The sequence below is a fragment of the Kluyvera sichuanensis genome (genome assembly GCF_040930405.1).
Lineage (GTDB): Bacteria > Pseudomonadota > Gammaproteobacteria > Enterobacterales > Enterobacteriaceae > Kluyvera > Kluyvera sichuanensis.
Window position 1 is genome coordinate 2,504,195 of the sequence record NZ_CP162271.1, and the last position, 115,343, is coordinate 2,619,537.

94 protein-coding genes, 1 tRNA gene, 3 rRNA genes, 1 other RNA gene and 1 other annotated feature (2 of these 100 running past the window's edge) are annotated in these 115,343 nt (G+C 55.3%); of the genes, 41 read left to right on the forward strand and 58 right to left on the reverse strand.

Going from position 1 to position 115,343, the window contains the following annotated elements; translation table 11 throughout:
* Positions 1 to 125: the 3' end of a lysine decarboxylase CadA gene (gene cadA, locus AB2B48_RS12225; RefSeq protein ID WP_185668936.1), read on the forward strand. The gene continues 2,020 nt to the left of window position 1, outside the view; 125 of the gene's 2,145 nt are visible here — the last part of the coding sequence; the start codon falls outside the window, past its left edge; the stop codon is at positions 123 to 125.
* A gap of 67 nt (positions 126 to 192) precedes the next feature.
* A complete protein-coding gene (gene dtpD, locus AB2B48_RS12230; protein WP_368301878.1) occupies positions 193 to 1,656 on the forward strand; it encodes a dipeptide permease DtpD in 1,464 nt (487 codons plus the stop codon).
* Positions 1,657 to 1,688: 32 nt separating this feature from the next.
* On the opposite strand, the gene glnB is transcribed toward dtpD, so the two are convergent.
* From glnB to purL, 5 genes are all read right to left on the reverse strand, one after another.
* Positions 1,689 to 2,027 carry a nitrogen regulatory protein P-II gene (gene glnB / locus AB2B48_RS12235; RefSeq protein ID WP_002914032.1) on the reverse strand — a complete coding sequence of 113 codons (339 nt, stop codon included), beginning with the start codon at positions 2,025 to 2,027 and terminating at the stop codon, positions 1,689 to 1,691.
* A 68-nt stretch (positions 2,028 to 2,095) separates the two neighbouring features.
* A complete protein-coding gene (glrR, locus tag AB2B48_RS12240) occupies positions 2,096 to 3,433 on the reverse strand; it encodes a two-component system response regulator GlrR (protein ID WP_220438314.1) in 1,338 nt (445 codons plus the stop codon).
* Positions 3,426 to 4,139 carry a two-component system QseEF-associated lipoprotein QseG gene (gene qseG / locus AB2B48_RS12245; protein WP_185668871.1) on the reverse strand — a complete coding sequence of 238 codons (714 nt, stop codon included), beginning with the start codon at positions 4,137 to 4,139 and terminating at the stop codon, positions 3,426 to 3,428. The genes glrR and qseG overlap by 8 nt, the downstream gene beginning before the upstream one ends.
* Positions 4,136 to 5,572 carry a sensor histidine kinase gene (locus AB2B48_RS12250; protein ID WP_368301879.1) on the reverse strand — a complete coding sequence of 479 codons (1,437 nt, stop codon included), beginning with the start codon at positions 5,570 to 5,572 and terminating at the stop codon, positions 4,136 to 4,138. Before AB2B48_RS12250 ends, qseG begins: the two co-directional genes overlap by 4 nt.
* A 592-nt stretch (positions 5,573 to 6,164) precedes the next feature.
* Positions 6,165 to 10,052, reverse strand: coding sequence for a phosphoribosylformylglycinamidine synthase (purL, locus tag AB2B48_RS12255; protein WP_368301880.1), 3,888 nt, complete (start codon positions 10,050 to 10,052; stop codon positions 6,165 to 6,167).
* 245 nt (positions 10,053 to 10,297) lie between these two features.
* Between purL and mltF the strand changes: the two genes are divergently transcribed.
* Entirely contained in the window at positions 10,298 to 11,836 is a 1,539-nt protein-coding gene (mltF, locus tag AB2B48_RS12260) for a membrane-bound lytic murein transglycosylase MltF (RefSeq protein ID WP_368301881.1), read from the forward strand.
* On the opposite strand, the gene tadA is transcribed toward mltF, so the two are convergent.
* Positions 11,833 to 12,333, reverse strand: a complete 501-nt coding sequence (gene tadA / locus AB2B48_RS12265; protein WP_368301882.1) for a tRNA adenosine(34) deaminase TadA — start codon at positions 12,331 to 12,333, stop codon at positions 11,833 to 11,835. The genes mltF and tadA overlap by 4 nt on opposite strands.
* A gap of 65 nt (positions 12,334 to 12,398) precedes the next feature.
* The gene (gene yfhb, locus AB2B48_RS12270) at positions 12,399 to 13,034 is read right to left on the reverse strand and encodes a phosphatidylglycerophosphatase C (protein ID WP_368301883.1); all 636 of its coding nucleotides are present in this window, start codon (positions 13,032 to 13,034) and stop codon (positions 12,399 to 12,401) included.
* 216 nt (positions 13,035 to 13,250) lie between these two features.
* Here yfhb and AB2B48_RS12275 point away from each other — a divergent pair, with 216 nt between their 5' ends.
* Together AB2B48_RS12275 and AB2B48_RS12280 are read left to right on the forward strand one after the other, a co-directional pair.
* Positions 13,251 to 14,099: a MurR/RpiR family transcriptional regulator gene (locus AB2B48_RS12275; RefSeq protein ID WP_368301884.1), complete on the forward strand. Its 849-nt coding sequence runs from the start codon at positions 13,251 to 13,253 to the stop codon at positions 14,097 to 14,099.
* A gap of 93 nt (positions 14,100 to 14,192) precedes the next feature.
* Positions 14,193 to 14,453 (forward strand): YfhL family 4Fe-4S dicluster ferredoxin, encoded by a 261-nt coding sequence (locus AB2B48_RS12280; RefSeq protein ID WP_220438321.1) that lies wholly within the window; start codon positions 14,193 to 14,195, stop codon positions 14,451 to 14,453.
* Here AB2B48_RS12280 and acpS read toward each other — a convergent pair.
* From acpS to rpoE, 11 genes are all read right to left on the reverse strand, one after another.
* The gene (gene acpS / locus AB2B48_RS12285) at positions 14,450 to 14,830 is read right to left on the reverse strand and encodes a holo-ACP synthase (protein ID WP_220438323.1); all 381 of its coding nucleotides are present in this window, start codon (positions 14,828 to 14,830) and stop codon (positions 14,450 to 14,452) included. The two genes, AB2B48_RS12280 and acpS, sit on opposite strands and share 4 nt — an antisense overlap.
* On the reverse strand, positions 14,830 to 15,561 hold the full coding sequence (pdxJ, locus tag AB2B48_RS12290; protein WP_368301885.1) for a pyridoxine 5'-phosphate synthase: 732 nt from the start codon (positions 15,559 to 15,561) through the stop codon (positions 14,830 to 14,832). The genes acpS and pdxJ overlap by 1 nt, the downstream gene beginning before the upstream one ends.
* Before the next feature lie 98 nt (positions 15,562 to 15,659).
* Positions 15,660 to 16,367, reverse strand: coding sequence for a DNA repair protein RecO (gene recO, locus AB2B48_RS12295; protein ID WP_185670086.1), 708 nt, complete (start codon positions 16,365 to 16,367; stop codon positions 15,660 to 15,662).
* A gap of 12 nt (positions 16,368 to 16,379) precedes the next feature.
* Positions 16,380 to 17,285, reverse strand: a complete 906-nt coding sequence (gene era, locus AB2B48_RS12300; RefSeq protein ID WP_220438331.1) for a GTPase Era — start codon at positions 17,283 to 17,285, stop codon at positions 16,380 to 16,382.
* Positions 17,282 to 17,962, reverse strand: coding sequence for a ribonuclease III (rnc, locus tag AB2B48_RS12305; RefSeq protein ID WP_015963393.1), 681 nt, complete (start codon positions 17,960 to 17,962; stop codon positions 17,282 to 17,284). The genes era and rnc overlap by 4 nt, the downstream gene beginning before the upstream one ends.
* A gap of 220 nt (positions 17,963 to 18,182) precedes the next feature.
* Entirely contained in the window at positions 18,183 to 19,157 is a 975-nt protein-coding gene (gene lepB, locus AB2B48_RS12310; RefSeq protein WP_185670084.1) for a signal peptidase I, read from the reverse strand.
* A gap of 16 nt (positions 19,158 to 19,173) precedes the next feature.
* Complete coding sequence (gene lepA, locus AB2B48_RS12315) at positions 19,174 to 20,973, reverse strand: translation elongation factor 4 (RefSeq protein WP_333012933.1); 1,800 nt, start codon at positions 20,971 to 20,973, stop codon at positions 19,174 to 19,176.
* Between the two features lie 173 nt (positions 20,974 to 21,146).
* Entirely contained in the window at positions 21,147 to 21,623 is a 477-nt protein-coding gene (gene rseC / locus AB2B48_RS12320; RefSeq protein WP_368301886.1) for a SoxR-reducing system protein RseC, read from the reverse strand.
* Positions 21,620 to 22,573, reverse strand: coding sequence for a sigma-E factor regulatory protein RseB (rseB, locus tag AB2B48_RS12325; protein ID WP_185670081.1), 954 nt, complete (start codon positions 22,571 to 22,573; stop codon positions 21,620 to 21,622). The genes rseC and rseB overlap by 4 nt, the downstream gene beginning before the upstream one ends.
* The gene (gene rseA / locus AB2B48_RS12330; protein WP_185670080.1) at positions 22,573 to 23,223 is read right to left on the reverse strand and encodes an anti-sigma-E factor RseA; all 651 of its coding nucleotides are present in this window, start codon (positions 23,221 to 23,223) and stop codon (positions 22,573 to 22,575) included. The genes rseB and rseA overlap by 1 nt, the downstream gene beginning before the upstream one ends.
* 31 nt (positions 23,224 to 23,254) lie before the next feature.
* On the reverse strand, positions 23,255 to 23,830 hold the full coding sequence (gene rpoE / locus AB2B48_RS12335) for an RNA polymerase sigma factor RpoE (RefSeq protein WP_035893821.1): 576 nt from the start codon (positions 23,828 to 23,830) through the stop codon (positions 23,255 to 23,257).
* A 416-nt stretch (positions 23,831 to 24,246) separates the two neighbouring features.
* On the opposite strand from rpoE, the gene nadB reads away from it, so the two are divergent.
* Positions 24,247 to 25,866, forward strand: a complete 1,620-nt coding sequence (gene nadB, locus AB2B48_RS12340; RefSeq protein ID WP_333499607.1) for an L-aspartate oxidase — start codon at positions 24,247 to 24,249, stop codon at positions 25,864 to 25,866.
* Here nadB and trmN read toward each other — a convergent pair.
* Entirely contained in the window at positions 25,851 to 26,588 is a 738-nt protein-coding gene (gene trmN, locus AB2B48_RS12345) for a tRNA(1)(Val) (adenine(37)-N(6))-methyltransferase TrmN (protein WP_220438347.1), read from the reverse strand. The two genes, nadB and trmN, sit on opposite strands and share 16 nt — an antisense overlap.
* Positions 26,589 to 26,720: 132 nt before the next feature.
* Between trmN and srmB the strand changes: the two genes are divergently transcribed.
* On the forward strand, positions 26,721 to 28,055 hold the full coding sequence (srmB, locus tag AB2B48_RS12350; RefSeq protein ID WP_185670079.1) for an ATP-dependent RNA helicase SrmB: 1,335 nt from the start codon (positions 26,721 to 26,723) through the stop codon (positions 28,053 to 28,055).
* On the opposite strand, the gene AB2B48_RS12355 is transcribed toward srmB, so the two are convergent.
* Positions 28,042 to 28,296 (reverse strand): hypothetical protein, encoded by a 255-nt coding sequence (locus tag AB2B48_RS12355; protein ID WP_368301887.1) that lies wholly within the window; start codon positions 28,294 to 28,296, stop codon positions 28,042 to 28,044. The genes srmB and AB2B48_RS12355 overlap by 14 nt on opposite strands.
* 147 nt (positions 28,297 to 28,443) lie before the next feature.
* Positions 28,444 to 28,827 (reverse strand): autonomous glycyl radical cofactor GrcA, encoded by a 384-nt coding sequence (grcA, locus tag AB2B48_RS12360; RefSeq protein ID WP_185670077.1) that lies wholly within the window; start codon positions 28,825 to 28,827, stop codon positions 28,444 to 28,446.
* A gap of 319 nt (positions 28,828 to 29,146) precedes the next feature.
* On the opposite strand from grcA, the gene ung reads away from it, so the two are divergent.
* The gene (ung, locus tag AB2B48_RS12365; RefSeq protein WP_368301888.1) at positions 29,147 to 29,827 is read left to right on the forward strand and encodes a uracil-DNA glycosylase; all 681 of its coding nucleotides are present in this window, start codon (positions 29,147 to 29,149) and stop codon (positions 29,825 to 29,827) included.
* Between the two features lie 146 nt (positions 29,828 to 29,973).
* Here the strand turns inward: ung and AB2B48_RS12370 are convergent, their stop codons facing one another.
* Entirely contained in the window at positions 29,974 to 31,074 is a 1,101-nt protein-coding gene (locus AB2B48_RS12370) for a tRNA/rRNA methyltransferase (RefSeq protein WP_333012938.1), read from the reverse strand.
* Positions 31,075 to 31,278: 204 nt separating this feature from the next.
* On the opposite strand from AB2B48_RS12370, the gene trxC reads away from it, so the two are divergent.
* The 5 genes from trxC to AB2B48_RS12395 all read left to right on the forward strand — a co-directional run bounded on the left by trxC (position 31,279) and on the right by AB2B48_RS12395 (position 36,993).
* Entirely contained in the window at positions 31,279 to 31,704 is a 426-nt protein-coding gene (gene trxC, locus AB2B48_RS12375) for a thioredoxin TrxC (RefSeq protein WP_312655945.1), read from the forward strand.
* A gap of 69 nt (positions 31,705 to 31,773) precedes the next feature.
* A complete protein-coding gene (locus tag AB2B48_RS12380; RefSeq protein WP_368301889.1) occupies positions 31,774 to 32,472 on the forward strand; it encodes a tRNA-uridine aminocarboxypropyltransferase in 699 nt (232 codons plus the stop codon).
* A gap of 35 nt (positions 32,473 to 32,507) precedes the next feature.
* Positions 32,508 to 35,159 carry a bifunctional acetate--CoA ligase family protein/GNAT family N-acetyltransferase gene (pat, locus tag AB2B48_RS12385; RefSeq protein ID WP_185670073.1) on the forward strand — a complete coding sequence of 884 codons (2,652 nt, stop codon included), beginning with the start codon at positions 32,508 to 32,510 and terminating at the stop codon, positions 35,157 to 35,159.
* Positions 35,160 to 35,267: 108 nt separating this feature from the next.
* Positions 35,268 to 36,623 carry a CDP-diacylglycerol--serine O-phosphatidyltransferase gene (gene pssA, locus AB2B48_RS12390; protein WP_185670095.1) on the forward strand — a complete coding sequence of 452 codons (1,356 nt, stop codon included), beginning with the start codon at positions 35,268 to 35,270 and terminating at the stop codon, positions 36,621 to 36,623.
* A 43-nt stretch (positions 36,624 to 36,666) separates the two neighbouring features.
* Positions 36,667 to 36,993 carry a YfiM family lipoprotein gene (locus tag AB2B48_RS12395; protein ID WP_185670072.1) on the forward strand — a complete coding sequence of 109 codons (327 nt, stop codon included), beginning with the start codon at positions 36,667 to 36,669 and terminating at the stop codon, positions 36,991 to 36,993.
* A 4-nt stretch (positions 36,994 to 36,997) separates the two neighbouring features.
* Here the strand turns inward: AB2B48_RS12395 and AB2B48_RS12400 are convergent, their stop codons facing one another.
* From AB2B48_RS12400 to rluD, 8 genes are all read right to left on the reverse strand, one after another.
* Positions 36,998 to 38,296 (reverse strand): MFS family transporter, encoded by a 1,299-nt coding sequence (locus tag AB2B48_RS12400; protein WP_185670071.1) that lies wholly within the window; start codon positions 38,294 to 38,296, stop codon positions 36,998 to 37,000.
* A gap of 398 nt (positions 38,297 to 38,694) precedes the next feature.
* Positions 38,695 to 38,810, reverse strand: a 5S ribosomal RNA gene (gene rrf / locus AB2B48_RS12405).
* A 94-nt stretch (positions 38,811 to 38,904) separates the two neighbouring features.
* Positions 38,905 to 41,812 (reverse strand): 23S ribosomal RNA (locus AB2B48_RS12410).
* A 221-nt stretch (positions 41,813 to 42,033) separates the two neighbouring features.
* Positions 42,034 to 42,109, reverse strand: a tRNA-Glu gene (locus AB2B48_RS12415).
* Positions 42,110 to 42,194: 85 nt separating this feature from the next.
* Positions 42,195 to 43,734 (reverse strand): 16S ribosomal RNA (locus AB2B48_RS12420).
* The 16S, 23S and 5S rRNA genes sit together here with 1 tRNA gene alongside, the layout of an rRNA operon.
* Before the next feature lie 435 nt (positions 43,735 to 44,169).
* Complete coding sequence (gene clpB / locus AB2B48_RS12425) at positions 44,170 to 46,743, reverse strand: ATP-dependent chaperone ClpB (RefSeq protein WP_368299298.1); 2,574 nt, start codon at positions 46,741 to 46,743, stop codon at positions 44,170 to 44,172.
* A 129-nt stretch (positions 46,744 to 46,872) separates the two neighbouring features.
* Positions 46,873 to 47,604 (reverse strand): purine nucleoside phosphorylase YfiH, encoded by a 732-nt coding sequence (gene yfiH / locus AB2B48_RS12430; RefSeq protein ID WP_368299299.1) that lies wholly within the window; start codon positions 47,602 to 47,604, stop codon positions 46,873 to 46,875.
* Positions 47,601 to 48,581 carry a 23S rRNA pseudouridine(1911/1915/1917) synthase RluD gene (gene rluD / locus AB2B48_RS12435; RefSeq protein WP_368299300.1) on the reverse strand — a complete coding sequence of 327 codons (981 nt, stop codon included), beginning with the start codon at positions 48,579 to 48,581 and terminating at the stop codon, positions 47,601 to 47,603. The genes yfiH and rluD overlap by 4 nt, the downstream gene beginning before the upstream one ends.
* 132 nt (positions 48,582 to 48,713) lie before the next feature.
* Between rluD and bamD the strand changes: the two genes are divergently transcribed.
* The 3 genes from bamD to pheA all read left to right on the forward strand — a co-directional run bounded on the left by bamD (position 48,714) and on the right by pheA (position 51,498).
* A complete protein-coding gene (gene bamD / locus AB2B48_RS12440) occupies positions 48,714 to 49,457 on the forward strand; it encodes an outer membrane protein assembly factor BamD (RefSeq protein WP_062779280.1) in 744 nt (247 codons plus the stop codon).
* Between the two features lie 274 nt (positions 49,458 to 49,731).
* A complete protein-coding gene (gene raiA / locus AB2B48_RS12445) occupies positions 49,732 to 50,073 on the forward strand; it encodes a ribosome-associated translation inhibitor RaiA (RefSeq protein WP_185668771.1) in 342 nt (113 codons plus the stop codon).
* A 116-nt stretch (positions 50,074 to 50,189) separates the two neighbouring features.
* Positions 50,190 to 50,314: a sequence feature (Phe leader region), on the forward strand.
* Between the two features lie 23 nt (positions 50,315 to 50,337).
* Positions 50,338 to 51,498 (forward strand): bifunctional chorismate mutase/prephenate dehydratase, encoded by a 1,161-nt coding sequence (gene pheA / locus AB2B48_RS12450; RefSeq protein WP_333013172.1) that lies wholly within the window; start codon positions 50,338 to 50,340, stop codon positions 51,496 to 51,498.
* On the opposite strand, the gene AB2B48_RS12455 is transcribed toward pheA, so the two are convergent.
* From AB2B48_RS12455 to ffh, 10 genes are all read right to left on the reverse strand, one after another.
* Positions 51,495 to 52,367 (reverse strand): SMP-30/gluconolactonase/LRE family protein, encoded by an 873-nt coding sequence (locus tag AB2B48_RS12455; protein WP_368299301.1) that lies wholly within the window; start codon positions 52,365 to 52,367, stop codon positions 51,495 to 51,497. The genes pheA and AB2B48_RS12455 overlap by 4 nt on opposite strands.
* Before the next feature lie 62 nt (positions 52,368 to 52,429).
* Entirely contained in the window at positions 52,430 to 53,551 is a 1,122-nt protein-coding gene (tyrA, locus tag AB2B48_RS12460; RefSeq protein WP_035894955.1) for a bifunctional chorismate mutase/prephenate dehydrogenase, read from the reverse strand.
* Between the two features lie 9 nt (positions 53,552 to 53,560).
* The gene (aroF, locus tag AB2B48_RS12465; protein ID WP_185668768.1) at positions 53,561 to 54,631 is read right to left on the reverse strand and encodes a 3-deoxy-7-phosphoheptulonate synthase AroF; all 1,071 of its coding nucleotides are present in this window, start codon (positions 54,629 to 54,631) and stop codon (positions 53,561 to 53,563) included.
* A 226-nt stretch (positions 54,632 to 54,857) separates the two neighbouring features.
* Positions 54,858 to 56,228 carry a PepSY-associated TM helix domain-containing protein gene (locus AB2B48_RS12470; protein WP_368299303.1) on the reverse strand — a complete coding sequence of 457 codons (1,371 nt, stop codon included), beginning with the start codon at positions 56,226 to 56,228 and terminating at the stop codon, positions 54,858 to 54,860.
* 55 nt (positions 56,229 to 56,283) lie between these two features.
* Positions 56,284 to 56,625, reverse strand: a complete 342-nt coding sequence (locus AB2B48_RS12475; protein ID WP_368301955.1) for a DUF2946 domain-containing protein — start codon at positions 56,623 to 56,625, stop codon at positions 56,284 to 56,286.
* A 250-nt stretch (positions 56,626 to 56,875) separates the two neighbouring features.
* Positions 56,876 to 57,223, reverse strand: a complete 348-nt coding sequence (gene rplS, locus AB2B48_RS12480) for a 50S ribosomal protein L19 (protein ID WP_006687325.1) — start codon at positions 57,221 to 57,223, stop codon at positions 56,876 to 56,878.
* Between the two features lie 41 nt (positions 57,224 to 57,264).
* On the reverse strand, positions 57,265 to 58,032 hold the full coding sequence (gene trmD, locus AB2B48_RS12485) for a tRNA (guanosine(37)-N1)-methyltransferase TrmD (protein WP_035894947.1): 768 nt from the start codon (positions 58,030 to 58,032) through the stop codon (positions 57,265 to 57,267).
* Between the two features lie 30 nt (positions 58,033 to 58,062).
* Positions 58,063 to 58,611, reverse strand: coding sequence for a ribosome maturation factor RimM (rimM, locus tag AB2B48_RS12490; RefSeq protein ID WP_035894946.1), 549 nt, complete (start codon positions 58,609 to 58,611; stop codon positions 58,063 to 58,065).
* A gap of 18 nt (positions 58,612 to 58,629) precedes the next feature.
* A complete protein-coding gene (gene rpsP / locus AB2B48_RS12495) occupies positions 58,630 to 58,878 on the reverse strand; it encodes a 30S ribosomal protein S16 (RefSeq protein WP_185064520.1) in 249 nt (82 codons plus the stop codon).
* 222 nt (positions 58,879 to 59,100) lie between these two features.
* Positions 59,101 to 60,465, reverse strand: a complete 1,365-nt coding sequence (gene ffh, locus AB2B48_RS12500; RefSeq protein WP_185668765.1) for a signal recognition particle protein — start codon at positions 60,463 to 60,465, stop codon at positions 59,101 to 59,103.
* A gap of 225 nt (positions 60,466 to 60,690) precedes the next feature.
* Between ffh and AB2B48_RS12505 the strand changes: the two genes are divergently transcribed.
* Together AB2B48_RS12505 and AB2B48_RS12510 are read left to right on the forward strand one after the other, a co-directional pair.
* Entirely contained in the window at positions 60,691 to 61,482 is a 792-nt protein-coding gene (locus AB2B48_RS12505; RefSeq protein WP_185668764.1) for a cytochrome C assembly family protein, read from the forward strand.
* Positions 61,483 to 61,498: 16 nt separating this feature from the next.
* The gene (locus tag AB2B48_RS12510; RefSeq protein WP_185668763.1) at positions 61,499 to 62,785 is read left to right on the forward strand and encodes an HlyC/CorC family transporter; all 1,287 of its coding nucleotides are present in this window, start codon (positions 61,499 to 61,501) and stop codon (positions 62,783 to 62,785) included.
* Between the two features lie 43 nt (positions 62,786 to 62,828).
* On the opposite strand, the gene grpE is transcribed toward AB2B48_RS12510, so the two are convergent.
* Positions 62,829 to 63,422, reverse strand: coding sequence for a nucleotide exchange factor GrpE (gene grpE / locus AB2B48_RS12515; protein ID WP_185668762.1), 594 nt, complete (start codon positions 63,420 to 63,422; stop codon positions 62,829 to 62,831).
* Positions 63,423 to 63,543: 121 nt separating this feature from the next.
* Here grpE and nadK point away from each other — a divergent pair, with 121 nt between their 5' ends.
* From nadK to bamE, 3 genes are all read left to right on the forward strand, one after another.
* A complete protein-coding gene (gene nadK, locus AB2B48_RS12520; protein WP_185668761.1) occupies positions 63,544 to 64,422 on the forward strand; it encodes an NAD(+) kinase in 879 nt (292 codons plus the stop codon).
* Positions 64,423 to 64,506: 84 nt separating this feature from the next.
* Positions 64,507 to 66,168, forward strand: coding sequence for a DNA repair protein RecN (recN, locus tag AB2B48_RS12525; RefSeq protein WP_368299304.1), 1,662 nt, complete (start codon positions 64,507 to 64,509; stop codon positions 66,166 to 66,168).
* A gap of 148 nt (positions 66,169 to 66,316) precedes the next feature.
* A complete protein-coding gene (gene bamE, locus AB2B48_RS12530) occupies positions 66,317 to 66,655 on the forward strand; it encodes an outer membrane protein assembly factor BamE (RefSeq protein ID WP_035894936.1) in 339 nt (112 codons plus the stop codon).
* A gap of 146 nt (positions 66,656 to 66,801) precedes the next feature.
* On the opposite strand, the gene AB2B48_RS12535 is transcribed toward bamE, so the two are convergent.
* Together AB2B48_RS12535 and AB2B48_RS12540 are read right to left on the reverse strand one after the other, a co-directional pair.
* Entirely contained in the window at positions 66,802 to 67,086 is a 285-nt protein-coding gene (locus AB2B48_RS12535) for an RnfH family protein (protein WP_368299305.1), read from the reverse strand.
* On the reverse strand, positions 67,076 to 67,513 hold the full coding sequence (locus AB2B48_RS12540; protein WP_220439695.1) for a type II toxin-antitoxin system RatA family toxin: 438 nt from the start codon (positions 67,511 to 67,513) through the stop codon (positions 67,076 to 67,078). Before AB2B48_RS12540 ends, AB2B48_RS12535 begins: the two co-directional genes overlap by 11 nt.
* A 151-nt stretch (positions 67,514 to 67,664) precedes the next feature.
* On the opposite strand from AB2B48_RS12540, the gene smpB reads away from it, so the two are divergent.
* Complete coding sequence (gene smpB / locus AB2B48_RS12545; protein ID WP_035894933.1) at positions 67,665 to 68,147, forward strand: SsrA-binding protein SmpB; 483 nt, start codon at positions 67,665 to 67,667, stop codon at positions 68,145 to 68,147.
* A 44-nt stretch (positions 68,148 to 68,191) separates the two neighbouring features.
* On the opposite strand, the gene AB2B48_RS12550 is transcribed toward smpB, so the two are convergent.
* From AB2B48_RS12550 to AB2B48_RS12565, 4 genes are all read right to left on the reverse strand, one after another.
* The gene (locus tag AB2B48_RS12550) at positions 68,192 to 69,361 is read right to left on the reverse strand and encodes an HlyD family efflux transporter periplasmic adaptor subunit (protein ID WP_368299306.1); all 1,170 of its coding nucleotides are present in this window, start codon (positions 69,359 to 69,361) and stop codon (positions 68,192 to 68,194) included.
* Positions 69,358 to 71,505: a type I secretion system permease/ATPase gene (locus tag AB2B48_RS12555; RefSeq protein ID WP_368299307.1), complete on the reverse strand. Its 2,148-nt coding sequence runs from the start codon at positions 71,503 to 71,505 to the stop codon at positions 69,358 to 69,360. Before AB2B48_RS12555 ends, AB2B48_RS12550 begins: the two co-directional genes overlap by 4 nt.
* 23 nt (positions 71,506 to 71,528) lie before the next feature.
* Entirely contained in the window at positions 71,529 to 72,842 is a 1,314-nt protein-coding gene (locus tag AB2B48_RS12560) for a TolC family outer membrane protein (RefSeq protein ID WP_368301956.1), read from the reverse strand.
* A 97-nt stretch (positions 72,843 to 72,939) separates the two neighbouring features.
* Positions 72,940 to 85,143, reverse strand: a complete 12,204-nt coding sequence (locus tag AB2B48_RS12565; protein ID WP_368299308.1) for an Ig-like domain-containing protein — start codon at positions 85,141 to 85,143, stop codon at positions 72,940 to 72,942.
* A gap of 555 nt (positions 85,144 to 85,698) precedes the next feature.
* On the opposite strand from AB2B48_RS12565, the gene ssrA reads away from it, so the two are divergent.
* Positions 85,699 to 86,061, forward strand: a transfer-messenger RNA (tmRNA) gene (gene ssrA / locus AB2B48_RS12570).
* A 260-nt stretch (positions 86,062 to 86,321) separates the two neighbouring features.
* Here ssrA and AB2B48_RS12575 read toward each other — a convergent pair.
* From AB2B48_RS12575 to AB2B48_RS12585, 3 genes are all read right to left on the reverse strand, one after another.
* Positions 86,322 to 86,858 carry a hypothetical protein gene (locus AB2B48_RS12575; RefSeq protein ID WP_220440962.1) on the reverse strand — a complete coding sequence of 179 codons (537 nt, stop codon included), beginning with the start codon at positions 86,856 to 86,858 and terminating at the stop codon, positions 86,322 to 86,324.
* Between the two features lie 211 nt (positions 86,859 to 87,069).
* Complete coding sequence (locus AB2B48_RS12580; RefSeq protein WP_220440961.1) at positions 87,070 to 87,408, reverse strand: DUF1869 domain-containing protein; 339 nt, start codon at positions 87,406 to 87,408, stop codon at positions 87,070 to 87,072.
* 10 nt (positions 87,409 to 87,418) lie between these two features.
* Entirely contained in the window at positions 87,419 to 87,751 is a 333-nt protein-coding gene (locus tag AB2B48_RS12585; RefSeq protein ID WP_185668736.1) for a DUF1971 domain-containing protein, read from the reverse strand.
* 524 nt (positions 87,752 to 88,275) lie between these two features.
* Between AB2B48_RS12585 and AB2B48_RS12590 the strand changes: the two genes are divergently transcribed.
* The 8 genes from AB2B48_RS12590 to AB2B48_RS12625 all read left to right on the forward strand — a co-directional run bounded on the left by AB2B48_RS12590 (position 88,276) and on the right by AB2B48_RS12625 (position 96,059).
* Positions 88,276 to 90,375 (forward strand): TonB-dependent receptor, encoded by a 2,100-nt coding sequence (locus AB2B48_RS12590; protein ID WP_368299309.1) that lies wholly within the window; start codon positions 88,276 to 88,278, stop codon positions 90,373 to 90,375.
* A gap of 2 nt (positions 90,376 to 90,377) precedes the next feature.
* Positions 90,378 to 91,202: a heme/hemin ABC transporter substrate-binding protein gene (locus AB2B48_RS12595; protein WP_368301957.1), complete on the forward strand. Its 825-nt coding sequence runs from the start codon at positions 90,378 to 90,380 to the stop codon at positions 91,200 to 91,202.
* Between the two features lie 23 nt (positions 91,203 to 91,225).
* Positions 91,226 to 92,563 carry a heme anaerobic degradation radical SAM methyltransferase ChuW/HutW gene (hutW, locus tag AB2B48_RS12600; protein ID WP_368301958.1) on the forward strand — a complete coding sequence of 446 codons (1,338 nt, stop codon included), beginning with the start codon at positions 91,226 to 91,228 and terminating at the stop codon, positions 92,561 to 92,563.
* A gap of 12 nt (positions 92,564 to 92,575) precedes the next feature.
* Positions 92,576 to 93,070: a heme utilization cystosolic carrier protein HutX gene (gene hutX, locus AB2B48_RS12605; protein WP_185668731.1), complete on the forward strand. Its 495-nt coding sequence runs from the start codon at positions 92,576 to 92,578 to the stop codon at positions 93,068 to 93,070.
* Positions 93,070 to 93,693: an anaerobilin reductase gene (gene chuY, locus AB2B48_RS12610; protein ID WP_368301959.1), complete on the forward strand. Its 624-nt coding sequence runs from the start codon at positions 93,070 to 93,072 to the stop codon at positions 93,691 to 93,693. The genes hutX and chuY overlap by 1 nt, the downstream gene beginning before the upstream one ends.
* A gap of 50 nt (positions 93,694 to 93,743) precedes the next feature.
* Positions 93,744 to 94,736, forward strand: a complete 993-nt coding sequence (locus tag AB2B48_RS12615; RefSeq protein WP_368299310.1) for a FecCD family ABC transporter permease — start codon at positions 93,744 to 93,746, stop codon at positions 94,734 to 94,736.
* A complete protein-coding gene (locus AB2B48_RS12620; protein WP_185668730.1) occupies positions 94,733 to 95,500 on the forward strand; it encodes a heme ABC transporter ATP-binding protein in 768 nt (255 codons plus the stop codon). The genes AB2B48_RS12615 and AB2B48_RS12620 overlap by 4 nt, the downstream gene beginning before the upstream one ends.
* Positions 95,501 to 95,636: 136 nt before the next feature.
* On the forward strand, positions 95,637 to 96,059 hold the full coding sequence (locus AB2B48_RS12625; RefSeq protein WP_368299311.1) for a hypothetical protein: 423 nt from the start codon (positions 95,637 to 95,639) through the stop codon (positions 96,057 to 96,059).
* Between the two features lie 52 nt (positions 96,060 to 96,111).
* On the opposite strand, the gene AB2B48_RS12630 is transcribed toward AB2B48_RS12625, so the two are convergent.
* Positions 96,112 to 97,650: an autotransporter outer membrane beta-barrel domain-containing protein gene (locus AB2B48_RS12630; RefSeq protein WP_368299312.1), complete on the reverse strand. Its 1,539-nt coding sequence runs from the start codon at positions 97,648 to 97,650 to the stop codon at positions 96,112 to 96,114.
* A 673-nt stretch (positions 97,651 to 98,323) separates the two neighbouring features.
* Positions 98,324 to 99,217, reverse strand: a complete 894-nt coding sequence (locus AB2B48_RS12635) for an alpha/beta hydrolase (RefSeq protein ID WP_368299313.1) — start codon at positions 99,215 to 99,217, stop codon at positions 98,324 to 98,326.
* A 396-nt stretch (positions 99,218 to 99,613) separates the two neighbouring features.
* Between AB2B48_RS12635 and AB2B48_RS12640 the strand changes: the two genes are divergently transcribed.
* Both AB2B48_RS12640 and AB2B48_RS12645 read left to right on the forward strand, forming a co-directional pair.
* Positions 99,614 to 101,746: a TonB-dependent receptor gene (locus tag AB2B48_RS12640; RefSeq protein WP_368299314.1), complete on the forward strand. Its 2,133-nt coding sequence runs from the start codon at positions 99,614 to 99,616 to the stop codon at positions 101,744 to 101,746.
* Between the two features lie 11 nt (positions 101,747 to 101,757).
* On the forward strand, positions 101,758 to 102,768 hold the full coding sequence (locus AB2B48_RS12645; RefSeq protein ID WP_368299315.1) for an ABC transporter substrate-binding protein: 1,011 nt from the start codon (positions 101,758 to 101,760) through the stop codon (positions 102,766 to 102,768).
* A gap of 130 nt (positions 102,769 to 102,898) precedes the next feature.
* On the opposite strand, the gene AB2B48_RS12650 is transcribed toward AB2B48_RS12645, so the two are convergent.
* The 4 genes from AB2B48_RS12650 to AB2B48_RS12665 all read right to left on the reverse strand — a co-directional run bounded on the left by AB2B48_RS12650 (position 102,899) and on the right by AB2B48_RS12665 (position 107,853).
* Positions 102,899 to 104,005, reverse strand: a complete 1,107-nt coding sequence (locus AB2B48_RS12650) for a fimbrial protein (RefSeq protein WP_368299316.1) — start codon at positions 104,003 to 104,005, stop codon at positions 102,899 to 102,901.
* 11 nt (positions 104,006 to 104,016) lie between these two features.
* Positions 104,017 to 106,509: a fimbria/pilus outer membrane usher protein gene (locus tag AB2B48_RS12655; protein WP_368301960.1), complete on the reverse strand. Its 2,493-nt coding sequence runs from the start codon at positions 106,507 to 106,509 to the stop codon at positions 104,017 to 104,019.
* A 41-nt stretch (positions 106,510 to 106,550) separates the two neighbouring features.
* On the reverse strand, positions 106,551 to 107,216 hold the full coding sequence (locus AB2B48_RS12660; RefSeq protein ID WP_368299317.1) for a molecular chaperone: 666 nt from the start codon (positions 107,214 to 107,216) through the stop codon (positions 106,551 to 106,553).
* Positions 107,217 to 107,280: 64 nt separating this feature from the next.
* Positions 107,281 to 107,853, reverse strand: a complete 573-nt coding sequence (locus tag AB2B48_RS12665) for a fimbrial protein (RefSeq protein ID WP_368299318.1) — start codon at positions 107,851 to 107,853, stop codon at positions 107,281 to 107,283.
* A 630-nt stretch (positions 107,854 to 108,483) separates the two neighbouring features.
* Between AB2B48_RS12665 and AB2B48_RS12670 the strand changes: the two genes are divergently transcribed.
* The 4 genes from AB2B48_RS12670 (at position 108,484) to alaE (ending at position 110,457) form a co-directional block, all read left to right on the forward strand.
* Positions 108,484 to 108,783, forward strand: a complete 300-nt coding sequence (locus AB2B48_RS12670) for an ArsR/SmtB family transcription factor (protein ID WP_185668723.1) — start codon at positions 108,484 to 108,486, stop codon at positions 108,781 to 108,783.
* A gap of 12 nt (positions 108,784 to 108,795) precedes the next feature.
* Positions 108,796 to 109,335, forward strand: a complete 540-nt coding sequence (locus AB2B48_RS12675; protein WP_368299319.1) for a rhodanese family protein — start codon at positions 108,796 to 108,798, stop codon at positions 109,333 to 109,335.
* 27 nt (positions 109,336 to 109,362) lie between these two features.
* Positions 109,363 to 109,542 carry a hypothetical protein gene (locus AB2B48_RS12680; RefSeq protein ID WP_185668721.1) on the forward strand — a complete coding sequence of 60 codons (180 nt, stop codon included), beginning with the start codon at positions 109,363 to 109,365 and terminating at the stop codon, positions 109,540 to 109,542.
* A 465-nt stretch (positions 109,543 to 110,007) separates the two neighbouring features.
* Positions 110,008 to 110,457 (forward strand): L-alanine exporter AlaE, encoded by a 450-nt coding sequence (gene alaE / locus AB2B48_RS12685; protein WP_123652669.1) that lies wholly within the window; start codon positions 110,008 to 110,010, stop codon positions 110,455 to 110,457.
* 43 nt (positions 110,458 to 110,500) lie between these two features.
* Here alaE and AB2B48_RS12690 read toward each other — a convergent pair whose 3' ends face one another.
* Positions 110,501 to 110,845, reverse strand: coding sequence for a DUF2002 family protein (locus AB2B48_RS12690; RefSeq protein WP_333496718.1), 345 nt, complete (start codon positions 110,843 to 110,845; stop codon positions 110,501 to 110,503).
* Positions 110,846 to 110,995: 150 nt separating this feature from the next.
* Here AB2B48_RS12690 and AB2B48_RS12695 point away from each other — a divergent pair, with 150 nt between their 5' ends.
* On the forward strand, positions 110,996 to 111,322 hold the full coding sequence (locus AB2B48_RS12695) for a DUF883 family protein (RefSeq protein ID WP_185668719.1): 327 nt from the start codon (positions 110,996 to 110,998) through the stop codon (positions 111,320 to 111,322).
* A 68-nt stretch (positions 111,323 to 111,390) separates the two neighbouring features.
* Here the strand turns inward: AB2B48_RS12695 and AB2B48_RS12700 are convergent, their stop codons facing one another.
* A complete protein-coding gene (locus AB2B48_RS12700) occupies positions 111,391 to 112,740 on the reverse strand; it encodes a PLP-dependent aminotransferase family protein (RefSeq protein WP_368299320.1) in 1,350 nt (449 codons plus the stop codon).
* 86 nt (positions 112,741 to 112,826) lie between these two features.
* Here AB2B48_RS12700 and AB2B48_RS12705 point away from each other — a divergent pair, with 86 nt between their 5' ends.
* The 3 genes from AB2B48_RS12705 to proW form a co-directional block, all read left to right on the forward strand.
* A complete protein-coding gene (locus AB2B48_RS12705) occupies positions 112,827 to 113,258 on the forward strand; it encodes a carboxymuconolactone decarboxylase family protein (protein WP_185668717.1) in 432 nt (143 codons plus the stop codon).
* A gap of 409 nt (positions 113,259 to 113,667) precedes the next feature.
* Positions 113,668 to 114,873: a glycine betaine/L-proline ABC transporter ATP-binding protein ProV gene (proV, locus tag AB2B48_RS12710; protein WP_220440948.1), complete on the forward strand. Its 1,206-nt coding sequence runs from the start codon at positions 113,668 to 113,670 to the stop codon at positions 114,871 to 114,873.
* Positions 114,866 to 115,343, forward strand: the 5' portion of a protein-coding gene (gene proW / locus AB2B48_RS12715) for a glycine betaine/L-proline ABC transporter permease ProW (protein ID WP_368299321.1). It continues 584 nt past the right edge of the window; the window shows 478 of its 1,062 coding nt (coding positions 1-478); the start codon lies at positions 114,866 to 114,868; the stop codon falls past the right edge of the window. The genes proV and proW overlap by 8 nt, the downstream gene beginning before the upstream one ends.

The window sequence follows — 115,343 nt, forward strand, 5'->3', positions numbered from 1 at the left end:
AGTTCCTGCAGATGCTGTGTGAAATCGGCGCGCATTACCCAGGCTTCGAAACCGACATCCACGGCGCCTACCGTCAGGCGGATGGTCGCTACACGGTTAAAGTGCTGAAAGACGCTAAAAAATAATTAAAACAACAGAGGGAAGCGGCTTGTCGCTTCCCTTTTTCGTGCATCCACACAGCAAGGAATCGACATGAAAACACCCTCACAACCGCGCGCGATCTACTACATCGTGGCGATTCAAATCTGGGAATATTTCAGCTTCTATGGCATGCGTGCCCTGCTCATCCTTTACCTTACCCACCAGCTTGGTTTCAACGACAGCCACGCTATCGACCTGTTCAGCGCCTACGCGTCGCTGGTCTATGTCACCCCTATTCTGGGCGGCTGGCTCGCCGACCGCTTGCTCGGTAACCGAACCGCCGTCATATCCGGCGCACTGCTGATGACGCTTGGGCATATCGTGCTCGGCGTGGAATCGGATTCCACGTGGAGCCTGTACCTCGCATTGGGGATTATCATCTGCGGCTACGGCCTGTTTAAATCCAATATCAGCTGTCTGTTGGGCGAGATGTACGCCCCTGATGACAATCGTCGCGACGGCGGTTTTTCGCTGCTGTACGCGGCGGGTAACATCGGCTCCATCGCAGCGCCTATCGCCTGCGGGCTGGCGGCGCAGTGGTACGGCTGGCACGTTGGCTTCGCGCTGGCGGGCATCGGCATGTTCATTGGCCTGATCGTCTTCTTAAGCGGCCATCGCCATTTCCGCCATACGCAAGGGGTGAACAAACCGGCGCTGCGGGCGGTGAAGTTTGTCCTGCCGACCTGGGGCTGGCTGGCGCTGACGCTGTGCGTCGCGCCACTGTTCTTCACCCTGCTGCTGCAAAACGACTGGTCAGGCTATCTGCTGGCGATCGTCTGCGCCGCCGCCGCCGTTATCGTGGCGCGCATTATGCTGCGCTTCCCGGCGCAGCGCCGCGCCCTATGGCAAATCATTTTGCTGATGCTGACCGGCACGCTGTTCTGGGTACTGGCTCAACAGGGCGGCAGCTCTATCAGCCTGTTTATTGATCACTTCGTGAACCGTCGCTGGCTGAACATTGAAGTGCCAACCGCCCTCTTCCAGTCAGTTAACGCGATTGCCGTGATGACGGCAGGCGTGGTGCTGGCCTGGCTGGCGCGTCCGGAAAGCAGCGTTAGCTCTGCTCTGCGGGTATGGCTGAAGTTCGCATTCGGGCTGGTGCTGATGGGTGCAGGCTTTATGCTACTGGCGCTGAACGCACGCGGCGCACAGCTGCACGGTCAGGCTTCGATGGGCATGATGATCGCCGGGCTGGCGCTGATGGGCTTCGCCGAGCTGTTTATTGACCCGGTGGCGATGGCGCAGATTACCCGTTTGAATCTGCCTGGAGTGACCGGCGTATTGACCGGTATCTACATGCTGGCAACGGGCTCGGTCGCTAACTGGCTGGCAGGCGTGGTAGCGCAGAAAACCACCGAATCACAAATTAGCGATACGGCTATCGATGCCTATAGGCACTTTTTCTCGCAAATGGGGGAATGGACGCTGGGCGTGGTGGCGCTGATTGTGGTGCTGGTCGCGTTGAAACGTCTGCTGGGCTCGTCCAGCGTAACGCTGGCACAGGCCGACGAGTAATGAAAAGGCGGCCGATGGCCGCCTTTTACTGATTAGATTGCTGCGTCGTCTTCTTCGCCGGTACGGATACGAATCACGCGCGCCACGTCGAAGACAAAGATTTTGCCGTCGCCGATTTTACCGGTCTGCGCGGTACGGATAATGGTATCCACACAGGTATCGACGATATCGTCGGTCACCACGATCTCAATTTTCACCTTCGGCAGAAAGTCCACCATGTACTCCGCACCGCGGTACAGTTCGGTGTGGCCTTTCTGACGGCCAAAGCCTTTCACTTCCGTTACCGTCATCCCGGTGATGCCAACTTCCGCCAGCGCCTCACGTACGTCATCCAGTTTGAAGGGTTTAATAATCGCATCAATCTTTTTCATGGTGTTCCTGTCGTTTTTATCGCGTAACCGGTTGCTCACCGTATCATAAATCAGACGTATTTCGGGTGCTACTCTTTAAAATCGTTCGCATCCAGTTCATGGCGGGAGAGCAATTTGTAGAACTCGGTGCGGTTGCGCCCGGCCATACGCGCAGCATGGGTGACGTTGCCTTTGGTGATTTGCAGCAGCTTGCGCAGGTAGTTGAGCTCAAACTGATTGCGTGCTTCCACGAAGGTCGGCAGCGCAGTGTTCTCACCTTCCAGCGCCTGCTCAACCAGCGCATCGCTGATGACCGGCGATGAGGTCAGCGCCACGCACTGCTCAATCACGTTAACCAACTGGCGCACGTTACCCGGCCAGTTAGCCGCCATCAAGCGCTTCATGGCGTCGGTGGAAAAGGCGCGCACGAACGGCTTATGCCGATCCGCCGACTGACGCAGCAGGTAGTTTGCCAGCAGCGGAATATCCTCGGTGCGTTCGGCAAGCGTTGGGATCTTGAGGTTCACCACGTTCAGGCGGTAGAAGAGATCTTCACGAAACTCGCCGCGGGCCATCGCTTTCGGTAGATCCCGGTGGGTCGCCGAGATGATACGCACATTGATGTCGAGATCGCGGTTGCTGCCAAGCGGGCGCACTTTGCGCTCCTGCAACACACGCAGCAGTTTCACCTGCAGCGGTGTGGGCATATCGCCTATTTCATCAAGAAACAGCGTACCGCCTTCCGCCGCCTGGAACAGCCCTTCCCGGTGGCTGACCGCGCCGGTAAACGCACCGCGCGCGTGGCCGAACAGTTCAGATTCCAGCAGTTGCTCCGGCAGCGCCCCGCAGTTAATGGCTACAAACGGCTTCGCGTGGCGCGGGCTGGCATTGTGAATGGCCTGCGCCAGGATCTCTTTCCCGGTGCCGCTCTGGCCGTTAATCAGCACGCTGACGTCCGACTGTGCCACCATCTGCGCCTGTTCCAGCAGACGCAGCATCAATGGGCTGCGGGTGACAATCGCTTCCCGCCACCGTTCATCGTTAGCCGGTGACGTGCGCTCCAGCGCTTCGTCGATGGCTTTATACAGCGCGTCTTTATCCACTGGTTTGGTTAAGAAGCTGAACACGCCCTGCTGAGTCGCCGAGACCGCTTCCGGGATAGAGCCGTGGGCGGTCAGAATAATCACCGGCATCCCCGGCTGCACTTTCTGAATTTCGCTGAACAGCTGCAGGCCGTCCATCTCATCCATGCGCAGGTCGCTAATCACCAGGTCGATACGCTCTTTCGCCAGCACGCGGAGGCCCTGCGGGCCGCTTTCTGCCGTAACGACCCGATAGCCTTCGCTGGTCAGACGCATCCCGAGAAGCTTCAACAGGCCGGGGTCGTCATCCACCAGCAGCAGATGCGCAGGTTTACGGTTAGTCATGCTTATCCTCATCAGATGCCGCGCCGTGAGACATATCGGCGCCCGGTTTGCGGGTAGAGAGTTGGCGTTCGATATCCGTCAGGTTTTGCAACTTGCGGGTGGTTAAGTCCAGCTCACCCTGTAGTTGTTGCTGCTGCAGGCGCAGCGCGTCCAGTTGGCCGTCGCTGGCCTCCTGCAGTTTGCTGTAACGTTGACGCTCTTCGGACAACGACAGCTGCAATACCTGCCCATCGCGCCAGAGTTGGTACAGCGGGCGAATGCGGACCGGAATTTGCGGGCTGAGGGTATCAATCGCTGTGACCACCTGCCGACGCTCGGTCGGGGTGATTTTGGCATTAGCCAGCAGGATGCCGCGCTTAAACGCGCCCTGCCAGGTATCCGCCGTCAGCGGGCTGGCTTCCGCGCGTGCGCGAGCTGCAGACAGACGATTGGCGCAGTCCACGCTGCGCAGCCAGTAAAGGGGATTGTTCTCTGCGGTATCGCCATCCAGTGACCAGATATCGTCGCAGTTAGTCGACAGATAATCCGCTACCTGCTGGCGCGGTTCGCTGCCTTCAGCGCTGCTGCCGAGACTGTGCGGCGTCAGTGCGCTATTACATCCGGAGAGCATCAGGCAGGTGAGCCCAAATAGCCCGCCGCACCACCGCCGTGGTATCCGACTCGTCCGTGCTAAGAATTGGGGCATAGTGACTCGATTTCGATTCATGTGGTTGTTTTTTCCAGCCCTGGTACCGGGAGTTCGATGCGAAAACAGACGTTGCCGTCCTGGGTGTCGAGAAGCTGTAGTTCGCCGTGCATTTTCCGAACGGAGTCGCGTGCAAGGCTCAATCCCAGGCCGCTTCCCTTCACCGCACCTTTGCGCTGATGGCTCCCCTGAAAGAAAGGCTCGAAAATCATTAATTTTTCGCTATCCGGGATCGGCGTTCCGGTATTGATAACGTCTATGGCTATCCGCGAACCGTCCCGATGGCTGCGGAGATAAATGTTACCGGATTCAGTGCCATAGTGCACCGCATTCGAGTAGAGATTATCCAGCGCATTCAGCAGAAGAGTCGGTTCCGCCAGGCAAGCCGGTGCCTGCAGGTCGACCAGCGTGTGCATCAGTTTAGCCCTTGCCGGCAAACTGTGCGCAGAAACCACCAGCTCTACTAGCGGTGCCAGCGCGACGTACTCCATGCGCACGGCGGTTTCACTGAGTTTACGGTTGTAGTCCAGCAGCTGTTCAATCAGGGTTTGTAGATTGCGGCTACTGCTGTCGAGAATATCCACCACCTCTTTTTGCTCCGCCGTCAGCGACCCCACCACCTGGTCGGCTAACAGTTCGGTACCCTCACGCATGCTGGCGAGCGGCGTTTTCAGTTCATGGGAAAGATGGCGCAGGAATTGGTGACGCTGCGACTCCAGCCAGGAAAGCCGGTCGCTAAGCCAGATAATTCGCTGCCCGACGGAGCGCAGCTCGCGGGGGCCACGGAACATCACCTCACCGTCCAGCGTCTGCCCTTCGCCCAGCCGGTTAATCATGCTCTCGATGCCCTTCACCGGGCCGATAATCATACGGGTAAACAGCAGCACCATCGCCAGGCTGACCAGGAATAGCACCAATGCCTGCCAGCCAAAGAACTGGCCGCGTTCGGCAATCGCCTGCTGGAGCTGCTGCCCACGGGAGAAGACCACGGTACGGGTAGCTTGTACCAGCTCACCGTTAGCGGTGGAGAAGGCTTCAAGCTTCGCCACTGCCTGCTTTTCCGGGCCGCTGTTGGTGCACTGTAGAGCCGTCAGGTCGTGGAGATTCTGCCGCAGCCGCTGGTAAAGCGTGTCGTCCGGCAGCACGCCCGCGTGCGCCTCCAGCATATCGCTGTAGCGCTTACGTTGGCTCTGGTAAACCTTCGCCAGCGTCGGGTCATCCAACACGCAGTACTGGCGGTAGCTGCGCTCCATATCCAGCGCAACGTTCGCCATCGCTTCGCTACGTCGGGCATCCATCAGCGTGGTGCGGTTGGTCTGTTCGGCCTGCGCGCTGAGCATGTTGAGGCTCTGCCATGCCTGCCAGGCAAGCACCAGCAGCGGCAGCAGAATCAGCAGGAAAGCCAGCGTCACCAGTTGGCGAAGCGATCGTGGAGAGAGCGAGGGGCGTTTCAAAAGAGGTATCTCAGTAAATCAACGTACTGGAATGCTAACTGAGGATATCGATGAGGGAAAGGCCAGAAACAACAAAGCCGGGCAGAAGCCCGGCTTTGTTATGGAATAAGGCGGTGCCTAACTCAACGTTTCGCCCGATGGTTGATAAAGCTACGCTATTATCAGTTGCTGGACGGCAGGCACCTTGTTGTGCGTCATTCGAAGTTTATGTAGCACGTCCCGAAGGGGCTGACATAAGAAGGTGAATGAGCCACTGGTTAATATTATGCATGATGCGTGCCATAATACAAAACGATAAATTAACACAATGATAAATATAGAAAATATATTAAACAGGTCAGAAGAGTGGTGAAGGCCGCTTTTGGGCATTGTGTCGCTAATTAGCAACACCTATTGGTGCATAATAAAAATATCTTATAAATCATTAAATTAAATGTCTCCATTTAGCGACAGCGCAATACCACCAATGTCGGGGTTTCCCGACACACCTTCGCCGTACCGAATGTAGCCCAGCCGAGCAACGCGGCATTGGGGATGTGCAGAAACAAAAAAGCCCCTCACAAAGAGGGGCTTGATGCATTAAGCGTCTAACTTAACCAAGCTGCTTACGCGCATTGCGGAAAATACGCATCCACGGGCTGTCCTCGCCCCAGTTTTCCGGGTGCCAGGAGTTGGAAACCGTACGGAACACACGCTCCGGGTGCGGCATCATAATGGTGACGCGACCGCTTTCGTTGGTTACCGCGGTGATCCCATTAGGAGAACCGTTCGGGTTCGCCGGATAGGCTTCGGTGACTTTACCGAAGTTATCCACGAAGCGCAGCGCCACCAGCCCTTTGCTTTCCAGCTGAGCCAGATGCGCACCGTCGCGAACTTCCACATGACCTTCACCGTGAGAGACGGCGATTGGCATACGTGAACCTTCCATACCGGCAAGCAACAGCGATGGGCTGCTGGCGACTTCGACCAGGCTGAAGCGCGCTTCAAAACGGTCGGAGTGGTTACGCACAAAGCGCGGCCACAGGTCGCTGCCTGGGATCAGTTCATGCAGGTTAGACATCATCTGGCAGCCGTTACAGACGCCCAGTGCCAGGGTCTGTGGACGGTGGAAGAAGGTCGCAAACTCATCGCGAACGCGGTTGTTGAACAGAATGGATTTCGCCCAGCCTTCACCCGCGCCCAGCACGTCACCGTAGGAGAACCCGCCGCAGGCCACCAGCGCCTGGAAGTCCGCCAGACCGGTGCGCCCTGCCAGCAGGTCGCTCATGTGCACGTCGATGGCATCAAAGCCCGCACGGTGGAAGGCCGCCGCCATCTCAACGTGGGAGTTCACGCCCTGCTCGCGCAGTACCGCTACTTTCGGGCGCGCACCGGTAGAGATGTAAGGTGCTGCGACGTCGGCGGCGATATCAAAGGTGAGCTTCACATTGAGGCCCGGGTCGTTATCGTTGGCTTTCGCGTCGTGTTCCTGATCGGCACACTCTGGGTTATCGCGCAGGCGCTGCATCTGCCAGGTGGTTTCTGCCCACCACATACGCAGCGTAGTGCGGCTTTCACTGAATACCGGCTGGCCGTTGGCGGTCAGGGTGAAACGGTCACCTTCAACGGCTTTACCGAGGGAGTGCACGCAATCAGCCAGGCCGTTGGCCGCCAGAATCGCCTCTACCGCTTCACGGTCTGCAGCACGAATCTGAATCACCGCGCCCAACTCTTCGTTGAATAGCGCCGCCAGACGATCGTCGCCGAGGGTTGCCACGTCAGCTTCCACGCCGCAGTGACCGGCAAAGGCCATTTCAGCCAGGGTAACCAGCAGGCCACCGTCGGAACGGTCGTGATAGGCCAGCAGCTTACGCTGTGCAACCAGTGCCTGAATCGCCTCGTAGAAGCCTTTCAGCTGTTCCACGTCACGGACGTCGGCTGGCTTATCGCCCAATTGACGGTAAACCTGCGCCAGTGCGGTGGCGCCCAGCGCGTTATGACCCTTACCGAGGTCAATCAGCAGCAGAGCGTTATCTTCGGTTACCAGCTGCGGCGTGATGGTGTGGCGCACGTCTTCAACGCGAGCAAAGGCGGAAATCACCAGCGACAGCGGCGAGGTCATCTCGCGCTGCTCGTTGCCTTCCTGCCAGCGGGTTTTCATCGACATGGAGTCTTTACCCACCGGAATAGTCAGGCCCAGCTGCGGGCACATCTCTTCGCCGATCGCTTTCACCGCTTCGTACAGACCAGCATCTTCGCCAGGGTGACCTGCAGCTGACATCCAGTTTGCCGAGAGCTTAATGTGTTTGATGTTACCAATCTGGGTTGCGGCAATGTTGGTCAGTGCTTCGCCTACTGCCAGACGGGCGGAGGCAGCAAAGTCCAGCAGCGCAACCGGCGCTCGTTCGCCGATAGACATCGCTTCGCCGTAGTAGCTGTCGAGGCTAGCGGTGGTCACCGCGCAGTTCGCTACCGGGATCTGCCATGGGCCAACCATCTGGTCGCGCGCGACCATACCGGTCACCGTACGGTCACCGATGGTCACGAGGAAGGTTTTCTCCGCCACGGTTGGCAGATGCAGTACACGGTTCACCGCGTCGGCCAGCGTGATGTGTTCACGGGCAAGCGCTTCACCTTTCGCTTTCAGCGTCTGCACGTCACGAGTCATCTTCGGCGTTTTGCCAAGCAGCACGTCCAGCGGCATGTCGATTGGCTGGTTGTCGAAGTGGCTGTCACTCAAGGTCAGATGCTTCTCTTCGGTGGCTTCGCCGATCACCGCGTACGGCGCACGTTCACGTTTGCACAGTTCGTCGAACAGCGGCAGCTGATCGGCGGCGACCGCCAGTACGTAGCGTTCCTGAGATTCGTTACACCAGATTTCCAGCGGGCTCATGCCCGGCTCATCGCTGAGGATGTCGCGCAGCTGGAATTTACCACCGCGCCCACCGTCGCTGACCAGTTCCGGCATGGCGTTAGACAGACCGCCCGCGCCCACGTCGTGGATAAACAGAATCGGGTTGGCATCGCCCAGCTGCCAGCAGCGGTCGATAACTTCCTGGCAGCGACGTTCCATTTCCGGGTTGTCGCGCTGTACGGAAGCGAAGTCGAGATCAGCATCGGACTGACCGGAAGCCATTGAAGAGGCAGCACCACCGCCCAGGCCAATGTTCATCGCCGGGCCGCCGAGGACGATCAGCTTCGCCCCTACCACGATCTCACCTTTCTGTACGTGATCGGCTCGGATGTTGCCGATCCCGCCTGCCAGCATGATCGGTTTGTGGTAACCGCGCAGCTCTTCGCCGTTGTGGCTGTTCACTTTTTCTTCGTAAGTACGGAAGTAGCCGGTCAGCGCCGGACGTCCAAATTCGTTGTTGAACGCCGCGCCGCCCAGCGGGCCATCGGTCATGATGTCCAGTGCGGTAACGATACGATCCGGCTTACCGAAATCTTCTTCCCACGGCTGTTCAAAGCCAGGAATACGCAGGTTAGACACGGAGAAGCCCACCAGCCCCGCTTTTGGTTTGGCACCGCGACCGGTTGCCCCTTCGTCGCGGATTTCACCGCCGGAGCCGGTTGCAGCGCCCGGCCATGGAGAAATTGCCGTCGGGTGGTTATGGGTTTCCACCTTCATCAGGATATGCGCAGGCTCCTGATGGAAATCGTAACGACCGGTTTTATGGTCGGCGAAGTAACGGCCCACTTCAGAGCCTTCCATCACCGCGGCGTTGTCTTTATAGGCAGACAGCACGTGATCCGGCGTGGTTTCGAAGGTGTTTTTGATCATCTTAAACAGCGACTTCGGCTGCTGTTTACCGTCGATAATCCAATCGGCGTTAAAAATCTTGTGACGGCAGTGCTCAGAGTTCGCTTGCGCGAACATGTAGAGCTCGATGTCGTTCGGGTTGCGGCCCAATTTAGTGAACGCATCCTGCAGGTAGTCAATTTCGTCGTCCGCCAGCGCCAGGCCAAGACGGATGTTGGCGTCGATCAGCGCCTGACGGCCCTGCCCCAGCAGATCCACGCTGGCAACCGGTGCCGGTTGATGATGGGCAAACAGTTTTTCGGCATCCTGCAGCGAGTCAAATACGCTCTCCATCATGCGGTCGTGCAGTTCGGCCGCCACGGCGCTTAGCTGTTCGGCGGTCAGGCTAGCGGCATCAACGTAGTACGCTACGCCGCGCTCAAGGCGCAGAACCTGCGAGAGGCCGCAGTTGTGGGCGATGTCGGTAGCTTTTGAAGACCAGGGGGAGATGGTGCCAGGGCGAGGGGTGACGAGCAGCAGTTTACCGGTAGGGTTATGGCTATTGAGGCTTGGACCATACTGCAACAGTCGCTCAAGTCGGGCTCGCTCTTCTTTATTAAGCGGCGCGTCCAGGTCGGCAAAATGGACATACTCGGCGTAAATGTTGCTTACCGGGAGGTTGGCTGCCTGAAACCGCGTCAGCAGTTTGTTAATACGAAATGCAGACAGTGCAGGCGAACCACGCAGAATTTCCATCATAAGTCTCTCGTCTTCTCAGCTTTCAGTGTGCGCAATGGGGGAGAACGGGCGCTATTATAGAGAATCCTGCGCCCCGACGAAACCGTTTGCGTCGAAATAAACACATCTCTTTTCTTTATCAATAGATGTGACACATATCTCGAATAAGTTGCCAACTGGCGCAATGTTAAGCAAAATGCCGCTCATTCTGTAACAAGGCTTTAGATTATCTGGAACAACTTCTAACAGCGCAGTGAATTAACCATTTGAAAAAACTAAAGATTAATTACCTGCTTATCGGCTTTGTGACGTTGCTGCTCGCAGCGGCGCTCTGGCCCTCTCTTCCCTGGTTTGGAAAACCAGAGAATCGCATCGCCGCTATCAAAGAGCGGGGGGAACTGCGCATCAGTACCGTGCAATCTCCGCTGACCTACACCGTCGTCAATAATAAGGACTACGGGCTCGATTATGAGCTCGCCCAGCAGTTCGCCGACTATCTGGGCGTAAAGCTGAAAGTGACGGTGCGACAGAACATCAGCCAGCTGTTTGACGATCTCGATAACGGCAGCGCCGACATGCTGGCCGCCGGTCTGGTCTATAACAGCGAGCGCGTAAAAAGCTACCAGGCGGGGCCGACTTACTATTCGGTATCACAACAGTTGGTGTATCGCGTTGGTAATACGCGTCCACGCAGCCTCAGCAGCGTCTCCGCAGACCAGCTCACCATTGCCCCAGGCCAGGTGGTCATCAGCGATCTGCAAAACCTGCAGGCAAACAAATACCCGGACCTCGGCTGGACCGTCGATGAGAAACGCAGCTCCGCCGACCTGATGCAGGCGGTGATCGACGGCAAGCTTGATTACACCATCGCCGATTCGGTGGCGATTGGTCTGTTTCAGCGCGTACACCCGGAGCTGGCGGTTGCCCTCGACGTGACCGACGAACAGCCGGTAACCTGGTTTAGCCTGCAGGACGACGACAATACGCTTTCCGCTGCAATGCTTGATTTCTTCGACAACATTAATGAAGACGGCACCCTTGCCCGCCTTGAAGAGAAGTATCTCGGCCACGGTGACGACTTCGACTATGTTGATACTCGCACCTTCCTGCGCGCGGTAGATAGCGTGCTGCCTGACCTGCAGCCGCTGTTTGAGAAGTACGCCAGCGAAATCGACTGGAAGCTGCTGGCGGCTATCTCTTATCAGGAGTCCCACTGGGATCCGCTTGCCACCTCGCCAACCGGGGTGCGTGGCCTGATGATGCTGACCAAAAACACCGCCCAGAGCCTGGGATTGAGCGACCGTACCGATGCCGAGCAGAGCATCAGCGGCGGGATGCGCTACCTGCAGGATATGATGAGTAAGGTACCGGACAGCGTGCCGCAAGAGGAGCGAATCTGGTTTGCGCTGGCGGCCTATAACATGGGCTACGCCCATATGCTGGATGCCCGCGCCCTCACCGCTAAACAGAAGGGTAACCCGGACAGCTGGGCCGACGTGAAGCAGCGACTGCCGTTACTCAGCCAGAAACAGTGGTACAGCAAACTCACCTACGGCTATGCCCGCGGGCATGAAGCCTATGCCTACGTCGAAAATATCCGTAAGTATCAGATAAGCCTGGTGGGGTATTTGCAGGAAAAAGAGAAAAAAGCAGAGGAAGAGATGGCGATAGCGCAAGCCTATCCTACCGTTTCGCCAAATGAGCTACAGCATAGTGAAAATGATACGGGGATATTTTCATTCCTGCGTCGAGGCGATCGCGATAACAGCGATACGCCGCTGCTGCGCTTCACCTCGAAAAACTAGCAGCCCTTTTCTGCCTGCCTTAACGCTTTTTTCTGCTGCCGCCGTTCGCGGAAGAAATCACTGAGCATCCCCGCGCACGTCTCAGCCAATACACCTTCGGTGATCTCAACGCGGTGGTTCATTCCTGGATGATGTAGCACGTCAATCAGCGACCCCGCCGCACCGGTTTTGGCATCACGAGCGCCGAAGACCAGATTGCCGATACGACTATGCACCATCGCCCCCGCGCACATCACGCAAGGCTCCAGGGTCACATACAGCGTGGTATCTATCAGCCGGTAGTTTTGCAGCACCAGGCCGCCCTGACGCAGCGCCATGATCTCCGCGTGCGCGGTGGGATCGTGACGGCCAATCGGACGATTCCAGCCCTCGCCTATCACCTGATTATTGTGAACCAGTACGGCGCCTACCGGCACTTCGCCTTCATCCCAGGCTCGGCGGGCAAGTACAAGCGCGTGGCGCATCCAGTATTCGTGGTTCAGTTCAGTGTCGGACAACGTGGGGACTCCAGATGATAAAACGCCGCGCATTATACACAATATCCATCAAAGCGCAGCGCCGACTATTCCAGTTGTTCCAGTTCGCCGCGCGCGGTGACCCGCCAGCGATGCTCACAAAAAAAGAGGAGCGGGTTATCCTGCTTGCTGTCGCTATAGCCGCTGTACAAGCGTAGCGGCGCGCCGAGGCGCTGTTCAAGCTGGGCCACTTTTTCATGGCCCAGGCAGCGAACTGACAGCACTCGCCCGCCAAACCCCCGCTGCATCTGGCTGCCAATCAAGTTGACGTGCTGCATCCAGGGTGCATCGGCATAGGCGCGTTCCACCAGCGTCTGCGGCGACCCGGTGATAAGCCAGACATCGGCATCCTGATGCTGGAGATAGCTATCCAACCGCTGCTGCACGGTGGGAAATGGCGTGACGGTTGCACGAAACCAGAGGATGAAGCTCGCTTCCAGCGCCTTTAGCGTTGCCTCGCGTCGGCCAAAGGTGCTTCCCCACAGCAGCACGCTTACCGGCCAGCGTGCCGCGCGCCCCTTCACCAGCATCGCCGCGCCAACGATCGGCAGCAGGGGCAAAACCAGTAAGGCGTTAAGCGGCAATCGGCGTAACAGATAGCGTAAAAAAGCACCAAAGAGATCCTGCTGATGCAGCGTACCGTCGAGGTCGAAAAACACCACGCGGCGACAGTGACTGACCAAATGCGGCTCCCGTTATCGTTAATCCATACAGTGACCAGACTACCAGATAGCCCCTCAGGTTTCGCCTGATAGCGATACCCCCCGAGAATTGCTGCTATTTTACAATCACATAGCACATTTAATTCGATATATTCCGTTATAATAGAATACAAAATTCTTGCAAACGAGCAGAATGGTGGCCTGGCACATCGTGGTCATTGTGCCCGTGAGGTTATTATGAATTGTTTACTGAGTATTCGTCAGCGTTATCCGCAGCTGGCGCAAAGCGACAGAAAGCTGGCTGATTTCATTCTGGCACAGCCGGATTTAGCCCGCCATTTAAGCTCCCAGCAGCTCGCCAGCCAGGCGGGTGTGAGCCAATCCAGCGTGGTGAAGTTCGCCCAGAAGCTTGGCTTTAAAGGCTTCCCGGCGCTTAAACTGGCGCTGAGTGATGCACTCGCCAGCAACGTCAACCCGCACTCCGTCCCGGTACATAACCAGATTTGCGGCGACGACCCGCTTCGCCTGGTCGGCGAAAAGCTGATTAAAGATAACGTCGCGGCGATGCATGCCTCGCTCGACGTGAACACCGAAGACAAGCTGCTGGAGACGGTCAACATGCTGCGCGGCGCGCGTCGTATCGTGCTGACAGGCATCGGCGCATCAGGTTTGGTTGCCCGTAACTTTAGCTGGAAGCTGATGAAAATCGGCCTGAACGCCGTTTCCGAGCAGGACATGCACGCCCTGTTGGCTACCGTGCAGGCGATGACCCAGGATGATGTGATGCTGGCGATTTCTTACTCCGGGGCGCGCCGGGAGATTAATCTCGCTGCCGATGAGATGTTGCGCGTAGGCGGTAAAGTGGTGGCGATCACCGGCTTTTCCCCCAATGCCCTTCAGCAGCGGGCGACGCACTGCCTGTACACCATTGCCGAAGAGCAGGCGACGCGCAGCGCGGCTATCTCTTCAACCAGCGCGCAGATGATGCTGACGGATCTGTTGTTTATGGGGCTGGTGCAGCAGGATCTGGAAAACGCACCGGAACGCATTCGTCATAGCGAAGCGCTGGTGAAAAAGCTGGTTTGATCGGCGGTGCTATTACCACAGAAAAGGTATGGCCTGGCGGTAAAATGAGCGTATAATGCGCGCCCTGTTTATTTCGTTTCTGAGAATGTCCTGATGGCGCTGTTAATCACCAAAAAATGTATCAACTGCGATATGTGCGAGCCGGAATGCCCGAACGAGGCGATTTCGATGGGTGATAGCATCTACGAGATCAACAGCGATCGCTGCACCGAGTGCATTGGCCATTACGACACGCCAACCTGTCAGAAAGTGTGCCCGATCCCGAATACCATTCTTAAGGATCCGGCACATTCAGAGAGCGAAGAGCAGCTGTGGGATAAATTCGTCCAGATGCATCACGCGGACAAAATCTAGCTTTCGATAATCACCGTTGCACAGGCGTAGTGGCGTTCATCGGCGAGCGTCACATGCATATGTGCCACGCCCATTCTCTCCGCTAACCGCTTCGCTTCACCCCAGAGTCTCAGCTTCGGTTTACCCAACTCATCGTTGTAGACTTCGAACTGGTTGAACGCCAGGCCGTTGCGAATGCCGGTGCCTAACGCTTTTGAAGCGGCCTCTTTCACCGCAAAGCGCTTGGCCAGAAAACGCACCGGCTGCTGGTGCGTCTCCCAGATAGCCCATTCGTTGTCGCTGAGCACGCGTCGCGCGAGACGATCGCCGCTACGGGCGATCACCCCTTCAATGCGGGCGATCTCGACGATGTCGGTCCCAAGCCCCAGAATCGCCATTACCCGCGCGCTTCCAGCATCAGACGTTTCATCTCGGCCACCGCCTCTTTCAGACCGGTCATTACCGCGCGGCCAATAATCGCGTGGCCAATATTCAGCTCATGCATTTCCGGCAGCGCCGCGATGGCTTTGACGTTGTGGTAGGTCAGACCGTGACCGGCATTCACCTTCAGCCCCAGGCTGGCGGCATAGGTTGCCGCTTTCGCGATGCGCTCAAGCTCTTTCGCCTGTTCAGCATCGGTAGTGGCATCAGCATAGCAGCCGGTGTGGATTTCGATATACGGCGCGCCAACGTCGGCTGCGGCCTTAATCTGCGCGTTATCAGCATCAATAAACAGCGACACCAGAATGCCCGCATCGGCCAGACGTTTGCAGGCATCACGCATTTTGTCGAGCTGGCCGGCGACGTCCAGACCGCCTTCGGTGGTCACTTCCTGGCGCTTTTCCGGTACCAGGCAGCAGAAATGCGGCTTGGTTTCGCAGGCGATGGTCAGCATCTCTTCGGTGACGGCCATCTCCAGGTTCATGCGAGTGTCCAGCGTCTGACGCAGAATGCGCACGTCGCGGTCGGTGATGTGGCGACGGTCTTCGCGTAAATGCACGGTGATGCCATCTGCACCGGCCTGTTCGGCGATAAATGCCGCCTGAACCGGATCGGGGTAAGCGGTGCCGCGCGCGTTACGCAGGGTGGCAATGTGGTCAATATTGACGCCTAACAGTAATTCAGCCATGACAATCCTCGTGTCTTTATTTTTAACTTTCGTTTCCCCTCACCCCGGCCCTCTCCCCTAAGTGGCGAGCAGGAAAAGCGGGATAAGTGCAATAGGAGTTACCGCTTTGGTACAAACTGGCGAAACAACTCGCGGCTCTTTAACGGCTTGCCACCAAGATACGGCTTCAGCGCCATGCGGGTAAAGCGTTTCGCGGCGCGCAGCGAATCCACATCAGGAAATTCCCGGTTTGCCAGCGCTTTCAGGTGGTGCCCAGTAAAGGTGTTGTTATCAATCACGACGCTTGCGATAAACCCTTTCTCTTCACGGTAGCGATAGGTCATGGTGTCATCCACCTCGTCGCCGCTACCCGCGCAGTGGAGAAAATCCACGCCGTAGCCAAGATGCCCCAGCAGCGCCAGCTCAAAGCGACGCAGCGCTGGCTCAGGGGAGCCCGTGGCACCGGCCAGCGCCTGAATGCAGTGCAGGTAATCGAAGAACAGTTCAGAGAAGCGGGTTTCGTGCTCGAGTACGCGAGAGAGCAACTCGTTAACGTACAGGCCGCTATAGAGCGTAATACCGCTTAAAGGGAGTGCCAGCGAGACAGCTTCCGCGCTGCGCAGCGTTTTGACTTCGCCACGCCCGCCAAAGCGAACTAATAAAGGGGTAAAGGGCTGAAGCGCACCTTTGAGGTTGGAGCGTTTGGAACGTGCGCCTTTAGCAACAAGGCGCACGCGACCCGACTCTTCCGTGAAGACGTCCAGTATTAAACTGGTTTCGCTCCAGGGACGACTATGCAGGACGAAAGCGCGCTGCCAGCCTTCCATCGGGGGTTATTCTCAGAGATCGTCGGTATAACCGAGACTACGCAGTGCGCGCTCGTCATCGGCCCAGCCAGATTTCACTTTCACCCACAGTTCCAGGTGAACAGGCGCCTCGAACATCTCCTGCATGTCTTTACGGGCTTCAATACCGATGGTTTTAATCTTGGAACCTTTGTTACCAATCACCATCTTCTTCTGCCCTTCACGCTCAACCAGAATCAGGCCGTTGACGTCATAACCGCCGCGTTCGTTAGAGACGAAGCGTTCGATTTCAACGGTGACCGAGTACGGCAGCTCCGCGCCCAGGAAACGCATCAGTTTTTCACGGATGATTTCAGAGGCCATAAAGCGCTGTGAACGGTCGGTGATGTAGTCTTCCGGGAAGTGGTGAATCGCCTCAGGCAGGTGCTTACGCACGATGCTCGCGATGGTATCCACGTTCAGACCGGTCTCTGCAGACATCGGTACGATATCGAGGAAGTCCATCTGGCTGCCGAGGAACTGCAGGTGTGGCAGCAGATCCGCCTTTTCCTGAACGTTATCCACTTTGTTCACGGCCAGAATCACCGGCGCTTTACCGCCGCGCAGTTTGTTCAGCACCATCTCGTCGTCAGGCGTCCAGCGGGTGCCTTCAACCACGAAAATGATCAGCTCAACGTCACCGATGGAACTGCTCGCCGCTTTGTTCATCAGGCGGTTGATCGCACGCTTCTCTTCCATGTGCAGACCCGGGGTATCAACGTAGATAGCCTGGTACGCGCCTTCGGTATGAATACCGACGATACGGTGACGCGTAGTCTGCGCTTTACGGGAAGTGATGGAGATCTTCTGCCCCAGCAGTTCGTTCAGCAGCGTGGATTTGCCGACGTTCGGACGACCGACGATGGCAACAAATCCGCAGTAAGTTTTTTCTTCGCTCATTCCAGCTCCAGCTTTTTCAACGCCTGTTCGGCGGCAGCCTGTTCCGCCTTGCGACGACTGGAACCTGTGCCGACCACCGGTTCACTCAGGCCGCTAACCTGGCAGTGGATAGTAAATTCTTGATCGTGTGCTTCACCGCGCACCTGAACCACCAGATAAGACGGCAGCGGCAGGTGACGACCCTGCAGATATTCCTGCAGACGCGTTTTCGGATCTTTTTGCTTATCGCCTGGGCTGATTTCATCCAGACGCGTCTGGTACCAGGAGAGGATCAGCTTCTCAACGTTCTGAATATCGCTGTCGAGGAACACCCCGCCAATCAGCGCTTCAACCGTATCAGCGAGAATAGATTCCCGACGGAAGCCGCCGCTCTTCAGTTCACCCGGCCCTAAGCGCAGGCATTCACCCAGCTCAAATTCACGGGCGATTTCCGCCAGCGTATTGCCGCGAACCAGCGTCGCACGCATACGGCTCATATCGCCTTCATCCACGCGTGGGAAGCGGTGATAGAGCGCATTCGCGATCACATAGCTTAAAATTGAATCGCCCAGAAATTCTAAGCGCTCGTTGTGCTTGCTGCTGGCACTGCGGTGCGTTAATGCCTGTTGCAACAGTTCCTGATGAACAAAAGTGTAGCCCAGCTTCCGTTGAAGCCGATTAATTACGATGGGGTTCATGCGATACCAAATAAATAAATGCGTCAAAAATGCAGCACACGAAACAGACCTGAAGGAAACCAATGCGGTTTCGTGTGCCGTGTCCCAGATAAGAGACATCCGAAACTTCGGGGGGATATTCTATACGCAACGACAAGGGATGTCGTTAGTTTGAATGGATTAAAACACGAAATAATTCACGTGGCGGCTATTCAGCCGCCACGTGAAGTCAGACTAAGAATTAATGGATCCCACCGATGCGGCTTAAGCGCACGCCGGTTGGCCATTGACCCTCTTGTTTTTCGAAGCTCATCCAGATAGCGGTAGCTTTACCGACCAGGTTCGCTTCCGGCACAAAGCCCCAGTAACGGCTGTCCGCGCTGTTGTCGCGGTTGTCACCCATCATGAAGTAGTGGCCCGGTGGGACGATCCAGGTTGCCAGCGGCAAACCTGACTGGTGGTAATACATGCCGACCTGATCCTGCGCGATGGGTACGGTCAGGATACGGTGATTAACATCACCCAGCGTCTCCTGGCGCTGCGTCAGGCGTACGCCGTCGGCTTTGCTTTCACCCTGCGGCATCTCAAAGAAACCACTGGTCGCTTCACCGCCGTTGCTGCGGGAGAAGGTCTGGACGAAATCGCTCGGTTCAACGTTGGAGTAAGTGACCGGCAGCGCGCTACCGCACGCCTGACCAGAGCTGCATCCTGGCTGAATGGTCACCTGTTTGGCAATCGGATCGTAAGTAACTTTATCCCCTGGCAGACCCACAGCACGCTTAATGTAATCAAGACGCGGGTCTTCCGGGTATTTAAACACCACGATGTCGCCACGTTTCGGATGGCCGGTTTCAATTAACGTTTTCTGGTAAATCGGATCTTTAATCCCGTAGGCGAATTTTTCCACCAGGATAAAGTCGCCGATCAGCAGCGTTGGCATCATCGAACCAGACGGGATCTGGAACGGTTCATAGATAAATGAACGTACGATCAGCACGATGGCGAGCACCGGGAAGACCGACGCGCCGGTTTCCAGCCAGCCCGGTTTCGGGCCCACTTTCTTCAGCGTCTTTTTATCCAGCGCTTCGCCGGTGGCAACCTGCGCTGCCGCCTGGCGTTCCCGCCGCTTGGGCGCGAAGATAAACTTATCAACGCACCACAACAGGCCCGTGACCAGTGTGGCAATCACCAGAATCAGGGCAAACATGTTCGCCATGCCAACTCCTTAGAGATTATTTATTGTCTTTACCGACATGCAGAATGGCGAGGAAGGCTTCCTGCGGCAGCTCGACGTTACCGATCTGCTTCATTCGCTTTTTACCCTCTTTCTGTTTTTGCAGCAGCTTTTTCTTACGGCTGATATCGCCGCCGTAGCATTTTGCCAGAACGTTTTTACGCAGCTGCTTGACGGTTGAACGCGCGATAATGTGCGTGCCGATAGCCGCCTGAATCGCAATATCAAACTGCTGACGAGGGATCAGATCTTTCATCTTCTCAACCAGGTCACGGCCGCGGCTCTGCGAGTTATCGCGGTGGGTGATCAGCGCCAGAGCGTCAACGCGTTCGTTGTTGATAAGGACATCAACGCGAACCATGTCAGAGGCCTGGAAGCGTTTGAAGTTGTAGTCCAGCGACGCATAGCCGCGGGAGGTGGACTTCAGACGGTCGAAGAAGTCGAGCACCACTTCCGCCATTGGGATTTCATAGGTCAATGCCACCTGGTTACCGTGGTAAACCATGTTGGTCTGTACGCCACGCTTCTCGATACACAGGGTGATCACGTTGCCGAGATAAGCCTGCGGCAGCAGCATGTGACATTCCGCGATTGGCTCACGCAGTTCGTAGATGTTGTTCAGCGGCGGCAGCTTGGACGGGCTATCAACGTAGATAGTCTCTTTTGCCGTGGTTTCCACTTCATACACTACGGTTGGCGCGGTGGTGATCAGATCCAGATCGTATTCACGTTCCAGACGCTCCTGAATGATCTCCATGTGCAGCAGGCCGAGGAAGCCGCAGCGGAAGCCGAAGCCCAGCGCCGTAGAGCTTTCTGGCTCATAGAACAGGGAAGCATCGTTCAGGCTCAGCTTGCCGAGCGCATCACGGAAGTTTTCGTAGTCATCAGAGCTTACCGGGAACAGACCCGCATAAACCTGAGGTTTTACCTTTTTAAAGCCTGGCAGCGGTTTGTCAGCCGGGTTACGGGACTGGGTCAGGGTATCGCCCACCGGTGCGCCGAGGATGTCTTTAATGGCGCAAACCAGCCAGCCTACCTCGCCGCATTTCAGCTCGGTACGGTCAACCTGTTTCGGCGTGAAGATGCCCAGACGGTCGGCGTTGTAGACCTGACCGGTACTCATCACCTTAATTTTGTCGCCCTTACGCATGGTGCCGTTTTTAATACGCACCAGCGAGACCACGCCCAGGTAGTTATCGAACCAGGAGTCGATAATCAGCGCCTGCAGCGGGCCTTCCGGATCGCCTTCCGGCGGCGGAATGTCGCGCACCAGACGTTCCAGCACGTCGGTCACGCCCACGCCGGTTTTCGCCGAGCAGCGTACCGCGTCGGTGGCATCGATGCCGACGATATCTTCAATCTCTTCCGCTACGCGCTCTGGATCGGCAGCTGGCAGGTCGATTTTATTCAGAACCGGCACCACTTCCAGATCCATTTCCATGGCGGTATAGCAGTTCGCCAGCGTCTGCGCTTCTACGCCCTGTCCGGCGTCAACCACCAGCAGTGCGCCTTCACAGGCGGCGAGTGAACGGGAAACTTCATAAGAAAAGTCGACGTGGCCTGGGGTGTCGATAAAGTTCAGCTGATAGGTTTCCCCGTTGGCTGATTTAAAGTCCAGCGTCACGCTCTGCGCTTTGATGGTAATACCACGTTCGCGTTCCAGATCCATTGAATCCAGAACCTGGGCTTCCATTTCGCGGTCGGAAAGGCCACCACAAATCTGAATAATGCGGTCAGACAGCGTCGATTTACCGTGGTCGATATGTGCAATGATGGAGAAGTTACGTATATTCTTCATATATTAAAATATTTATGCCTTACGGATACTTTGAGGCCGCGGTACGGAGCCTGACATTATTGTCGTTCGAAAACGCCGCATTCTACACTACAACCGCGTAACCAGGAAATGCTCTTCCCGCAAGCATAGCGCTTCCTGCGAGAAGCGTTCCAAAAATAATAAAGCCAGCGTAATCACTGGCTCATTTCGGTTGAGGATGCGGTGCGAATCAGGTCGGGTGGAAGCCCCACGCTGATGATGATGGGCTGCCAGGTTTCTTTCGCGGCGAGCCGAGGCGAGAGGCCTTTGGCAATCAAGAACCCGCCCACGCCGCCGAGCACTGCGCCGCACAGCGCCGCAATGTCGGTGCCGAACAGCACCTGAAACAGCGCCGCGACCACAAACAACCCCAGCAGCGGTGACATGTAGACCAGCATCGCAGAACCGAGCAGACTGCCTTCGGTGATCCCCAGTTCGACCTTTTGCCCGGCCACCAGCGGCTCAGCACTAGGCACGGAAATCGTGTGGGTCGTCTGCGGCCCTAGCTTGTTCAGTACGCGGCTACCACAGCCCGCACGTGATGCGCAGCTATTGCAGGAGGCTTTTACGTCGCAGCTAACCTGCGCAATACCGTTATGCCAGCCGACAACGGTGGCCCACTCTTTAATCATTGCGCACCCTTGAATTGAATACCGTCAGCAACCCGCTTCGCCGTCGGAGGCGGAAGCTCGCCAACAATCGTGATGTCGGCCTGGTTACGGATGGTCGTGGTGACCGTACGGCGACCGGTACGCAGCATCTGCTCGCTGCTGTTGGCCGTCGCGCGGCTGATGTTCACGGAGAAGCTAAACAGGCCGTCGGAATAGAGACGGGATTCAACCGGACTATCGACGCTTGGCAGCGTACGGCGGCTGCTGGAGACCTCTTTAAACCCCTGCGGCAACCAGCTTGCTGACCAGTTAAAGGTAGCGCTGGTGCCCGTTGGCAAGGAGAGCTGCGGCGGCAGGTTGGCTTTCGCCAGCCCCTGCATGCTGGTGCTGACCTGGTCGCCCGTAGAGAACGAGACCACCCGGAATTGCTCGAGGGTTTCACCGTCACGGTCGAGGAGGTCTACGCGCATTGGCAGCTTGCTTTCAGAATCCATCCACACGATATAGCTATAGCGCGTACCGTCACGCGCCACGACGCGAATCACATCGCACATGCGGTCGGCAATACGCGTACGGCCTACGGAGATAAAGTCATAGTAAGGCGCAAGGCGTTTAAAATCGGTATAAACCAGGGAAGGCAGCGAGTCGACGATGTAGTCGCCGTTCAGCGTGAAGGGATCGAGCCCCGGCTCAAAGTAGCTGATTTCACTGCCGCGCTGGACCACTTCGCGGCGCGGGCCGTCCATCTGCAGCAGTTCCGCCAGCGGTTGCCCGTTAAGGCGCACGTGACGATAGCGCAGTGATTCGACGCCTGATTTATTAATGCTGACGAACGACAGCTCGTAGTTGAGTGACTGGCTGGCCAGATTCATCTCCTGCAACAACGCCCCGGACGATACATCAGCCGAGGCGTTGGCGGTGAAGAACAGGCTACCAGCCACAAGGGACATGGCACACCAAAGTTGCTTCATTACTGCGATTGCGTTCCTAGAGTTTGATAGCCTGGCACTTGAACAGCCGCTTGCTGGGTTTGTGCCTGCTCAAACTGAAGCTGTTCTGAATGCAAGCGACGCTGCAATTCGTAGTCCTGCAGCATAGCGTTAATGCGACGGCGCTGTTCCTGAACCTGTTGCGGCCCGGTGCTGCCTGCCGACGCGTCCGAAGGAACCCCCAGACTAACCGGACTGGCTTTACCCATCATCGGCAGCGTGTTGAATACCGGTGATTCAGGTTGGGAGGATTCCGGTTGCCCATTATAGTGCTGAACGCCGACAATAACAGCAAGCGATACGCAAGCTGCGACGCCCATCTGGGTAAGCGAACTGGCCCATGGACGAACCTTGCTCCAGAATGGCATCTTCTGCCATTGATGCGGTGCTGGCTGGGCTTCAGGAATAAGCGGCGCTGTCTTAAGACGAACCGGCTCATTTTCGATGGCGGCCATTACGCGAGAGGAAATATCGAAGTGAAGCACGTCACCGGTATCGCCGCGAAGCGAATCGCGGATCAGGTGATAGCTTGACCAGGTTTCCTGTAACTCTGCCGAGCGCGTCAACTCTGTCAGCAGCTCGTTATCCAGCGTTTCACCATCCATTAAGGCGGAAAGTTGTTCTTTCTGCATGCCTAATACCTTTTCCAGTATCCCGCTTCCATCAACGCCTGATAAGCGGTTGAACTTTATTATCGATAGCTTCTCGCGCACGGAAGATACGTGAACGAACCGTACCAACCGGACAATCCATGATGGCCGCTATCTCTTCATAGCTTAGGCCATCGAGCTCCCGCAAGGTAATTGCCATGCGTAAATCTTCCGGAAGCGCATCAATGGTACGAAAAACTATCTGTCTCAGTTCTTCTGACAACATTAAGTTCTCAGGGTTCGAAATTTCTTTCAAAGCGCCACCGCTTTCAAAGTTTTCGGCATCGTTCGCGTCAACATCACTGGACGGCGGGCGACGACCCTGAGCAACCAGATAATTTTTAGCCGTGTTGACCGCAATGCGGTACAGCCACGTATAGAAAGCACTATCTCCCCGGAAAGAATCCAGCGCGCGATAGGCCTTAATAAAAGACTCTTGCACCACATCCGGCACGTCGCCAGAGGGCACATAGCGGGAAACCAGGCTCGCAACCTTATGCTGATAGCGCACTACCAGTAGGTTAAAAGCTTTCTGATCTCCTTTCTGGACCCGTTCAACCAGGACCTGGTCCGTTAACTGCTCGCTCATCCGAGGTAATGTCTCCCCAAACCTTATTCCCATGCGTAATCAGAATGCCACTCCACCACTGCATTATGAGCAAGCAGAGACTTAGAGTGTTCGAATTTCGTAAAGTTCCGTTACGCTTTGTTTTTTGTTTAGCTCAGACCGTTCATTGTCTATCATTATAAGTCTGCTGATGCCTACCAATACGTAAGTTGCGAAATAAAAACGCAAATCCCGAGCAGAGTAACGTAACCCGGCTTTTATTTCATCATAAATACGTCTTAAAACTCATAGCGTTCCTCTTATTTTTCATTCTCCCACCCCCTCCTTTTCCCCATCAAATGTTTAGTCATTACAACCATAGCGCAAAAAAACCCTGCCCATGTCGCTTTTATAGTGCTACTCTCCGCTTACCGTGTTTAGTAAATTAAACAAAGATGATGAACTCACTTCCAGAACTTTCTTGTGATGTACTGATTATCGGTAGCGGCGCAGCGGGTCTGTCGTTGGCGCTCCGTCTGGCAGAGCACAGTTCGGTTATCGTGCTGAGCAAAGGGCCGATTAGCGAAGGTTCTACCTTCTATGCCCAGGGTGGTATTGCCGCCGTCTTCGATGAGACCGACAGCATTGAATCGCATATCGATGATACGTTGATTGCCGGTGCCGGAATTTGCGATCGCCAGGCCGTGTCGTTTGTTGCCAGCAATGCCAAACACTGCGTGCAGTGGCTTATCGATCAGGGCGTGCTGTTTGACACCCAGGTACAGGCAAACGGGGAAGAAAGTTATCATCTGACACGCGAAGGTGGGCACAGCCATCGCCGTATTCTGCATGCTGCCGATGCTACCGGGCGCGAAGTCGAAAACACCCTGGTCAGCAAAGCCATTAACCACCCCAACATCCGCATTCTGGAGCGCAGCAACGCCGTTGACTTAATCATCTCAGATAAAGTTGGCCTGCCCGGCACCCGCCGTGTGGTTGGCGCCTGGATTTGGGATCGTAATAAAGAGAAGGTTGAAACCTGTGCGGCAAAATCCGTCGTGCTGGCCACCGGCGGTGCTTCAAAGGTCTATCAGTACACCACTAACCCGGATATCTCCTCCGGTGACGGTATCGCCATGGCCTGGCGTGCGGGCTGCCGCGTGGCAAACCTCGAGTTCAATCAGTTCCACCCTACCGCGCTGTACCACCCTCAGGCGCGTAACTTCCTGCTGACCGAAGCGTTACGCGGTGAAGGCGCACACCTGAAGCGCCCGGACGGCAGCCGCTTTATGCTGGACTTTGACGAACGTGCCGAGCTGGCACCGCGTGATATCGTCGCACGCGCCATCGACCATGAGATGAAACGCCTTGGCGTTGACTGCATGTATCTCGACATCAGCCATAAACCGGAAGATTTTGTGCGTCAGCACTTCCCGATGATTTATGACAAGTTACTGGGCCTGGGGATAGACCTGACCAAAGAGCCAGTACCGATTGTACCAGCTGCGCACTATACCTGCGGCGGCGTGATGGTTGACGACTACGGTCGTACCGACGTTGATGGGCTCTATGCCATCGGCGAAGTGAGCTATACCGGGCTGCACGGTGCCAACCGCATGGCATCCAACTCGCTGCTGGAGTGCCTGGTATACGGCTGGTCAGCGGCGGAAGATATTCATAAGCGCATGCCGTATGCGCGTCAGGCCGAAAAACTGCCCGCGTGGGATGAGAGCCGCGTGGAAAACTCCGACGAACTGGTGGTGATTCAGCATAACTGGCACGAACTGCGCCTCTTTATGTGGGACTACGTCGGCATTGTGCGCACCACCAAACGGCTGGAGCGCGCGCTGCGCCGTATCACCATGCTGCAGCAGGAATTGGACGAGTACTATTCCCGCTTCCGCGTGTCGAACAACCTGCTGGAGCTGCGTAACCTGGTGCAGGTAGCCGAGCTTATCGTGCGCTGCGCGATGATGCGCAAAGAGAGCCGTGGCCTGCACTACACGCTGGACTACCCGGAGCTGTTAGCCGAATCGGGCCCATCGGTACTCTCTCCGCTGGTTCACATAAATAGATAGAACGCCTGGGTCAGCGCAGTGTAGCCTTCCGAGTACTGCTGCTCTGGCCCACGGATCACCAGCCTGTCGCTAAAGCACTCGCCGCCCTTCGGTGAAAACGCCAATAATACTCGATGCGGCAAGCGCATCTCCGTTTCCGCCACATCGGTGCGCAGGCGCAAATGCCAGCCCATCGATAACGCCTGCTGGGTAAACGTCTGGCCGATATTTTCCGGCAGCACTACGCAGAAGAAACCATCTTCGGTAATCGCGTTCGCCGCGCAGGCCAACAGCGCTTCATGGTCGAGTGAGGTGGTGTAACGCGCCTGCTCACGCTGCGGCGTTGCGCACTCCACCCCCTGCTCATAGTAAGGCGGGTTGCTGACAATCAGGTTATAGCGCGTGGTCAGCCCGGCAACCCACTGCTGAATATCTGCCGTATGTACCTGAATACGTTCCGCCCATGGGGATTCAGCCACGTTTTCACGCGCCTGCTCCGCGGCGTCTTCATCCAGCTCAACGGCGTCGATCGCCACGCTATCATCGGTACGCTGCGCCAGCATCAGCGCGAGTAAACCGCTGCCAGCGCCAATATCGAGGATCCGGGTAACTCTCGCTATGGGTGACCAGGCACCCAGCAAAATACCGTCCGTACCGACCTTCATGGCACAACGATCGTGAGCGACAAAAAACTGCTTAAAGGTAAATCCGTTGCGGCGCAGCGCGGATTTAGAATCAGAGATCATGGTCAACCTTGCCAGGGGAACTGCATAAGCTTTTATTGATATGCACAATACCCGAGAACAGATAGCCATACAAACAGATGAAGATTAGAGCCGTAACGTCTATAATCAGCGCCTCACACAGAGGTAATCATGACTGTAACGACTTTTTCCGAACTTGAACTTGACGAAAGCCTTCTGGAAGCCCTCCAGGATAAAGGCTTTACACGCCCGACTGCCATTCAGGCTGCCGCCATTCCGCCTGCGCTCGATGGACGTGATGTTCTCGGTTCTGCGCCAACCGGCACCGGTAAAACAGCGGCGTATTTGCTGCCTGCGTTGCAGCACCTGCTCGACTTTCCGCGCAAAAAATCTGGCCCGCCGCGCATCCTGATCCTCACGCCTACGCGTGAACTGGCGATGCAGGTCGCCGATCATGCTCGCGAGCTGGCAAAAAACACGCACCTGGATATCGCGACCATCACCGGTGGCGTTGCGTATATGAACCACGCCGAAGTGTTCAGCGAAAACCAGGATATCGTGGTGGCGACGACCGGTCGTCTGCTGCAGTACATTAAAGAAGAAAACTTCGACTGCCGCGCCGTTGAGACGCTGATCCTCGACGAAGCAGACCGTATGCTGGACATGGGCTTCGCCCAGGATATCGAGCATATCGCCGGTGAAACCCGCTGGCGTAAACAGACGCTGCTGTTCTCCGCAACCCTCGAAGGTGAAGCGATTAAAGACTTTGCCGAGCGTCTGCTGGAAGATCCGGTAGAAGTGTCTGCAACACCGTCGACCCGCGAGCGTAAGAAAATTCATCAGTGGTACTATCGCGCCGATAACTTCGAGCACAAGGTTGAGCTGCTGAAACACCTGCTGAAGCAGGAAGATGCCACCCGTACCATCGTGTTTGTGCGTAAGCGCGAGCGTGTGCACGAGCTGGCGGAAATCCTGCGTCAGGCTGGGATCAACAACTGCTATCTCGAAGGCGAGATGCCGCAGATTAAGCGTACCGAAGGCATTAAGCGTCTGACCGACGGCCGCGTCAACGTGCTGGTTGCAACCGACGTTGCTGCGCGCGGGATCGATATTCCCGACGTCAGCCACGTCATCAACTTCGACATGCCGCGCGGCGCAGATACCTACCTGCACCGTATCGGCCGTACCGGCCGTGCCGGTCGTAAAGGGACGGCGATTTCTCTGGTGGAAACGCACGATCACCTGCTGCTGCTGAAAATCGGCCGCTATGTCGAAGAGCCGCTGAAATCTCGCGTCATTGACGAACTGCGTCCGACGACGCGCGCACCTAGCGAAAAAATGACCGGCAAACCGTCGAAGAAAGTGCTCGCTAAACGCGCCGAGAAGAAGAAAGAGAAAGACAAAGAAAAACCGCGTGTGAAGGTCCGTCACCGCGATGCCAAGAACGTTGGCAAACGCCGTAAACCAAGCGGCAGCGCTGCGCCAGAGCAGACTAACGAAGAGTAAAGCAAACGCCGGGATAACCTCCCGGCGTTTTCATATTGGAAGGTAACGAAAGCTGACCATGAAGAAAAAAGAGTTTGTGACTCAGGATCTCCTCAGCAAAACCTACCGGCAGTCGCAGGGCTGATTTATGGCTCTGCGCCCACTCGTGCCGACGGTACATTGCCGGGTGCTGCAGCGCCAGCGCTTCATCTATCACTAGCGCTCTTGCTTCCGTGTTTATGACCTTCTTTGGCGTGGCCATCGCGCTGATCCTCTCCTTGACGCTCACCACCGTTCTGGTAGGTCGTGAAGAAGCAAAATAAAAAAATCCCCCCGCAGGCACCCTGCGGGGGGATTCATCTACTGATATCGGGCTAGCCCGACACGCCACTTTCCCACCCCTGAGAAATTACAGGCTCTCAGTAAAAGTACGCGCAATAACGTCGCGCTGCTGTTCTGGGGTCAGAGAGTTAAAGCGCACGGCATAACCAGACACACGAATGGTCAGCTGTGGGTATTTTTCTGGATGCTCAACTGCGTCCATCAGGGTTTCACGACGCAGCACGTTCACGTTCAGGTGCTGACCGCCTTCAACGCGGACTTCTGGTTTCGCTTCAACCGGGATTTCACGATATTCGATGTCGCCCAGCGCGCTAACGGCAACAACGTCATCTTCTGCGTAACCGCCTTTTGCACACAGGCAGCGTGCTTCGCCTTTCTCGCTGTCGAGCAGCCAGAATGAGTTCAGCAGGTCGTTGTTTGCAGCTTTAGTGATTTGGATACCTGTAATCATTTGATGCCTCCCTAAGGCTCTTTATATTCGTTTTTAACCGGCCTGACCGCGGCCAATTGGTAAAACCATTGTTGCTTGAGTGTATATATACCCCTCAAACACCCCTGATTCTTTGATTTAAATCAACAAAAACCACACCATAAAAAAGGTCATACGGGAAAATACTTGTTTTGCATCAAGTTACGCCCTACGGCACACGCAAAAATCTTTGTAAATATTCAACTTTTTTTAGCCCACCAGCAGCGAGCGCTGCCTTCCGATTTTGTGATGTCGAAAGAAGCAGTTAAGCTATACCGATAGCAATTCGCAGGAGAGCGAGATGACCCCCCCTTTAACCTGGCACGACGTGCTGGCCGCTGAAAAAGAGCAGCCTTATTTTGTGAACACCCTTGCCACCGTCGCCAGCGAGCGTCAGTCCGGCCAGACTATCTATCCGCCGCAAAAAGATGTCTTTAACGCCTTTCGCTTTACCGAGCTAAACGATGTGAAGGTGGTGATCCTCGGGCAGGACCCGTATCACGGCCCTAATCAGGCGCACGGTCTGGCCTTCTCCGTGCAACCAGGAATCGCAACGCCGCCTTCCCTATTGAATATGTACAAAGAGCTTGAAGGAACCATCCCCGGTTTTACCCGCCCGAATCACGGCTATCTTGAGAGCTGGGCGCGCCAGGGCGTGCTGCTGCTCAACACCGTGCTGACCGTTCGCGCAGGACAGGCGCACTCGCACGCCAGCCTCGGCTGGGAAACCTTTACCGATAAAGTGATCGCGCTGATTAATGAGCATCGCGAAGGCGTGGTGTTCTTATTATGGGGATCGCACGCGCAGAAAAAAGGCGCCATTATCGATACTCAGCGCCACTGCGTGCTGAAAGCACCGCACCCTTCGCCGCTCTCCGCGCATCGCGGGTTCTTTGGCAGCAACCATTTTGTGAAGGCGAATGAGTGGTTGCAGCAGCGCGGTGAAGCGCCGATTGACTGGATGCCGGTGCTGCCGGAATAGTTCGGAGGTTTTCCCGGCGTCGCGTTGCTCGGCCGGGCTACCGTTCACATGTAGCCCGGCTGAACCCAGTGACGCCGGGGAACTGTGTAGATATAAAAAAACCGGTCGAGTCGCCTCTTCCGGTTTTTTTTCAACATCGCATTTGCTTACGCTTTATGCTGACGCCACCATTCGGCTAACAGCACACCCGTCGCCACGGAGACGTTCAGGCCTTCAACGGCACGCGTCCCGTCGATAGAAACGCTCATGTCAGCGATAGAGGCAGCCGCTTCGGAAACGCCATCGCGATCCTGGCCCAGCGCCAGAACCATCTTCTTAGGCAGCTCGGATTGGAACAGTGGCATGCCACGGCCATTGCCGCTGGTCGTTACGATGGTGTAGCCCGCATCGCGGAACTGCTCCAGCGCGTCGATGAAGCCGTCGCCGGTAATTGGCTCAACGTGTTCAGCACCACCTTCTGCGGTACGGATAGCGGCACCGGATTCCAGCAACGCGGCGTCCTGCAGTACCACGCCTTTCACACCGAAGTGCGCACAGCTGCGGATCATCGCGCCGAGGTTGTGTGGGTTACCTGCATCTTCCAGCGCCAGTACGCAATCTTCTTCACCGCTTTTCGCAACCCACTGCTGTACGGACGTCCCGTTACGCTTTTTGATCAGGAAGCACACGCCGCCGTGGTGCTCAGTGCCGGACGCTTTCGCCAGCTCTTCTTCATCAACCACGTGATAGGCTTTACGGTTCGCCGCCATCCAGCGCAGCGCTTCTTTAAAGCGTGGGGTGACACTCTGTACGAACCATGCGCGAACGATAGCGTCCGGGCGGCTCTGGAACAGCGCCTGACAGGCGTTTTCACCGTAAACACGGGTCTCTTCTGCGCGCTGACGACGCAGAACTTCTGGATCGATAAAGCTTTTACCGCTGATCCCGCCGTGATCGGCTTTCGCCGGTGCGTTGTCACCAGGGGCACGGGAAACCGTACGCCATGGGGAGCCTTCACCACGATCGCGATCGCGTTCTACATCGCGGTCACGACCACGTTCACGGCCGCGTTCGCTGTTAGGACCCTTTCTCTCATCACGGGCAGGGCGACGACCGCCTTCGGCACGGGAAGCACCAGCACGGGATGTGCCAGGACGGCCTCCGCCTTTACCAGTACGAGGATTTTGGGTGCGTTTGTCCGAGTCATCGTCACTGCGGACGTACATCACTTTGACCTTGCCGTTTTTGTTTTTCAGTTCGTCGCTCATGTTTTTCTCCACCTGCGCTGCGCGAAGCGCGCAGATTACCTGATGTCTTAGCGCTTAGCCATTACTTCATAAAAAAGACCACGACTATTATATCCATCGGATAAAACGCCTTGTTGATGAATACAGTCTTGTTGATAATGTGTAACATTATAGAAACATCCGGCAACATTGCCGTTCTGCAACACGATGACCCAGAGGTGAGTTATGAATACCGTTTGTGCCCACTGCCAGGCGCTTAATCGCATTCCAGAAGCGCGTATTAACGAAGCGGCAAAATGTGGACGCTGTGGTGAAGACCTGTTCGATGGCGAAGTAATTAACGCTACGGACAGCACACTGGATAAACTGCTGAAGGACGATCTCCCCGTTGTTGTTGATTTCTGGGCGCCGTGGTGCGGCCCATGCCGTAACTTTGCGCCAATCTTCGAAGATGTCGCCGAAGAGCAAAACGGTAAGATTCGCTTTGTAAAAGTAAACACCGAAGCAGAACGCGAGCTCAGTGCCCGCTTCCGCATCCGTAGCATCCCGACCATTATGATTTTCAAAAATGGTGAAGTTGTCGATATGCTCAACGGCGCGGTACCGAAAGCGCCGTTTGAAAGCTGGCTGAACGAAGCGCTGCAGGCATAATCCCACCGGGGCACATCTTGTGCCCCGTATTCACCTCTGCGACAATAGCGTTTTTGCCGTACGATTCCCATGATTGATAACGCCGTACTTCGGTTGCGCGCCGAGCGACTTGCCCGCGCGACTCGCCCTTTTCTTGCCCGTGGTAATCGGGTTCGCCGCTGCCAGCGCTGTCTGCTGGTGCAACGCTATTGTCTGTGCGACACCATCGCCCCACATCCGGCAAAGAGCCGTTTTTGCCTGGTGATGTTCGATACCGAACCGATGAAACCCAGCAATACCGGTCGCTTGATTGCCGACATTTTGCCGCAAACCGAGGCTTTTCAATGGTCGCGTACCGAGCCGCCGCAGGCGCTGCTCGAGCTGGTTAAAAACCCTGACTACCAGCCGATGGTGGTTTTCCCATCGTCCTACGCAGACCCAGACCGTCAGGTGCTCACTACGCCACCCGCCGGAAAACCGCCGCTGTTTATTATGTTAGACGGAACCTGGCCAGAAGCGCGAAAAATGTTCCGTAAAAGCCCGTGGCTGGACAATCTGCCGATTATCTCCGTCGACCTGTCGCGCGTATCGGCCTACAGCCTGCGCGAAGCCCATGTCGAAGGTCAGTACTGCACCGCCGAAGTCGCCATTGCGCTACTGGATTTAGCCAACGACACTGGAGCTGCTTCTGCGCTCAGCGGACACTTTACCCGCTTTCGTGAGCACTACCTTGCAGGAAAAGCTCATCATCAGGGGAACATCACAACAGCCGAAGCGGAAAACGGTTAAACTCATCAGATTACTGTCGCGTAAGGAAGACGGCTATGAGTCAACGTGGGCTGGAAGCACTTCTGAGGCCAAAATCCATTGCGGTGATTGGTGCCTCAATGAAACCACAGCGGGCCGGTTTTTTGATGATGCAGAATCTACTGGCCGGCGGCTTTGCTGGCCCCGTTCTGCCCGTTACCCCGGCCTGGAAAGCGGTGCTTGGCGTTCTTGCCTGGCCGACGATTGACAGCCTCCCCTTTTCACCGGATCTCGCGGTGCTATGTACTCACGCTCGTCGCAACCTTGAGTTGCTGGAAGCGCTGGGGGAGAAGGGCTGCAAAACCTGCATTATTCTCTCTTCTACTCCCGATCAGTTCAGTGCGCTAAAAGCCTGCGCCGCCCGCTATCAGATGCGTCTGCTGGGGCCAAACAGCCTCGGGCTACTGGCGCCCTGGCAGGGCCTGAACGCCAGCTTTTCCCCGGTACCCATTCGCAAAGGCAAGCTGGCCTTTATTTCTCAATCGGCCGCCGTTTCCAATACCATCCTCGACTGGGCGCAGCAGCGGGAAATGGGGTTTTCTTACTTTATCGCGCTGGGCGACAGTCTGGATATTGATGTCGACGACCTGCTCGACTATCTGGCGCGAGACAGCAAAACCAGCGCTATTCTGCTCTATCTGGAGCAGCTCAGCGATGCACGGCGCTTCGTATCCGCCGCCCGTAGTGCTTCACGTAATAAGCCGATTCTGGTGATTAAAAGCGGGCGCAGCCCGGCCGCTCAGCGTCTGCTGCACGTGAACTCCGGGATGGATCCGGCCTGGGATGCGGCCATTCAGCGCGCAGGTCTGCTGCGCGTGCAGGATACCCACGAGCTTTTCTCCGCCGTTGAAACCCTCAGCCATATGCGCCCGCTACGCGGCGAGCGGCTGATGATTATCAGCAACGGTGCGGCTCCGGCCGCGCTGGCGCTGGACGAGCACTGGGCGCGCAACGGGAAGCTTGCCACCCTCAGTGACGATACGCGCCAACAATTACAGCAACTCTTGCCGGACACCGTTGAGGCCAATAACCCGCTGGATCTGCGCGATGATGCCAGCATCGAACACTATTTAGCGGCGGTGAATATACTGCTCAATAGCCCGGACCTGGATGCCCTGATGGTGATCCACTCTCCTAGCGCTACGGCGCCGGGCAGCGAAAGTGCCACCGCGCTGATTGACCTCATCAAGAAGCACCCGCGCGGGAACTACATTAGCGTGTTGACCAACTGGTGCGGGGAATATTCCTCACGGGAAGCGCGCCGTATGTTCAGCGATGCGGGCATTCCAACCTACCGTACCCCGGAAGGGACGATTACCGCCTTTATGCATATGGTGGAATACCGACGTAACCAGAAGCAACTGCGGGAAACACCGGCGCTGCCACATAGCCTGACGGCCAATACCAGCCAGGCGCACGAGCTATTACAGCAGGCAATAGACAGCGGCATCAGCGCGCTGGACACCCACGAAGTGCGTCCGATTCTGGAAGCCTACGGGCTGAATACGCTGCCAACCTGGATTGCCTCAGACAGCGCCGAGGCGGTGCATATCGCCGAGCAAATTGGTTATCCGGTGGCGTTGAAACTACGTTCGCCAGACATTCCGCACAAATCGGAAGTTCAGGGCGTCATGCTCTACCTACGTACCGCCACCGAGGTGCAGCAGGCCGCTGATGCGATCCTCGACCGCGTAAAAATGGCCTGGCCGCAGGCGCGCATTCACGGCCTGCTGGTGCAGAGTATGGCTAACCGTGCTGGCGCACAGGAGTTGCGCGTGGTGGTCGAGCACGACCCGGTTTTTGGCCCGCTGATTATGCTGGGCGAAGGTGGCGTAGAGTGGCGCGCGGAAGATCAGGCCGCCGTAGCGCTGCCACCGCTGAATATGACGCTAGCGCGCTATCTGGTTATTCAGGCCATTAAGAGTAAGAAAATCCGCGGCCGCAGCGCGCTCCGCCCGTTAGACATTCCGGGCTTAAGTCAGCTCCTGGTGCAGGTTTCGAACCTGATTGTTGACTGCCCGGAGATCCAGCGTCTGGATATTCATCCGTTGCTGGTCTCCGGTAACGAATTTACCGCGCTGGATGTGACGCTGGATATCGCCCCGTTTAGTGGTTCGAGCGAAAGCCGGCTCGCCATTCGTCCGTATCCTCAGCATCTGGAAGAGTGGGTCACCATGAAAAACGGTGAACGCTGCTTGTTTCGTCCTATCCTGCCGGAAGATGAGCCGCTATTGCAGCAGTTTATCGCCCGGGTCACAAAAGAGGATCTCTACTACCGCTACTTTAGCGAGATTAACGAATTTACCCATGACGATTTAGCCAACATGACGCAGATCGACTACGATCGAGAAATGGCCTTTGTGGCGGTTCACGGCTCTGGCGACGATACCGAGATCCTCGGCGTGACCCGCGCGATTTCCGATCCGGATAATATCGACGCGGAATTTGCCGTACTGGTTCGTTCCGATCTAAAAGGCCTTGGGCTCGGCGGGAGGTTGCTGAATAAGCTTATCGGCTACACTCGCGCTCATGGTTTACTGCGCCTGAACGGCATTACCATGCCCAATAATCGCGGGATGATAGCGCTCGCGAGAAAGCTCGGTTTTGACGTTGATATTCAGCTGGAAGATGGCATCGTCGGTCTATCCCTAAGGCTGAGTGATGACTAAGTTGCTGGAAATGCTGCCCTTACCCGACAGAGATGGTATCATTGACCGCTTACGTCGTCTGCCAGGTACAGAGGACCCTTCACTAAACCAGAGAAGAAACGCACTGTGATGTTGTCAAAATTTAAGCGTAATAAACATCAACAACACCTTGCCCAACTACCCAAGCTTTCACAGTCTGTTGATGATATTGAGTTTTTCTATGCTCCAGCAGATTTCCGTGAAGCTCTGCTCGCAAAAATCGCCAGCGCCACGCGCCGAATTTGCATCGTCGCGTTGTACCTCGAACAGGACGACGCCGGAAAGACGATTCTGCAAGCCTTGTACGAAGCCAAGCGTCAACGCCCGGAGCTTGAAGTCCGCGTGCTGGTTGACTGGCATCGCGCACAGCGTGGGCGTATTGGTGCTGCCGCGTCTAATACCAATGCGGACTGGTACTGCCGTACTGCGAAAGAGAACCCGGGCGTAGAGGTTCCCGTTTACGGCGTGCCTATCAACACCCGTGAAGCGCTCGGCGTGCTGCACTTTAAGGGCTTCATTATTGATGACTGCGTGCTTTACAGCGGCGCGAGCATCAACGATGTCTATCTGCATCAGCACGATAAATATCGCTATGACCGCTATCAGTGCATCCGTAACCCGCAGATGGCCGACATCATGTTTAATTGGGTGTCGGAGAATCTGGTTGAAGGTCGCGGCGTCAACCGCCTCGATAATACCGAGCGTCCGAAAAGCCCGGAAATCAAAAACGATATTCGTCTTTATCGTCAGGAGCTGCGCGATACCAGTTACCATTTTGAGGGTAACGCCAGCGATGACGAGCTCACCGTCACGCCGCTGGTTGGTCTGGGCAAAACCAGCGTACTGAACAAAACGATTTTCCACCTGATGCCGTGCACTGAGGAAAAGCTCACCATCTGCACGCCATACTTCAACCTGCCTGCACTGCTGGTGCGGAATATTATCCGCCTGCTGCGGGATGGGAAAAAGGTCGAGATCATCGTCGGCGATAAGACGGCAAACGACTTTTACATTCCAGAAAACGAGCCGTTTAAGATTATCGGTGCGCTGCCTTATCTGTATGAGATTAACCTGCGCCGCTTCCTGAGCCGCCTGCAGTATTACATCAATACCGATCAGCTGACCGTGCGCCTGTGGAAAGACGAGGATAATACCTATCACCTGAAAGGGATGTGGGTGGATAACGAGTGGATCCTGCTGACCGGCAACAACCTTAACCCGCGCGCCTGGCGCCTGGATCTGGAAAACGCCGTGCTGATCCACGATCCGAAAAAGCAGCTGGCCTCTATGCGCCAGAAAGAGCTGGATCTGATCCGCAAACACACGACGGTGGTAAATGACTTCCGCGATCTGCAAAGCATCGCCGAATACCCCGTTAAGGTGCGTAAGCTGATTCGCCGTCTGCGACGTATTCGTATCGACCGACTGATCAGCCGTATCCTTTAAATTGTAGCCCCGTTTCGACGGGGCTTTTTTTCAAGGAGCCATAATGACCCGCATCCTCGTCCTTTGTAGCGTGCTCGTATTAAGCGGCTGTAGCCATATGGCAAACGATAGCTGGAGCGGGCAGGATAAAGCCCAGCACTTTATTGCCTCCGCCATGCTCTCTGCCGCCGGTAACGAATATGCGCAGCACCAGGGCATCAGCCGTGACCGCAGCGCCGCCATTGGCTTTATGTTTTCCGTCAGTCTGGGGGCATCCAAGGAGCTGTGGGATAGCCGCCCGGCGGGGAGCGGCTGGAGTTGGAAAGATTTTGCGTGGGATGTCGCCGGCGCCACAACCGGCTATGCAGTGTGGCAGTTGGCGCAGCATTAGCGTGCTACAGGCGTAACCCCTTCCCTTTGCGGTGCAGCTTCAGCGATACCAGAAACGCCAGCGCCGCCATCACCGTGACGTACCAGAAGAAGGCCGTCTCAATCCCGGACGACTTCAGCGACAGCGCAACGTACTCAGCCGAACCACCAAACAGCGCATTCGCGACCGCATAAGAGAGCCCGACTCCCAGAGCGCGAACCTGTGCCGGGAACATTTCAGCTTTCAGAATGCCGCTGATAGAGGTATAGAAGCTGGTAATCAACAGTGCGCACATCACCAAACCAAACGCGGCGTAAGGCGAAGTGACGTTTTGCAAAGCTGAGAGAATGGGCACGGTAAACAGCGTTGCCAGCGCACCGAAGCAGAGCATTGAAGTACGGCGACCGACTCTGTCCGACAGCAGGCCAAAGAACGGCTGTACCAACATGTAGACAAATAGCGCCGCCGTCATAATCACGCTAGCGAGGTTTGCGCTCATGCCTGCGGTATTCACCAGATACTTCTGCATATAGGTGGTGAAGGTATAGAAGCTTAGCGACCCTGCCGCGGTAAAGCCTAACACCATCACAAAGGCTCGACGATTACGCCATAATCCTTTGAAGGAGCCCGCCTCTTTTAGCGTACGCGTCTCTTTCTGCGATGTTTCATCCAGTTGACGGCGCAACCACAGCGCAACAATCGCCAGCACTGCGCCCATAGCGAACGGAATACGCCATCCCCAGGCGTGGAGGCTTTCGCTGTCCATCACGTTTTGCAGAATAACAACAACCAGTACCGCCAGCAGTTGGCCACCGATTAAGGTGACGTACTGGAATGACGCATAGAAGCCTTTGCGCCCTTCAACCGCGACTTCACTCATATAGGTTGCACTTGTGCCGTATTCCCCACCGACGGAGAGTCCCTGGAACAGACGCGCCAGCAGCAGCAACGCCGGAGCCCAGGTACCAATCACGCTGTAGCCCGGCAGGCAGGCGATCACCAGCGAGCCAAAGCACATCATACAGACGGAGATAAGCATTGAAACTTTGCGTCCGCGACGGTCGGCGATGCGGCCAAACAGCCATCCGCCGATAGGGCGCATCAGAAAACCGGCGGCAAAGACGCCTGCGGTTTGCAGGAGTTGGGTGGTGGTATTTCCGGATGGAAAGAAGATGTGGGCAAAATACAGAGAACAGAACGAGTAGACATAAAAGTCAAACCATTCAACGAGATTCCCCGATGATGCCCCGACAATTGCCATGATACGACGGCGAGTATCGCTGCCGGTAAGCGTCCCTTCTGGGGTCACACTGGTTACAGCCATTTGTTAACTCCTGCCAAAAGCGATCTCCTGCCTTAACCGGGCGTAACACGTCACGCAGGCAGATATTTTAGTAAATGAAATGTTATATAATTGTTATATGTAAATTAGTGACCAACATCACGTTTTTCATTAGCAAGATCACGATTTAGGAGTAACTTCAGTGGTGAGGGTCGTTTGAAGGGCGAAACGAGAGGAGTCGGTATGCATCCGGCAGTGTGCCTGGCCCCGGAGTCGGCGTAAAACGCCTCGTCCGGGCTACGGTTTGTACGTTATACGTACACATTATCACCACCTGTAGCCCGGGCGAACGCAGTGACCCCGGGATTTTCACCGCATTTTCATTTCCCGCACACGCAAAAAAGCCCATCCGTCAGGATGGGCTTCTTCACTAAATTGATGCCTGGCAGTTCCCTACTCTCGCATGGGGAGACCCCACACTACCATCGGCGCTACGGCGTTTCACTTCTGAGTTCGGCATGGGGTCAGGTGGGACCACCGCGCTACAGCCGCCAGGCAAATTCTGTTATCAGACCGCTTTTCGCGTTCTGATGTAATCTGTAATCAAGCTGAATATCGATGTCTCTTCGCCAAAACATCTTCGGCGTTGTAAGGTTAAGCCTCACGGTTCATTAGTACTGGTTAGCTCAACGTATCGCTACGCTTACACACCCAGCCTATCAACGTCGTCGTCTTCAACGTTCCTTCAGGACTCTCAAGGAGTCAGGGAGAACTCATCTTGGGGCAAGTTTCGTGCTTAGATGCTTTCAGCACTTATCTTTTCCGCATTTAGCTACCGGGCAATGCCATTGGCATGACAACCCGAACACCAGTGATGCGTCCACTCCGGTCCTCTCGTACTAGGAGCAGCCCCCCTCAATTCTCCAGCGCCCACGGCAGATAGGGACCGAACTGTCTCACGACGTTCTAAACCCAGCTCGCGTACCACTTTAAATGGCGAACAGCCATACCCTTGGGACCTACTTCAGCCCCAGGATGTGATGAGCCGACATCGAGGTGCCAAACACCGCCGTCGATATGAACTCTTGGGCGGTATCAGCCTGTTATCCCCGGAGTACCTTTTATCCGTTGAGCGATGGCCCTTCCATACAGAACCACCGGATCACTAAGACCTGCTTTCGCACCTGCTCGAGCCGTCACTCTCGCAGTCAAGCTAGCTTATGCCTTTGCACTAACCTCCTGATGTCCGACCAGGATTAGCTAACCTTCGTGCTCCTCCGTTACTCTTTAGGAGGAGACCGCCCCAGTCAAACTACCCACCAGACACTGTCCGCAACCCGGATTACGGGTCTACGTTAGAACACCAGCCATTAAAGGGTGGTATTTCAAGGTTGGCTCCATGCGAACTGGCGTCCACACTTCAAAGCCTCCCACCTATCCTACACATCAAGGACCAGTGTTCAGTGTCAAGCTATAGTAAAGGTTCACGGGGTCTTTCCGTCTTGCCGCGGGTACACTGCATCTTCACAGCGAGTTCAATTTCACTGAGTCTCGGGTGGAGACAGCCTGGCCATCATTACGCCATTCGTGCAGGTCGGAACTTACCCGACAAGGAATTTCGCTACCTTAGGACCGTTATAGTTACGGCCGCCGTTTACCGGGGCTTCGATCAAGAGCTTCGCGTTGCCGCTAACCCCATCAATTAACCTTCCGGCACCGGGCAGGCGTCACACCGTATACGTCCACTTTCGTGTTTGCACAGTGCTGTGTTTTTAATAAACAGTTGCAGCCAGCTGGTATCTTCGACTGATTTCAGCTCCATGAGTAAATCACTTCACCTACATATCAGCGTGCCTTCTCCCGAAGTTACGGCACCATTTTGCCTAGTTCCTTCACCCGAGTTCTCTCAAGCGCCTTGGTATTCTCTACCTGACCACCTGTGTCGGTTTGGGGTACGATTTGATGTTACCTGATGCTTAGAGGCTTTTCCTGGAAGCAGGGCATTTGTTACTTCAGCACCGTAGTGCCTCGTCATCACACCTCAGCGTTAATAGCGTTCCGGATTTACCTAAAACGCCCGCCTACATGCTTAAACCGGGACAACCGTCGCCCGGCTAACATAGCCTTCTCCGTCCCCCCTTCGCAGTAACACCAAGTACAGGAATATTAACCTGTTTCCCATCGACTACGCCTTTCGGCCTCGCCTTAGGGGTCGACTCACCCTGCCCCGATTAACGTTGGACAGGAACCCTTGGTCTTCCGGCGTGCGGGTTTTTCACCCGCATTATCGTTACTTATGTCAGCATTCGCACTTCTGATACCTCCAGCATCCCTCACAGGACACCTTCGCAGGCTTACAGAACGCTCCCCTACCCAACAACACATAGTGTCGCTGCCGCAGCTTCGGTGCACAGTTTAGCCCCGTTACATCTTCCGCGCAGGCCGACTCGACCAGTGAGCTATTACGCTTTCTTTAAATGATGGCTGCTTCTAAGCCAACATCCTGGCTGTCTGAGCCTTCCCACATCGTTTCCCACTTAACTGTGACTTTGGGACCTTAGCTGGCGGTCTGGGTTGTTTCCCTCTTCACGACGGACGTTAGCACCCGCCGTGTGTCTCCCGTGATAACATTCTTCGGTATTCGTAGTTTGCATCGGGTTGGTAAGTCGGGATGACCCCCTAGCCGAAACAGTGCTCTACCCCCGAAGATGAATTCACGAGGCGCTACCTAAATAGCTTTCGGGGAGAACCAGCTATCTCCCGGTTTGATTGGCCTTTCACCCCCAGCCACAAGTCATCCGCTAATTTTTCAACATTAGTCGGTTCGGTCCTCCAGTTAGTGTTACCCAACCTTCAACCTGCCCATGGCTAGATCACCGGGTTTCGGGTCTATACCCTGCAACTTAACGCCCAGTTAAGACTCGGTTTCCCTGCGGCTCCCCTATTCGGTTAACCTTGCTACAGAATATAAGTCGCTGACCCATTATACAAAAGGTACGCAGTCACACCCCGAAGGATGCTCCCACTGCTTGTACGTACACGGTTTCAGGTTCTTTTTCACTCCCCTCGCCGGGGTTCTTTTCGCCTTTCCCTCACGGTACTGGTTCACTATCGGTCAGTCAGGAGTATTTAGCCTTGGAGGATGGTCCCCCCATATTCAGACAGGATACCACGTGTCCCGCCCTACTCATCGAGCTCACAACACATGCAATTTTGTGTACGGGGCTATCACCCTGTATCGCCGGCCTTTCCATACCGTTCCACTATCACACATGCTGATTCAGGCTCTGGGCTGCTCCCCGTTCGCTCGCCGCTACTGGGGGAATCTCGGTTGATTTCTTTTCCTCGGGGTACTTAGATGTTTCAGTTCCCCCGGTTCGCTTCATTACGCTATGTATTCACGTAATGATAGTGTGTCGAAACACACTGGGTTTCCCCATTCGGAAATCGTCGGTTATAACGGTTCATATCACCTTACCGACGCTTATCGCAGATTAGCACGTCCTTCATCGCCTCTGACTGCCAGGGCATCCACCGTGTACGCTTAGTCGCTTAACCTCACAACCCGAAGATGTTTCTTTCGATTCATCATCGTGCTGCAAAAATTTGAGAGACTCAAACACACCTCAGTCTGTTCTTATTACGGAGAACAGAGTTCAGTGTGCTGTTTCAATTTTCAGCTTGATCCAGATTTTTAAAGAGCAAATATTTCAAACGTCACCCGAAGGTAAGTTTTGAGATATTGAGGTCGGCGACTTTCACTCACACAAACCAGCAAGTGGCGTCCCCTAGGGGATTCGAACCCCTGTTACCGCCGTGAAAGGGCGGTGTCCTGGGCCTCTAGACGAAGGGGACACTGAAGTCTCAATCGCAAGACGCCTTGCTATTTACTTTTCATCAGACAATCTGTGTGAGCACTTCAAAGAACGCTTCTTTAAGGTAAGGAGGTGATCCAACCGCAGGTTCCCCTACGGTTACCTTGTTACGACTTCACCCCAGTCATGAATCACAAAGTGGTAAGCGCCCTCCCGAAGGTTAAGCTACCTACTTCTTTTGCAACCCACTCCCATGGTGTGACGGGCGGTGTGTACAAGGCCCGGGAACGTATTCACCGTAGCATTCTGATCTACGATTACTAGCGATTCCGACTTCATGGAGTCGAGTTGCAGACTCCAATCCGGACTACGACATACTTTATGAGGTCCGCTTGCTCTCGCGAGGTCGCTTCTCTTTGTATATGCCATTGTAGCACGTGTGTAGCCCTACTCGTAAGGGCCATGATGACTTGACGTCATCCCCACCTTCCTCCAGTTTATCACTGGCAGTCTCCTTTGAGTTCCCGGCCGAACCGCTGGCAACAAAGGATAAGGGTTGCGCTCGTTGCGGGACTTAACCCAACATTTCACAACACGAGCTGACGACAGCCATGCAGCACCTGTCTCAGAGTTCCCGAAGGCACCAAAGCATCTCTGCTAAGTTCTCTGGATGTCAAGAGTAGGTAAGGTTCTTCGCGTTGCATCGAATTAAACCACATGCTCCACCGCTTGTGCGGGCCCCCGTCAATTCATTTGAGTTTTAACCTTGCGGCCGTACTCCCCAGGCGGTCTATTTAACGCGTTAGCTCCGAAAGCCACTCCTCAAGGGAACAACCTTCAAATAGACATCGTTTACGGCGTGGACTACCAGGGTATCTAATCCTGTTTGCTCCCCACGCTTTCGCACCTGAGCGTCAGTCTTTGTCCAGGGGGCCGCCTTCGCCACCGGTATTCCTCCAGATCTCTACGCATTTCACCGCTACACCTGGAATTCTACCCCCCTCTACAAGACTCTAGCCTGCCAGTTTCGAATGCAGTTCCCAGGTTGAGCCCGGGGATTTCACATCCGACTTGACAGACCGCCTGCGTGCGCTTTACGCCCAGTAATTCCGATTAACGCTTGCACCCTCCGTATTACCGCGGCTGCTGGCACGGAGTTAGCCGGTGCTTCTTCTGCGAGTAACGTCAATCACTGCGGTTATTAACCACAATGCCTTCCTCCTCGCTGAAAGTACTTTACAACCCGAAGGCCTTCTTCATACACGCGGCATGGCTGCATCAGGCTTGCGCCCATTGTGCAATATTCCCCACTGCTGCCTCCCGTAGGAGTCTGGACCGTGTCTCAGTTCCAGTGTGGCTGGTCATCCTCTCAGACCAGCTAGGGATCGTCGCCTTGGTGAGCCATTACCTCACCAACTAGCTAATCCCATCTGGGCACATCCGATGGTGTGAGGCCCGAAGGTCCCCCACTTTGGTCTTGCGACGTTATGCGGTATTAGCTACCGTTTCCAGTAGTTATCCCCCTCCATCGGGCAGTTTCCCAGACATTACTCACCCGTCCGCCACTCGTCACCCAAGAGCAAGCTCTCTGTGCTACCGTTCGACTTGCATGTGTTAGGCCTGCCGCCAGCGTTCAATCTGAGCCATGATCAAACTCTTCAATTTAAGTTTGATGCTCGTGAATTAAACTTCGTAATGAATTACGTGTTCACTCAGAGACTTGGTATTCATTTATCGTCTTGCGACGTTAAGAATCCGTATCTTCGAGTGCCCACACAGATTGTCTGATAAATTGTTAAAGAGCAGTGCCGCTTCGCTTTGTCAGCGGCGCGGGATGTGCATAATACGCTTTCCCGCTTCAGAGTCAAGCGTTTAATTTCGCTTTCTCTGTCGAGATTCTCAGGAGAACCTCGCTGACCCGGCGGCTTGTTTGCCGTTGTTCCGTGTCAGTGGAGGCGCATTATAGGGAGATACTGAGAAGTCGCAAGCATAAATTATAAAAAACTTATCGTTCGCTCACTTTTCATTCAACCCTCTTATTTTTGCCTGGTTTTTAAACAAAAACGAGCCCCAAAGGGCTCGTTTTCTTCTTTTTGTGACTTACTGCACTGCCACAATCTGGTCGTCTTTGACTTCCAGGCGGATAACTTTACCAGGAATCAGCTCGCCGGACAGAATCTGCTGGGCCAGCGGGTTTTCGATCTGCTGCTGGATAGCACGTTTCAACGGACGTGCACCATATACCGGATCGTAACCATTCTGACTCAGCAACTGCAGCGCTTCATCAGACATCTGCGTTTCGTAGCCACGCTCTTCCAGACGCTGGTAGAGTCGTTGCAGCTGAATCTGGGCAATCGACGCAATATGTTTTTCACCCAACGGATGGAAGACAACCACTTCATCTATACGGTTGATGAACTCTGGACGGAAGCTGTGGCTGACCACGCCCAGTACCAGATCTTTCATATGCCCGTAGTCCAGTTCGCCGAAACGTTCCTGAATCAGGTCAGAGCCGAGGTTAGAGGTCATGATGACCACCGTGTTACGGAAGTCGACCGTTCTCCCCTGCCCGTCGGTCAGACGACCGTCGTCCAGAACCTGCAGCAGAATGTTGAACACATCCGGATGCGCCTTCTCGACTTCATCCAGCAGGATGACAGAATAAGGACGACGACGAACCGCTTCCGTCAGATAACCGCCCTCTTCATAACCAACATATCCCGGAGGCGCACCGACCAGACGAGACACGGAGTGTTTCTCCATAAACTCGGACATGTCGATACGCACCATGGCGTCGTCGCTGTCGAACATAAAGTTAGCCAGCGCTTTACACAGTTCGGTTTTACCTACCCCGGTTGGCCCCAGGAACAGGAATGAACCAATCGGACGGTTAGGATCGGACAGCCCGGCACGGCTACGGCGAATCGCATTCGATACCGCTTCAACCGCTTCGTTCTGCCCAATCACGCGGCTGTGCAGATCCTGCTCCATACGCAGCAGTTTCTCACGCTCGCCTTCCAGCATGCGGGCAACCGGAATACCGGTCCAGCGCGCCAGCACTTCGGCAATCTCAGCATCCGTCACTTTATTACGTAACAGGCGCATGGTTTTACCTTCAGACTGCGTTGCCGCTTCCAGCTGTTTTTCCAGCTCTGGAATTTTGCCATACTGCAACTCGGACATCCGCGCCAGGTCGCCGACGCGACGCGCCTGCTCGATGGCGATTTTCGCCTGCTCCAGTTCTGCCTTAATCGTTTGCGTGCCGGAAAGGGAGGCTTTTTCCGCTTTCCACTCTTCTTCTAACTCAGAGTACTGACGCTCTTTATCGCTCAGCTCATCGTTCAGCATGTCGAGACGTTTCTTACTCGCCTCATCAGACTCTTTCATTAATGCCTGCTGTTCCAGCTTCAGCTGAATGATACGGCGGTCGAGTCGGTCGAGCTCTTCCGGCTTCGAGTCAATCTGCATACGAATACTGGACGCTGCTTCATCGATAAGGTCGATGGCTTTATCCGGCAACTGACGGTCGGCAATATAGCGGTGAGACAGCGTTGCTGCCGCCACGATTGCCGGGTCAGTAATCTGCACGTGGTGGTGCAGTTCATAACGTTCTTTCAAACCACGCAGAATCGCGATGGTGTCTTCTACCGTTGGCTCAGCGACAAACACTTTCTGGAATCGACGTTCCAGCGCCGCATCTTTTTCGATGTACTGACGGTATTCATCCAGCGTCGTCGCGCCTACGCAGTGGAGTTCCCCACGCGCCAGCGCCGGTTTCAGCATGTTGCCAGCATCCATCGCGCCGTCGGCTTTACCCGCCCCGACCATGGTATGCAGCTCATCGATAAACAGGATGACATTGCCTTCCTGTTTCGCCAGGTCGTTCAGTACGCCTTTCAGACGCTCTTCAAACTCACCGCGGTATTTCGCCCCGGCCACCAGCGCGCCCATATCCAGCGCCAGTACACGGCGGCCTTTTAAGCCTTCCGGAACTTCACCGTTAATAATGCGCTGCGCCAGCCCTTCAACAATGGCCGTTTTACCGACGCCCGGTTCACCGATTAACACCGGGTTGTTTTTCGTACGACGCTGCAGTACCTGAATGGTACGGCGAATTTCTTCATCACGGCCGATAACCGGGTCAAGTTTGCCCTGCTCGGCGCGCTCGGTCAGATCGACCGTGTATTTTTTCAATGCCTGACGTTGGTCTTCGGCACCCTGGTCATTCACGCTTTCACCCCCGCGCATCTGTTCAATAGCCTGAGTAATATTGGCCGTTGTCGCCCCCGCTGATTTCAGCAGGTCAGTCAGAGTGCCACGTGACTCAAGCGCCGCCAGAACGAACAGCTCTGACGAAATAAAGTTATCGTTGCGTTTTTGCGCCAGCTTGTCGCAAAGATTCAACACGCGCATCAGATCCTGAGACGGCTGCACGTCTCCACCGGTGCCTTCCACCTGAGGTAAACGGCTCAACGCCTGATCGATAGCGGTACGCAACTGGCCAGCATTAATGCCAGCAGAGGTTAATAAAGGACGTACCGAGCCCCCTTCCTGATTCAGCAAGGCGCTCATTAAGTGAAGAGGTTCGATAAATTGGTTGTCGTGCCCCAGTGCGAGCGACTGGGCATCGGCAAGAGCAAGCTGGAATTTATTGGTAAGACGATCCAGACGCATGACTCCTCCCATACTAGGTCAAATTTGCTACAGGAGATTAAATGAGGTCATCCCTCAATTATTCAAGGTTAAATGACCTGGTCAATGAGAAAAAAATGTCTGCCTTCTGGATCGTCTTGATTCTATAGGTTATATCAGCCAGATGAAACTTGCCATACGACCCGTAGTACGGTCACGGCGGTAAGAGAAGAAATCATCTTTTTCGCTGAAGGTACAGCGGTCACCACCAAAGAGTGCGGTTACGCCGATATTCCCCAAACGCTGACGCGCCAGCTGGTAGATATCAGCATAGTATTTTTCGCCGGCAGGACGGAAGGCGCTAACCGCATTGGCATCTTTCGCCATAAACGCTTCACGCACTTCCGGGCCGACTTCGAAAGCCAGCGGCCCAATCGCCGGGCCAAGCCAGGCAATAATGTTCTCTGGGCTATCTTTGAAGCAGGCAACGGTCTCTTCCAGCACGCCGTCGCACAGCCCGCGCCATCCGGCATGCGCTGCGGCGACTTCGGTTCCGGCTTTATTACAGAAAAGCACCGGCAGACAATCGGCTGTCATCACCGCACACACGGTCCCGGGCGTATTGCTATAGGAAGCATCGGCGCGCTTAGAGGCATAAGGTTCACCGGTCAGATGCAGAACCTCTTTACCGTGTACCTGCTCAAGCCACACCGGTTTCGACGGCAGTTTACCTGCCGCAAACATACGCTTACGGTTCTCTTCTACGTGATCAAGATTATCGCCACAGTGGGCACCGAGATTCAGAGAATCCCACGCCCCTTCGCTAACCCCGCCCACGCGCGTTGAACTGCAGGCCGCTACGCTTGCTGGCAGCGGCCACTCCGGGACAATGATTTTGGTCATAGCCAGTCTACGTCATCCTTATGTTCTTCAAAGTCGTCGCGCATCACTTCGATCAGATCAACCATATCCTGCGGGATTGGCGCATGCCATTCCATTTCAATCCCCGAAATCGGGTGATAGAGACGCAGCATGGTCGCGTGAAGCGCCTGACGGTCAAACTTACGCAGTACGGAAATGAACTCATCCGATGCGCCTTTCGGCGGACGCGGGCGGCCACCATAGACCTGATCGCCCACCAGTGAATGGGTGATATGCGCCATGTGCACGCGGATCTGGTGCGTACGTCCGGTTTCCAGACGCAGCCGCAGACGCGTGTGCACACGGAAGTGTTCCATAATGCGATAGTGCGTTACCGCCGGTTTACCCATCGGGTGTACCGCCATGTGCGTACGCTTGGTCGGGTGACGGCTGATCGGTTCTTCAACGCTACCGCCTGCGGTCATGTGACCAATCGCGACCGCTTCGTACTCGCGGGTGATCTCACGCAGCTGCAGCGATTCCACCAGACGCGTTTGCGCCGGAACGGTTTTCGCCACCACCATCAAACCGGTCGTGTCTTTATCCAGACGGTGTACGATGCCCGCACGCGGTACATCGGCAATCGGCGGATAGTAGTGCAGCAGCGCGTTCAGTACCGTGCCGTCCGGGTTACCAGCGCCAGGGTGCACCACGAGGTCACGTGGTTTGTTGATGACCATGATGTCGTCATCTTCATAAACGATATCGAGTGGGATATCCTGCGCTTCAAAGCGGATCTCTTCGTCAATTTCGGCGTCAATAGAGACGGTTTCGCCGCCCATGACTTTCTCTTTTGGCTTGTCTGAAACTTTGCCATTTACCTGTACGCGTTGGTCGAGGATCCATTCTTTTATGCGCGAACGCGAATAATCAGGGAACATTTCGGCCAAAGCCTGATCTAAGCGTTGTCCAAGTTGTGACTCGGACACCGTTGCGGTGAGTTGTACTCGTTGTGCCATATACAGCTTCTTCGTTAACGTTGGGTTTTTACGGCTTCGCCGTTTAATATAGTGTGCTATTGTAGCTGGTCTTAATCGGGAACAGGAACTATGAATATCCCGTATAAACATTTTGAGGAAAGTCAAAACGTCATGACGCGCATGAAATATCTGGTGGCAGCGGCCACGTTGAGCCTGGCTTTGGCGGGGTGCTCTGGTTCAAAGGACGAAGTTCCTGATAATCCGCCTAATGAAATCTACGCAACTGCTCAGCAAAAGCTGCAGGACGGTAACTGGAAACAGGCAATAACGCAACTGGAAGCGTTGGATAACCGCTATCCGTTTGGACCATATTCTCAGCAGGTTCAGCTGGATCTGATCTACGCATACTATAAAAATGCCGATCTGCCGCTGGCCCAGGCCGCAATTGACCGTTTCATCCGTCTGAATCCAACCCATCCGAACATCGACTACGTGATGTACATGCGTGGTCTGACGAATATGGCGCTGGATGATAGCGCGCTGCAGGGCTTCTTCGGCGTCGATCGTTCCGACCGCGATCCGCAGCACGCGCGTGACGCATTCAATGACTTCTCGAAGCTGGTGCGCGGCTACCCGAACAGTCAGTACGTCACCGATGCCAACAAGCGTCTGGTCTTCCTGAAAGATCGTCTGGCGAAATATGAACTTTCCGTTGTTGATTACTACACTGCACGTGGTGCATGGGTAGCCGTGGTTAACCGCACTGAAAACATGATGCGTAACTACCCGGACACTCAGGCCACCCGCGACGCGCTTCCTAAGATGGAAAACGCCTATCGTGAAATGCAGATGACCGCGCAGGCTGACAAAGTCGCAAAAATCATTGCGGCCAACAGCAAAAACACTCAGTCCTGATTCGGACAATCCTATCAAGCAAAACGGCAGCCCTGAGGCTGCCGTTTTTTTATTCGTTTTACGTCATTGCTGAAGCGGTTTAGCTCCAGGTCATCCTATCAAATATGGCTGCATTTTCCCGAACCGACAAGTAAAAAATCACTTCTTCCTGTCCTGACTCACAAAATGAATGCACTGACAAAAAGTGACAAAATAATGTGATCTTTATCACACATTTTAACCAAATCCGAGGTATGCTGGAATCACCAAGACGGAAAGACAAGAGGTAAAATTTATGACAATGAACATTACCAGTAAACAAATGGAAATTACTCCGGCTATTCGCCAGCATGTCGCAGACCGTCTCTCAAAATTGGAAAAATGGCAAACCCACTTAATCAACCCGCATATCATCCTGTCCAAAGAGCCACAGGGATTTGTAGCGGACGCCACGATGAATACCCCGAACGGGCATCTGGTCGCCAGCGCTAAACATGAAGATATGTACACCGCCATTAACGAATTGATCAACAAGCTGGAACGGCAGCTCAATAAGGTGCAACACAAAGGGGAAGCCCGTCGCGCCACCACATCGGTGAAAGACGCAAGCTTCGTAGAAGAAGTTGAAGAAGAGTAAACTGAACTTTGTACTTTAATGTGTATCGCCAACGCGCCTTCGGGCGCGTTTTTTATTGACAGAACGAAAACAGAGCGGGTACTGTAAAACCTCACCACACTAAGGAATTAACCTGCTGTGATACGACTACCGTTTTTCTTCGCATTCTTTTTTACCTTCCCCTGATTGGGAGGCGTTTCGTCGTGAGATAAAGAATGCGAAGACGAACAATAAGGCCTCCCACCCGGGAGGCCTTTTTTATTGATAACAAGAAAGGCAAACATGATGACTTCGGAAAACCCGTTATTGGCAATACGCGATAAGATAAGCGCCCTAGATGAAAAACTGGTCAGCCTGCTGGCAGAACGCCGCGGCCTCGCCGTGGAAGTTGGCAAAGCCAAGCTGGCCTCCCATCGCCCGGTGCGCGACATCGACCGCGAGCGTGACCTGCTGGAGCGTCTTATCACCATCGGCAAAACCCACCAGCTTGATGCGCACTACATCACGCGGCTGTTCCAGCTCATCATTGAAGATTCGGTACTCACCCAGCAAACCCTGCTGCAACAGCATTTAAACCAGATTAACCCGCACTCAGCGCGCATCGCGTTTCTGGGACCAAAAGGGTCGTACTCCCATCTGGCGGCACGCCAGTACGCAGCTCGCCACTTTGAACAGTTCATCGAAAGCGGCTGCCTGAAGTTCGCCGATATCTTTAATCAGGTCGAGACCGGTCAGGCCGACTACGCCGTCGTGCCGATTGAAAATACCAGCTCCGGCGGGATTAACGATGTCTACGATCTGTTGCAGCACACCAGCCTGTCGATTGTGGGCGAGATGACGGTGCCTATCGACCACTGCGTGCTGGTGAACGGTACAACGACGCTTGAAACCATCGAGACGGTCTACAGCCACCCGCAGCCGTTCCAGCAGTGCAGCCAGTTCCTGAGCCACTACCCGCAGTGGAAAATTGAGTACACCGAGAGCACCTCGGCGGCGATGGAAAAAGTGGCGCAGGCCAACTCCCCGACCGTTGCCGCGCTGGGCAGTGAAGCCGGTGGCAAGCTGTACGGCCTGCAGGTACTGGAGCATTGCCAGGCTAACCAGACGCAGAACATTACCCGCTTCCTGGTGCTGGCACGCAAATCGGTGAACGTCTCCGATCAGGTTCCAGCGAAAACGACCCTGCTTATCGCGACCGGACAACAGGCCGGTGCGCTGGTTGAAGCGCTGCTGGTCCTGCGCAACCACAACCTGATCATGACCAAGCTCGAATCACGTCCTATTCATGGCAACCCGTGGGAAGAGATGTTTTATCTCGACATCCAGGCCAACCTGGAATCCCTGCCGATGCAAAAGGCGCTGAAAGAGCTCTCCGGGATCACCCGTTCCATGAAAGTGCTGGGCTGCTACCCAAGCGAAAACGTGGTCCCCGTCGACCCGGTTTAACGTTCAATAAACGGCAGCTTCTTCATCCCTGCTACCTCTACCGGCAGGGTGAAGATGGCGCCGGAAAGCGGATACTGCGCCACCTCCTCCGCCGACATATTCTCGCGGGTGGTGGTGATAAACAGCGTGCGCCTATCCGCGCCACCAAAGCACACCATCGTCGGGCAGCGCACCGGCAAGCGATACTCGGCGAGCTGTTCACCCGTTGGTGAGAAGCGTGCAATCCGCCAACCATCAAACATCGCGCTCCAGTAGCATCCTTCTTCGTCGATAGCCGCCCCGTCAGGAATGCCTTCTCCCGTTTTAAACTGACGAAACACCTCACGCTTTTGCGGCTCGCCATGCTCATCCAACGGCGTACGGTAAATCACGCCGTTTGGCGTATCGGAGGTATACATCCAGCGTTTATCTTCGCTAAAGGCCAGCCCGTTGGCGCCGTGAATATCGCACTGCACCACTTTCGGCGTCAGCTGATTATCAATCCGCACCAGCAGCGCGCCGTTATAGTCACCCGGTCCCCAGAAGGTGCCGGCGTAAAAGCGCCCATCACGGTCAGTACCGCCGTCGTTAAATCGCGCCAGCTGCGGGTTACTCGGGTTATCGCAAACTTTATGCTGCAGCAGTCCACGGCTGTCGGCAAGCCAGATGGCGCTGCGTAGAGCGACAATAAAGCCACCGTTCTCCCGCAGGGAAAAACAGCCCACCTCTTCCGGGAACTGTAAAACCCGGTGCTCACCGGTCGCCAGCGCATAGCGGTGAATTTCACACTCCATGATATCGGCCCAGTAAAGCGCTTGTTCCGCTTCGCTCCAGGTCGGGCATTCCGGCAGGTGGCCGGTGTAATCAAACAGCAGGTTTGCGTCAGCCATTCTGTTCATCCCATAAAAAAAGCCAGAGGATTTCCCCTGGCTTTCAAGTATATACAGTTTCGTTATTGCCGACTGTCGTTCGCCTGCCGTAACAGGACGCGGCTCTCACTCTGGAAGCGCTGCGCGTAGTCACCGAACCAGTGTTCAACTTTGCGGAAGCTGTCGATAAACGCCTGCTTGTTCCCCTGCTCCAGCAGGCCGATAGCCTCTCCGAAACGCTGGTAGTAGCGTTTAATCAGCGCCAGGTTGTTACCGGACGACATAATGATGTCAGCATACAGCTGCGGGTCCTGAGCGAACAGTCGCCCGACCATCGCCAGTTCGAGGCGGTAAATCGGTGACGAGAGCGCCAGCAGTTGCTCTAGCTGGACGTTCTCTTCCGCCAGATGCAGGCCGTAAGCGAAGGTCGCAAAGTGGCGCAGCGCCTGGATAAAGGCCATGTTCTGGTCGTGCTCTACTGCGCTGATGCGATGCAGACGCGCGCCCCAGACCTGAATCTGTTCGAGGAACCACTGGTACGCTTCCGGCTGACGGCCATCGCAGTACACCACCACCTGTTTTGCCAGGCTGCCGCTGTCCGGGCCAAACATCGGGTGCAGCCCTAAAACGGGGCCCTGGTGCGCGGAAAGCATGGCCTGTAACGGGCCCGCTTTCACCGACGCCAGATCGACAAGAATACAATCCGCTGGCAGCGGCGGCAGCTTCTCAATGATTTGCTCGGTCACGTGAATAGGGACGCTGACAATCACCATTCCGGCGTCAGCGACCAACTCTGGCGCGCGTGCCCAGTCATCTTTCTCCAGCGTCCGTACCTGATAGCCTGACAGCGTCAGCATCTTTTCAAACAGCCGCCCCATCTGGCCACCGCCACCCACGATCACCACCGGGCGCAGCGACGGACACAGGGTTTTAAAGCCTTTGTCGTTTTCGCTGGAGTAAGATTCACGCATTACGCGACGCAGCACATCTTCAATCAAATCGGGCGGCACGCCCAACGCGGCCGCCTCTTTGCGGCGTGAAGCCAGCATCGACGCTTCACGCTCCGGGACGTAAATCGGTAAGCCATATTTGCTTTTGACTTCCCCGACTTCCGCCACCAGTTCCAGGCGCTTAGCCAGCAGGCTCAGCAGCGCTTTATCTACTTCATCAATTTGATCGCGCAGCGCGGTCAGTTCAGCAACCATACAATCCTCTTACGCCAGACGAGCCGCCAGATGGCCGCGCAAATCCTTGTCGAGCTCACGCAGCAGCGCATCCGTCGCTTCCCAGCTAATACAGGCATCGGTAACCGATACACCGTATTTCATCTCACAGCGCGGCTGCTCGGAAGACTGGTTACCTTCGTGAATATTGCTCTCAATCATCAAACCAATAATGGAACGGTTACCATCCTTGATCTGTGCGACAACGGATTCCGCCACCGCAGGCTGACGGCGGTAGTCTTTATTGGAATTACCATGACTGCAATCTACCATCAGCGATGCGCGCAGTCCTGCTTGTTCCATCTCTTTTTCACACTGCGCCACATCTTCCGGGCCGTAGTTCGGTTTTTTACCGCCGCGCAGGATCACATGACCATCCGGGTTACCCTGAGTACGCAGCAGGCAGACCTGACCGGCCTGGTTGATACCGACAAAGCGGTGTGGCATCGCCGCCGCACGCATAGCGTTGATAGCGGTCGCCAGTGAACCATCGGTACCGTTTTTGAAACCAACCGGCATCGACAGACCAGACGCCATTTCACGGTGGGTCTGAGATTCGGTAGTACGCGCACCAATCGCGGACCAGCTAAACAGGTCGCCCAGGTACTGCGGGCTGTTCGGGTCCAGCGCTTCGGTTGCCAGCGGCAGCCCCATGCTGACCAGTTCTACCAACAGATTACGCGCAATTTTCAGACCACCTTCCACATCAAACGAGCCATCCATGTGCGGATCGTTGATAAGCCCTTTCCAGCCAACGGTAGTACGAGGCTTTTCAAAATAGACGCGCATAACCAGGTAGAGGCTATCGCTGACCTCTTCCGCAAGGGTTTTAAATCGACGCGCGTATTCGATGGCAGCTTCAGGATCGTGAATAGAGCAAGGCCCACACACTACCAGCAGGCGCGGATCGCGGCCGGCGATAATGTCAGAAATCGTTTTACGTGACTGGGCGATTTGCGCTTCCTGCTCAACGGTGAGCGGGAATTCAGCTTTCAACTGATCCGGGGTGATCAGAATCTGTTCATCGGCGATATTTACGTTATTCAGCGCGTCTTTTTGCATGTTGGCATTACCTGTTATGGCTCGTTTGCGATAGTGGTTTCCTCAATGAGGTGCAGCCACAATATCATAATGAGTAAAGATTTCAATCCAAAATGCGTAAATTATTATTTACAGACACCATTTAATAGCAAAATAATCGCCCAATAAGTGTAAATTAAAAATTACACACATAAAAAAGGCGAGCACCTGCGTACTCGCCCTACGATCCACAACGGCACTGAGGCCGCTACTCAGCCGTCTGCGACACCCGCTGAACCATCGTATTACGCCAGCGTAACCAGTCGATAATCACAAACAGTAGCAGGCTCGCCCCCATCACCGGCAACGCCAGGCCGAACGCTATCGCCAGCAGCAGTGTGAGAACCCTGCCAGGAAGAGCCAGCGCCAGCCAGCTTTGCGCCAACGTCTGGACAGCGCTCACCGATGACTGCGCCGGGCGTTTGATCCACCAGAGGCGATAGCCCATGACGATCGCGACACAGAGCGCCAGGCCAAACGCCATCAGCAGCAGCTGGTTAGGCAGGCCGAACAGCACGCCCATGTGAAAATCCACGCCCCAACGGGTGAGTTTTGCCATCAGCGGGAAATCGGCGAACTGGGTATAGTCGAGAATAGCCAGCGAGCCGGGATCGATAGCCACCGCATCAACCTGCGTCGGCCAGCGACGATCGATTTCCGTCACCGTCCAGGCGCGATCCACACTGCGCGGTGGCCGGATTTCGAGATGTATTGCATCAATACCACCTCGTTGTGCCGCCTGGAGGATCGCATCAATCCGATCTACGGCGATCGGCGGCTCGCTCATCACCATTCCCTGATGATGAGAATGGTGCTCCGCATGCGGGTCCATCAGCATCGCCTCACGACCGTGTAGCTGGGTATTCACCTGTGGCGTCAACCAGCCAAAGGTGGCACGAAGCTTATCAACGTTGCCGCCCGCCCATTGGGACCAGGTTAAGCCGGTCGCCGAAAACAGCAGCATGCCGGCAAGCAGACACCAACCAAGGGTGACGTGAACGCGGCGGGTATTCTGCAGACGGTTTTTGATGCGGCGTTTTGGCCGGGTAAAGGCCCACAGTGCAACCCCACCCAGCGCAGCAACCCACATCCATGATGCCGCCAGCTCACTGTACAAACGTCCGATATCCCCCAACAGTAGCGAGCGATGGGCATAATCAATCCACTGGCGCAGCGGTAAGATGCCGCTGGTGCCGTAGACCGTCATATCGCCTTTCACCGCGAGGGTTATCGGGTCGATAAAGATCGCGCGGTTCTCAGAGGGCGCAAGCGCGGGGTCGTCAAACATCACCCGCGTCGTCTCCCCCGCCTCCAGCGCAGGCCGTACCGCGCTCAGACGCAGCGGTGTACCCAACGCACGTTCCGCCACGGCGATTTGTTCAGCGAGCGAATGTCGTTCACCGCTCATCTCCCCCTGTAGCGCCTGACGATACATCAGGTTCTCCAGCTGAGGCGTGGCGACATACAGCGTGCCGGTCAGGGCTGCGACGAAAATAAAGGGCCCGACAAACAGGCCGATAAAAAAATGCAGGCGGCGCAGCAGGTGCACCCATGCCGCCCGCGAGGTGCAGGTTGTCATACTCTTCCTTTATGCAAACGAGAGCGATGAGACGCTAAAGCGTCAGTTATCGTTATTAAGCAGGTAAAGCAGACGGCACCGGTGGCGCACGGGTATCGGGGAAGAGCCAGGGGAAGTCACGCCAGTGAAAAACCAACGACGGGAGAGGCGCGGTCGTCACCCGAAGCATCAGTGCGCTTAGCAAAACGCACAGGGCCAGAATCAGGCCCGGGACATGGGTGAGAAGCACGCAGTAGCCGCAGGCCTCACCGTGATCGATAGGCATGCTTTCAGGGGCAGAATGGTGAGCTGGCATTGGCATCGACATGCTCATGTCATGATGCATGCCCGGCATGGCGCTCATGGGCGATTGCTGCAACGAAATCGAGATGAGCGGGGCAACAATAATCAGCGCCATAGCAAACAGCGCCAGCCAGGCGGCTCGCTGTTTTAGTGCTGATAGATTGAAGGCTTTTCTGCTCACTCGACTCTCCTGATGCGAGCGGGCATTGTAAATGATTTAGCTAATAACTGTTAACGAGAGGTGCCATTTTTTATGGGGGATTTTTAAACCGTTAGCGTTACACAGTGCCATAGCTGACCACATATATAAAAAAGGGCCAGCCTTTCGGCCAGCCCTTTTTAACAGGATGTCGCTTGCGCGAATCTTAGTTAAGACGCTCTTTGATACGAGCAGACTTACCAGTGCGCTCACGCAGGTAGTACAGTTTAGCTTTACGTACAGCACCACGACGTTTAACAGCAATGCTGTCAACAACTGGAGAGTGAGTCTGGAAGACACGCTCAACGCCTTCGCCGTTGGAAATTTTACGAACAGTGAATGCAGAGTGCAGACCGCGGCTACGAATAGCGATAACCACGCCCTCAAATGCCTGCAGACGTTTTTTGGAACCTTCAACAACCCATACTTTCACTTCCACGGTATCACCCGGACGGAAGGAAGGTACGTCCTGCTTCATCTGTTCTTGTTCAAGTTGCTTAATAATGTTGCTCATAATTTAATCTCTTATCCTGGGTAAACTGATATTTGGGGGTCTCAGACCAGCCCATCATGTTTATGTTGCTGTTGTGCGTGTTCCTGTTTGAACTCCGCCAGCAACCTTGCTTGCTCTTCAGTCAGAGCCAGGTTTTCCAGAAGTTCAGGTCTTCTAAGCCAGGAGCGGCCCAGCGACTGCTTCAAACGCCAGCGACGTATCTCAGCATGGTTTCCCGACAGCAGAACCGGCGGTACCTCCATCCCTTCCAACACTTCAGGGCGAGTATAGTGTGGACAGTCCAGCAATCCATCAGCAAACGAATCTTCGAATGCTGAAGCTTCATGACCCAGTACGCCCGGAATAAACCGGGACACGGAGTCGATCAGCGTCATTGCCGGTAACTCACCACCGCTGAGAACGTAATCGCCGATAGACCATTCTTCGTCAATCTCGGTCTGAATCACGCGCTCATCTATGCCTTCGTAGCGACCACATACCAGAATCAGCTTTTGATTCGTGGCCAGTTCGCTGACGCCCGCTTGATCAAGCTTGCGTCCCTGAGGTGACAGATAAATCACCTTCGCGCCTTCACCTGCCGCGGCTTTTGCTGCATGAATGGCGTCCCGTAAAGGTTGCACCATCATTAACATCCCCGGTCCGCCGCCGTAAGGACGATCGTCCACGGTACGGTGCCGGTCATGCGTGAAGTCACGAGGACTCCAGCTCTGGATGTTCAGCAGGCCATTTTTAACTGCCCGGCCAGTTACCCCGTAATCGGTAATTGCGCGGAACATTTCAGGAAACAGGCTAATTATGCCAATCCACATAGCGCCGTCTTTTACCGTTTATCCGGTGGTTTAAAAACCAGGATCCCAATCTACTTCGATAGTACGAGTAGCGAGATCGACTTTCTTGATAACCTGCCCATCGAGGAACGGAACCAACCGCTCCTTGATGCCAAATGCATCTTTCAGGTTTGCCTTAATGACGAGAACGTCATTTGACCCGGTTTCCATCATATCGATGACTTTACCGAGACCGTAGCCTTCAGTGGTTACTACCTGGCAGCCCATCAGGTCTTTCCAGTAATAGCTTCCATCTTCCAGCGCCGGCAGCTGCGAGGAATCTACGATAATTTCGCAGTTCGTCAGCAGATTCGCGGCATCGCGATCGTCAACGCCTTTCAGCTTAATGACGATATCCTGATTGTGGTAGCGCCAGCTTTCCAGCTCAACGGTCTGCCACTGACCCGCCTTCTGGATTAACCAGGGCTGATAGTCAAAAATGCTTTCGGCGTCTTCGGTGGAGGAAAACACTCTGAGCCAACCACGGATACCGTAGGAAGAACCCATTTTCCCCAATACGATCGGATCAACAGGTGCTTGTGCGGTGTGTTGCTTGCTCATCATGACCACCGTGACAGATTAAGCTGCTTTCTTAGCTTCTTTGATCAGCGCAGATACGCGATCAGAGATAGTTGCGCCCTGGCCAACCCAGTGTGCGATACGATCCAGGTCCAGACGGGTGCCTTCTTCAGTCGCAGAAGCGATTGGGTTGAAGAAGCCAACGCGCTCGATGAAGCGACCGTTGCGTGCGTTACGGCTGTCAGTAACAACAACCTGGTAGAACGGACGCTTTTTAGCGCCGTGACGAGCTAAACGAATAGTTACCATAACATCCTCTTGTGTGAATAGAACAACCGGGCCCCATCGAGGGAAGGGGCCCGGTGTCATATTAAAAGCCCGAAAATTTTACTCATTTCTGGGGGAATTGCAATCAACATCTGCCTTTTACCGCACGATAACCAGGGCGTTATCGTCATAGGCAGAGCAAAGTCGGCGTGTTTGTCATTGTCGAAGTGCGCTAACCGAAGCCAGCACACTTCAACGGAGGGATTAACGGCCAGGGAATCCTGGTGGCATCATCCCTTTCATTCCGCGCATCATTTTCATCATGCCGCCCTTCGACTTCATCTTCTTCATCATGCGCTGCATGTCGTCGAACTGCTTCAGCAGACGGTTCACGTCCTGCACCTGCAGGCCGCAGCCCTGGGCGATACGACGTTTGCGGGAGCCTTTGATGATTTCCGGCTTCGCGCGCTCTTTCAGCGTCATCGAGTTGATGATCGCTTCCATACGCACCAGCACTTTGTCATCCATCTGGGATTTGACGTTGTCCGGGAGCTGGCCCATGCCCGGCAGTTTGCCCATCAGGCTTGCCATGCCGCCCATGTTTTTCATCTGCTTAAGCTGGTCTAAGAAGTCGTTCAGGTCGAAACCGTCGCCCTTCTTAAGCTTAGTCGCCAGCTTCTCAGCCTGCGCGCGGTCAACCTTGCTTTCGATATCTTCGATAAGCGACAGCACGTCGCCCATGCCGAGGATACGGGAGGCGATACGATCCGGGTGGAACGGCTCCAGCGCTTCGGTTTTCTCGCCGACGCCGAGGAACTTGATTGGCTTACCGGTAATGTGGCGAATAGAGAGCGCCGCACCGCCGCGCGCATCACCGTCAACCTTGGTCAACACCACGCCGGTCAGCGGCAGCGCTTCGTTGAAGGCCTTGGCGGTATTCGCCGCATCCTGACCGGTCATTGCGTCGACGACAAACAGGGTTTCAACCGGCTTGATCGCCGCGTGAACCTGCTTGATTTCGTCCATCATCGCTTCATCAACGTGCAGACGACCGGCGGTATCCACCAGCAGCACGTCGTAGAATTTCAGCTTCGCTTCTTTCAGCGCCGCGTTAACGATGTCGATAGGCTTCTGGCCCACGTCGGACGGGAAGAAGTCTACGCCAACCTGTTCAGCCAGGGTTTCCAGCTGTTTGATCGCCGCCGGGCGATAAACGTCGGCAGAGACGACCAGCACTTTCTTCTTGTGCTTCTCGCGCAGAAACTTACCGAGCTTACCAACGCTCGTGGTTTTACCCGCACCCTGCAGGCCCGCCATCAGCACTACGGCCGGTGGTTGCGCCGCCAGGTTTAGCGTCTCGTTCTCTTCGCCCATCGCCGAAACCAGTTCGCTACGAACGATTTTGACGAACTCCTGACCCGGGGTCAGGCTCTTGTTAACTTCGTGACCAACCGCTTTTTCTTTTACGCGATTGATAAAATCACGCACTACCGGCAGCGCAACGTCAGCCTCCAGCAGCGCCATGCGCACTTCGCGCAGCGTCTCTTTTACGTTGTCTTCAGTAAGGCGTCCACGGCCACTGATATTGCGCAGCGTGCGCGACAAACGATCGGTTAAATTATCAAACATTGTCTCTCGCCTGGGGTGGAAACGTGAGTCGCTAGCGCGACCAAAAATACGGAAATTTGCCGGAGTATAACACGACAGCGGAGGAGTTGTGATGCTGCGGTTAGCGCTGCATCACGTTACGCCATTCACATCATCCTTCACGCAGGCTATGCGCCTTGATACAACTCGAATGATTTTGCGTATATACTGCTTCTCTTTCTTCTATTTGACGACTGCCGACACTTTATGCCTGTTTTTGCCCTGCTCGCGCTTGTTGCCTACTCCATCAGCCTGGCGCTGATCATTCCCGGTCTGCTGCAAAAAAACAGCGGCTGGCGGCGTATGGCGATTCTTTCTGCCACCGTTGCGCTGGTGTGCCACGCGTTTGCGCTGGAAGCCCGTATTCTGCCGGGCGGTGAAAGCGGGCAGAACCTCAGCCTATTGAACGTCGGCTCGCTGGTGAGCCTGATGATCTGTACGGTGATGACCATCGTCGCCTCGCGAAACCGCGGCTGGCTGCTGTTGCCCATCGTCTACGCTTTTGCGCTGATCAACCTCGCCTTCGCCACCTTTATGCCCAACGAGTTTATTACTCACCTGGAAGCCACCCCGGGAATGATGGTGCATATCGGTCTGTCGCTGTTCTCCTACGCCACGCTGATTATTGCCGCGCTGTATGCGCTGCAACTGGCGTGGATTGACTATCAGCTTAAGAACAAGAAGCTGGCGTTCAGCCATGAAATGCCGCCGCTGATGGTCATTGAACGTAAAATGTTTCACATCACCCAGGTTGGCGTCGTGCTGCTCACACTGACGCTCTGTACCGGCCTGTTTTACATGCATAACCTCTTTAGCATGGAAAATATCGACAAGGCCGTCCTTTCCATCATCGCCTGGTTCGTCTATATCGTCTTGTTATGGGGCCACTATCATGAAGGGTGGCGCGGACGCCGAGTTGTCTGGTTTAACGTTGCCGGCGCTGGCATCCTGACGCTCGCCTACTTCGGTAGCCGTGTCATTCAACAATTCGTGGGCTAAGTACTAAGGAATCCACTTGGAACATATCTCAACCACCACGCTGATCGTTACGCTGATCATCATGGTGGTCATCTCTGCCTATTTCTCAGGTTCCGAAACCGGCATGATGACGCTGAACCGCTATCGGCTCCGTCATCTGGCAAAACAGGGCAATAAACCGGCGCGTCGCGTCGAAAAGCTGCTGCAAAAGCCTGACCGTCTTATCAGCCTGGTGCTGATTGGCAACAACCTCGTCAACATTCTGGCCTCTGCGCTGGGCACCATCGTCGGCATGCGCCTGTATGGCGACCTGGGCGTCGCTATCGCCACCGGGGTGCTGACCTTCGTAGTTCTGGTATTCGCAGAAGTACTGCCAAAAACCATCGCCGCCCTCTACCCGGAAAAAGTGGCCTATCCAAGCAGCTTCCTGCTGGCACCGCTGCAAATTCTGATGATGCCGCTGGTCTGGTTCCTGAACCTGATTACCCGCATTCTGATGCGCATGATGGGCATAAAAACCGACATCACCATCAGCAGTGCGCTCAGCAAAGACGAACTGCGCACCATCGTGAACGAGTCCCGCTCGCAAATCTCGCGTCGTAACCAGGACATGCTGCTGTCGGTGCTGGATCTCGAAAAAGTCAGCGTTGATGACATCATGGTGCCGCGCAACGAAATCGTCGGCATCAACATCAATGACGACTGGAAATCGATTGTTCGCCAGCTCACCCACTCGCCGCACGGCCGCATCGTGCTGTACCGCGACTCGCTGGACGATGCCATCAGCATGCTGCGCGTACGCGAAGCCTATCGCCTGATGACCGAGAAAAAAGAGTTCACCAAAGAGGTGATGCTGCGCGCCGCCGATGAAATCTACTTCGTTCCGGAAGGCACACCGCTCAGCACGCAGTTGGTGAAGTTCCAGCGCAACAAGAAGAAAGTGGGCCTGGTGGTCGACGAGTACGGTGATATTCAGGGGCTGGTGACGGTTGAAGATATTCTGGAAGAGATCGTCGGCGACTTCACCACGTCGATGTCGCCATCGCTGGCCGAAGAGGTCAACCCGCAGAACGACGGCTCGGTGATTATCGACGGTGGCGCCAACGTGCGCGAGCTGAATAAGGCCTTCAACTGGCATCTGCCGGAAGACGAAGCGCGCACCATTAACGGCATCATTGTGGAAGCGTTAGAAGAGATCCCGGCTGCGGGTACGCGCGTGCGCATTGCCCAGTACGATATCGATATTCTCGACGTACAGGATAACGTGATTAAGCAGGTGCAGGTAAATCCGGTGAAGCCGCTTCGGGAAAGCGTGAAGGATTAAAGAATAGCCCCTCTCCCCGCCAGGGGAGAGGGTTAAGCGAAGATTACGCCTTCGCTTTCGCGACGGAGACCATCGCCGCGCGAATGGTACGACCGTTCAGGGTGTAACCCTTCTGCATCACCATCAGCACGTTGCCAGCTGCGACCTCTTCGGACTCAACCATCGCAATGGCCTGGTGTACGTTCGGGTCCATTGGGACGTTGATGTCCGCCACGACCTGTACGCCAAACTTCGCCACCACGTCCAGCATCGACTTACGGGTCAGCTCGATACCTTCGATCATCGGTGCCATATCTTCGTTATCTTTGTTCGCCACTTCCAGCGCGCGGTCCAGACTATCCAGCACCGGCAGCAGTTCGTTGACGAATTTTTCCAGCGCGAACTTGTGCGCCTTCTCAACGTCGATTTCGGTACGGCGACGCAGGTTTTCCATTTCTGCCTTCACGCGCAGGACGCTTTCGCGTTCGCGGGTTTCAGCTTCCGCTAACTGCGATTCGAGGTTCGCAATTTTTTCGTCGCGCGGATCCACCTGGTCAGCAGAAGCGTTTGGTTCAACCGCCTCAACTTCTTCGTGCTGTTCCATGATAATTTCTTCCGGGGATTGCCCCTCAGGCGTTTTCTGTTCTTTACTACTCATGAATTTCTCCGCGTTTTTTCGCAATCATCTCGCTAACTTCGCTTATTATGGGGATCAGATTCCGGGTTTCAAGGGAAGCCATCACATTGTCACCCATCTTCGGCACAAGGACATTCAGAAAATGAACAATCATTTCAAGTGTATCGGTATTGTAGGACACCCACGTCACCCAACGGCGCTGACGACACATGAAATGCTCTATCGTTGGCTGTGCACCAAAGGCTACGAGGTGATTGTTGAACGCCAGATAGCCAAAGAACTCAAGCTGGATAACGTCCAGACCGGCACGCTGGCGGAAATTGGCCAGAAAGCGGATCTGGCGGTGGTGGTCGGCGGCGACGGCAATATGCTTGGCGCGGCCCGCACCCTAGCCCGCTACGACATCAGCGTGATTGGCATTAACCGCGGCAACCTCGGCTTTCTCACCGACCTTGACCCGGACAACGCCCATCAGCAATTAGCCGACGTGCTGGACGGTAACTTTATTGCCGAAAAACGCTTCCTGCTGGAAGCGCAGGTGTGCCAGCAAAACTGCCAGAAGCGCATCAGCACCGCCATCAACGAAGTGGTGCTGCACCCCGGCAAAGTCGCCCATATGATTGAGTTTGAAGTCTATATCGACGAAACCTTCGCCTTCTCCCAGCGCTCCGACGGCTTGATTATCTCTACGCCAACCGGCTCCACGGCCTACTCGCTCTCGGCGGGCGGCCCAATTCTGACGCCTTCTCTGGATGCCATCACCCTGGTGCCAATGTTCCCGCACACGCTATCGGCGCGTCCGTTGGTAATTAACAGCAACAGCACCATTCGTCTGCGCTTCTCGCACCGCCGCAGTGACCTTGAGATCAGCTGCGACAGCCAGATAGCTCTGCCGATTCAGGAAGGGGAAGATGTGCTCATTCGCCGCAGCGATTATCACCTCAACCTGATCCATCCGAAAGACTACAGCTATTTCAACACATTAAGCACCAAGCTTGGCTGGTCAAAAAAATTGTTTTAATTTTATCGCCGCCTCTTTACTGGATAAAAAACCAGTTTATACTGTATGAAAACACAGTTATGGGTTTTCATACAGGAAGCGGCTATGTTAGCACAACTGACCATCAGCAATTTTGCCATCGTTCGTGAACTTGAAATCGACTTCAACAGCGGCATGACGGCCATCACTGGCGAAACCGGGGCCGGTAAATCAATTGCAATCGATGCCCTCGGCTTATGCCTGGGTGGCCGCGCCGAAGCTGACATGGTTCGTGCTGGCGCCAGCCGCGCCGACCTCTGCGCCCGCTTCGCGCTCAAAGACACTCCTGCCGCCCTGCGCTGGCTTGAAGATAACCAGCTGGAAGATGGCCGCGAGTGCCTGCTGCGCCGCGTCATCAGCAGCGACGGCCGCTCACGCGGCTTTATCAACGGCACCGCCGTGCCGCTGTCGCAGTTGCGTGAGCTGGGTCAACTGCTTATCCAGATCCACGGTCAGCACGCGCACCAGCAGCTGGTGAAGCCTGAACATCAGAAAACCCTGCTTGATGCCTACGTCGGTGAGTCAGCGCTCGCACAACAAATGGCCGAACATTACCGTCTGTGGAACCAAAGCTGTCGCGATCTGGCGACTCATCAACAGCAAAGTCAGGAACGCGCCGCCCGCGCAGAGCTGCTGCAGTATCAGCTGAAAGAGCTTATCGAGTTCCACCCGCTGCCGGGCGAATACGAACAAATTGACGAAGAGTACAAGCGTCTCGCCAACAGCGGGCAGCTTATCGCCACCAGCCAGCATGCGCTGGCAATCCTCGCCGACGGCGAGGACGTCAACCTGCAAAGCCAGCTCTACACCGCCCGCCAGCTGGCAGGTGAACTGGCGAGCATGGACAGCAAACTCGCTGGCGTGCTGGATATGCTGGAGGAAGCGGCCATTCAGCTAAGCGAAGCCAGCGACGAACTGCGTCACTACTGCGACCGTCTGGATCTCGACCCAAACCGCCTGTACGAGCTGGAACAGCGTCTGTCAAAACAGATTTCACTGGCACGTAAGCACCAGATTTCGCCGGAAGCGCTGCCGGAGTACTACCAATCCCTGCTGGACGAACAGCAACTGCTCGACGACCAGAGCGACTCGCTGGAGACGCTGAAACACGCGGTGTCTCGTCATCATCAGCTGGCAATGGAAACGGCCCACCAGCTGCATGCGCAGCGTCAGGCAAGCGCTCAGGAGCTTTCACAGCTGATTACCGACAGCATGCACATGCTCTCCATGCCGCACGGCCTGTTCGATATCGACGTCCGCTTTGAAGAGCAGCACCTGACCGCTGAAGGCGCAGACCGCATTGAATTCCGCGTGACCACCAACCCCGGCCAGCCGCTGCAGGCGATTGCCAAAGTAGCGTCCGGCGGTGAGCTGTCGCGTATTGCGCTAGCCATTCAGGTGATTACCGCGCGCAAAATGGAAACCCCGGCGCTGATCTTCGATGAAGTAGACGTAGGTATCAGCGGCCCGACGGCGGCAGTCGTTGGCAAGCTGCTGCGCCAGCTGGGGGAATCCACTCAGGTGATGTGCGTAACGCACCTGCCGCAGGTTGCAGGCTGTGGCCACCACCACTTCTACGTCAGCAAAGAGACCGACGGCGCGATGACCGAAACACACATGCAGCCGCTGGACAAACGTGCTCGTCTGCAGGAGCTGGCGCGCCTTCTCGGCGGTAGCGAAGTCACACGGAATACGTTGGCGAACGCGAAAGAGTTGCTGGCCGCATAAACTTTTTTGGTTTCTTAGAGTCTGAGTTCACAATAAAAACGCCGTAAGACCTGATATCAAAGGTTTCCAACTTACCTCAGGTCTATTATCATCGGCACATTACATATGAGCCGCGTACTGCTCGGGCCCGAAAAGGAATCAAATCACTATGCGCTGTAAAACGCTGACTGCTGCCGCAGCGGTTCTTCTGATGATGACTGCAGGCTGTTCCACTCTGGAGCGAGTGGTTTACCGTCCTGATATTAGTCAGGGGAACTATCTGGTACCTAATGATGTTGCCAAAATCCGTGTTGGCATGACGCAACAACAGGTCGCCTATACCTTAGGTACCCCGATGATGACCGACCCGTTCGGCACCAACACCTGGTTCTACGTTTTCCGCCAGCAGCCGGGCCATGAATCCGTCACTCAGCAGACGCTGACCCTGACCTTCAACAGCAGCGGCGTACTGACGAACATCGACAACAAACCAGCGCTGACCAAATAAATCAGCGGCGGTGTGTAACAGATGCAAAAAAAGCGCTCAATGAGCGCTTTTTTTATGTCTGCAATCGGCGTAGCCCGGCCGAACGTAGCGACGCCGGGGAAACCCCGGAGTCGCTGCTCTCGCACCTCGTCCGGGCTACAGAGTGGTCAGTTTTTTTGCTGAGCGCGCTGGCGACGCAGTTCTTTCGGGTCGGCAATCAGCGGGCGATAAATCTCGACCCTGTCACCGTCATGAACCACATCGTCAAGCTTTACTGGGCGACTATAAATACCGACTTTATTTTTTGTCAGGTCAATATCATCACGCAGGGTCAGCAGGCCGCTAGCCTGAATGGCCTGCTCCACCGTCGCGCCTTCATCCAGCGTCACCCGCTGCAGATACTGCTTTTGCGGCAACGCATATGCGACTTCGACGGCAATTTTACCCGGCACTGTAAACCTCGCGAGCGCGCATCGTGAACGCCTGCACCATATTCAGCGCCAGCTCTTTAAAGATGCGACCAAACGCCAGCTCAATAAGCTTGTTGGTAAACTCAAAATCAAGCTGGAACTCAATCTTGCAGGCGTCCTGGCTCAGTGGCGTAAACTTCCAGCCACCAATCAATTTCTTAAACGGCCCATCGACCAGATGCATCAGGATGCTCTGGTTGCTGGTTAACGTATTGCGCGTGGTAAAGGTCTTACTGATGCCTGCCTTAGAGACATCCACCGCCGCCGTCATTTGCGTCGGGCCGGACTCCAGAACACGGCTGCCTGTACAACCGGGGATAAAATCTGGGTAGGCATTCACATCGTTCACCAGTTGATACATTTGCTCCGCGCTGTAGGGAACCAGCGCAGTACGGCTAATCTGAGGCATAGCAATTTCCATTCACAAACACGGCGTAAATAGTATCATTTATCTACTGCTAAAAAAAACGGAGGCGGGCTATATCGTGCTAAGATAACCCATTGCGCCTCGCGGGAGCTTGAGGCAGTGTTATTGAGATAAGCGATAAGTTCAGGACATTATGACAAAGAAAAAAGCACACAAACCTGGATCAGCCACGATTGCGCTGAATAAACGCGCCCGCCACGAATACTTTATCGAAGAAGAATTTGAAGCGGGCCTTGCCCTCCAGGGTTGGGAAGTGAAATCCCTGCGCGCAGGTAAAGCCAACATTGGCGACAGCTACGTCATCCTGAAAGACGGCGAAGCCTTCCTGTTTGGCGCGAACTTTACCCCGATGGCCGTAGCATCAACGCACTACGTTTGCGATCCTACCCGTACCCGTAAACTGCTGCTTAACCAGCGCGAACTGGACTCTCTGTTCGGGCGTATCAACCGCGAAGGTTACACCGTGGTGGCGCTGTCGCTGTACTGGAAAAACGCCTGGTGTAAGGTAAAAATCGGCGTGGCGAAAGGGAAGAAACAGCACGACAAACGTTCCGATCTGAAAGATCGCGAATGGCAGCTCGATAAAGCCCGCATTATGAAACATGCTGGCCGCTAGTTCTGGCAACGCTTGCCTGCACCCGCAGGCAAGCGTCGTTTCCATCACCGTTCCCTCAGCGCTTCCTTCATCTTGTTCAGCGGCTTAATCAGGTAATCCAGCACCGATTTCTGCCCGGTCTTAATTTCCACGTTAGCAATCATCCCCGGCATGATCGGGAAACGCTTACCCTGTTTATTCACCAGTTCCGCCTGTTGCGTGCGTACGTAAACCCGATAGTAAAATTGATCGCGGCGCACCTCATCCTGCAAGGTGTCAGGCGAAACCACCTCGACGGTGCCTTTTAAATCGCCATAGATAGAGGTGTCATAGGCGGTAATTTTGACGGTCGCCGGTAAGCCAGGGCGGATATAGGCAATATCGCGAGGGTTAATCCGAGACTCGATAAGCAGCTGATCTTCCAGCGGGACAATCTCCATCAGCTTGCCGCCGGGCTGCAGCACGCCCCCGACGGTATTCACCTGAATATCTTTCACCACCCCACGCACCGGTGAAAAAAGCGATGCTCGCTGAACCTGGTCAGCTTTACCCGCCATCACCTGCAACTGCGCATCCAGGTCGGCATCATTCTTCACCTGCTCTTCCCGCGCCCGCACTGCATACTGGTTACGCGCTTCATCCATCTTACCGCGCAGCTCAGCGGCCTGACGTTCAAGGCGGATGACCTCGACCTCACCGGCTGCCCCTCGGGCAATCAGCGGCTTCGTCATTCGGATTTCCGCATCCACCAGCTGCAGCGTTTTTTGCAGATTGCTGAGGGTTTCATTCAGCGTTCTGCGCCGGGACTCGTACAGCTGCTTCTCACGGGCAACCAGCGCGGACTCCTGGAGTGATTCGGCGCCAAACTTCAGCGGCAGCCCGCTCAGCTCCGCGCTTAAACGCTCGCTCGATGCCCGAAGTGAACGGACGCGTACCGCCGCTTCGCCGAAGTTCGATTGAAAGCGCGTCTGGTCGAGGCGCGCCAGCATCTGCCCACGATTAACAATATCGCCCTCTTTCACCAGCAGCTGGCTGACGATACCGCCGTCCAGGCTCTCAATCACCTGCGCATGGGTAGAGGGCGTGACCTTGCCGGTCCCCACGGTCACCTCATCAAGAATCGCCCAACGGGCCCACAGCACAAAGATGACAAGACCCAGAAAGCTTAACCACACCACCGACGACGAGAGACGACTCTGGCGATTCAGCTCATCCTGCATTTTCGCTTCAATCATTGCGCACCTCCGGGAACAATCGAGGCGACGTTGCTGTTCTTCCTCGCCTGATTCAGTAACGTATCGCGCGGGCCGTCGGCCACCACCTTCCCGTTTTCCAGTACCACAATGCGGTCGACCAGCTTGAGCAGAGCCGGGCGATGGGTAACCAGCACCAGCGTGCGCCCGGTTAGCCACTGTTGAAGCTGGCGAATCACCCACTCTTCCAGCTGTTCGTCCATCGACGCGGTCGGTTCATCCAGCAGCACAATTTGCGGGTTACGTACGATCAGGCGGCTCAGCAGCACCATCTGCCGCTGCCCGCCCGATAAACCGCGCCCGCCTTCATTGATCATGCGGTCGAGGCTCGCGGCATCCTGCTGCACCAGCGTAATCGCCCCGCTAATCCGCAGCGCCTGAATCAGCTCCGCTTCGGTCGCATGGGGATGACCCAGCATCAGGTTCTGCCGCAGCGTGCCGAAAAAGAGCCTGGAGTCCTGCGAGAGATACCCAACCTGCCGCCGGACATCGGTTGGGTCGATATGCGCCATATCAACGCCATCGATAATCGTTTTGCCTTTGGTGGCCTGAACCTGCCCTGAAAAAAGCCGCAGCAGCGTGGATTTCCCGGCCCCGGTTTTTCCCAGAATGGCGACCCGTTCGCCGGGCATAATCTCCAGCCCGTCAATACTCAGCGCCTGCTCGCCCTTTTCCACGTCATAGCTGTACTGCATCTGCTGCATCTGATAGTGCCCCGCCAGCACCGGGCAGTGCGCCATCTTCTTATCCGACTCTTTATCCAGCGGTTTTTTCAGCAGTTCGTTCAGCCCGGTCATCGCCGATTTCGCGTGTTGCCAGCGCGAGAAGACCATCGTCAGTTGCATCAGCGGCGCAATGGTGCGCGACGACAACATACTGCACGCCACCAGCGTACCGGTGGTGATACTGCCATCAATCACCAGAAAACAACCAAACACTAACATGCCGGCGTAGGTGATCTGCTGAACGGTGGATGCCCAGCCGCTTAGCCGCGCTCCCCAGATTCGCTGCTTCATGCCGATGCTGGCCCCGACGGCGTGCGTCGTTTCCCACTGACGCTGGAAGTAAGGCTCCGCCTGCAGCGCCTTAATGTCCTCTACCCCTTCAATCGATTCCACCAGCACGGCGTTACGAATGGCGCTCTCACGCATCCCCTCTTTAGCAAGCTTAGCCATCGGCCACTGCACTAAAATACCGGGGATCACAATCAACGGGATCGCGATCAGCGGGATCACCACCAGCGGGCCGCCAACCATCGCGATGATCACGATAAACAGCAGCACGAAGGGCATATCCATCGCCGCACCCACCGTCGTGGAGGTCAGCAGTTCACGCACCTGATCCAGCTCGCGCAGCTGCGAGATAAACGATCCGGTGGACTTCGGCCTGGCATCGTTTTTAATCGACATCGCCCTGGCAAAAAACATCGACGATAAATTCAGGTCGATATGTTTGCCCATGATGTCCGAGATGTAGGTGCGCGCCAGGCGGATAAAGAACTCCAGCGCCGCCGCCAGCAGCACGCCAAAAAACAGTACCCACAGCGTAGGGAACGACTGAGCAGGAATAACCCGGTCATAGACCTGCATCGAAAACAGAATCCCCCCCAGCGCCATCACGTTGCCGACGATAGAGGCCAGCGCGATTTCAGAGAGCTTGCGCCCGGTATGGCGGAAATGACGCCAGAACCAGTGCGCCTCCCACGGGCGAGTAAAGTCATCGATACGCGAGTCGCGCCCGCGTACCGCAATACCCAACATGACCACATCGGAAGTGATGCGCTCAAGCAGCGTCTCCAGCGCCTCTTCCCGCACCAGATCGCCGCCGTTGCTGAGCCAGTAGGTCACCAGTCCCTCGGCGTTGAGCGACTCCAGCAGCATGATTTCGCCACTTTCCATCTGCACGATGGCGGGCAGGTTCTGCGCGCTCCAGCGCATTTTCGCCACCGGGACACGGTGCACCTGTAGCCCCATCAGCCCGCTCAGCCTTTGCAGGCGTACGTCTATTGGTAAATTTTCAAACCAGCGCATCTGTTGACGCACGGCAGGCGCATCCGCTGGCAGGCCAAAGCGGCCTGCCGCGCGCACCATCACATTGATCCAGCTTTCGGTATCCGGCTGTTGCATAACCACTCCTGCATCCGTGTTGTCTATAGTGCGGGTAAGTCATCACCAACGGTGCGGCTGCGCTCGATGCCTAACATATCAAGTAGGTTATCGGCGGCCCCCGCGTAGCGTACGGCAGCATCCCACGCGTCATAGCGTGCGGTTATGGTGGCGCTATCGGCCTGAAAAACGTCCTGTTCAATACTCAGCAAATCGTTCAGGCTGCGCTTGCTGAGGCGATATTCATCGCGATAAACCCGACGGGCCAGTTCGGCGGTGGCCGACTGCGCTTCCCCTGCCTGCTGGCGAATCTGGGCACCGGTGAGATCGGCCCAGGCGGTCGCGGCGCGCTGGTTCATGTCCAGCTTGCTCGCTTCAACCTGAGCCTGAGCGCTTGCCCGATCCCCTTCGGCCGCATCCACGCGAGCGCTGACCGCGCCGCCCTGGTAGAGTGGCGCATCAACCACCAGCTGCACCTGATCGTCCCAGTAGTTGCTCTGATCGTTTTCATAGCGCGTCCGCCCGGCCTGCACCGAGATGGTCGGCCAGTGCTGGGCCTGCGCCTGACGAATACGCTGCTCCGCCGCCAGTTGCTTAGACTGGGCGCTGCGCACCGCATTGCTGCGTTCATACGGAAGGGAGTTAACGGAGAATTTTTGCTTCATCAGATCTTCAGGAAGATCTGGCAGGTTGTCAGACACCACCCCCGTCAGCACGCTTAGCGCCGCCTGCGCGGTGCGTTTCTGCGCCTCAAACTGGGCAACCGTGGCGTTCATGCCAGCGATACGCGACTCCGCCTGTAGCACGTCGGACTGCGAGCTCAGGCCCGCCTGGGCCCGCAGTTTCGCCATCTCCTGAATCGCCTGAAGCGACTGGATATTATTGCGTGCGACCTGCGCCAGCGCCTGATAGCGCTTGACCTGCAGATAGGTTTGCAGCGTTTGTGTGCCAACCTCATTGAGGGCGCTGTACAGCTCAAAGCGCCATGCGTCGGAGAGGTTGTACTGCTCATCAATGCTGCCGCCGGTTTTACCAAAATCGTACAGCAGCTGTTTTAGCGAAACGCCGCCAGAACCGTTGTTATTCAACGATCCGGCGGAGTCAGTACGGTGCGATCGCCCCATGTTGCCCTGCAGGGAGATCTGCGGGAACCAGCCGCTTTTCGCTTCATCAAGATTCGCCCGGCCGACGCGGATCTGCGCGGAGGCCTGGGCGATTTTTGGGTTGCGGGCAAACGCCCGCAGTATCGCTTCCTTAATGGTCAGCTGAGCCTGAAGCTGTTCGCTTGGGGCCGATTGCCACCGATATTGTCCTTCGTTACCGGGAGCCGCCAACAGATTAGCCATCGGTAACATCATTAACAGTAGAGATACGGCACGTTTCATTTTTCCACCTTAGGATTGCCCGTGGTGATATTGTTGATTGCCCGCCTCGTCCCTGAGGTGTTAATTCCCGTTAGACCATGTTGACATGCAGTCCATGCTGAATGAGGACGTCGCTAAGCGTATTGGATTGCGAACTGTTGTGATAAACGTCGAACATCACGCCGTTCACTTCACGCTGTTCGGTAATCGCCCAGGTATCCGTCGCGCCGTGTTTCAGGTTGATCTGGTCGCCGTCGCTGCCTTTGATCAGCAGGTCGTCTTCCGGTTTATCGGTGATCGTCAGCGCTTCGTTAACGTCCAGCGTGATGCTGTTATTCCCGGATTTGCCCAGATCGATAACTTCAATGTTGTGAACTTTTCCCGCCAGTTCGATGAGATTCAGGATGATATTGGAGCCATCCAGCACTAGGGTGTCCGTCCCCGCGCCGCCGTCGATTTCGGTAAAGCCCAGCGATGAGAGATGGATGGTGTCGTTACCTGTGCCGCCATGTACCGTGTCGCCGGTCTGCGTGGTGCCGTCGACAAGGTCGACGCTCAGGCCGCCAATGGTGTAGGTGGTCTCCGTGGTAGTGGCCGTCTCATGAGTGGCGGCGGTGGTGGTCGTGGTGTTCGAACTGTCCGAACTTGTCTGCGAGCTGTTGTCCGAACCTTCGTTGGCACTGGCGGCAAGGATGGAGAAGCTGGCCGCTTCCGCCATCATCGTCGAAGCCCCCGATGGTGGTGTGGTGGTTGCGTTCCCACCGCCAAGCCCAACGTTCAGGTAGGCCATATTGCCCGCCGAATCTGCCGCAGAAAGGTAAACAATCGTGCTCAGCGAGAGGATTTTCACCAGATCCAAACTGAGATTAAGATCCGTACTCCATGTTCCGTCTGCTTTAACCGTCGCGCTTCCGAATGCCAAATTCGCCAGGTTAATGTTAACGAGCGATCCTGCCTCAAGGTTATGCGATGTGCCGCTGAGGGTCAGAATGGCCGGTTTGGTTAACCCTAACGCACCCAGTAGTCCACCGACTAGCCCAAGAAGGCCATTGATTACCCCCGATAGCACTGGCGTCAGGCCCAGATCTGGCTGGGTCAACTTCACGGCAACGTCGGTTGATTTCGTGTCGGTATTGCCTACCCGGTCGGTGACAGAGTAGCTAATCGTGGTGGTGTTACCCTGTAGCGCTTTTAACACGGTACTGCTGATATTGGCCGTCCATGTGCCATCGCCGTTTACCGTTCCGTTAAACGAAACGCCGCCCACGGTGACCTTCACCACCGAACCACTCGTGGCATTCGTGATCGTTCCGCTAATGATCTGACCGGATGCCGCTTCGTTAATATTGAGTTTGCCATCACCAAACAGCGTGTTCAGCGTCACCGTCGGCAGGTTGTGGGTAATGACATCCAAGATGCCGGAGGTGCTCGCCGTGTTGCCCGCACTGTTTTTCACCGACACGCTCACCGTAGGGCTACCATCCGCTAACAGACTAAGATCGGCTTTTGGTACCGTCACCGCCCAACTGCCGTCGGTCGCGACAGTGGCCGTATAACTCTTCGTGCCAAGCGTCACGGTCAGCACTGAACCAATCGCGTTCGCACTGCTCCCGGAGATGACCTGGTCGAGACTCAGGTCCGCCAGGCTCAGGCCGCCATCACCAAACAGCGACGTAATCGAGACCGTCGGCGTCGCCTGAATAGACACGCTAGCCGATTTGCTCGCCGTTGCCACGTTGCCCGCAACGTCTGTTGCCGTCACGCTTACCTGCAAGTTATTGGTACCGTCGGTTAATCCTTGTAGAGAGACGGAGGAGATAGGGATCTGCCAGGCTCCGCCCGCACCAACGGTGGCGGTGAGCGACAAGCCTCCTACCGTCACGTTGATTTGTGTACCGACAGCCAGGTTGCTGCTCGTGCCGGAGAGGATCGGGTTCGTGAGCAAATCAAGCAAATCCAGCACGCCATTGCCGAACAAGGTTCCCAGGGTAATGGACGGTACCGCCTGTACAATAGTGCCAACCACCTGGCTGCTGCTGATGATATTGTCCACCGCATCCGTCACGCTGGCCGTCACTTTCAATGAGCCATCAGCGATAGATGCCAGCGTACCGGCAGCCAGTTGCAGCGCCCAGGTACCATTGATTACCGGCACCTGATACGGCGTTGAACCAATGGTTACCGTGACGGTACCCGTCGTCGTGCCCGTTACCGTACCGGAGATGGTTTGCGCTAACGTCGTTTCGTTATGATTGAGCCAGCCATCATTACCAAACAGCGAAGTAATGGCGACCGACGGCAAGTTTGTCACGCCAATAGTGACATTCGCCCCCACGCCCGTCCCAACGTTACCATCCGGCGTCGTCACTTTGATCTGCGGCGCAAAGATCCCATCCAGCAGACCACTCAGGTTTGCGGGGGTCAGGTTGATGGTAAAGGTGCCGTTTGCCGCCACGGTACCGGTAAAGGTTTTCGCCCCAATCACCACCTCGACGGTCGACCCCAGCGGCGCGTTGCTCACTACGCCGGTAATGGTCTGATTGAGGAGCGAATCCGCCACGTTCAGCAGGCCATCACCAAAGGCCACCACGTTACTGATAACCGGCGCGACGAGGTCGAGTTTGAACTGACCCGTTTGCGATGCCGGGTTACCGTACTGGTCGTTGGCGGTGACCGTCACTGAAACGTTACCGGTTCCCAGCGTCTGCAACGCAGATACCACCGTGCTTAAATCGACTGACCAGCGCCCGCTCCCATCAGCATTGGTGGTGAAGGTCTGGCCACTCCCCAGCGTGACGGTAATCACGCCGTTGGCAAGCCCCGTAGAGGTACCACTCAGCAAGGCGTTCGTCAGCTCCTTGATGCTCAACGTACCGTCGCCAAAAAGCGGATCCAGGGTGATTGTCGGCAGGTTGTGGGTTGCAATGGTGATCGTTGATGTCGAGTTCACGACGTTGCCGTATTTATCCGTGACTGCAATACCTACCGTCGCCAGGCCGTCAGGCAGGAGACTCAGGATGGATGTTGGCAACGTGGCGACCCATTTCCCGGTGCCATCGCCTAAGGCGGTCAGCGTGGCATTGACCACCCGCCCACCAAAGGTAATGGCGACGTTGGTGACATTCGCCAGCGTACTCACCGTACCGGAAATCGTCTGATCGACCTTACTTTCCGCCACGTTAATGACGTTATCGACTGCCGTCAGCACATTGCTGACCACCGGGAGGTTGGTCAGCGCGAGGTTGAAGTCGATAGTCTGATAAGTGGTGTTTTGGTTGGCATCCACCACATCCACGCGCGCGGTCAGCGTCTGGTTTATCAACCCCTGCCAGATAGACGGCGGCAGTTGGAAGGAGTAAGAACCGTCGCTACCCACAGCCAGATTGTTAATCGTGAAGTTGGCCCCGGCAATCGTCAGCGAGACTTTTGCGCCGCGATAATCACCGCTGATCCGCCCGGTCAGGGTTTGGGTAACCAGTGATTCAGCAACGTTCAGAATGCCATCGTTAAAGACCTGATCGATAACGACACCCAGCGTTTTGTTGAGCGCGACGTTCAGCGACACGGTATTGGAACTCACGTTACCTGCGCTATCCGTTGAGGTGATGCTGATCACCTGCGGCCCATCGGTCAGCTTATTCAGATCAAGCTGAGGGAAGCTGTAGCTCCAGTTACCATCGTTATCACTGTGCGCCGTCACGGTCAGCGGGCCGACGACAATTTTCACATCCGTATTGGGGTCTGCTAGCCCTTTAACCACAAGGCCTGCGAGGGCAGCCCCCGTGTTAAGCACGGCAGGGATACTGGCCGCATCGACCTTCAACAGCGGTGCAGTGGTATCGATGGTGAACGTCTGCGACCCCTGAGCCTGGTTACCCGCTGCATCGCTCACTTTCGCGATGATGGTCGCGCTGTTCCCACTCAGTGCCGCCATGTCCGCCTGCGACACCAGTACAGACCAGCTGCCGTTGGCTACCACCGCGTAATAGGTATTCCCATTGAGAGTGACCACGACCTGGCTACCGTTGGCATCGGATGTCCCGGTAATCGTCTGCGCGGCGGCTTTCTCATTAATGTTGACCACGTTGTCACCGGTAAACTGATTAACGGTGAGCGTGGGAGGAATGGTATCAACCGTAAAGGTCTGCGAGGCAACGGGCGTCAGTGGCTCACTCGCGCTCGTGGCAGTAATAGTATAGGTACCGTCCGGTATCAGCCCTTGCGGTAGAGGATAAGACCAGGAGCCATCCGCCTGAACCGTCACCCTTGCCACCTCAACGGCGGAGCCGCCGCTGGGCTGCAAGGAGATAATAATCTGCTCAGCCACCAGATTCAGTGCGTGCCCGGTAATCGTTACCAAACCGTTGACTACCTCGTATGCAGCAACAAGGTTATTCCCGGTCACCGGGTCCATCAGCACCGCGTAAGACGGCGGAGTGAGATCGATAGTCAGATCCGGAACCCCTGTCGCGCTACCGGTGTTACCGGCTTTGTCGATCCCCTGAACTGTTACCTCACCCGGCTGCAACAGCTTCATATCGTCAGTCGAAATCTGCAGAGACCAGCTGCCGTCTGCCTTCACCAGCGCATCGAAGCTGTGGGCAATGCCGCCTACCACGTTGTTCCCGGTGAAGGTCACGCGAACCGTATCACCCACCTGCAAGTTGGTGGAGTTCCCGGCGATGGTCTGCGCGGTTTGGCTCTCGAGATAGCTCAATTTGCCATCGCCAGCAAATAAGGTGGTGACGCTCACCGTCGGCTCAGTAATCTGGATAATCACCGGCGCACTCGTGGTGCCGCTGTTTTTTCCGCCATCCGTCACGGTGACAAGAATGTTCGTTTGACCTCGCTCGGTGATGGTTTGCCAATCGCTAGCCGAGACATTCAGTACCCAGCTATTACCAGTGATATCAGCGTCAAAACTTTGACTGCCAATAGTGACCGTCACTTTTGCGCCCGTTAGGTATAACGGTGACGTGGTAAACGTCCCGCTCAGCTGGGTCCCTGTCGCGCCTGGATCGACATATTCCTCATGGTTCACATAACCATCGCCAAAGATAGACGAGGTGATTTGTACGGTTGGTACCGTGAAGTCAACGTTAAAGCCAACCGATTCAGAGGTTTTATTTCCGTACTGATCCTCGGCGGTGACGATGATCGCGTGAGAGTTGGACGGATCGAGCGACTGCAATGCCCCGGCAGGCAAGTTCACCGTCCATATGCTGTTATTCACACTGGCGGTGTAAGTGACGCCGCCGATATCAATCTGCACGGTGACGTACTGGTTGCTGCCGTTACTGATACCCGTGCTACCGCTCAGCGTCAGCGGCCCGGCCGCCTCAACAATATTCAGGATAGCGTCGCCGCCAAAGAGACCATTCACTGTTGGCGCCGGCACATTAGTATGCACCCCGATATCTACGCTGACCGGAGCACTGATGTTGCCCGCCCGGTCAGTCGCGGTAACCGTCAGGGTCGACGTGTCACCATCCTTAAGACCCACCATATCTGCCGGTGTCAGGGTATACGACCATTCACCGTTAGTACCCACCGTCACGTTACTATAGATATGGCCGTTAAAGCTCAGCTTAATCGTCTGACCGGTCCCCGTTACCCCCGTATTTCCGGTAATGATCTGATTGGCGCTGATTTCATTGAAATTAATGGCGCCATCACCAAATGGCGTGTTAAATGCGGCGACAGGCAGGCTATGGGTTAGCACATCAAAGTTACCCTGACCCGTGACAACGTTACCGGCTTTGTCCGTCACGGTGACAACCACCGTCGTGGTGCCATCCGGCAGTGCGCCCAGCACCGTAGGTGACAGATCCAACGACCAGGTACCATCACTATTAATCGTCGCGGTAACAGGCGTGCCGTTATTCAGACTCACCGTTACGCTGGCAACATTGGACACGCTGGTATTGATCTGACCAGAGATGGTCTGCTGACCCGTTGACTCCGTTTTATTCAGCAGTCCATCGGTGAACACCGTTCCTAGCTGCGGTGGAAGCAACGAATCGGTCAATACGTTGAATGAATTAACAGGCGTGGAGGTGGTGCTGTTACCTGCGCGGTCAGTGACCGTAACGGTTACAGTATGCGAGCCGTCATTCAGGCTATTAAGCAGCGCTGGCGACAATACTACCGACCAGTTGCCGTTAACATCGACAACACCTGGAATGCCCGCCGCGCCGTCAATGGAGATACTCACTTTCTGGCCTGCACCCAACTGCCCCGTAGAGCCCGACAGCTGAGAACCCGCATTCGCTTCCAACTGGTTGATATAGTTGTCACCAAAGAGTATCGCTGGCAACGTCGCCGTCGGCGGCGTCAGTATCACCGACAACGCACCGCTCGCGGTTGCCGGGTTTTTCCAGGCATCCATTGCCGACACGGTAGCGGTCAACTCACCGCTGGTTTTGAGCGCCCCCGCGCCAATATCGACACTCCAGATACCGCCAGAGACGCTGCCAGAGAATGTCTGCGAACCAATGGTGAGCGTCACCGGCGTACCATCAGCCAGCCCGGTAGCCGCGCCGGTCAGCGTCGTTTTCACTGCAGCTTCGGCAATACTGACAATGTTATCGGTGTACAGCATGCCCAACGCTATCGTCGGTGCCGTCACGGTATTCGTGTCGACGATAACCGATACAGGCTTGGTGTTGCCCTGAGCATCAGTGGAAGTGAACAGCAGATTGGTCGTACTTTGTCCCAGGCTTTGCAACACACTCGACGGGATAGTCATACTCCAGCTACCCGTGCTGCCCACCGAGGCGACCAGGGTCGTGCCGTTGATATCCAGTTTCACCATCAGCCCCGGCGTACCGGTCCCGGTGATGATCTGGTCTACGCTGGCTTCAACAATATTAATCAACCCGTCAGCCAAAATTGAGCCTGGTAGCGTCACCGTCAACTCTGGGCCGCTGGTATCGACAGCAACATTATGCGTCGCCGATGCCGGGTTATGTGCCGCATCCTGAGCGTTGGCGGAGATCGTGTAGTAAGGAGTGCCCGGGGTGGACTCAGGCAGGTTACCCACATCGGCTTGAGGAACGGTAATTTTCCAGTTCCCGGCGCTATCCACCGTGCCGGTATAGGTTTTGTTATTTAACGTCACGGTGACAACCGTACCCGAGGCAAGATGGGTAGACGTCCCGGTGATATCCAAAGGCCTGTCATGTTCCTGGGCGTTAATCACATCGTCTTGCGCGACGGTATTGATGATTAACGTTGGCTGCGAAGCCTCGTGCGTCACAAAGGTCACGCTATGGCCAGCCGAGGCAACGTTACCCGCGACATCGCTAACCGACACTGAAATGACCTGAGAACCGTCCGGTACCGCAGCCACATCCCCTTTAGGAATGTCCAGCGACCAGACACCGCCAGAGACCGTAGTGGTGTATTTCTGCCCGTTAAGCGTGACGGTGACCGTTCTCCCATCCTCCACCCTCGTCGTCGTCCCACTCACGGTCAGATCGCTTTGTGACTCCATCTTACTGACAAAATCATCGCCGGAGACTTTATTCACCTGCACCAATGGGGCGTTAGCCGCTGAGGCATCCAGCATAAAGCTAGAGGAGGTGGTCGTGGTATTGCCTGCGTAGTCGGTAATGGTCGCTTTAACCGTGACCGGCCCATCCGGCACATTTGCCAATGCGCCAGCAGACAGTGTGATAGTCCATGTTCCGTTCGGCTGCAGGATGGCATCGTAGTTCTGCCCATTCACCAGCACTTTGACCGCCTGCGCATGCAGAGGATCGTACGACCCGGTACCGGTAATATTCAGCGCGCCGCCCGCTTCCACCGTGTTGACGATGTTATCGCTGGTGACGCTATTAATTCCCAGCGTCGGAGGCGTCGTATCAACCATCAGCCCGGTAGTGGTGCTGCTCTGGTTGCCCACCGCGTCGCTTGCCGTCACGGTAATGGTATGGTTACCCTGGCCGAGCGCCCCCAACTGCGTAGGCGTCAGCGGTAATGTCCAGTTGCCGTTCGCGTCCACGATTGCCGTCATCGGTGTGCCTGAATCCAGCGTAACGGTGACCGTTTGTCCCCCGCCTTTGTTCCCCGTGGTGCCGTTCAGCGAGCCACCGGCAGCGGCTTCAGCCGCATTCACCACGCCGTCGGTGAAGGGAACGCTAATCGCTGGCTGCGGAAGTTGATGCGTAATAATGGTGAACTGCCGTTCGCCGCTGACAGGAAGATTATCAACATCGCTCGTGGCCACGGTGACCGTCGCGGTGCCATCGGCAACGGCGGCAGCATCCGCCTTCGAGATGGTGAGCTGCCAGTTACCGCTACCGTTAACCTGCGTGGTGTACTGCTTACCGTTGAGGGTGATGGTGACCGTGGTGCCTTCGGCAACCCGCGCCGTGCTCCCGGCGATGGTTAAACCATCGCTGATATCCGCAGCGCTGATTTTATCGTCAGATTCAACGGGGCTCACCATAATGGCGCTCTTGGTGGTATCCACCTTAAAGCTCACATTCTGCGCCGTTGAGGTGTTACCCGCCGGGTCTGACGCCGTCACTGACATCAGATACGTGCCGTTGACCATCCCGGTGAGCACATTGGCGCTGACCGGGATAGACCAGCTTCCATCGGCTGCAACCGTGCCCGAGACGGTCGCGCCATTAATGTTGATGATAACAACGCTCCCCGGATCCGCCGGCACGGTTTTCCCGGTCAGGATAATGCCGCTGTTCAGTTCAGCAATATCAATGAGGTTATCGCGAGTGACCGGATCGATAATCACATTCGGCGCCAGGGTATCCAGGGTGACGGTGCGGGTTACGGTGGTGGTATTGCCAGCATTATCGGTCGCCGTCACCGTATAGGACGTTACGCCATTTGGCAGCGCACCCAGTTCGGTCGCGGATAACTGCACCTGCCAGACGCCTCCGGTCAGGGTCGCGGCATGCGGTACGCCATTAAGCGTAACCACCACGCTCGCCGTATCCCCCGATGCGTTGATATTGACCGTCTGTCCACTCTGCACGTTCGCGGCATTCAGCACGTCGTTGCCATTGAGCGGCGAGACCGTCACGGTTGGCGGCGTTTTATCCACGTTAAAAGCAATCGTTCCGGAGCTGGTATTACCCGCGGCATCTTTAACATCGACCGTAATGGTACCCGGTGCCGACGGTAAGCTTTCCATCGCCCCGGCAGGCAGCGTGACTGACCATGAGCCGTCATTCTGAACCACGCCGATATACTGCTGACCGTTAAGCGTGGCCACTACGGTTTGACCTGCGCCCGTTACGTTGGTGTGGCCGGTCAGTAGCTGGTTCTGGGTGGATTCCGCCAGGTTGACCGTACCATCAACAAACGGTAGATCCACCTGAAGCTGTGGCAAATTATGGATAATCACAGTGAAGCTGTGATTATCGCTTGCCGTGCCATCCGGCGTCGTAGCTTGCGCAGTGATGGTGTTCAGACCGTCGTTCAGCAGAGCCAGGTCGGCAGCCGAAATCGTCGTTTGCCAACTGCCATTCGCCGTGACTGCCGCTGTATAAACTTTGCCATTGAGCGTCACCACAATAATGGTGCCTTCCGGCAGACCCGCGCTATTGCCCTTCACAACCAGCGGACTCCCCGACTCAGAGAGATTCAGATAGTCATCATTGGCGACGATGCTAATCGCAATCGCCTTGGTTGTGGTATCCACGCCAAAACTGGCATTGATGGTTTTCGTCTGCCCGTAGGCGTCGATAACGCTGACGGAATAGCTCTGCGTGCCATCAGTGAATTTTTGTAATTCAACAGCCGGTAAAACAATCTGCCAATTACCCAGCGCATCTACCACGCCGGTATAGCTTTTTCCACCCAGGTTCAACGTCACCACGCTGCCGGTTTCGGCGTTGCTTGAGCCGCGCAAGGTTTGATCGACCTTCACTTCCGCGGCATTCAGGGAGTTGTCGTCAGTGAGGTCTTGTACGCTGAGGGTCGGAACGGTCGTTTTGACCGCCACGTTATGCGTGATGGTGGTTTTGTTACCCGCCGCATCAGTGAGCGATGCGGTGAGGGTGTACGTGCCGTTGCTGAGCTGTCCCAGATCCGCCGCAGGGAGCTTCACCTGCCAGTTACCATCCCCGCCCACCACCGTGGTATAGGTTTTCCCATTCAGCGTTACCGTGACCGTTCGACCACTTTCACTGGTCGCGCTGACGCCATTGAGCACCTGATCTTTGCTCAGCTCACCCGCGTTCAGTTTGTCATCACTCGTTAACGGTGACACCGACAATGCAGGCGCAATGGTATCCACCTGCACAATCTCCGCAAGGGATCCCGCATTGCCCGATGCGTCGGTCACGCTGACGGCAATCGCCAGTGGGCCATCAGGGAAGGTTTGCAGATCGGCGACGGGCACGGTGATTTTCCAGTTACCATCGCCATCTACCGTTGCCTGGTAGATTTTCCCGCCAACGGTCACCGTGACATGCTGACCGGTACCGGACACCCCGGTGCTCCCGGACAGGATTTGATCTGTGGTTTTTTCGGCGCTGTTCAGATAGCCATCAACAAAAGGCGCATTGATTGTCGGCTGCGGCAGATGGTGAATCTGAACGTTTAAGGTGTGTTCATCCTGGGCGGTATTGGTCCCTTGCGTCACGACAGCCTTGATGACATTCGCGCCATCTTTCAGTTGCTGCAGATCCGCAGACGGGATACTCACGCTCCAGTAACCCGCGCTATCGATGTTAGTGACCGTATAATTTTTACCGTTCACGGTAACGACAATCGCAGCACCAGGGCCGGTTACCGTGGTGATACCACGAACCTCCAGCGATTGCTGCGCTTCAGCAGCATTCAAGTAATCATCCGTAGAGAGAATCGCAATGGCGATCCCCGGCTGGGTGGTACTCATCGTGACGTTAGTCGTTCTGTTGATGGGATCACCGTTAATGTCGGTGACAACAGCGCTAATCACATTTGCGCCTTGCGCAAGCGCCGCTAAATCCCCAGACGGGATAGTGACCTTCCAGCTTCCATCACCGCCAACTTCCGCATAATACTTTTTCGTCCCCAGCGTAAGAGTAATAATCTGCCCGGCGGCAACGTTGACCGTATGACCAGAAAGAATCTGATTCAACTGCACTTCCGCCGAGTTAACCACGTTATCGCTAGCAAACAGATCGAAAGTGAGGTCAGGGGTGGAGAAGTTGGTGGTTACGGTGACCTGCTGCTGGGTCTCGTTACCCGCGTGATCTTTAACGCTGTAGGTCACCGTGTAAGTGTGCCCATCCTGCAAAAGCGCCATATCGGCCTGAGGGATCGTCAGCTGCCACTGACCTTTTGCATCGGCCACCGCGTAATATGGCTTCCCGTTAAACGTGACAACGATTGTTGCCCCCGCATCTTTCTCATCAATATAGCCGCGGACAATCTTATCGGCGTTTTGCTGCGCCTGCGTCACCCTATTATTGGTCGCAAAGGAGGTTAACGTCAGGTCAGGTGGCGTGGTATCAACCGTGATGACGCTCTCTTTGCTGAACGTCGAACCACCCGGCGTGGTGATGCTCACTTTCAGAGAATAGGTTCCATCAGCCAGCGTCTGCAGCAGTGACAGCGGCAGCTGGGTGCTCCAGCTACCGTCAGAATGAATCGTGGTGCTCCAGGTCTGCCCATTTACACTAATCGTCAGCGTACTGCCCGCAAATTGCGCCTGGATGCTGCCGCTAACGGTCTGCGCCGACCCAATTTCTTGTTTATTAATGATGTTATCGGTCGCAACAGGAGATATCGTGATGACCGGCGTCGTTGGCTGCGGAGGATTGGTACCATTATCCCCACCGCCATTATTACCGCTATGACCACCACCGCTATTACTCGCCGCTGCCGCCACACCGATCACGCCGCCAACGGCAGCAATGCCGCCCAATATGGCAAGCGCTGACAAACCGCCTGCACCAATAAGCGAACCGAGTGCCACATCAGCGTATACCGGCACAATGGCTTCTGCCGCAACGGGGCTAGCCTCCGTCACCGCCGGGAATACAGCATGATGCACGCCATTCTGATCTTCAAAGACAAGCTCGCTATGTAACCCCTCTTCATCCAGCAGGAAGAAGTTCTGGTAGCGTACCGTCGTGCCGTCCTTCATATGGATAATCAGGTCATTTCCCTGACGATCATAAGACCCCACCACATCCGGAGATGAATGAATGCGAACAATGCTCGACTGCGTCAGATTAACAACCCGATCGCTTTCTTTGGTATATTCCATCACAAGATTACCGGTTTTCCGGTTTAATACATCGACGCTGCCTGGCAGGCTATTTGACGGGGGCATAGATTCACCTCGAAAAAAATATCGAATATGATCGACAGCTCTCGTTTACACGAGAGCTAACGCACAGTATTAGATTTGCGAAAATCATCACTTCTGCTACGCACATCGCGATAAAATGCATGTGATTGTTTTTTAAGTAAAATTCAATAAAACCTCATTAGTACTAAAGAACTACAATATAAAAACATATATACAACTTTCTATGTATAGGCAAATGCAAAGGTAACAAAATATTGTTGTTTTTCGCGATGTACAATATATCTCTCAATTACCTAAAATAAGTTAAGCAGTGCTAAATAAGTAATAGAAGGAAATTAATTAAAATTTAAACAATCAACATGTTAAAAAGAGTTTTTCGATATACATGATATATCCTATTTTTTCGTTTTTATATTTCCTCAGCGATACGTTTCTATCGCCGTAAGTGCAAAAAATGGACCACATTCGACACGTTTTAGCCGTTTAGATTTTAGCCACATCTTCCATATCGCCCCTCGCCACAATCAGGGCTGGCACGCCACATAACAAATCTGTTATACTTGTCGCCACACTATTGGGGCTGATTCTGGATTCGACGGGATTTGCGAAACCCAAGGTGCATGCCGAGGGGCGGTTGGCCTCGTAAAAAGCCGCAAAAAATAGTCGCAAACGACGAAAACTACGCTTTAGCAGCTTAATAACCTGCTCTGAGCCCTCTCTCCCTAGCTTCCGCTCTTAAGACGGGGATCAAAGAGAGGTCAAACCCAAAAGAGATCGCGTGGAAGCCCTGCCTGGGGTTGAAGCGTTAAAACTAATCAGGCTAGTCTGGTAGTGGCGTGTCTGTCCGCAGGTGCCAGGCGAATGTAAAGACTGACTAAGCATGTAGTGCCGAGGATGTAGGAATTTCGGACGCGGGTTCAACTCCCGCCAGCTCCACCAAAATTCTTTGTCGATGGTCACCAGAGCCTGAGATGAAGTCCTGAAAGCCCGCATGGCGTAAGCCCTGCGGGCTTTTTTGTGTCTGTGATTTAACTCGAGAAGCCTGAAGCCTGCAGTGGGCACATTGGCAGGTACCTCATAAGCAGAAGTTCGCGCAGCAGCAAGCATTGCCACCCGCTAGAGGTAAGGTGTTGAGGACTCACCCAGATGAGAGCCAAAGCCTTGCATCATCAGATGTCTTATCCTCAACAAGTAGACATTTACGCCCCCATCAATTTCGCAAACCAGAACTTACACACCCCACTACGCACGTTCCAGTGCTTAGCCGGTTTATCTTTATATTGCTCATAAATTTTATCTAAGTTGTCGCTACCCGATAACTTCAGATCCAGCGGCACTTCCACTACGCCCTGGTAAGGGATGGCAACATAATGCTTTCCAGCCTCAGGAATAAACGCGGTTTGCGTGACAATCTGACGGCCGCTTGAGTTATCCATCACATAGAGAGTCCAGTACTGTTCCGGGCGGAGTCGGCTTTCGTAAAAACGGTGAACTTTGCCGGCCATAAGGTTATTGCTGATATAAATAAGTTCCTGATCTTTATAGCAATCACCTTCTTTGGCAAAACGCTGAAAATAAACCAGCCCTTGATGTTGATCGTTGAGCTGAGTGTACACGACAGCCGCATCCTGCCCGGTATAGGGCTCGTAGCGTTTTGTGCCTAAGGGCCCCGGAGCACAAGCCGTTACCAGAAATGCCAAACCAATTACTATCCCAGAATATAAATGACGCACCATAACCTCGTTAAAGTCGTATTTTCTAATTTGCGGTTTAGGATATCGACAACGAAAAATGTTGCCTAATCATTTGTAACGTTAGCTCCAAACAATAGGGGGTAAATAGTGTGGGTTCAGAAAGTGCTTAAGGAGGGACAGCAGCAGATAACCCTGGAAACCTCTTCAGGGTACCTGCTAGCAGTAAAGCAAGACTCAGTAAGGAACGATTGTACTACCAGCCGCAGACGTTAGTCTCTTCATCCGACTCATACCCGCGAACGATGTTCACCAGGTCTTTCACCGCATCAGCGGCCACGGTCGGGTCCTGCAACTCACTCAGCTGGGCAAACTCTTTATCCACCGACACACCGTTATTATTATTGGTGACGGTCAGCAAGAAACCTTTACCCTGCGCATTATCAGAAGAGAGCGGAGAAATAAGCTCGGCGACGGCCTGTACGGCAATATCAGGAACATAAAGCGCCATCGGTTTCAGATAGACTTTTTCCTGTTTCTCTTTGTTATTGCCATTAATAACCGCTAAGGAATACCCTTTATTTTCACTGTTCATCAGTTCAGTTTCATCCTTCTATCAAAATCTTAGGATCGACATAGAAATCAACGTTAAATACGGTGTCGTCGCTTAATGCTTCAATACGGTGCCATTTCTCAGCCGGGAAAACGCCAAACTGCCCGGCTTCGATGGTCATCGTCTCAACGGGTTCCGGGCTGGTCTCATCGGCATAACCATAATAGCGTATCGCCCCCTGCATTACCGCCAGACGTGGGAACACGCCCTGTCGCGTACCGGCATCAAGATGGCGCTTCCAGATGGATGCGGGCGCAGTTTCTTTGGTCCACAGCGGCGTGGTACGGGTATGAACGTAATGGGTGGGGATGATAATTCGCTGCATGATTCTGCCTCTCTTTCCACGCGTTCAGGCGCGGTCTGGAATGGGAAAATATGTTGCATATCTTATACCCCTTTTAATCACTGAGGGTATTATTTTTTAATTTCAGCAGGCTATACCCCTATTTATACTCAATAAGGATTAGATTAATTTAAATAAATATATTCACCTCAGATAGTGCCTATTCAACAATGTAATAAACCATCTGATTCCTTTTTTAACCCGCTAGCGTTCACTACGACCGTCGACACCCAAAACATTCCTGCAATCTATTAATCGCACCCTCGCCTTCCAGCACCGCGCCACCGCCAAACAACCTCTCCTATCGCAAATCAACAACATTAACCGCTTAATTATGCTCAATATTGTGGTGATCAAAGTCACATTTCACTGCCCTATCGCCGGCATAAATTGACGCAAATCAAAGATGCATTTTATTTATACCTTCCACGCTGGACCTGTTTCTGCTGATGTGTAAATGTAATTGATAGTTATTATCATTATCATATTCGTTTGTAGGGATACCGATGCTGCATTCCATTACCCGAGGGTCCTTCGTACTCTCCGCGCTGGCGCTCTGCGTCTCCAGCGCGGCCTCTGCCGCCACATCTTCTGAAACACCACACAAAACCAGCAAGGAAGAGACGCTGGTGGTGACCGCCAATCGTTCAGAAAGCTCGCTCTGGAACAGTCCGGCAACCATTCAGGTTATCGACCATCAGACGCTGCAAAACTCCACCAGCACCTCAATTGCCGACGATCTGCAGGATATTCCCGGCGTAGAGATTACCGATAACGCGCTCGCCGGGCGCAAGCAGATCCGCATTCGCGGTGAAGCCTCTTCCCGCGTACTGATCCTGATAGACGGTCAGGAGGTCACCTACCAGCGCGCCGGGCAAAACTACGGCGCCGGGCTGCTGATTGATGAATCGGCGCTGGAGCGCATCGAAGTGGTCAAAGGCCCCTACTCGGTGCTGTACGGCTCGCAGGCCATCGGCGGCGTGGTGAACTTTATCACCAAAAAAGGCGGCGATAAGCCGATCGCCGGGACGGTGAAAGCGGTCTATAACTCCGCCACGGCAGGCTGGGAAGAGTCGGCGGCGGCCTGGGGCAGCATTGGTCAGTTTGATTATCGTATTAACGGCAGCTATTCCGATCAGGGCGATCGCGATACGCCGGACGGCCGTCTGCCGAATACCCATTTCCGCAATAACAGCCAGGGAATCTGGCTCGGCTACAACCTGGATAACCAGCATTTCGGCCTGTCGCTCGACCGCTACAAGCTCTCGACCCAAACCTATTACGAAGACCCGGACGGCGAATACGATGCCTTTAGCGTCAAGCTACCGAAGCTGGAGCGGGAAAAGGTTGGTCTGTTCTACGACGTAGATGTCGACGGTGATTATCTGAAGAAAATTCATCTCGATGCCTACGAGCAAACCATCGCCCGTCAGTTTGAAAACGAGGTGCTGACGTCGGCTATTCATAACCAGACCAAAACCAACGATAAGCAGTACACCCAGGGCGTAACGCTACAGAGCAACTTCTCGCTGCCTGCCAATAATGAGTTGGTCGTCGGCACGCAGTACCAGCGCGATCGCGTATCTCAGACCACCAACGGTTCAACCACCCCGCAGTCGATGCCGATGGAGATCCGAACTCGCGCCTATAACGAGTCAGAGCAGAGCAATACCTCGCTGTTCGCCCAGAACGACTGGCATTTTGCCGATAACTGGACCTGGACGTTTGGTGCGCGCCAGTACTGGCTGTCGTCAAAACTCACCCGCGGTGACTCAAACACCACCATGAACGGCGTCACCAAAGACACCTCTATCGGCGCGCAGTCAACGAGTGACAATGCGTTGGTCAGCGCCACCAGCCTGCGCTACTCGGGCTTCGACAATATCGAACTGCGGGCCGCGTTCGCCCAGGGCTACGTCTTCCCGACGCTAACGCAGCTGTTTTCACAAACCGCCGCGGGCGGTGGGACAACCTACGGCAACGCCAACCTGGAAGCGGAACACTCTAACAACTATGAACTGGGTGCCCGCTACAACGGCAATCTCTGGCTGGTCGATGGCGCTGTCTACTACTCGCAGGCGAAGGACTATATCGCCACCGTCGCCTGCTCCGGCCAGGCTATCTGCAACGGTGTGACCAACTCATCGCGCAGTAGCTACTACTACGACAACATTGACCGCGCCAAAACCTGGGGCATGGAGTTGAGCGCTGAATATAACGGCTGGGTTGTTTCACCGTACGTCAGCGGCAACCTGATCCACCGCGAATATGAAACCCCGGCGGGGAAAACCACCAATACCGGCGAGCCCGCCATTAACGGCCGCGTCGGGGTGAAACACACGCTCATGCTCAATGCGGCAAACGTCACTTCCGATCTCTTTATCCGCGCGGCCTCCAGCGCCAAAGACGATACCGGTACGGAAGAGACCCGCACGCCTGGCTGGGCCACGCTGAACCTGGCGGTGAACACCGAATTCGGTGCCAACGATCAGTATCAGGTCAACCTGGCGCTCAACAACCTGACCGATAAACGCTACCGCACGGCGCATGAATCCATTCCGGCGGCGGGCTTTAACGCGGCGCTCGGCTTTGCATGGAACTTCTGATGATGAAAAAACTGGCTATCGGATTACTGGCGCTGGTCACCGTGTTCAGCGCTCAGGCGGCTGACCGCATCGTGGTGGCCGGCGGTTCGCTCAGCGAGCTGATTTACGCACTAGGCGCGGGCAGCCAGGTGGTCGGGGTGGATGAAACCACCTCGTACCCGCCGGAAACCGCCGCGCTGCCGCACATCGGTTACTGGAAGCAGCTCAGCAGCGAAGGCATTTTATCGCTGCACCCAAACCGCTTTATCACCTGGCAGGACGCGGGTCCGCAGCTGGTGTTTGACCAGCTGCGCAGCCAGCACATCGACGTGCTCACCCTGCCGCGAGTCCCCGCCACCGTCGAGCAGATGTACGCCAATATCCACACGCTTGCCAGCGCTCTGGGGCGTGAGGACAGCGGCACCGCCCTGGTGGGTAACATTCGCCAGCGGCTGGAAAAGGTCGCGCAGAGCAGCGCCAGTAAACCGGCGCCGGTGAACGCGCTGTTTATTCTCAGCGCGGGCGGCAGCGCCCCTCAGGTAGCAGGGAAAGGCAGCGTTGCCGATGCCATCATGACGCTCGCCGGTGCCCGCAACGCGGCTCAGCACCCGCAGTACCGTAGCTACAGCGCGGAAGCGCTGATTGCCGCCAACCCGGAGGTGATTATCGTCACCGCGCAAATGGTCAACGGTGATCTTAACCGCCTGAGCGCGATCGCCGGGATCACCCGCACCAACGCGTGGAAAAACCAGCGCATCGTCGTTATCGATCAGGCCCTGATCCTCGGCATGGGCCCGCGCGTCGCCGACGCGGTTGAAACGCTGCACCGCCAGTTCTGGCCACACTAAAGGATGTTGAAAGACCGATGATGTTGAATACCCCTATCGACCTGGATTTAACCCCGCACTTTGCGCTGGAGGGCGGCCAGCCCTTTAAAGACCGCCGGGCGACGATGCCCTGGCGCGGCGCGGTGCCTATCGCCAAAGAACAGCTTGAGCAAACCTGGCTGGAGGTGCTGAACCACGCCGCGCCGCCGCGCAAGCGCCTGCTGTATCTGCACATTCCGTTTTGCGCCACCCACTGCACCTTCTGCGGCTTTTACCAGAACCGCTATGAAGAGGATCACTGCGCGCGTTACACCGACGCGCTGCTGCGTGAGATCGAAATGGAGGCCGACAGCGTACTGCACCAGTCCGCGCCTATTCACGCGGTCTATTTCGGCGGCGGCACGCCGTCGGCACTGTCAGCCCGCGATCTGGCACGCATTATCACCACGCTACGCGAGCGCCTGCCGCTGGCACCGGACTGTGAAATCACCATTGAAGGCCGGGTGCTTAACTTCGACGATGCGCGAATCGACGCCTGTCTGGACGCTGGCGCGAACCGCTTCTCCATCGGCATTCAGTCATTTAACAGCAAAATTCGTAAGAAGATGGCCCGCACCTCCGATGGCCCTACCGCTATCGCCTTCATGGAAGGAATGGTCAAGCGCGACCGCGCGGCGGTGGTCTGCGATCTGTTGTTTGGTCTGCCCGGCCAGAACGCCGCACTGTGGGGCGAAGATCTGGCGATCGCCCGCGATATCGGCCTCGACGGCGTCGATCTTTACGCCCTCAACCTGCTGCCCAACACGCCGCTCGGCAAAGCGGTTGAGAACGGGCGTACCAGCGTGCCACAGCCCGCCGAACGCCGTGATCTCTACCTTCAGGGCTGCGACTTTATGGACCAGGCCGGCTGGCGTTGCATTAGCAACAGCCACTGGGCGCGCACCACCCGCGAGCGCAATCTCTACAATTTACTGATTAAACAGGGCGCAGACTGCCTGGCGCTGGGCTCCGGTGCTGGCGGCTCCGTCAACGGCTATTCGTGGATGGTCGAGCGCAACCTCGAGACCTGGCACGACGCCATCGCCGCGGGTAAAAAGCCGCTGATGATGATGATGCGTACCGCCGAGCGCGGCTTCCAGTGGCGGCACCTGCTGCAGTCTGGCGTAGAAACCGCTCGCGTGCCGCTGGATGCGCTGACTCCACACGCCGCGAAACTCGCCCCGCTGCTGGCGCAATGGCACCGCGCCGGGCTGACGCGCGACGACTCAACCTGCCTGCGTCTGACCAACGAAGGACGCTTCTGGGCAAGCAACATTTTGCAGTCTCTTGATGAACTTATTCAGGCACTTAACGCACCGCGCATTGCGGTTGAAACCCAATAACAGGAGTTAACGATGAGCAACGTATCCCTACAGGACTTTTTAAAAACCGAGCCTGACGGCACGCTGGAAGCGATCGCCAGCCAGTACCACACCACGCTGCTGGAGGTGGTAAAAAACCTGCCATCCCACACGCTGGTGACGGGCGACAAGTTTGACACCGTGTGGGACACCGTCGCGGAATGGGGCAAAGTCACAACGCTCGTGCACACCGCCGATGTGATTCTGGAATTCACCGGCGAACTGCCATCCGGCTTCCACCGCCACGGCTACTTCAACCTGCGCGGCAAAAAAGGCATGACCGGCCACATCAAGGCGGAAAACTGCACCCACATTGCCCTGGTAGAACGCAAATTTATGGCGATGGATACCGCCTCGATCCTGTTCTTTAACGCCGCAGGCAGCGCGATGTTTAAAATTTTCCTCGGCCGCGACGACCATCGTCAGCTGCTGAGCGAGCAGGTTGACGCCTTCCGTACCCTCGCCGCCGTGCTGAAGGGAGAGGCATGATGACCCCGTGGTTAATGTTTGGCGCGGGCGGTAAAGGCGTCGGTGCGCTCACGGCCGAACTGGCACTGGCAGAAAAACGCCCGGTGGTGGCGCTGGTGCGCAACCCAGAGGCCGCCGCACGGCTGGAAGCACTAGGCGCACAGGTTTTTATTGGCGATGCCTGCGACGCTGACATGGTCGCCAGGGCCTGTCAGGCCGCCGGTGAAACGGCAACGGTTATCTCCACCATGGGCGGCGCGCAGGATTATCTCGCCCACCGCACGGTGATTGATGAAGCCGAAAAAGCGGGCATTCGCCGGATGATTCTGGTGACTTCACTCGGCTGCGGCGACAGCTGGCCGTTCCTCTCACCGCGTGCCAAAGCGGCGTTTGGTCAAGCCGTGCGTGAAAAAAGCCTGGCGGAAAGCTGGCTGCAAACCAGCACGCTGGACTACGCCATTCTGCGCCCTGCCGGGCTGCTTAGCGGTGAGGCGACCGGTAACGCACTACGCTTGCAGCAACAGGAAGTCCACGGATTTGTGCAGCGCGCGGACGTCGCGGCGCATATTCAGGCGTTAGCCAGCGCCCCGGCGCTCGACCAGCAGGTTTACAGCCTGGTTGAGCCGGGCCTCAAACCGGCGTAATTCCCCTGCGGCGCGGTACATCGCGCCGCATCGATGTAACGGAGCTTTGCGTGTTCAAGGATTCACTCTCTTCTTTCAGCGTTTTTATCGGCCTGCTGCTGATGCTGGCGACGCTCGTGCTGGTCGGTGCCAGCCAGGGGGCGCTAAAAATCACCTTTGCCTCGTTGCAGGATGCGCACTACCGCGACATCTGGCTCAACATTCGTCTTCCGCGCGTGCTGCTGGCGGTGCTGGTTGGCGGCGCGCTGGCTACCGCCGGGGTGATCATGCAGGGGCTATTTCGTAACCCGATGGCCGACCCCGGTCTGTTAGGGGTGAGCAGCGGCTCGGCGTTGATGGTTGGCGTCGCCATTATCTTCCCCGTTTCGCTCCCCGCGGCTTTTCTGCTGTACGAACAGATGATTTTCGCCGTCGTCGGCAGCCTGGTGGTGTGCGCCGTGATCTTCCTGATTAGCCTGCGCCACCAGCACGGCGGTATGATCCAGCTGCTGCTGGCGGGGATCGCCATCAACGCGCTCTGCGGCGCGGCGATCGGCATCCTGAGCTACGTCGGCGATGAACAGCAGCTGCGTCAGCTGACCCTATGGATGATGGGCAGCCTGGGGCAGGCGCAGTGGCCTACGCTGCTGGTTGCCGCCTCGTTTGCACTGCCAGCGATGATCGCCACCGCCTGGCTTGCCACCACGCTGAATCTGCTGCAACTGGGCGATGAAGAGGCGCACTACCTCGGCGTGAACGTCAAGCGAAAACGCCAACTGCTGCTGTTGCTCAGCTCCCTGCTGGTGGGTGCTGCGGTGTCGGTAAGCGGCGTGATTGGCTTTATCGGCCTGGTCATTCCGCATCTTATCCGTATGACCATTGGTGCCGACCACCGCTGGCTGCTGCCCTGCTCAACGCTGGCCGGAGCCTGCCTGCTGCTGGTTGCGGATACCCTGGCGCGCACGCTGGTGCAGCCTGCTGAAATGCCGGTCGGCCTGCTCACCAGCCTGATTGGCGGCCCCTATTTTCTTTGGCTGATCCTGCGGACACGGAGAGCACTATGATTGAAGCCCGGAATCTCACCTACAGCATCAACGGCCGTCGCCTGACCCATAACGTTTCGCTAACGCTTCCCGGCGCAGAGATAGTCGCTATTCTTGGCCCCAACGGCGCGGGAAAATCCACGCTGTTGCGCCAACTGACCGGTTACCTGAAACCCGATAGCGGCACCTGTTCGATGTTTGGCAAAGCGCTGGAGGAGTGGCCAACGGAGACGCTAGCCCGCACTCGCGCGGTGATGCGCCAGAACCAGGATATGGCGTTTCCCTTTAGCGTGATGGAGGTGATCCGCATGGGCCGCCACCCGCATCGCAGCAGCAACCCGCGCGACGAGACGGAGCACATCATGGCGCTGTGCGGCTGCCGTGAACTGGCCGCCCGGGATTATCGCCATCTCTCCGGCGGCGAACAGCAGCGGGTACAGTTGGCGCGCCTGCTGGTGCAGCTTTGGGAGCCGGAACCCACGCCAAAGTGGCTGTTTCTCGACGAGCCCACCTCGGCGCTGGATATTCACCACCAGCAGCAGTTGTTCCGCCTGCTGCGCGAGCTGGTGCAGCTGCGGCAGTTTAACGTCTGCTGCGTACTGCACGACCTCAACCTTGCCGCACGCTACGCCGACCGTATCGTGCTGCTGGAAAAAGGCCAGGTTGTCGATAACGGCACGCCACAGGAAGTGCTGACAGAGTCCGCGCTGCGTAACCTCTATCAAGCGGAAGTCGCCGTGACCCGAACCCGCGATGACGCCCCACTGATCGTACTGGAAAGATGATGATTCACAGGCGGTTTAGCGCACTAGCCAAAACCGCCTGTTGGAACACGATGATTCAATTACAGTTTATTCCTAAAGCCTCATCCAAACGTCTGTGCCATCCTTTCTAACGCTCACAAACTGATGAGGATTTGTTATGAAAAAAACAACAATTGCACTTTCAGCGCTTCTGCTGGCTTCCCCTGTTTTCGCAGCGACCACACACGCCACCGACGACGCGGTTGCCCAGGCGCAGGCAAACGCGAATACCGCGAAAGAAAAGCTGCATCAGACACAAAACCAGGGTGAAGAGCTTAAGCTGAAGTCTAAGCACGCCACCGAAGGTAAGAGCGACAGCGTAGGTAGTCAGGTGAGCGAAGGCGCTCAGAAAACCTGGCATAAAACCAAAGAAGGGGCCGAAAAAGGGTGGGATGCCACCAAAGAAGGTGCCCAGAAAGGCTGGAATAAAACCAAAGATGCCTCCCAAAAAGGGTGGGACGCGACCAAAGATGGGGCGCAGAAAGGTTGGGATAAAACCAAAGACGGTGCCGCTGAACTGGAGAAAAAAGTCAGCGAATAACACTAACTTACCGAGTCAAAAAAAGCCGCTGATGCGGCTTTTTTTATAGTGGTTAGAACCATTTTTTAAACGACAATCCCACTGATTGATTGGAGTAACGCGAGGCAGCGCTAATGTCATAGTAGGCCGTTAACTCGGTATCACGAGTACGGACTAATGACATCCCGACGTTAATGTTCGCTACGTCTTTTGCTGGCGTACTGCCGCGTGAAGTGAACCCAGTTTCATCACTGGCCGCCGCAAACCCAGCAGAGGTGCGCGCAGGCTTACTGTCATACTGGTGATACCACATCACCTGGAGATAGGGATTCAGATCGCCTAAACGTGTCGCAATGACCCCGTCCAGTTTCGCCCCAAGGCCGGAAATGGTCGCGTCGTTATGGCTATCATCCACTTTCAACGCCGCGCCGTTGCCGCCGCTTTCAGTATAGCCATCCTGCGACTGGTAACTGTAGCTCATACTCACCATCGGCGTGAAGACTAACGCTGGCGTGACGGCAATCGGGTAGCCCGCTTCCACGGTGGCAATATACTGCTCACCGCTGAATCGCCCGGAGGCGTCGCCGCTAAAGCCGGTAAACGCGATGTGACGCTGGGTGTGGTAGCGCTGGCTTGCCGCGCCCAGGTAGAAGTTAGAGTACCAGGTCGGTGCGGTATAACCTGCGTAGAACGTCAGGCCGTAGGAGTCGATGTCTGAGCTGGAGCCGTTAGTGTAGCCATCGCCGTGCACCGACGTGCCGGTATAGCTGAGCGCCGCCCCGCCCCGCCAGTTCTCGGTAATATTGGTATCCGCCCCGATGACAATACCGGCATAGTTGGCATGATAGCCCGAAACTTCGCGGGTGTTGCCCTGGTTAATGCGGCCACCAAAGGTCTGCCCCCAGACGGCCTGCTCAGCGGGATCGTCCCCGCCAGAGAAACCGCTCATCGGCATTGGGACATTAAGCGACTTGAGCATCGACTGCATGCGAGTCATGACCTGATTTAACTGCGAAACCATCGCCTGCGAGCTGGCCATCACGGCATTCATCTGAGTCGTGGCAGAGAGTTGCATTCCTGCAATGTTTGCATCCCGAAGCGAATTAATCGCCTGTACGCTATTTTGCAGTGCCAGTAGCGTCGAGCTCGATATTCCCTGGTATTGCATGAGCCCTGAGATGACAGATGCCGCTGCCGGCATGCTGGGCATGATCATCGAGGATGCACCGGTCAAAGTGACTACCAGTGATTTATGGCCTTCGGCACCAGGCACGGCGAGCCCGGAGAGGCTGCCAGAGTAGTTATCCGCCGAGTAGTTTAGCGTATTCTCATTATAGGTAGTCGCCGCGCCATTAGCGGAGTCAATTACCACATAGCGCTGCCCCGGAGCGAATGCATATCCACGGCTGACCAGATTAATCGAAGAGCCGGAGTCTATCTGTGTCGCTCCCGAGACATATAGCGTACCTGAGCGAGAAGTCAGCGTGCCAATCCCTCTTTGCACATCGTTGGGGCTCACTTCAATATTCAGCGAGGCGAGCGCCGACTGATAATAGTCCCCCTGCACATTGATGCTATTGGCAATATAGAGATTTGCCCCCGTATTCGACATCGTCTCATAGCCACCTGCCAGATTGACATTATCATTCAGCCGCGTATTCCCCGCGCTAAAGATCAGGCCACCGTCTCCAACCCTCAGTTCTCCTACCGTATATGAATTACCTGAGGCATAACCGGTTATCTGGCCGATAGTACTTCCCTCACCGCCCACAATATTCAAACCATAGGTCGAATAGATATCGCCAGAAATGATTCCTGTATTGGTTAAATAACCAAGATAGCCATTATTTAAAATAACATAAGAATCCATATCACGCGTTGCCATTGTGCCATTATTGATAAGAGAATAAATCGATGCGGAAAAAGAATTATAAATAAGGTTATCAGACACCGAGGTCATCACCCCATTATTGATAAATGCTCTGATAATTCCTTCATTAACTACCCCTTGTCCATTGACATTGAAAACTGCATTATTTGTTAGTATATCCACAATACCAGCGTTATCAATTCCCTTATCTACCGTCACTGGTGAAAGAGTGTCTGAAATATCCACAGCGTCAAAATGATCATTTAAATAAATACCAGAGCCCGCTGGAATATATGATATATAAAGCCTACTAAAATCTGCCTCACTTTGCCCTGAAACGCCAAAAATCAGAGCTCCCGCCAACGCCGAATATCGAAAATACTGTGTATTTTGCTTTGCCGTCATAATCATATACCTACTCGTCATTATTCAGAGAATGAGCCAAAGGCTGCCCGGTGCAGGCTGGCGGAATTGTCAAGAGTTGCGACCACCGAGTTTCCCAGGGGCCGCGGTGGGTCATCCCGGCAACGGTTATTTGCCGCGCACAGCGTTCGCCGACGCGGGCAACAAAACGCTGAGCAACAACAGGTGGGATCGCCGTATCATTACCGCCGCTAAAATGGATTTGTGCTAGCGCGGCGAGCCCTGACGTATAATCAATGGGATTAAGCGAATCGGGCATCGGAGAGACGTGGTGCAATGTATTGGCATATTCCACATCGAGATATCCAGCAACAGTTCGCAAAGAGATAATATCGTCACGACGCTCTGCAAGTAGCGCGGCAAGCGCCCCACCGCCTGAATACCCCACCAGCACAATATGCTCAATATGAGTCCGCTGTTTTATTTGCGTTATCGCCTCTGACATAGCCTGAATCACCTCGGGGGAGAAGCGTTTCCCCGTCCAGTAGGAAGAATGACACTGCGGGTTTTCCGCCATGGGAATAAACTGGCAGGGGCGCGCCAGATAAACGACGTTAGCTGCCGGGTCGAGCGCAGCAAGACGCAGCGCAGTGGGCTCATTTGGAGTGGGATCCGTTGATGGTTGGGTACGTGATAACCAGGCTTTACCGTCGCCCTCAATATAAATATGCAGCGACTGAACCGGGTTATGAATACGCTGGTAGGATGCCAACGTAAATAAAGATGTGGATATTTTTATAAAATCCATCCGGCCATCCTTCGCTATATTATTTGATTTTTCAAGAGCAGAAGAAACACATCCACTTAGCGCGATAGCCACCCCAATGGAAAATAGGAGAGCCCTCCACCTGAAAGAAAGATATGCTGTAATATTTTCTTTAGCCATCGTACCCAGAGGATCCTATAGGATATATTCATACATTGCTATTAACCCACTCAAGTCGAAAAAACAAAAGCAATAGACCACTAGAATTGTAGCCCGAAAAATAAAATAGAAATAACCAGTAACACAAATAACGACATTCCCCCCGTCATCAGGTTTCGATACAGAAAAATTTAAAGCTTAAAGATAAATTCAGCGCAGAAACCATCACCCTACGAAAGCAGTTGCTCGCGCGATACGCTGTCATTTTACCCGCGTCACCTACCACTCGTTGTGTATTGACATATATAGCGACAATCCTCATGATATTCGTCATACAAATAATAATAGCTGTTCCCCTCATGCGTAGATGGTAACCCGGTTACCACCAGTCTTTCCGCTAACACACTGAATTTAAAAATGTTTGATAATAAAACAATACCGCTCGCTTCGGGGCTCCTGGCATTCTCGTGCCTGGCGATGTCGCAATCTGGCTATGCGGAGGACACCATGGTGGTCTCTGCCAGCGCCGCCGCTGCCGATAACAGCAGCGCGCAGGAGGCACCGGCTTCAGAGAAGCAGGCCACTTTAGGTAGTCTGGGAAAACGGACGGTGATGGATGTTCCCTGGTCAGTTCAGACCATGTCTTCGCCGCTTATCAACGAGCAGCAGCTCAAAAGCGTCAAAGATGTCTACCGCTATATGCCTTCTGTGCAAGGGGACGGGGTTCGCCCACAAACCCGCGGCATGCAGGGCAGCGTGGTGCAGAACCATATGATTGATGGCCTGAACGCCGTCTCCACCACCGAATACCCGGCTGAGCAGTTCCAGAGCGTCGAAGTGCTGAGCGGCCTGGCGGGCTCGCTGTACGGCCCGGCAAACCCGGCGGGGATGTTTAACCTGGTCTCCAAACGCCCAACGGATACCCCGCTGCACCGCGTGACCGTCGGCGGCAGCACCGGTAACGGCACGCTGACCTCAATGGACTTTAGCGGCCCGATCGATGACGGCGACCGCGTGAAATACCGCCTCAACCTGCTCAACGACGAAGGCCACGGCTACACCAGCGGCAGCCACAAGCGTCGTCAATATGCCGGTCTTGGCCTCGACTTCCAGCTCACCGATAAAACGGTACTGGAGAGCAACTTCAGCTACTACCATTACTATGACAAAGGCATGCCGGGCTCCTTCGCGCTGGCAAAAGGGGTGCATTTCCCTTCCCCGCTCGACCCGACCAAAGCGCAGTACGGCCAGAGCTATGCCGGTAACGATGATGAAACCAGCACCGCCAGCCTGCACCTGAAACATGACTTTGACGGCAACTGGTTGCTGGACGTCGGCGTGCTGCGTCAGATTGCCGACCGCGAATCCACCACCGTCACCAACACCCTGACCGATAATCACGGCAGCTACACCACCACCACCGCAAACTCCGCCGCCAGCCGCTTTACCATCAACAGCTATATGGCAAACCTGACCGGCAGCGTAGACACCGGTTGGCTGACTCACGACATCAGCACCGGGGTGCGCGGCTTTGTGTGGAAAAACTATAACCCGGCCGACGGCGGCACCTTTACGCTCGGAAGCTCCTCGCTGGATCAGCACCCTGTCTATCCGCGTCCGCCGTATCCTGATTTTAATAATCGCTACCATTCGGCCACTACTACGCAGCATGCTTTCCTGCTGAGCGACACCCTGCACTTCAGCCCGCAGTGGAGCCTGCTGCTTTCGGGTAGCGAAAACCTGTTTACGGTCAGCAACTACAACAAGACCGGCAAGCAAACCAGCGACAAAAAAGACAGCGGCGCCAGCGGTTCGGCCAGCCTGATGTACAAACCTATCGACAACATCACGCTCTACACCACGTGGGCTGACAGCATGCAGCAGGGCGACACTGCCCCAAGCGGCGCAAACAACGCCGGGCAGATCCTCGACCCGTACCGCAGCCATCAGGTAGAAGTGGGCGCGAAATATGCCCCATTGCGCGACCTGATGCTCTCCGCGGCGCTGTTCCAGGCGAAACGTCCTTTCGCGTATACCAATGACAACGGTGATTTCGCCCAGGACGGCACGCAGAAAAACCGCGGGCTGGAACTGATGGCCGATGGCCACGTCACCCACAACCTACGCCTGTTCGGCGGCGCGACCTGGCTTGACCCGCGTCTGCACGACACTGCCAGCGCCAGCGCTGACGGCAAACAGGTGGTCGGCGTACCGCGCTTCACCGCCAGCATGCTGGCGGTTTACAGCATTGAGCAGCTACCGGGCGTCGATGTGGATACCAACGTGCGCTACGTTGGCCGCCGCGCGACCGATAACGCCAATGACAGTTGGGTGGGCAGCTACACCACGGTAGATGCCGGGGCAAGCTACGCCACCCGAATGTACAACACCCCCGTGACCTTCCGTCTGGATGTCACCAACCTGACTAACCGCCGCTACTGGACCAACGTGGTTCCGGGCGCATTAACCGGTTATACCGGCGCAGGCAACGCCAGCGCTCAGCTTGGGGCACCGCGAGAGGCTCAACTCTCTATGCAGATTGATTTTTAAGGAGTAAGTAGATGAAACGTCGCCAAGCGTGGTTACTCTGCGCCTGGCTGGCTTTCCCCGCCCTGGCTTCCCGCCAGGTCGTGGATGATGCCGGTCATACCGTTACCGTTCCCGACCAGGTGAACACCATCGCCGACGGCTGGTTTGCGCACCACTCGGTACTGATGACCCTGGGAGCGGGCAGTAAAATCGTCGCCACCGTCAACCATCCGGAAAGCCAGCCGTGGATGTTCAAAATCGCGCCGACGTTGAATCAGGCTCTGCAGGTGCGCGGCACCGCATTTAATCCCGAAAGCCTATTGGCTAAAAAGGTGGACGTGGTGTTCACCTCTGCGGGCAATGATAAAGCGGAGAGCTACCGCCAGGCAGGGCTGCCTACGCTACAAATGGCCTTTACCGACTATCCGTCGCTGATGAAATCGGTCACCACCACCGCCGAGGTGCTGGGTACCGACGACGCGCGGGCGCGGGCAAAGGCCTATAACCAGTATCTGCAAACCACCATTGATACCGTACAAAGCAAAATGCGCGGGCTGACCGCCGAGCAGCGGCCCAGCGTGCTGCATATTCAGTCGCTGAAACCGCTGAAGGTGGACGGCAGCCAGACGCTGATTGACACGTGGATTCACCTCGCCGGGGGTAAAAACGCGGCGGCGGAGATTCAGGGCAATATGAAAGAGGTGTCGCCGGAGCGGGTGCTTGCCTGGCAACCGGACGTGATTATTCTCGGGGCAAACAGCGGGCAGATTGCCGACTCACCGTACGCGGCGCTGTTCTCGGAACTCAAGGCGGTGAAAAACGGCAAAGTGCTGCAAAACCCGGCGGGAGTATTCCCGTGGGATCGTTACGGCACCGAAAGCGCGCTGCAGATCCAGTGGGCGGCGCTGATGCTGCATCCTGCCAGTTTCCCTGGGGTGGATATGGCGAAGGTGACGCAGGATTTCTATCAGCGCTTCTTTGATTACACACTCAGTGGCGATGAGACGCAGCGGATTTTGCATGCGCAGAAGCCTGCGCAGTAGTGATGTCTTTTCCCCCTCACCCTAACCCTCTCCCCAAAGGGGCGAGGGGATCGTTCGGTGCGGTTTTCTCCCTCTCCCTTTTTAAGGGAGAGGGTCGGGGTGAGGGTTCCAGCACCCTCTTTCCCCATCCTCAGTTATAAATAAGCGTAAACGTCGCCATACTGTTCGCCATCCCCGCACTCACCACGCTGCCGGTCTGCACATACTGGGCGGTATAGTTAATGCGCTCGGCGTTGGCGGCCTGGCTTGCCTTCACGGTTCTCAGCAGCGGCAGATTAGCCGCTTCGTTGATACGCACCGCCGTCCCCGCAGCCGGGGCGGGTGCGCCGTTGTTGCCGTAGCTCAGCTTCACGCCGACGCCGCCAGCCGCGCCGCTCATCTGAGTAATCGCCAGCGTATCCGGGAATGCCGGGTCGGCTTCCTGACCAAAGAAGCCAATGCGTATATCGGTAGGTTGGGAACAGTAAACCGGGATCGCAAAGTTTTGCGCGGTGCCACCGGTGGTATTCACCCCCTTAAACTCCGTTTTATTCACCGCACCCAGCTTCACGTTGATGGTCGGCGTGGTCACCTGACAACTGCCGCTGGCACCGATATCCACGTTCAGCGCCGACAGCCCCAGAAAGGTCGGCGATGTACTGGTCGTGCCGTTGACCGCCGAGGATCGCTGCTCCACAAACAGTTTGCCGACCTGCGGCTGGGCGTTCACGTTGGTGTGGTTGCCACCGGACAGATTCACATCGCCGGTTTTGTAGAAGGTGACGTAGGCTTTAATCACGATCTCTTTTTGCGTCAGCAGCGCCGGCAGATCATCGCTGTCGCAAATCGTCGCCGAGTGACTCCCTGCCGGAGAACTGCTGCCGTCGATATAGTGCACCGCACCGCCGTTGCACTGAAAGCCCAGCGAATAGCCAAGCCCCGAAAGCTGAGTGGCGAAAATATGCACCCCGTTGACGGCCAACGCCGAGCCCGAGGTATCCATCTGCTGATAAACCACCCGCTTCCAGTCCGCGGCGGGCAACTGGAGATCGCAGGTAAATCGCACCCCGCTGCCGTTGTCGGCCATTGAATGTGACATCTGTGAGTTCACCGGCAGCGTGGGCAGATACTGTATGTTCTGGGTATTGATCGTCATATCGCCGATGGTATTACTGCAGCTTTCCGCCCACACGCGCGGGCAGCCGCAGGCAACAACCAGCAGAATAAACAGGCGGATAACGACGTGGCTTCTGCACATAGGTACACCTTTTAGAGACACTGCGCGCTAACCGTTTTCACCGGTTTAGCCTGCATAGTAGTGGGAAGATGGTAACGGGCACGGCAGGTCTTCGCGACGCGACTGTCCATCCAGCTGACTTCAACGGTGCCCTCGTCCGGCATCCCGCTGAGATAAACCTGCCCCTGCTCCGCCACAATGCCGGATGCCGCCTCGTCGTCCCCAACCAGACGCGCGCTGGCGCCGAACGGTAATGGGCCCTGCGCGCCGCGCAGCGTAAAGAGCACGCGGCTACCGATATGGGTGTGGTAGTCGGCTTCAACAATGGCACCACCGTCGGGGATCACGGTCTGCGCTTGTAGCTCCACGTCGGCGTCGTCAGGCAACGATTCGGTATCAAGGCTGATATCATTTTTCCGATAGGCGGTGAGCGTCGGCACAATGGCGTAGCCGCGCCAGTCGGTGTGCAGATCGGTGCCGTTCTGAATATCGACGTTGCTGGCGCCCGGTGCCCGCACGACAGCAAAGCTATCGCCGGTATACTGACCGAAGGTAACGCCGTGCGGATGCGCCACAATCGACCCTGACGCCCCCCAGGTCACCTGGCTATTCACGTTATCGTGCTGATAACCCAGCTGCGTTTCACCATAGCCGCCGCGATAATCCAACGACACGCCGCTGTTGCTCCCCTGCCCCTTGTTGCCGTACCCCTGCTGAACGGTGTAGTAGAGGTTATTTTTCTCCAGCGCCGAACCGTACAGTGAGGCCTGCTGTGAGGTATAGCCGTTATTATCGGAGGTGGTGCTGTAGCTGACGGAGCTGTCCGCCAGTTGGCTGCCCAGCGGGATATTCAGGTTAAAGGAGAACGAACGATCGCTCTTATTGTTCTGGGTCGACTGCGTAAAGTAGTAGCCCACGCCCCAGGAGATACCTTTCCAGGCGCTATAAAAACCGACGTGCACGGTCTCATCCTGTCCTTGTGAATGCCAGTAAGTCTGAGTCCAGGCCGACGCGGACAGGCTGCCCATATCGCCAAGCGACTGTGACAGCGACAGCTCCTCTCGGCTACGCTTGTTATCGGAGACGCCGTAGCGCCCCTCCAGCGCATTCGCTTCGCCAAAATCGTAATAGCGGCTGGAGGAGTAGCGATAGCTCGCCAGGCTCAGCGTCGTGCCGGTAGAGGAGAAGCTCTTTTGGTACTGCAACCGCGCGGAGTTACCGCGAAAGCGTTGCCCGGAAGGCGTTCGGGTGGCGGCGCTGGTGTAATCAGCCCCCAGCGACCCCAGTTCGCCAAAGCCGTGGCCCAGGCCAACCGACCACGCCTGATAGTCATCCGCCAACTGCGCTCCGCCGTAGAAAGTGATATCGGCGGGCAGGCCGTAAAATAGCGTCGACTGCATAAACTGCGGCTGACGGGTCTGCGGTTGGGTTGAGTAATAGCGTCCGATGCTGGCGCTGTACTTTATGCGCCCCTGGCGCAGCATAAACGGTACGGCGGAAAACGGCTGGGTGAAATGGCGTTCTGAACCGTCGCTCTCGGTCACCGTCACTTCCAAATCACCGCTTTGCGCGGTGGGATAGAGATCATTGATCGCGAATGCACCAGGGGCCACGAAGGTTTCATAAATCACGTAGCCGTGCTGGGATACGGTCACTTTAGCGTTACTGTGCGCCATTCCGCGAATTACCGGGGCAAAACCGCGCTGGCTATCCGGCAGCATCTCCTCCTGCGACATCAGCTGCACACCGCGAAACTGCACGCTGTCAAAAACATCGCCGTTGGTATAGGTATCCCCCATTCGCAGCTGACTTTTCAGCGCCCGAATATCGCGCTGCAGATAGGTGCTTTGCGAGCGCCAACGGCGGGTTTTGTCGTACTGCATCGCGGCGATATTGCGTAGCCGCCAGCTACCGAGGTTAACGCCGCTGCGCAGGTTCAGGTAGCTGGTACGGCTGTCGCCGCCGTCCTGTCGCGCCTGCGCCCCGGTCAGGTTGTAGTCGACAAAGGCCGCCGGAATACCGTCATCCCAGCGTGCCGGATCCACGTACCCCTGGCTTTGCTGGTTCATCGCCGCCTGCGGAATGCTCAGATTCAGCCGTTGCGCGGTGAAGTCAAACTTGCTGCTGGCGTTGGGAATAAATCGCTCGATGCGAGTCAGCGGTTCGCCGTCGTGCAGTTGATTGAACGTGGCAAAGGCGCTGACATTGACGCCGTATTCGGCAAGCTGAGCCGTGGTCAGGCGCGGCAGCAGCTGGCCATCGTCTTCCACAAATTCAATCGTTTCCTGGCTTACCTGCTGGTTGTTAACCCACACCGACACCGGATAGCGCCCCGGCTGCTGGCCGCCGGATTTGGCGAAATAGTGCAGGTCAGCGGTTTTCTGCTGCGGGTCGCTTAGCTCCACCGCTGCCGGGTCAAAATAGTCATCAGCCCTGGCGGGAGCGTGGTAGCACAACAGCAGTAGCGCCGTCGGCACGCAGGCCAGCAGGGTGCTAGCAGCAACCGTCGCCTCGTCGGACGGCATATCTGGAGTATATTTTTTCACAAGAGAAGCCGACAAAACGGTTACCGTTGCGCGAAGTCAGTCGCGCCGCCAAAGTCGTTGATCGCCCGCCACTTCACCACACCGGTGCGGCTGATGGACCAGGTTCTATCGCCAAACGGCGCAATCATCCCCGGTGATTCCAAATCAACGCCGCCGACAGATAATGAGAAGAAAGAGACAAAGTACGGCGTAGGATTATGCGCGACCAGGCTGGCACCGCGCGTTTCAAACGTCAGCTGTTGAAACGCGTCGTTGGCCTCACCGGCAAGATTATTCGGGCGATAGAAAATCTTAAACTTGGATTTAATATTGACCTGTAATTTGTTCACATCATTCTTATTCGATGGCGCAATACTTTTCACATTCAGCCAGAAAACAGACTCACGGTCGGCAGGAAGTTTCGCACCGGTAAAATTAATACGGAGAACGTTTTTTTGTTCCGGGTCGAGGCGAAAAAGCGGCGGCGTAACAATAAACGGCGGCTGGCTTTTATCGCTGGCGGAGTAATTTTCAACCCACGACTGCACTAAATAGGGAACGGTTTCATCGGCATTTGTTACCGATATAGACGCTTCACGCTTACCTTCTTCATATATAACTCGAGTACCGCCCATGACAATACCGGCCTGTGCCGTCACCGAGACGACAAATAAAGAAAGAGCAATGCTCATAATCCAACGATTCATGGGAGTACCCAACTATCCAGAATGAAAAAAAGAGAGCAGAAGTCGCCTTCTGCTCTCGGATTCATTAGTTGTAGATCATATTAAAATCAGCTACACCATCGGCTGCACCGGTAGTGACGGTTGCGCTGGTGGCTTGGTAGTCTGCGTAGAAGGTCAGGTCGGCAGTACTGGTTGCCCCCTGAGCACCCGCAATAACGGCGTGTTTTTTCGTCACGGAGCCAGGAATAATCTGCTGACTCTGATCATCTTCGTACAGTTTGATGCCCACCCCAGTTGCACCGGCAGTCACTGCAAACAACGAGGTATCAACCTTATCCTTATTGCCATCAAACAGGACGGCCACCTGCTTAACGGAACTTGGGCAATCTTTGACTTTGATATGGAAAGCCGTCTTGGTGGTTTCGACACCGGTACTGGTGAAATAGGATTTCGCCCATTTGCCAAGGTCAACGGTCTGGTTTGCGCTGCTACTGTCGACGTTGCAGGAGGCGTCCATGATTTCACCGGTAAATTTAACCTGGCCACCCGTCCCCTGTGTTCCTGCTCCTGAACCAGGATTAGTGGAAACAGCAGCTGCGGCCGCGCCGGAAACTAATACGGCAACGACACAGGCCATGATGCGGAATTGTGTTTTCATTTTCGATCTCTGGTTAACTTATACTTATGCAGCCACCCTGCAGGCCAATATGACCTACCCGGCCCTCTGCCGTCATATCCTCCATGTTTATTAAATCTTTATTCCATCAGTAGGGTATTAAATGCGTAACCGTATCGCTCTAATTAATGTATACAATCAAAAGGCGATTTAATATTTTTTCACTTCACCAACGGCGAGTGACAATTCAATTATTAGAAATACGATGAAGATCATATTCGTATTAAAAATCGATGCAATGCATTATTTGGTAAAATAGCCGTAAAGACATTTAAACCATATATATAAAAATAAAATATTATCAGTTCATGTTATTTTAAGATGAACATTAGCGCACAACACATTACCCATACGAAGGGGTTATTTTAACATTCCCTGGGCAAACTTAACGAAATTAACCCGCCAGCGCACATTTCGCACCGTGATTTATGACAAAAAATGCGGTCTACTCGCCAAACTAAGATGATTCCTACGCGCATTTTTATGCACAAACGTCGACTTTTAAACCACCAACAGAAGAAATAACATTTTCATTAACAAGTTGATCTTTTATCTCGCCAGCGTTCTCCCTTTAGTTTAGCATTACCTTAATTAAGAAAAGGCTAAATTAACATGAACGATAGCGAACGCCTGCGAGCTAGCGCCGGTGAAGCGGCAGCGCTGCTAAAAGCGATGAGCAACCCCAACCGGTTGCTGATCCTCTGCATGCTGTGCGATGCCCCCGGCACCAGCGCCGGTGAACTGGCGAAGGCCAGCGGGCTCAGCCCATCGGCTACCTCTCAGCACCTTGCCCGCATGCGAGAAGAGGGGCTGATTGACCGCCAGCGCGATGCCCAGCGGATTTACTATTCCATCCGTAACGAGGCGGTACAGCAAATTGTTGCCACCTTGAAAACGCTCTACTGTCCCTAAGAGAGAAGCTAAATGACCGTTGAAGAGATCTCCCCACAGGCAGCCCTTGCGCTGATTGAGCAAGGTGCAACCCTCGTTGATATCCGCGATGCGGACGAATATGCCCGTGAACACATCCCCGCCGCTCGCCTGCTGCCGCTCGGCAGCATAGAACAAGGCGCAACGTTTGCAGCCAGCGCCGATACCGTCGTTATCTTTCACTGCCAGTCCGGCAACCGCACGCGCAACAACCAGAGTCGCTTAATCGCTGCCGCGGCCCCGGCGCAGGTTAAACTGCTGGCTGGCGGCATTGAAGCCTGGCGTCAGGCCGGCCTCGCCACCGCGGTGGACAAATCGCAGCCCCTACCCCTAATGCGCCAGGTACAGATTGCCGCTGGCGTGCTAATTTTACTGGGCGTCGTACTCGGCTATAGCCTCTCCAGCGCGTTCTTCCTGCTCAGCGCCTTTGTGGGGGCAGGGTTAACCTTTGCCGGAGTGACGGGGTTTTGCGGCATGGCGCGACTGCTGGCGATGATGCCGTGGAATCGGCGCTCATCCACCACCGGCGTATAAGCACTCAATAACAAAGGAGCACCTGAGATGTTTGCACCTGGCGATCTGGTTCAACCGAAAATGGGCGGACCAAAGTTAAAAGTGATTGAAGCACATGAAGACAGCATCGTGGCGGTACAGGCCAGCGATGAAAACGGCAAGCAGTACACGTTAAAGGCGGCGGACGTGGCGCCGTATAGTGAAGAAGGCGACTTTGGCGTTTGCTGATGTTGCGCTGCGGTGAGCGTCGCTCACCGCCTCATTTCAACGTTTATGAATAGTTACCCACAAATCACGCATATCCTCCAAACACCTCTCACAGAACTAAACGCCAAAACACCCGCTTATTTACGGATAAAAACGCTGAACGTGACCTTATTCACATAAAAATCAGCATTGCCGTGCTTTGGCGCTGACACACACGATCTCTCATCCTTTTTTACCATTTCGAAACAGAGATTAACTAAATGATTTTTATATAAAAAATAGACAACAAAAACAAAAATAGCGCAGCGAACATAAAACAATCAAAAACAGAGCATTTTATTGACAAAACCGCATTAAATAAAAATATTTCACTAGTTGTTTGTTCCAATCCAGATGGATAATCTATACACGTCAATTAAACCAACCCAAAACGCCATAAAACAGACCGTTTTCTGTATTAACCGTTCATTTTCGAGGAGCATACCGATGTTCTCTGCGCAGTCACGCCTGCGTCATGCGGCAGCAGACACTTTCGCCATGGTTGTCTACTGTTCCGTCGTGAACATGATGATTGAAATATTTCTCTCAGGAATGACCTTTGAGCAGTCACTTTCATCGCGTCTGGTTGCTATCCCGGTCAACATTATTATTGCGTGGCCGTACGGTATTTATCGCGACTTTATTATGCGACAGGCGGCTCGCATTAGCCCGGCGGGTTGGGTAAAACGCGTGGCGGATCCGCTGGCCTATGTCACCTTCCAGTCGCCGGTATATGTACTTATTCTGCTGAGCGTCGGTGCCGACTGGCACCAGATCCTGGCGGCGGTAAGCTCTAACGCCGTGGTATCGCTGGTGATGGGGGCCGCATACGGCTACTTCCTCGATTTCTGCCGTCGCCTGTTCCGCGTGGAACAGTACACCCAGGCAAAAGCGTAATCATATTGGTATAGGTGACTGGCTAAGCCAGCCAGTCACTTACTTACAACTTCTCGCCAAATAGCCCATCAATAAAGCGCTCTAACGCCATTCGTGAACTAAAACCGTGCGGGATGCCGTAATGCTGCTCAACTTCGCCGCCTAAATAGAGCGGAAACTCTGCGTAGTGATCGCAGGCCTTAATATCAGAAGCCGGTTCGGCAAATTTGTTACTGCGATCTTTAAGCGCCGGATGAATGATCAGCGCCGTGCGCCCCATTCGCGCTTCGCGGTTGACGTACACATAATTCTCACCACGACGGTAACCGTAGGCTTTCGAGGTTACCGCATCCATGGTAAAGCCCGCCTTTTCAAGAACGCGCGCCACCTCATCAGGTCGTAAATACATATATTATCCTCTTTATCTTTTACTGCATCGCCACCTTACCGTAATCAGTATTCGCCTCGCTTTCAGATAATTCCAGAAACCAGCCAATCTCCGGCAAATTATGTCGGGTGACCTACACTTATTGCTCCAACAAAATTTGTGGAGAACCTCATGTTTAAATCACTTAATCGCCACGATGCTGATGATGAAGTCCAGGATATTCATAATGACGTCAGCCAATTAGCCGACAGCCTTGAGAGCATCCTGAAGAGCTGGGCCAGTGAAGACAAAGACGAAATTGAGGCCGTCCGCCACAATGCGAAGAAATTGCTGAGCGAAACCCGTGCGCGCATTAATGGTCGTACCCGCATACAGCAAAGCGTATGTGACGTTGCGGGCTGTGCCGATGACTATATTCGCGATAAACCGTGGCAAAGTGTGAGCGCTGCCGCGGCAGTGGGGATTTTTATTGGCGTATTATTAGGCAGTCGTCGATAATATCATCACAACGATGTTGATAATAAAAACGCGTCTCCCCCCGGAGTATCTTTGATACCCGGGGGTTTTTATTTTATGGCGGCCTTCAACGCCGCGACCTGAGCATCGGCCATCTGCTGCGACACGATATTGGTAAAGCTCATGATAAGCCCGGCCTGGCCTCGCTGGCCGATTCGCCAGTCGTTTACCGCCTGCACCGCCAGCCCCGCTTGTCTGGCCCGCTGCGCCATGAGTCGGTCGTCACCGTCGACCGTCACCACCAGTTGAATCCCCCCGAACTGCTCCTGCACCTGAAAGCCGTTAGCCCGTAGCGATGTTTCCAGCCAGCGCCGACGCTCGGCATAGTGAACGCGCATCTTCTTCAGATGCCGCCAGAAGTGCCCTTCGCGCAGAAAATCCGCCAGCGTCTGCTGGCAGAGCACCGGAACCGGGCAGGCCAGGCGCTGTGCCTGCCGACGAAATGCCGCCACCAACGGTAATGGCACCACCAGCCAGGCAGTACGCAGCGCCGGGAACAGCGACTTACTGAAGGTACCGGCATAGATAACCCGCTGCGGCGCATCCAGGCTTTTGAGCGGCGGCAGCGGTTTCCCCTGATAGCGGAACTCGCTGTCGTAATCATCTTCAATAATCCACGCGTCATGATGTGCAGCCCAATCCAGCAGCTGTCGACGTCGTGGCAGCGATAGCGCCACGCCGGTAGGGCTTTGATGGGCCGGGGTGAGCAGCGCAAAGCGCGCGGTCGTGGGGCGCTGGGTTATCCATTCTACGTCCATGCCATCCTCATCTACCGCCACCGGATGTAGCGTCACGCCCGCCTGTTCAATGACCGGGCGAATCAATGGAAACCCGGGGTCTTCCATCCACATTCCCTCCCCACGCGCCTCCAGCGCCTGCAGGATAAGCCCCATAGAAGCCGCGTAGCCGGAGGTGATAAACACCTGTTCGGCCTCGCATTCAATGCTGCGGGAGAGACGAAGATACTCGACGATGGCCTGACGCAGTGACAGTTCGCCGCACACGTCGCCCAGCGCAAGGTCAAAGCGGGTTTGTATGCGCAGCCGATGCCCCATCACCCGCGCCCACTGGCCGCGGGGAAAGAGATCCAGCGCGGGAAGGCCAAGCTGGAAAGGCTGCGGCTGGAAGTGCTCCCCGCCAAAACCGAGAGGCTCGGCAGCAACTGGCTCAAGGGTTAAGTGATCGCTTACAAACGTGCCCGCCTGCCCGCGACGCTCCAGCCAGCCTTGCGCCACCAGCTCGCCGTAGGCGTTTTCCACCGTCACCCTTGAAACGCCAAGCTCCTGCGCATAAACCCGGCTGGAGGGTAAGCGCCTGCCCGCCTTCAGTTCGCCCTGTTCCATCGCCGCTTTCAGTTCCCTGGCAATCTGCTGATAGCGTGGTACGCCGCCCGGTTTCATGGTCTTATTTTTTACTCCAAATATGGCTATCTTTTTAAGACCATTATAGTGCTATTTTTGTCCCATCTTGAACGAGGAGTGACAATATGACTGCATTACGCCAACCCTATAGTGAACTAAGCCCGAACGTCTATGCCGGGCTGGTTCAGGCCAGCATCGCCCTGGAAAAAAGCTCGCTGGAGCGCCCTCTGCTGGAGTTGCTTTACCTGCGCGTGTCGCAGATTAACGGCTGCGCCTTCTGCCTGGAGATGCACAGCAAAGCGCTGCGTAAGTCTGGCGTGGACCAGGTGAAGTTGGATGCGCTGGCGGGATGGCGAGTGAGCAATCACTTCAGCGATGCCGAGCGTGCAGCGCTGGCCTGGGCTGAAGATCTGACCCACATCGCGGAAAACCGCGCGGAGGACAGCGTGTACCAACCGCTGCTGGTTCATTTCAGCGCCGAGCAGATTAGCGATATGACCTTCGCCATCAGCCTGATGAACGCCTTTAACCGCCTTGCCGTCAGCATGCGGATGTAATGAAAAAACGCCCGCAAATAATCGCAATTTGCGGGCGTTAATTTCCCACCCTTATTCTCCATTTTCCTGCCAAATATCCCCCTGATGATTACCCGGATATTTCTCAAAAAATCGCCATCATCATACAAATATCGTGCGAAATTCAGCCGTGAATTTTCAGACAATATTCATGCCGTTTTTTAGATCTCAACCAAATTTCGCATCGAAATTCATAAAAAAATCAATCAGCGTCAAGTCGCCCTCAGCCCTTATATCATGGGAAATGACGGCAATATCACCCTATTGGCTATTTCGATTGAAAACGGATTGAGGGTTGTCACATCGTCTCAGTATGCTAGGGTATAAACAGGTCATTATTTTCATCAGGTAGCATATCGACATAAACTAAAAACAGGAAATCGCATATTGCATGGCAGTTAAATTAGAAGTTAAGAATCTTTATAAAATATTCGGCGAGCACCCACAGCGAGCATTTAAATATATCGAGAAAGGTTTTACCAAAGAGCAAATTCTCGATAAAACTGGATTATCACTTGGCGTTAAAGACGCCAGTCTGGCCATTGAAGAAGGCGAGATATTTGTCATCATGGGGTTATCTGGCTCCGGCAAATCCACCATGGTACGCCTTCTCAATCGTCTGATAGAACCGACTCGCGGTCAGGTGCTGATAGACGGTATGGATATTGCCAAAATATCCGATGCCGAGCTGCGGGAAGTTCGCCGTAAAAAAATCGCGATGGTATTCCAGTCATTTGCGCTCATGCCGCATATGAGCGTGCTGGAGAATACCGCCTTCGGCATGGATCTCGCCGGCGTTCCCGCCCAGGAACGTCAGGAGAAAGCGCTGGACGCGCTGCGTCAGGTTGGCCTTGAGAACTACGCTCATGGTTACCCGGACGAACTCTCCGGCGGCATGCGTCAGCGCGTCGGTTTAGCCCGCGCGCTCGCCATCAACCCCGACATTCTATTAATGGATGAGGCCTTCTCGGCGCTCGACCCATTAATCCGCACCGAGATGCAGGATGAGTTGGTAAAATTACAGGCGAAGCATCAGCGCACCGTAGTCTTTATTTCCCATGACCTCGATGAAGCGATGCGAATTGGCGACCGTATTGCCATTATGCAAAATGGCGAAGTGGTACAGGTCGGCACGCCTGATGAAATTCTGAATAACCCGGCCAATGATTATGTCCGCACCTTCTTCCGCGGCGTGGATATTAGCCAGGTCTTTAGCGCTAAAGATATTGCCCGCCGTAATCCGGATGGCCTTATCCGTAAAACGCCAGGTTTCGGCCCTCGTTCGGCATTGAAATTATTACAGGATGATGACCGTGAATATGGTTACGTCATCGAACGCGGTAATAAGTTTGTTGGCATTGTCTCCATCGACTCATTGAAGGAAGCCCTAAAGGCGAATCAGGGAATCGAGGCGGCATTAATTGACGAGCCGCTGGCCGTTGATGCCCAGACGCCGCTCAGCGAATTGCTCTCTCACGTGGGTCATGCACCCTGCGCCGTACCGGTTGTTGGAGAAGAACAGCAGTACGTCGGCGTTATTTCAAAAAGAATGCTGCTACAGGCATTAGATCGCGAGGGGGCAACAAACAATGGCTGATCAATCAAATCCGTGGGATACCACACCGGCTGCCGATAGCGCAGCTAACTCCGCCGATGCCTGGGGTTCACCGGCATCAGCACCGTCCGGCGGCGGTGCCGAATGGCTGCATAACGCGCCCGCACCGCAGCCGGAGCACTTCAATATTATGGACCCGTTCCATAAAACGCTGATCCCGCTTGATAGCTGGGTGACGCAGGGGATCGACTGGGTGGTCACGCACTTCCGCCCGGTGTTCCAGGGCATTCGCGTGCCCGTCGATTACATCCTGAGCGCCTTCCAGCAGCTGCTGCTGGGGATGCCTGCACCGGTGGCGATTATTATTTTCGCCCTGATCGCCTGGCAGATTTCCAGCGTCGGTATGGGCATTGCGACCCTGATTTCGCTGATTGCTATCGGCGCTATCGGCGCGTGGTCGCAGGCGATGATTACCCTTGCCCTGGTGCTGACCGCCCTGCTGTTCTGCGTGG

What these genes read in the sequence shown, in the direction of transcription:
- AB2B48_RS12635 (WP_368299313.1), bottom strand. Translation starts at nt 99,217, where the DNA reads ATGGCTAAAGAAAATATTACAGCATATCTTTCTTTCAGGTGGAGGGCT.
- ffh (WP_185668765.1), bottom strand. Translation starts at nt 60,465, where the DNA reads ATGTTTGATAATTTAACCGATCGTTTGTCGCGCACGCTGCGCAATATC.
- AB2B48_RS12670 (WP_185668723.1), top strand. Translation starts at nt 108,484, where the DNA reads ATGAACGATAGCGAACGCCTGCGAGCTAGCGCCGGTGAAGCGGCAGCG.
- AB2B48_RS12370 (WP_333012938.1), bottom strand. Translation starts at nt 31,074, where the DNA reads ATGAGCGACGAACTGAAAAACAAAAACGGCAAGGTCAAAGTGATGTAC.
- glnB (WP_002914032.1), bottom strand. Translation starts at nt 2,027, where the DNA reads ATGAAAAAGATTGATGCGATTATTAAACCCTTCAAACTGGATGACGTA.
- AB2B48_RS12355 (WP_368301887.1), bottom strand. Translation starts at nt 28,296, where the DNA reads ATGGCCACGCCAAAGAAGGTCATAAACACGGAAGCAAGAGCGCTAGTG.
- alaE (WP_123652669.1), top strand. Translation starts at nt 110,008, where the DNA reads ATGTTCTCTGCGCAGTCACGCCTGCGTCATGCGGCAGCAGACACTTTC.
- pat (WP_185670073.1), top strand. Translation starts at nt 32,508, where the DNA reads ATGAGTCAACGTGGGCTGGAAGCACTTCTGAGGCCAAAATCCATTGCG.
- rnc (WP_015963393.1), bottom strand. Translation starts at nt 17,962, where the DNA reads ATGAACCCCATCGTAATTAATCGGCTTCAACGGAAGCTGGGCTACACT.
- AB2B48_RS12700 (WP_368299320.1), bottom strand. Translation starts at nt 112,740, where the DNA reads ATGAAACCGGGCGGCGTACCACGCTATCAGCAGATTGCCAGGGAACTG.
- trxC (WP_312655945.1), top strand. Translation starts at nt 31,279, where the DNA reads ATGAATACCGTTTGTGCCCACTGCCAGGCGCTTAATCGCATTCCAGAA.
- lepB (WP_185670084.1), bottom strand. Translation starts at nt 19,157, where the DNA reads ATGGCGAACATGTTTGCCCTGATTCTGGTGATTGCCACACTGGTCACG.
- qseG (WP_185668871.1), bottom strand. Translation starts at nt 4,139, where the DNA reads ATGAATCGAAATCGAGTCACTATGCCCCAATTCTTAGCACGGACGAGT.
- rseC (WP_368301886.1), bottom strand. Translation starts at nt 21,623, where the DNA reads ATGATTAAAGAGTGGGCCACCGTTGTCGGCTGGCATAACGGTATTGCG.
- AB2B48_RS12650 (WP_368299316.1), bottom strand. Translation starts at nt 104,005, where the DNA reads ATGTGCAGAAGCCACGTCGTTATCCGCCTGTTTATTCTGCTGGTTGTT.
- grpE (WP_185668762.1), bottom strand. Translation starts at nt 63,422, where the DNA reads ATGAGTAGTAAAGAACAGAAAACGCCTGAGGGGCAATCCCCGGAAGAA.
- clpB (WP_368299298.1), bottom strand. Translation starts at nt 46,743, where the DNA reads ATGCGTCTGGATCGTCTTACCAATAAATTCCAGCTTGCTCTTGCCGAT.
- AB2B48_RS12595 (WP_368301957.1), top strand. Translation starts at nt 90,378, where the DNA reads ATGAAAAAACTGGCTATCGGATTACTGGCGCTGGTCACCGTGTTCAGC.
- AB2B48_RS12630 (WP_368299312.1), bottom strand. Translation starts at nt 97,650, where the DNA reads ATGTCGAATACGGGGGCAAATCTCTATATTGCCAATAGCATCAATGTG.
- AB2B48_RS12665 (WP_368299318.1), bottom strand. Translation starts at nt 107,853, where the DNA reads ATGAAAACACAATTCCGCATCATGGCCTGTGTCGTTGCCGTATTAGTT.
- AB2B48_RS12660 (WP_368299317.1), bottom strand. Translation starts at nt 107,216, where the DNA reads ATGAATCGTTGGATTATGAGCATTGCTCTTTCTTTATTTGTCGTCTCG.
- pdxJ (WP_368301885.1), bottom strand. Translation starts at nt 15,561, where the DNA reads ATGGCTGAATTACTGTTAGGCGTCAATATTGACCACATTGCCACCCTG.
- recO (WP_185670086.1), bottom strand. Translation starts at nt 16,367, where the DNA reads ATGGAAGGCTGGCAGCGCGCTTTCGTCCTGCATAGTCGTCCCTGGAGC.
- glrR (WP_220438314.1), bottom strand. Translation starts at nt 3,433, where the DNA reads ATGACTAACCGTAAACCTGCGCATCTGCTGCTGGTGGATGACGACCCC.
- AB2B48_RS12280 (WP_220438321.1), top strand. Translation starts at nt 14,193, where the DNA reads ATGGCGCTGTTAATCACCAAAAAATGTATCAACTGCGATATGTGCGAG.
- purL (WP_368301880.1), bottom strand. Translation starts at nt 10,052, where the DNA reads ATGATGGAAATTCTGCGTGGTTCGCCTGCACTGTCTGCATTTCGTATT.
- rpoE (WP_035893821.1), bottom strand. Translation starts at nt 23,830, where the DNA reads ATGAGCGAGCAGTTAACGGACCAGGTCCTGGTTGAACGGGTCCAGAAA.
- AB2B48_RS12380 (WP_368301889.1), top strand. Translation starts at nt 31,774, where the DNA reads ATGATTGATAACGCCGTACTTCGGTTGCGCGCCGAGCGACTTGCCCGC.
- rplS (WP_006687325.1), bottom strand. Translation starts at nt 57,223, where the DNA reads ATGAGCAACATTATTAAGCAACTTGAACAAGAACAGATGAAGCAGGAC.
- yfiH (WP_368299299.1), bottom strand. Translation starts at nt 47,604, where the DNA reads ATGACCAAAATCATTGTCCCGGAGTGGCCGCTGCCAGCAAGCGTAGCG.
- AB2B48_RS12655 (WP_368301960.1), bottom strand. Translation starts at nt 106,509, where the DNA reads ATGCCGTCCGACGAGGCGACGGTTGCTGCTAGCACCCTGCTGGCCTGC.
- AB2B48_RS12555 (WP_368299307.1), bottom strand. Translation starts at nt 71,505, where the DNA reads ATGCAACAGCCGGATACCGAAAGCTGGATCAATGTGATGGTGCGCGCG.
- AB2B48_RS12560 (WP_368301956.1), bottom strand. Translation starts at nt 72,842, where the DNA reads ATGATGTTACCGATGGCTAATCTGTTGGCGGCTCCCGGTAACGAAGGA.
- rimM (WP_035894946.1), bottom strand. Translation starts at nt 58,611, where the DNA reads ATGAGCAAGCAACACACCGCACAAGCACCTGTTGATCCGATCGTATTG.
- smpB (WP_035894933.1), top strand. Translation starts at nt 67,665, where the DNA reads ATGACAAAGAAAAAAGCACACAAACCTGGATCAGCCACGATTGCGCTG.
- dtpD (WP_368301878.1), top strand. Translation starts at nt 193, where the DNA reads ATGAAAACACCCTCACAACCGCGCGCGATCTACTACATCGTGGCGATT.
- AB2B48_RS12540 (WP_220439695.1), bottom strand. Translation starts at nt 67,513, where the DNA reads ATGCCTCAGATTAGCCGTACTGCGCTGGTTCCCTACAGCGCGGAGCAA.
- AB2B48_RS12675 (WP_368299319.1), top strand. Translation starts at nt 108,796, where the DNA reads ATGACCGTTGAAGAGATCTCCCCACAGGCAGCCCTTGCGCTGATTGAG.
- AB2B48_RS12705 (WP_185668717.1), top strand. Translation starts at nt 112,827, where the DNA reads ATGACTGCATTACGCCAACCCTATAGTGAACTAAGCCCGAACGTCTAT.
- AB2B48_RS12640 (WP_368299314.1), top strand. Translation starts at nt 99,614, where the DNA reads ATGTTTGATAATAAAACAATACCGCTCGCTTCGGGGCTCCTGGCATTC.
- AB2B48_RS12505 (WP_185668764.1), top strand. Translation starts at nt 60,691, where the DNA reads ATGCCTGTTTTTGCCCTGCTCGCGCTTGTTGCCTACTCCATCAGCCTG.
- rseA (WP_185670080.1), bottom strand. Translation starts at nt 23,223, where the DNA reads ATGCAGAAAGAACAACTTTCCGCCTTAATGGATGGTGAAACGCTGGAT.
- raiA (WP_185668771.1), top strand. Translation starts at nt 49,732, where the DNA reads ATGACAATGAACATTACCAGTAAACAAATGGAAATTACTCCGGCTATT.
- era (WP_220438331.1), bottom strand. Translation starts at nt 17,285, where the DNA reads ATGAGCGAAGAAAAAACTTACTGCGGATTTGTTGCCATCGTCGGTCGT.
- grcA (WP_185670077.1), bottom strand. Translation starts at nt 28,827, where the DNA reads ATGATTACAGGTATCCAAATCACTAAAGCTGCAAACAACGACCTGCTG.
- nadK (WP_185668761.1), top strand. Translation starts at nt 63,544, where the DNA reads ATGAACAATCATTTCAAGTGTATCGGTATTGTAGGACACCCACGTCAC.
- trmD (WP_035894947.1), bottom strand. Translation starts at nt 58,032, where the DNA reads ATGTGGATTGGCATAATTAGCCTGTTTCCTGAAATGTTCCGCGCAATT.
- AB2B48_RS12690 (WP_333496718.1), bottom strand. Translation starts at nt 110,845, where the DNA reads ATGTATTTACGACCTGATGAGGTGGCGCGCGTTCTTGAAAAGGCGGGC.
- bamE (WP_035894936.1), top strand. Translation starts at nt 66,317, where the DNA reads ATGCGCTGTAAAACGCTGACTGCTGCCGCAGCGGTTCTTCTGATGATG.
- AB2B48_RS12575 (WP_220440962.1), bottom strand. Translation starts at nt 86,858, where the DNA reads ATGGTGCGTCATTTATATTCTGGGATAGTAATTGGTTTGGCATTTCTG.
- AB2B48_RS12470 (WP_368299303.1), bottom strand. Translation starts at nt 56,228, where the DNA reads ATGACAACCTGCACCTCGCGGGCGGCATGGGTGCACCTGCTGCGCCGC.
- AB2B48_RS12550 (WP_368299306.1), bottom strand. Translation starts at nt 69,361, where the DNA reads ATGATTGAAGCGAAAATGCAGGATGAGCTGAATCGCCAGAGTCGTCTC.
- rluD (WP_368299300.1), bottom strand. Translation starts at nt 48,581, where the DNA reads ATGGCACAACGAGTACAACTCACCGCAACGGTGTCCGAGTCACAACTT.
- pheA (WP_333013172.1), top strand. Translation starts at nt 50,338, where the DNA reads ATGACTTCGGAAAACCCGTTATTGGCAATACGCGATAAGATAAGCGCC.
- AB2B48_RS12455 (WP_368299301.1), bottom strand. Translation starts at nt 52,367, where the DNA reads ATGGCTGACGCAAACCTGCTGTTTGATTACACCGGCCACCTGCCGGAA.
- AB2B48_RS12400 (WP_185670071.1), bottom strand. Translation starts at nt 38,296, where the DNA reads ATGGCTGTAACCAGTGTGACCCCAGAAGGGACGCTTACCGGCAGCGAT.
- ung (WP_368301888.1), top strand. Translation starts at nt 29,147, where the DNA reads ATGACCCCCCCTTTAACCTGGCACGACGTGCTGGCCGCTGAAAAAGAG.
- AB2B48_RS12695 (WP_185668719.1), top strand. Translation starts at nt 110,996, where the DNA reads ATGTTTAAATCACTTAATCGCCACGATGCTGATGATGAAGTCCAGGAT.
- bamD (WP_062779280.1), top strand. Translation starts at nt 48,714, where the DNA reads ATGACGCGCATGAAATATCTGGTGGCAGCGGCCACGTTGAGCCTGGCT.
- AB2B48_RS12275 (WP_368301884.1), top strand. Translation starts at nt 13,251, where the DNA reads ATGAATTGTTTACTGAGTATTCGTCAGCGTTATCCGCAGCTGGCGCAA.
- AB2B48_RS12580 (WP_220440961.1), bottom strand. Translation starts at nt 87,408, where the DNA reads ATGAACAGTGAAAATAAAGGGTATTCCTTAGCGGTTATTAATGGCAAT.
- AB2B48_RS12620 (WP_185668730.1), top strand. Translation starts at nt 94,733, where the DNA reads ATGATTGAAGCCCGGAATCTCACCTACAGCATCAACGGCCGTCGCCTG.
- proV (WP_220440948.1), top strand. Translation starts at nt 113,668, where the DNA reads ATGGCAGTTAAATTAGAAGTTAAGAATCTTTATAAAATATTCGGCGAG.
- acpS (WP_220438323.1), bottom strand. Translation starts at nt 14,830, where the DNA reads ATGGCGATTCTGGGGCTTGGGACCGACATCGTCGAGATCGCCCGCATT.
- AB2B48_RS12565 (WP_368299308.1), bottom strand. Translation starts at nt 85,143, where the DNA reads ATGCCCCCGTCAAATAGCCTGCCAGGCAGCGTCGATGTATTAAACCGG.
- lepA (WP_333012933.1), bottom strand. Translation starts at nt 20,973, where the DNA reads ATGAAGAATATACGTAACTTCTCCATCATTGCACATATCGACCACGGT.
- AB2B48_RS12625 (WP_368299311.1), top strand. Translation starts at nt 95,637, where the DNA reads ATGAAAAAAACAACAATTGCACTTTCAGCGCTTCTGCTGGCTTCCCCT.
- AB2B48_RS12395 (WP_185670072.1), top strand. Translation starts at nt 36,667, where the DNA reads ATGACCCGCATCCTCGTCCTTTGTAGCGTGCTCGTATTAAGCGGCTGT.
- hutX (WP_185668731.1), top strand. Translation starts at nt 92,576, where the DNA reads ATGAGCAACGTATCCCTACAGGACTTTTTAAAAACCGAGCCTGACGGC.
- rpsP (WP_185064520.1), bottom strand. Translation starts at nt 58,878, where the DNA reads ATGGTAACTATTCGTTTAGCTCGTCACGGCGCTAAAAAGCGTCCGTTC.
- srmB (WP_185670079.1), top strand. Translation starts at nt 26,721, where the DNA reads ATGACTGTAACGACTTTTTCCGAACTTGAACTTGACGAAAGCCTTCTG.
- chuY (WP_368301959.1), top strand. Translation starts at nt 93,070, where the DNA reads ATGACCCCGTGGTTAATGTTTGGCGCGGGCGGTAAAGGCGTCGGTGCG.
- AB2B48_RS12645 (WP_368299315.1), top strand. Translation starts at nt 101,758, where the DNA reads ATGAAACGTCGCCAAGCGTGGTTACTCTGCGCCTGGCTGGCTTTCCCC.
- AB2B48_RS12590 (WP_368299309.1), top strand. Translation starts at nt 88,276, where the DNA reads ATGCTGCATTCCATTACCCGAGGGTCCTTCGTACTCTCCGCGCTGGCG.
- AB2B48_RS12585 (WP_185668736.1), bottom strand. Translation starts at nt 87,751, where the DNA reads ATGCAGCGAATTATCATCCCCACCCATTACGTTCATACCCGTACCACG.
- pssA (WP_185670095.1), top strand. Translation starts at nt 35,268, where the DNA reads ATGTTGTCAAAATTTAAGCGTAATAAACATCAACAACACCTTGCCCAA.
- recN (WP_368299304.1), top strand. Translation starts at nt 64,507, where the DNA reads ATGTTAGCACAACTGACCATCAGCAATTTTGCCATCGTTCGTGAACTT.
- nadB (WP_333499607.1), top strand. Translation starts at nt 24,247, where the DNA reads ATGAACTCACTTCCAGAACTTTCTTGTGATGTACTGATTATCGGTAGC.
- aroF (WP_185668768.1), bottom strand. Translation starts at nt 54,631, where the DNA reads ATGCAAAAAGACGCGCTGAATAACGTAAATATCGCCGATGAACAGATT.
- tyrA (WP_035894955.1), bottom strand. Translation starts at nt 53,551, where the DNA reads ATGGTTGCTGAACTGACCGCGCTGCGCGATCAAATTGATGAAGTAGAT.
- AB2B48_RS12475 (WP_368301955.1), bottom strand. Translation starts at nt 56,625, where the DNA reads ATGGCGCTGATTATTGTTGCCCCGCTCATCTCGATTTCGTTGCAGCAA.
- rseB (WP_185670081.1), bottom strand. Translation starts at nt 22,573, where the DNA reads ATGAAGCAACTTTGGTGTGCCATGTCCCTTGTGGCTGGTAGCCTGTTC.
- AB2B48_RS12680 (WP_185668721.1), top strand. Translation starts at nt 109,363, where the DNA reads ATGTTTGCACCTGGCGATCTGGTTCAACCGAAAATGGGCGGACCAAAG.